The organism is Microcoleus harperi Pol14_C6 (genome assembly GCF_036701295.1).
Lineage (GTDB): Bacteria > Cyanobacteriota > Cyanobacteriia > Cyanobacteriales > Microcoleaceae > Microcoleus.
Map to the genome: position 1 here is coordinate 1 of NZ_JAUBQN010000011.1, position 115343 is coordinate 115343.

At 46.9% G+C, this 115343-nt stretch carries 71 protein-coding genes, 1 tRNA gene and 3 pseudogenes (1 of these 75 running past the window's edge); 40 read left to right on the forward strand and 35 right to left on the reverse strand.

Annotated elements, in window-relative coordinates; genetic code table 11:
• The first annotated feature begins 1019 nt into the window (after positions 1 to 1019).
• Together QUA27_RS10525 and QUA27_RS10530 are read left to right on the forward strand one after the other, a co-directional pair.
• Positions 1020 to 1864 (forward strand): annotated as a pseudogene (locus tag QUA27_RS10525) (IS630 family transposase).
• 28 nt (positions 1865 to 1892) lie between these two features.
• Positions 1893 to 2358: pseudogene (locus tag QUA27_RS10530) on the forward strand (IS630 family transposase); the annotation flags it as partial.
• Between the two features lie 261 nt (positions 2359 to 2619).
• On the opposite strand, the gene QUA27_RS10535 reads toward QUA27_RS10530, so the two are convergent.
• The 6 genes from QUA27_RS10535 to rpmI all read right to left on the reverse strand — a co-directional run bounded on the left by QUA27_RS10535 (position 2620) and on the right by rpmI (position 7401).
• Positions 2620 to 4812 (reverse strand): sensor domain-containing diguanylate cyclase, encoded by a 2193-nt coding sequence (locus QUA27_RS10535; protein WP_333067863.1) that lies wholly within the window; start codon positions 4810 to 4812, stop codon positions 2620 to 2622.
• Entirely contained in the window at positions 4809 to 5414 is a 606-nt protein-coding gene (locus QUA27_RS10540) for a chemotaxis protein CheC (protein WP_333067864.1), read from the reverse strand. Before QUA27_RS10540 ends, QUA27_RS10535 begins: the two co-directional genes overlap by 4 nt.
• Complete coding sequence (locus tag QUA27_RS10545) at positions 5411 to 5788, reverse strand: response regulator (protein WP_333067865.1); 378 nt, start codon at positions 5786 to 5788, stop codon at positions 5411 to 5413. Before QUA27_RS10545 ends, QUA27_RS10540 begins: the two co-directional genes overlap by 4 nt.
• 236 nt (positions 5789 to 6024) lie before the next feature.
• A complete protein-coding gene (locus tag QUA27_RS10550; protein ID WP_333067866.1) occupies positions 6025 to 6555 on the reverse strand; it encodes a tetratricopeptide repeat protein in 531 nt (176 codons plus the stop codon).
• 272 nt (positions 6556 to 6827) lie between these two features.
• Positions 6828 to 7184 (reverse strand): 50S ribosomal protein L20, encoded by a 357-nt coding sequence (gene rplT / locus QUA27_RS10555; protein WP_006634165.1) that lies wholly within the window; start codon positions 7182 to 7184, stop codon positions 6828 to 6830.
• A 19-nt stretch (positions 7185 to 7203) separates the two neighbouring features.
• Positions 7204 to 7401 carry a 50S ribosomal protein L35 gene (gene rpmI / locus QUA27_RS10560; protein ID WP_006634164.1) on the reverse strand — a complete coding sequence of 66 codons (198 nt, stop codon included), beginning with the start codon at positions 7399 to 7401 and terminating at the stop codon, positions 7204 to 7206.
• Between the two features lie 291 nt (positions 7402 to 7692).
• Here rpmI and QUA27_RS27365 point away from each other — a divergent pair, with 291 nt between their 5' ends.
• The 4 genes from QUA27_RS27365 (at position 7693) to QUA27_RS10575 (ending at position 9557) form a co-directional block, all read left to right on the forward strand.
• Positions 7693 to 7974: an MrcB family domain-containing protein gene (locus QUA27_RS27365; RefSeq protein WP_445251492.1), complete on the forward strand. Its 282-nt coding sequence runs from the start codon at positions 7693 to 7695 to the stop codon at positions 7972 to 7974.
• A 423-nt stretch (positions 7975 to 8397) separates the two neighbouring features.
• Complete coding sequence (locus tag QUA27_RS10565; protein WP_333067867.1) at positions 8398 to 9045, forward strand: IS607 family transposase; 648 nt, start codon at positions 8398 to 8400, stop codon at positions 9043 to 9045.
• An 8-nt stretch (positions 9046 to 9053) separates the two neighbouring features.
• Complete coding sequence (locus tag QUA27_RS10570; RefSeq protein ID WP_333067868.1) at positions 9054 to 9263, forward strand: helix-turn-helix domain-containing protein; 210 nt, start codon at positions 9054 to 9056, stop codon at positions 9261 to 9263.
• On the forward strand, positions 9264 to 9557 hold the full coding sequence (locus tag QUA27_RS10575; RefSeq protein ID WP_333067869.1) for a hypothetical protein: 294 nt from the start codon (positions 9264 to 9266) through the stop codon (positions 9555 to 9557).
• Positions 9558 to 10917: 1360 nt separating this feature from the next.
• On the opposite strand, the gene pdhA is transcribed toward QUA27_RS10575, so the two are convergent.
• Complete coding sequence (gene pdhA, locus QUA27_RS10580; RefSeq protein WP_333067870.1) at positions 10918 to 11955, reverse strand: pyruvate dehydrogenase (acetyl-transferring) E1 component subunit alpha; 1038 nt, start codon at positions 11953 to 11955, stop codon at positions 10918 to 10920.
• 447 nt (positions 11956 to 12402) lie between these two features.
• Between pdhA and QUA27_RS10585 the strand changes: the two genes are divergently transcribed.
• Positions 12403 to 14724, forward strand: coding sequence for an IMS domain-containing protein (locus QUA27_RS10585; protein WP_333067871.1), 2322 nt, complete (start codon positions 12403 to 12405; stop codon positions 14722 to 14724).
• 108 nt (positions 14725 to 14832) lie between these two features.
• Positions 14833 to 16035, forward strand: a complete 1203-nt coding sequence (locus tag QUA27_RS10590) for a glycosyltransferase family 4 protein (RefSeq protein ID WP_333067873.1) — start codon at positions 14833 to 14835, stop codon at positions 16033 to 16035.
• A gap of 880 nt (positions 16036 to 16915) precedes the next feature.
• Here the strand turns inward: QUA27_RS10590 and QUA27_RS27370 are convergent.
• A pseudogene (locus QUA27_RS27370) lies at positions 16916 to 17062 on the reverse strand (winged helix-turn-helix domain-containing protein); the annotation flags it as partial.
• A gap of 678 nt (positions 17063 to 17740) precedes the next feature.
• The gene (locus tag QUA27_RS10595; RefSeq protein WP_333067874.1) at positions 17741 to 19459 is read right to left on the reverse strand and encodes an ATP-binding response regulator; all 1719 of its coding nucleotides are present in this window, start codon (positions 19457 to 19459) and stop codon (positions 17741 to 17743) included.
• A 602-nt stretch (positions 19460 to 20061) separates the two neighbouring features.
• Between QUA27_RS10595 and QUA27_RS10605 the strand changes: the two genes are divergently transcribed.
• The 3 genes from QUA27_RS10605 (at position 20062) to QUA27_RS10615 (ending at position 22566) form a co-directional block, all read left to right on the forward strand.
• On the forward strand, positions 20062 to 21108 hold the full coding sequence (locus QUA27_RS10605; RefSeq protein ID WP_333067875.1) for a M42 family metallopeptidase: 1047 nt from the start codon (positions 20062 to 20064) through the stop codon (positions 21106 to 21108).
• Between the two features lie 84 nt (positions 21109 to 21192).
• A tRNA-Glu gene (locus QUA27_RS10610) sits at positions 21193 to 21265 on the forward strand.
• Between the two features lie 269 nt (positions 21266 to 21534).
• On the forward strand, positions 21535 to 22566 hold the full coding sequence (locus QUA27_RS10615) for a hypothetical protein (RefSeq protein WP_333067876.1): 1032 nt from the start codon (positions 21535 to 21537) through the stop codon (positions 22564 to 22566).
• A 156-nt stretch (positions 22567 to 22722) separates the two neighbouring features.
• Here QUA27_RS10615 and QUA27_RS10620 read toward each other — a convergent pair whose 3' ends face one another.
• The 6 genes from QUA27_RS10620 to QUA27_RS10645 all read right to left on the reverse strand — a co-directional run bounded on the left by QUA27_RS10620 (position 22723) and on the right by QUA27_RS10645 (position 31142).
• On the reverse strand, positions 22723 to 23841 hold the full coding sequence (locus QUA27_RS10620; protein ID WP_333067877.1) for a glycoside hydrolase family 1 protein: 1119 nt from the start codon (positions 23839 to 23841) through the stop codon (positions 22723 to 22725).
• A gap of 185 nt (positions 23842 to 24026) precedes the next feature.
• Complete coding sequence (locus QUA27_RS10625) at positions 24027 to 25910, reverse strand: glycoside hydrolase family 2 protein (RefSeq protein WP_333067878.1); 1884 nt, start codon at positions 25908 to 25910, stop codon at positions 24027 to 24029.
• Positions 25911 to 26131: 221 nt separating this feature from the next.
• Complete coding sequence (locus QUA27_RS10630) at positions 26132 to 26488, reverse strand: STAS domain-containing protein (RefSeq protein ID WP_333067880.1); 357 nt, start codon at positions 26486 to 26488, stop codon at positions 26132 to 26134.
• Between the two features lie 104 nt (positions 26489 to 26592).
• The gene (gene glf / locus QUA27_RS10635; protein ID WP_333067882.1) at positions 26593 to 27843 is read right to left on the reverse strand and encodes a UDP-galactopyranose mutase; all 1251 of its coding nucleotides are present in this window, start codon (positions 27841 to 27843) and stop codon (positions 26593 to 26595) included.
• 123 nt (positions 27844 to 27966) lie between these two features.
• Complete coding sequence (locus tag QUA27_RS10640; protein WP_333067884.1) at positions 27967 to 29268, reverse strand: glycosyltransferase family 1 protein; 1302 nt, start codon at positions 29266 to 29268, stop codon at positions 27967 to 27969.
• A gap of 836 nt (positions 29269 to 30104) precedes the next feature.
• Entirely contained in the window at positions 30105 to 31142 is a 1038-nt protein-coding gene (locus QUA27_RS10645; protein WP_333067886.1) for an aldo/keto reductase, read from the reverse strand.
• A gap of 421 nt (positions 31143 to 31563) precedes the next feature.
• On the opposite strand from QUA27_RS10645, the gene QUA27_RS10650 reads away from it, so the two are divergent.
• Complete coding sequence (locus QUA27_RS10650; protein WP_333067889.1) at positions 31564 to 31965, forward strand: CO2 hydration-associated protein CupS; 402 nt, start codon at positions 31564 to 31566, stop codon at positions 31963 to 31965.
• 576 nt (positions 31966 to 32541) lie between these two features.
• Here the strand turns inward: QUA27_RS10650 and QUA27_RS10655 are convergent.
• The gene (locus tag QUA27_RS10655) at positions 32542 to 33165 is read right to left on the reverse strand and encodes a Uma2 family endonuclease (RefSeq protein WP_333067891.1); all 624 of its coding nucleotides are present in this window, start codon (positions 33163 to 33165) and stop codon (positions 32542 to 32544) included.
• Between the two features lie 144 nt (positions 33166 to 33309).
• Between QUA27_RS10655 and QUA27_RS10660 the strand changes: the two genes are divergently transcribed.
• The 3 genes from QUA27_RS10660 (at position 33310) to QUA27_RS10670 (ending at position 35822) form a co-directional block, all read left to right on the forward strand.
• Positions 33310 to 33879 carry an HD domain-containing protein gene (locus tag QUA27_RS10660; protein ID WP_333067894.1) on the forward strand — a complete coding sequence of 190 codons (570 nt, stop codon included), beginning with the start codon at positions 33310 to 33312 and terminating at the stop codon, positions 33877 to 33879.
• Positions 33880 to 33929: 50 nt separating this feature from the next.
• Positions 33930 to 35063: an ABC transporter ATP-binding protein gene (locus QUA27_RS10665; RefSeq protein WP_333067897.1), complete on the forward strand. Its 1134-nt coding sequence runs from the start codon at positions 33930 to 33932 to the stop codon at positions 35061 to 35063.
• A gap of 354 nt (positions 35064 to 35417) precedes the next feature.
• A complete protein-coding gene (locus QUA27_RS10670; RefSeq protein WP_333067901.1) occupies positions 35418 to 35822 on the forward strand; it encodes a hypothetical protein in 405 nt (134 codons plus the stop codon).
• Positions 35823 to 35885: 63 nt separating this feature from the next.
• Here QUA27_RS10670 and QUA27_RS10675 read toward each other — a convergent pair whose 3' ends face one another.
• The 3 genes from QUA27_RS10675 to rbfA all read right to left on the reverse strand — a co-directional run bounded on the left by QUA27_RS10675 (position 35886) and on the right by rbfA (position 38652).
• Positions 35886 to 36119, reverse strand: a complete 234-nt coding sequence (locus QUA27_RS10675) for a DUF4327 family protein (RefSeq protein WP_333035426.1) — start codon at positions 36117 to 36119, stop codon at positions 35886 to 35888.
• Between the two features lie 362 nt (positions 36120 to 36481).
• Positions 36482 to 38125, reverse strand: coding sequence for a glycoside hydrolase family 3 protein (locus QUA27_RS10680; RefSeq protein ID WP_333067902.1), 1644 nt, complete (start codon positions 38123 to 38125; stop codon positions 36482 to 36484).
• Between the two features lie 83 nt (positions 38126 to 38208).
• The gene (gene rbfA / locus QUA27_RS10685; RefSeq protein ID WP_333067905.1) at positions 38209 to 38652 is read right to left on the reverse strand and encodes a 30S ribosome-binding factor RbfA; all 444 of its coding nucleotides are present in this window, start codon (positions 38650 to 38652) and stop codon (positions 38209 to 38211) included.
• Between the two features lie 197 nt (positions 38653 to 38849).
• Here rbfA and QUA27_RS10690 point away from each other — a divergent pair, with 197 nt between their 5' ends.
• Together QUA27_RS10690 and sipA are read left to right on the forward strand one after the other, a co-directional pair.
• On the forward strand, positions 38850 to 39053 hold the full coding sequence (locus QUA27_RS10690) for a hypothetical protein (RefSeq protein WP_333067907.1): 204 nt from the start codon (positions 38850 to 38852) through the stop codon (positions 39051 to 39053).
• Between the two features lie 130 nt (positions 39054 to 39183).
• Positions 39184 to 39423 (forward strand): regulatory protein SipA, encoded by a 240-nt coding sequence (gene sipA, locus QUA27_RS10695; RefSeq protein WP_333067909.1) that lies wholly within the window; start codon positions 39184 to 39186, stop codon positions 39421 to 39423.
• A 242-nt stretch (positions 39424 to 39665) separates the two neighbouring features.
• Here sipA and QUA27_RS10700 read toward each other — a convergent pair whose 3' ends face one another.
• The gene (locus QUA27_RS10700; RefSeq protein WP_333067912.1) at positions 39666 to 43028 is read right to left on the reverse strand and encodes an EAL domain-containing protein; all 3363 of its coding nucleotides are present in this window, start codon (positions 43026 to 43028) and stop codon (positions 39666 to 39668) included.
• A 531-nt stretch (positions 43029 to 43559) separates the two neighbouring features.
• On the opposite strand from QUA27_RS10700, the gene QUA27_RS10705 reads away from it, so the two are divergent.
• Positions 43560 to 44000: a pentapeptide repeat-containing protein gene (locus QUA27_RS10705; protein ID WP_333067914.1), complete on the forward strand. Its 441-nt coding sequence runs from the start codon at positions 43560 to 43562 to the stop codon at positions 43998 to 44000.
• A 254-nt stretch (positions 44001 to 44254) separates the two neighbouring features.
• On the opposite strand, the gene crtH is transcribed toward QUA27_RS10705, so the two are convergent.
• On the reverse strand, positions 44255 to 45799 hold the full coding sequence (crtH, locus tag QUA27_RS10710; RefSeq protein ID WP_333067917.1) for a carotenoid isomerase: 1545 nt from the start codon (positions 45797 to 45799) through the stop codon (positions 44255 to 44257).
• 539 nt (positions 45800 to 46338) lie between these two features.
• Between crtH and upp the strand changes: the two genes are divergently transcribed.
• The 3 genes from upp to QUA27_RS10725 all read left to right on the forward strand — a co-directional run bounded on the left by upp (position 46339) and on the right by QUA27_RS10725 (position 48092).
• A complete protein-coding gene (upp, locus tag QUA27_RS10715; protein ID WP_333067920.1) occupies positions 46339 to 46989 on the forward strand; it encodes a uracil phosphoribosyltransferase in 651 nt (216 codons plus the stop codon).
• A 282-nt stretch (positions 46990 to 47271) separates the two neighbouring features.
• A complete protein-coding gene (locus QUA27_RS10720; protein WP_333067921.1) occupies positions 47272 to 47739 on the forward strand; it encodes a TMEM165/GDT1 family protein in 468 nt (155 codons plus the stop codon).
• A gap of 59 nt (positions 47740 to 47798) precedes the next feature.
• Positions 47799 to 48092, forward strand: a complete 294-nt coding sequence (locus QUA27_RS10725) for a TMEM165/GDT1 family protein (protein ID WP_190658036.1) — start codon at positions 47799 to 47801, stop codon at positions 48090 to 48092.
• A 443-nt stretch (positions 48093 to 48535) separates the two neighbouring features.
• On the opposite strand, the gene QUA27_RS10730 is transcribed toward QUA27_RS10725, so the two are convergent.
• Positions 48536 to 49042 carry a hypothetical protein gene (locus tag QUA27_RS10730; protein ID WP_333067923.1) on the reverse strand — a complete coding sequence of 169 codons (507 nt, stop codon included), beginning with the start codon at positions 49040 to 49042 and terminating at the stop codon, positions 48536 to 48538.
• 320 nt (positions 49043 to 49362) lie between these two features.
• Here QUA27_RS10730 and QUA27_RS10735 point away from each other — a divergent pair, with 320 nt between their 5' ends.
• Positions 49363 to 50616 (forward strand): MFS transporter, encoded by a 1254-nt coding sequence (locus QUA27_RS10735; protein WP_333067925.1) that lies wholly within the window; start codon positions 49363 to 49365, stop codon positions 50614 to 50616.
• Between the two features lie 224 nt (positions 50617 to 50840).
• Positions 50841 to 52964, forward strand: coding sequence for an iron uptake porin (locus tag QUA27_RS10740; protein WP_333067927.1), 2124 nt, complete (start codon positions 50841 to 50843; stop codon positions 52962 to 52964).
• A 181-nt stretch (positions 52965 to 53145) separates the two neighbouring features.
• On the opposite strand, the gene hisIE is transcribed toward QUA27_RS10740, so the two are convergent.
• Positions 53146 to 53796, reverse strand: coding sequence for a bifunctional phosphoribosyl-AMP cyclohydrolase/phosphoribosyl-ATP diphosphatase HisIE (gene hisIE, locus QUA27_RS10745; RefSeq protein ID WP_333067928.1), 651 nt, complete (start codon positions 53794 to 53796; stop codon positions 53146 to 53148).
• Positions 53797 to 54127: 331 nt separating this feature from the next.
• On the opposite strand from hisIE, the gene hemL reads away from it, so the two are divergent.
• A complete protein-coding gene (hemL, locus tag QUA27_RS10750; RefSeq protein ID WP_333067929.1) occupies positions 54128 to 55426 on the forward strand; it encodes a glutamate-1-semialdehyde 2,1-aminomutase in 1299 nt (432 codons plus the stop codon).
• Positions 55427 to 55661: 235 nt separating this feature from the next.
• Here the strand turns inward: hemL and QUA27_RS10755 are convergent, their stop codons facing one another.
• On the reverse strand, positions 55662 to 56063 hold the full coding sequence (locus QUA27_RS10755) for an ExbD/TolR family protein (protein WP_333067931.1): 402 nt from the start codon (positions 56061 to 56063) through the stop codon (positions 55662 to 55664).
• The gene (locus tag QUA27_RS10760) at positions 56047 to 56706 is read right to left on the reverse strand and encodes a MotA/TolQ/ExbB proton channel family protein (protein WP_333067933.1); all 660 of its coding nucleotides are present in this window, start codon (positions 56704 to 56706) and stop codon (positions 56047 to 56049) included. The genes QUA27_RS10755 and QUA27_RS10760 overlap by 17 nt, the downstream gene beginning before the upstream one ends.
• A 762-nt stretch (positions 56707 to 57468) precedes the next feature.
• Between QUA27_RS10760 and QUA27_RS10765 the strand changes: the two genes are divergently transcribed.
• From QUA27_RS10765 to QUA27_RS10775, 3 genes are all read left to right on the forward strand, one after another.
• Entirely contained in the window at positions 57469 to 59004 is a 1536-nt protein-coding gene (locus tag QUA27_RS10765) for an energy transducer TonB (RefSeq protein WP_333067934.1), read from the forward strand.
• 90 nt (positions 59005 to 59094) lie between these two features.
• Entirely contained in the window at positions 59095 to 60180 is a 1086-nt protein-coding gene (locus tag QUA27_RS10770; protein ID WP_333067935.1) for a hypothetical protein, read from the forward strand.
• 360 nt (positions 60181 to 60540) lie between these two features.
• Entirely contained in the window at positions 60541 to 62628 is a 2088-nt protein-coding gene (locus tag QUA27_RS10775; protein WP_333067936.1) for an acylase, read from the forward strand.
• An 81-nt stretch (positions 62629 to 62709) separates the two neighbouring features.
• Here QUA27_RS10775 and QUA27_RS10780 read toward each other — a convergent pair whose 3' ends face one another.
• From QUA27_RS10780 to QUA27_RS10790, 3 genes are all read right to left on the reverse strand, one after another.
• Positions 62710 to 63972, reverse strand: coding sequence for an MFS transporter (locus tag QUA27_RS10780; RefSeq protein WP_333067937.1), 1263 nt, complete (start codon positions 63970 to 63972; stop codon positions 62710 to 62712).
• A gap of 325 nt (positions 63973 to 64297) precedes the next feature.
• On the reverse strand, positions 64298 to 65440 hold the full coding sequence (locus QUA27_RS10785) for a PepSY-associated TM helix domain-containing protein (protein WP_333067939.1): 1143 nt from the start codon (positions 65438 to 65440) through the stop codon (positions 64298 to 64300).
• Positions 65441 to 65643: 203 nt separating this feature from the next.
• The gene (locus tag QUA27_RS10790) at positions 65644 to 68475 is read right to left on the reverse strand and encodes a TonB-dependent receptor domain-containing protein (RefSeq protein WP_333067940.1); all 2832 of its coding nucleotides are present in this window, start codon (positions 68473 to 68475) and stop codon (positions 65644 to 65646) included.
• Between the two features lie 126 nt (positions 68476 to 68601).
• Here QUA27_RS10790 and QUA27_RS10795 point away from each other — a divergent pair, with 126 nt between their 5' ends.
• From QUA27_RS10795 to QUA27_RS10855, 13 genes are all read left to right on the forward strand, one after another.
• Entirely contained in the window at positions 68602 to 68742 is a 141-nt protein-coding gene (locus QUA27_RS10795) for a hypothetical protein (protein ID WP_333067942.1), read from the forward strand.
• Positions 68743 to 69278: 536 nt separating this feature from the next.
• A complete protein-coding gene (locus tag QUA27_RS10800; RefSeq protein ID WP_333067943.1) occupies positions 69279 to 77810 on the forward strand; it encodes a non-ribosomal peptide synthetase in 8532 nt (2843 codons plus the stop codon).
• A gap of 101 nt (positions 77811 to 77911) precedes the next feature.
• On the forward strand, positions 77912 to 82597 hold the full coding sequence (locus tag QUA27_RS10805; protein WP_333067945.1) for a non-ribosomal peptide synthetase: 4686 nt from the start codon (positions 77912 to 77914) through the stop codon (positions 82595 to 82597).
• 1 nt (position 82598) lies between these two features.
• Positions 82599 to 85871 (forward strand): non-ribosomal peptide synthetase, encoded by a 3273-nt coding sequence (locus QUA27_RS10810; RefSeq protein WP_333067946.1) that lies wholly within the window; start codon positions 82599 to 82601, stop codon positions 85869 to 85871.
• A gap of 210 nt (positions 85872 to 86081) precedes the next feature.
• Complete coding sequence (gene panP / locus QUA27_RS10815) at positions 86082 to 87770, forward strand: pyridoxal-dependent aspartate 1-decarboxylase PanP (protein WP_333067947.1); 1689 nt, start codon at positions 86082 to 86084, stop codon at positions 87768 to 87770.
• The gene (locus tag QUA27_RS10820) at positions 87757 to 89307 is read left to right on the forward strand and encodes a condensation domain-containing protein (protein ID WP_333067950.1); all 1551 of its coding nucleotides are present in this window, start codon (positions 87757 to 87759) and stop codon (positions 89305 to 89307) included. The genes panP and QUA27_RS10820 overlap by 14 nt, the downstream gene beginning before the upstream one ends.
• A 61-nt stretch (positions 89308 to 89368) precedes the next feature.
• Positions 89369 to 90418 (forward strand): TauD/TfdA family dioxygenase, encoded by a 1050-nt coding sequence (locus QUA27_RS10825; protein WP_333067951.1) that lies wholly within the window; start codon positions 89369 to 89371, stop codon positions 90416 to 90418.
• A gap of 22 nt (positions 90419 to 90440) precedes the next feature.
• The gene (locus tag QUA27_RS10830; protein ID WP_333067952.1) at positions 90441 to 94967 is read left to right on the forward strand and encodes a non-ribosomal peptide synthetase; all 4527 of its coding nucleotides are present in this window, start codon (positions 90441 to 90443) and stop codon (positions 94965 to 94967) included.
• 6 nt (positions 94968 to 94973) lie between these two features.
• The gene (locus QUA27_RS10835; RefSeq protein ID WP_333067953.1) at positions 94974 to 96392 is read left to right on the forward strand and encodes a condensation domain-containing protein; all 1419 of its coding nucleotides are present in this window, start codon (positions 94974 to 94976) and stop codon (positions 96390 to 96392) included.
• Between the two features lie 31 nt (positions 96393 to 96423).
• Entirely contained in the window at positions 96424 to 97716 is a 1293-nt protein-coding gene (gene ectB, locus QUA27_RS10840) for a diaminobutyrate--2-oxoglutarate transaminase (protein WP_333067954.1), read from the forward strand.
• A 44-nt stretch (positions 97717 to 97760) separates the two neighbouring features.
• Positions 97761 to 102878: a non-ribosomal peptide synthetase gene (locus QUA27_RS10845; RefSeq protein ID WP_333067955.1), complete on the forward strand. Its 5118-nt coding sequence runs from the start codon at positions 97761 to 97763 to the stop codon at positions 102876 to 102878.
• Between the two features lie 298 nt (positions 102879 to 103176).
• Complete coding sequence (locus tag QUA27_RS10850) at positions 103177 to 107517, forward strand: non-ribosomal peptide synthetase family protein (RefSeq protein ID WP_333067956.1); 4341 nt, start codon at positions 103177 to 103179, stop codon at positions 107515 to 107517.
• A gap of 123 nt (positions 107518 to 107640) precedes the next feature.
• On the forward strand, positions 107641 to 108798 hold the full coding sequence (locus QUA27_RS10855; RefSeq protein WP_333067957.1) for an aldo/keto reductase: 1158 nt from the start codon (positions 107641 to 107643) through the stop codon (positions 108796 to 108798).
• 326 nt (positions 108799 to 109124) lie between these two features.
• Here QUA27_RS10855 and QUA27_RS10860 read toward each other — a convergent pair whose 3' ends face one another.
• The 7 genes from QUA27_RS10860 to QUA27_RS10890 all read right to left on the reverse strand — a co-directional run.
• A complete protein-coding gene (locus QUA27_RS10860; protein WP_333067958.1) occupies positions 109125 to 110165 on the reverse strand; it encodes a tetratricopeptide repeat protein in 1041 nt (346 codons plus the stop codon).
• 450 nt (positions 110166 to 110615) lie between these two features.
• Positions 110616 to 111389: a beta-carboxysome assembly protein CcmO gene (ccmO, locus tag QUA27_RS10865; protein WP_333067959.1), complete on the reverse strand. Its 774-nt coding sequence runs from the start codon at positions 111387 to 111389 to the stop codon at positions 110616 to 110618.
• 205 nt (positions 111390 to 111594) lie between these two features.
• Positions 111595 to 112275, reverse strand: coding sequence for a beta-carboxysome scaffolding protein CcmN (gene ccmN, locus QUA27_RS10870; protein ID WP_333067960.1), 681 nt, complete (start codon positions 112273 to 112275; stop codon positions 111595 to 111597).
• Between the two features lie 289 nt (positions 112276 to 112564).
• Positions 112565 to 114202 carry a beta-carboxysome scaffolding protein CcmM gene (ccmM, locus tag QUA27_RS10875; protein ID WP_333067961.1) on the reverse strand — a complete coding sequence of 546 codons (1638 nt, stop codon included), beginning with the start codon at positions 114200 to 114202 and terminating at the stop codon, positions 112565 to 112567.
• 109 nt (positions 114203 to 114311) lie between these two features.
• Positions 114312 to 114617 (reverse strand): beta-carboxysome shell vertex protein CcmL, encoded by a 306-nt coding sequence (ccmL, locus tag QUA27_RS10880; RefSeq protein ID WP_172186882.1) that lies wholly within the window; start codon positions 114615 to 114617, stop codon positions 114312 to 114314.
• Positions 114618 to 114883: 266 nt separating this feature from the next.
• Positions 114884 to 115225: a carbon dioxide-concentrating mechanism protein CcmK gene (locus QUA27_RS10885; protein WP_006635058.1), complete on the reverse strand. Its 342-nt coding sequence runs from the start codon at positions 115223 to 115225 to the stop codon at positions 114884 to 114886.
• Between the two features lie 96 nt (positions 115226 to 115321).
• On the reverse strand, positions 115322 to 115343 hold the 3' portion of the coding sequence (locus tag QUA27_RS10890) for a carbon dioxide-concentrating mechanism protein CcmK (protein ID WP_006635059.1). 290 nt of this gene lie beyond the right edge of the window; the window shows 22 of its 312 coding nt (coding positions 291–312); its start codon lies beyond the right edge, outside the window; it ends in the stop codon at positions 115322 to 115324.

The window sequence follows — 115343 nt, forward strand, 5'->3', positions numbered from 1 at the left end:
TGATTTTAAATCATCCAAATCTTCCTTCAGTCTTGTCTTATGGTACTCTGGCTGCTTAAAAACTGTCCGGAGTATTGATATAACGGAGAATATTTTTAAGTTTTGACTATAAATTTTCAATGGTGGAGAAGTCCGGCGAATATGGCGACAAGTATATTAATTTTGCTTTGTTTTAATTATTTTTTCTACTCCTTGTCCGGTATGAATAGTACAATTATCCATAACTACACAAGCACCTCTCCCTAATTTTTGTACGAGTTATCTATCGGATGATAAAAGCGTCAAATGTACTTGCATCGGTTGTACCGTACCTATTAAATTGAGTAATTCTCTGGCTTAATTGACTGATATAGCTCCAATTAGTGAGACATCTATTCCATGTTTATTCGGTTTTTAGCCCCGGTTATTGAACCTTTTAGATACCGAGCATATAACCTAACTATTGCCAAGTTAACTCCCGATTCATCAATTAATATTAAGTCTTTGAAAAAAACTTCTCTAATTTTTTTTATAAAACTCATATCGCAGGTCCATAACTTTGTCAGTACCTTTATCGGAGGGATTTTTTTTAGTCATGCTTAAGAATTTTGTCATTCTTCCCCTCGTTGCTATTCTGACGATCAAACAAATTTTTGGGTACAGTCAATAATCGAGTTCTTCGACACTGGTATGATTATTTGTTTCAATCAATTCCTATAAAATCAACAGTTGTTCTGCATTCAATTTTTATTTTACTCCGCATCACTCAGTTATAGGATCAATATTTTGGGTCTCACGATAGTGTTTAATAAGCTTTTGGACAAAACTAAGGGCTACACAAAAACTATTAGCTATTGCTCTTTGTGACAACGGTTCATTATGGTAAGTGTCGAGAGTTTTTTCTCTAAAATCAAGAGAATAAATTTTCATTTTTACTAATGTGTGATATTTTCTACAATTATTGATATAGTCATTTCAAATAAATGTGAGACAGAGGTAAGATCATGATAAAATCGATAAAAATAGTTAATTATAAAAAAATGGCTTACAGTCTAGACCTAAGACAAAAAGTAGTCAATCATGTGGAAAATGGAGGGAATATAACGAAAGCTGCCGCCATATTTAAGGTAGGAAGAGCAACAATTTATAGATGCAACCGGTAGGAAAGACCTTCGACCAACTCAGGTCAATCACCGTCAACGAAAGCTAGATTGGGAAGCCCTCAAAAAAGATGTTGAAAAAAATCCGGAAGCAAGATTAGTAGAAAGAGCAAAAACTTTCAGGCGTCAGACCTAGTGCCATCTGCTATGCCTTAAAAAAACTGAAAATTACCAAAAAAAACCTTCGCTATAAAGAAAGGAATAGAGAAGAAAGAATGAAATATTACAGGAATCTGAGAGAATTAATTAAACTTTATGGCAGCCAAAGTCTTGTATTCATTGATGAGTCAGGATTTGAGGAATTTGAAGGTTCTGTCTATGCCCTTTCAAAAAGAGGAAAGAAAGTCTATGGCGAAAGCTTAGGAAAACGGGGGAAAAGAGAAAATTTAGTAGCAGCAAGAAGAAAAGGAAAGAAGGACTTAATTGCACCAATGCTCTTTATGGGTAGTTTAAATGCAGAAGGATTTGAAGGATGGTTATCTTTGTATTTGTTGCCAGATTTAACAAGTCAATCTATATTAATTATGGATAATGCACCCATTCATCGTAAGACGGTCATTAGACTATTGGTTGAGGATGCGGGTCATCAGATAATATTTTTACCAAAATACTCTCCTGACTTAAATGATATTGAGCATGATTTTAGTGCATTAAAGAGAGCTAAAATGTATGCGTCTCCTGGCACATCTCTTGATGAAGTTATTCGTGCTTATTGGGGAGTCTAGTGTCTCATACTTATTTTAAATGACTATAAGTCAAAGTCGGGTTTTTATTGATGAGTCAGGATTTGAAGAGTTTCAAGATTGTGCATTTGGCTGGTCAAAAAGAGGCAAAAAAATCTGGGGCCAAAAGTCAGGAAAACGGGAGAAAAGAGAAAATCTAGTAGCGGTTCGACTGAAAGGAAAAAAGGACTTATTTGCCCCAATGGTTTTTACGGGCAGCCTCAATGCAGAAGGTTTTGAAGGGTGGTTATATTTATATTTATTACCCTCTCTGACGGAGCCATCTATATTAATCATGGATAATGCACCGATTCATCGAAAAACAGCCATCCGAGAACTGGTAGAGGAAACGGAGCATCAAGTTCTTTTTCTCCCAAAATATTCTCGCCTACCTGAACGATATTGAACACGATTTTAGTGCCTTAAAGCGAGCCAGAATGTATGCTCCTCCTGGCACATCTTTAGATGAACTCATCTGTGCCTACTGCGCTCAATAGTGTCTCTTTTTTATTTGAAGTGACTATATTTATCCCTAGCATGGCTTAAAAAAAATGGTATTATTGATAGGGTTCCACGATTTAATTGATCCAATAAATCCATTCCAACCCTTTTATTTTTATGCTTGAGCTAGCTTATTTCTTACTTCTTTAATTCGCAGACTGACAGAAGAGGGATATCAGGGTTTGGAGCACGCGCGGACAGGCGCATTGTTTTGCGGAGTGGTATCACTACTCTCAACCCACAAATATGGCAATTCGTCAAGCGCTAGTGGGAGAGGGTAAATTAGTATTGGGTATAGAAAAATCTAGAGGAAGTATTGAAGTGCCTGTCCCATTCCCCTTGCCAGCAGGATCGGGCTGGTAAAGTTGGATACGAGCACGCCCAAGTCGTTTAGCTTGATAAAGCGCTTGGTCGGCTGCAGCAATCAGAATTTCGGCTCCCGATTCGGATGCAGGAACAATACTCGCTACGCCCAGGCTGAGAGTGACGTACTGGCTCACCTGAGAACCAGCGTGAGGAAGCTGCAAAGCTGCGATTTTGAGTTCTATGTGTTCGGCTACCAGCACAGCGCCTTGAATCGCGGTATTTGGCAAAATAACGGCAAATTCTTCGCCTCCGTAGCGAGCTACTAAATCGGCGGGGCGATTGACGGCATTGCCGATCGCCGCGGCGACTTGCCGCAAACATTCGTCTCCCCCTGGGTGCCCGTAGGTATCGTTGTAACTTTTAAAAGAATCAATATCGCAGAGAATCAGGGACAGAGGCGTTTGTTCCCGGGCTTGTCTGCGCCACTCCATTTCTAAATACTGATCGAATCGGCGGCGGTTTGCTAGCTGCGTGAGTTCGTCTAAACTGGCCAAGCGCTCTAACTTGAGGTTGGCGGCTTGCAACTGCTGGTATAGTTCTGCTTGCTTGATGGCGATCGCCAACTGGGTGGCCAGAGAAGACAGCAACTCTACTTCCAACTGCATCCACTGCCGGGGACTGCACTGGTGGGCCATCAGCAGCCCCCACAAATCATCTCCTTGGACTAAAGGCACTACCAAATAAGCCCTCACCGCGAATTGTGCAAGCAAATCAATTTGATATTGCGGCAAATCGGCGGCCCAAACATCGGCGATCGGTCGGATAGCTCGATGTTGGTACGCTTCGAGATAGAACTGGTCAAAACAGAAATTTTCCAGGGTTTCCCCCAACATCGGCGGGCAGTTGGGAGCTACAGATTCCACTGTCACCGCCCCCGTCGCCGGACCGGCACAGAGACTGCCAGTACAGGGGTTGAACCGGACTATCATCACTCGATCGGCTTGAAGGAACTGACGTACTTCTGTCACTGTCGTGCTGAGCACTTCGTCCAAATCCAGAGACTGGCGGATGTGCTGAGTAATCGTCGCCATCAGGAGTTCTCGTTCGTTCTGCTGCCGTAGCGCCTCTTCTGCCCGCTTGTACTCGGTGATATCTTGAGCGGTGCCGAAAATTTGTTTGGGGCAGCCGTCGGCTGTGCGGGCGAAAACTTGGTCGCGGCAGCGAAACCAGCGCCATTCGCCCGATCGATGTTTGAGGCGATATTCCAACTCCAAAATATGCCCGTCTTGGGTCGAGGGAAATTTTTCCTGGTGGGCTTTGAGCCTCGGCAAATCTTCTTGGTACACCAAACTGGAATACCAAGCAGTTTGCATCTGTAAAATTTCTTGGGGAGTGTAGCCCAGCAATTTAGAAGCTTGACCGTTGACGTAGACGTTTCGCTGTTCGGTCAAATCGTAGATGTAGAGCAAATAAGGCGCCGCGTCAGCAATCTGCTGGATGAAATGCTGACTCGATCGCAATTCTTCCTCCACCCGCTGACGTACTTGCACTTCTTCCAAAGCTTGATCCCGCATTGTGCGGTAAGCTTGGATGCGATGGGTGAGGTCGGTCACGTCTTGAATCACCAGTAGCGCGTAGAACGATGGGGAATTGACCCCCGGCCATATTGAGGACGAAACTGAGGGTGCAGATTCCCTAGACAAAAAATCCCTCCTTGGTGATCCGACTCCGACAGTACCGTCTGATTCCAACTCAAGAGTCTGGAGAACCCAGTCTCTCATCTCCTGTTCTTCTATGCCCGCCTCCACGGCCGACACAGCAGTCACTGTAGTTTGCTGAATTCGCTGCTGACCGTCTTGCCAAGTTGCCGGAATCAGGTGTTTGTGAATTTGAGAAGAAAAAATTGTTGGCGGGCCTCCTGCAAAGATTTGCTTGAAGCGAGTGGCGTACTTTAACTGACTCAAGTGAGGAAAATGGGTTGTGATCTTTGTCCCCAATATTTGGCTGCGGGGAATTTTAGTCCACTCTTCCAGACAAGTGTTCCAAAACAGCACCACAAAATCATCTTGCAGCAAGCAGGCGCCAACTGGTACGCTGTCGAGAACCCCAAACTTTTCCTTAATACTTTTGCTCTCCTCAATCATAGACCCCCGGCAAGTTGATTGATAGCAGTCAACAAGGTGTCAAAGGAATTAACATTGAAAATAAGAATGATATCTCCTTCAATGTGAAGCCTTTCAATCATGAAACTGGTCTGGGCTAATAAAACAACTGTATCCGTAGCTAAACCGCCGGATATCAACAAACTAGCAATCGTCCCTTCGCTATAAGTGGGAATTGAATAGTTCAGCCGCTGCTGAAGCACGTTGCTGATTGCACCCATAACTCCATTAATTACAATATTTCCCACTTCACTCAGCGTACCAATTTTGACTGAATCGAGATCGTGAGTTCCTTCTTCCCCCGTGAGCATCGTCACCAGCAAAGCAGCGCTGTTGGTGGGAAAGACTAGCTGGGCAATGCCTCCAAAGGAGCCTGTGAACTTGAGCTGGACAGCGGCGATTTGCTCGCCGTTGAGGTGCTGCTCTAATTCTTCTTCCACGTCGGTGGGAGTCAGAATTTGAAGGTAGGGGATTTGCAAGCGAATCGGGGAGTCGATCATGTCGTTCAAAACCCCTGCGGCTTGACCGATCCCGATGTTGACGAGTTCCTGCAAAGCATCAAGCTGTCGAGTGCTTAATTTCATTGGGCGCTCTCCTCACTGACACTGAGAGCTTTTTTGATCCACCCAATCAGTTCCTCTGAGTTAGGCATTTTGTGAATGACTGCCAGGGCTCCGAGTTCCATGCACTCGGAGCGGGTACTTGCTTGGATGTCTGCGGTAATTACAATCACTGGAATTTTATATCCTCGATCGCGCATGGCTTGCAGGACTTCCCGACCTTCCATTTCTGGCATCAGCAGATCTAAGAGCATACAGTTTGGGGTTTTAGTGCCGAGCTGTTCTAGAGCTTCTGGGCCGCTGGATGCTTCCCAAGTCTCATATCCTTCTGCTCGGAGAATTTTGCAGATTACCCTACGAGTCAACCACGAATCTTCGACAACCAGAATTGATGTCACTACGTTCTCCTCCTTCTATTGTTAGGACTGACCGGTATTGCAGGTACTGCTTTTATCTTGACATTAATTTAAAGTGCTGGGACGGTGTGCGATCGAGCTTGACTCGGAATTCCTGTTCTTAAAAACTAACCCATTAATGTGTTGGATAGTTTAGTATCTGGGACTATGTGAAGAAAAAACCCGGTTTCTGAATGAAACCAGGTTTGGGGGATCTCTATTGCTCCTAACATGGGCGCTCAATTATAGATTACCAAACGCTTCCGGAGAGACTCTACTCGCTGTTTTGCCGTGGTATTGTCTGGATCGCAGGCGAGAGCTTGTTCGTACATTTCCAAGGCTTGAGCTGTTAATTTCTTGCGCTCGTAGGCGTGACCCAGATTATTGAGAGATGTAACGTATTCTGGCTCTAACTTCAGGGCTTCTTTGTAGTGGCGGATTGCGATGTCGTACTGTTCTTGGCCAAAGTGTGCAAAACCGAGGGCGTTGTAAATAACAGCTTGATTTTCTTCGCCTTCTAAGTCTTTGGCTTTCAGGGCTTTTTGAAACAGTACGATTGCCTGGGAGTAAAGCTTCTTATCTACATAGATACTTCCTAATTCGTAGTATTCCTGTGCTGTTCCTCTTTCTACTGTCAGCTTATTCTCTAAGCGTTCGAGAGACATTTCCAGCTTCCGAGTTTTAAGAATCTGGCGCACCACAAACCAGGAAGTGCTGCCGAGTATAGCGAGCAGAACTGTCAGGTAAACAATGAGCAAATTACTATCCATGTTTTTCTTAAAATTAGGTAGGTTTCTGGAAGGTCTTATTTATTTTAAGGCGTTAGCAATCTCTGACATTTGCCTCTGCAACTGTATAAAAAACAAGGAAATAGCGATCGACCGGCCAGATCGCGATTTCTGAAAAAGCAATAGTCCAGAAGTAAGAACAAAGAAGGAAATTTGGCATCAACCTCCTAGATTTATCAGGAGTTTTCCTTCTCTGGCAGACTGTTAAATCTTTCTTACTTCTGCTTTCTGCATTCTGAAAATCAAGCGAACTTTCAGGCTCCGGCTCGGTTAGCCATTTCCACGACTTTACCGAATGTGGCTGGGTCAATGATCGCCATTTGTGCCAGCATTTTGCGGTTGATTTCGATGTTGGCTTTTTTCATGTTGCCGATCAGTCTGCTGTAGCTCGTGCCGTGCTGGCGCGATGCGGCATTGATCCGAGCAATCCACAGGCGGCGGAAATCGCGTTTGCGTTTTTTGCGATCGCGATAACCGTTACGCAGGGCCTGCATCACCCGTTGGTTAGCTGTGCGAAACTGTTTCGACTGTGCGCCTCGGAAACCCTTGGCTAATTTGAGAATTTTTTTGCGGCGCGCTCTGGCGACATTACCGCGTTTTACCCGTGTCATCTTTAATTTCCGTTAAACTTTACAAGTATGGAAGCATTAACCGCACGTTAGCATCGTTGGTCTCGTCGATGACGACCAGCTTAGATAGACGGCTTTTGCGAGCTGAACTTTTGTGCTGTAGCAAGTGGCTTTTGTAAGCTTTACGGCGCACGATCTTACCGCTGCCGGTCGCTCTAAAGCGCTTTGCGGCTGCTTTGCGAGTTTTGAGTTTTGGCATGAACTGGTGTTATTTGGACACAAGCTTATACCGTATCACGTTTGTGCTACTTTCTGCAAGGGAGATTTGTGGGTTAGCAGTGGCGCTGTACTTGGGGCAATATACAAGATGGGCGATCGGCTAATCTTGTGGTTGTTTGCTACTATTAACACCTAGTATAGAATGTTATACCGCAGTTGCGGTATCATTAACGGTTATCGCCACGGTTAATATTTGAAAGTTGTTGGTGAGGCACGATAATTAAATTGAATATCCAACATTAATTATTGATTCAGGCGCTTACAGAGTCCCTTGAAAAAAAATTGGAAATATACATTTGTCAGTAATGACAATTGTCAGGAACATTTCTTTGCTAGTTATGTCAGAAATCTAGTTGCCAAATCAATAAGTGATTCATTGGAATTATCCGAAATCTCTAGCGTAAAAGCTTCAGCCGAGAATGGTTTGTGGACTAAAGTTCCTGGGATAGCAATATTTAACAAACTTGTAACTCAGAGTGTCCTGTCGGGGTTTTACTGTGTTTATTTCGCGCCGACTTCTGTGGCGTTTATGCTTCTCTCAATCAAGGAATAGCAGATAAAAGAAATAAGTTAGGACTTGGGAAGTCGAGGGACATGGTAAGGGGTCAACCACAATTATTTAAATATAAGCTTGGTTCTGACAAGCTCAGGGAGTTTTCCGAACCTATCGATCTTCAGCTTGATTATATTGCAAAGGCAACTACTTTTAGATGGTTCTGCAAGTTTTTGCCCAATGGACTTCCTTTGTTGAAAGGGTTATTCGAGCAACTGAATCCTATCACCATCGTGGAAACAGGCGTCTTTGATCGGGAACCAGTATCCCAATGAGGGGATAGAGAAAATCACCTTACTAGGGGATGCCGCTCACCCGATGCGATCGTCCTTATGATTAGGGTCTACTATGATATTTAAGCATGACTTAAGTGTCCAATAATTTGCTAAACTTATCCATAGTTATTCGCAAAGAGAAAGTTCTATGTGGAAAGTGGCAGAATTCGCAAAATTAGTGGGAGTCTCAAGCTCTACGTTACGGCGCTGGGAAAGGGAAGGCAAGTTAATCCCTGAGAGGACACTGGGCAACCAGCGTGTTTATTCAGAAAGTCACCTAAATATAGTCCGGAACCTAAAGACCGGTAAAACGCCACCCAATCGGGCGATCGTATATTGTCGCGTCTCGTCCCCTGGACAAAAACAAGACTTACTTCGTCAGACACAAGCTATGGAACAATTCTGCTTGGCGCAAGGAGTTGCTATCACAGACTCCATTCAGGAGATTGGGGGTGGACTCAATTTCAAACGTCCCAAATTCCTGCAAATCCTACAATGGGCGATACTAGGCGAAGTCAAGGTGCTGTACGTGGCTCATCAAGATAGGCTGTGCCGATTTGGTTTTGAACTTGTCGAGCAAATTCTACAGTGGAATGGCGGGACGATTATCGTCGCCAACGCCGAAAGCCTTTCACCGCCTGAAGAATTGACTCAAGACTTGCTTTCAATAATTCACTGTTTTTCTTCCCGCCTCTACGGACTGCGAAAATATAAAGCAAAAGTTAAGAATATTGTAGAGGGTGTAGACCCTTGTTCGGATTCCTCTATAGTTGATCAAGTAAAGATCTCCAAGTAAGTTTAACTATGTTTGGCGTCAAACGATCGCTAAAATTCAATAACAATGAAGCGACCTTGATGGCAAAACACGTAGGATTTCGGCGGATAGTATTTAATTTTGGATTAAGCTTGCGAACCCAAATATATAGCGAGGGAAAGCTTTCAGACTCAAAGGTACTCAACGAAGTCAAAAAAGTTCTCACCAACCACCTCAAGAAACAACCTAAATTCGTTTAGATGAACCAGTTGTCTAGTCGAGTTTATCAAAATGCTTTGATTGACTTGAAAGATGAGTTTAATCGATATCGTTCCGGGAAAGCAGGTTATCCAAAATTTGCTAGTCGCCGGAATGGTCAGTCTTTTACGGTTGACTCATCTAGCGCCAAAGTTCTGCTAAGTCCTGATACCACAATTAAGATTCCCACCTTGGGAAAGTTTCGACTTTACGAGGCACTTAAATGTAGTTTTGTGTCTCAAACTTTTACGATATCAAAAGAAGGAAGTCGCTGGGAAAGTATCCTTCTCTTTTGACGCGGAACGTTTCCCTTTTCAGCCATCTGAAGCAGTTGTAGGAATTGACGTAAATATTAAATATGCGACCACGCTGTCAAATCGGTAAGTTTTTGATGCAACAAAACCGTTGATAGTCAGTGCGAAACCCAAGCTTGCTACTTTACAGAGCCCAGCATCAAAACAGGTAAAAGGTTCCCAAAAATAACGCAAAATTTACAATAAAATTAGCCGAATTTACGCACAAATAGCTAGTTTTATATTCTTTTATGTTCATAACTTAAAAACTTATTTGGCTAAAATTTTCAAGCTAATTAAGATTTAAAACTTAAAAGTCAAAGGCATGATGGCTAATCAAAAGTTGGCTGGGTCAATATCCGACCTATAGTTTTACATACGAATTCAAGCGTTAACTTGACTATCAATGTAAAATGTCTGGAGCAACTTTATTGCTAGTGCATAAATGGTTTCCTAGTTCTAAAACTTCCTCGAATTGTGGCAAGAAAAAACATATGCTACTAAGTATAATGATGCAGCAGTCGCCAATGAATCAAAATGAGTTTCAAGAATAATGGGTCTACGACTGAAATCCTCCGTAAACCGTTGAATTTGTGGTGATTAAAAATACTGGCATCATCCCCCTATAGGCCCTCGAACATTACAAATAAAGGAGGTATTTAAGCGGGATTTAATATTCAACTCTCAATACAGGCTTTTCGGGATTTTCGGGATTGGGAATTAGACACTGATTTTTGCAATCTACTAGCAAATCTAAAGTTTCTAACACAGTTTGGCCGGATTAGCACCATATCGCCTAAAACCATTCCCGCCTCAATCGTTTCGCGCCCTTCTATTTCAATAATAACAGGCCCAGTCAGCCCCACTGTTTCTTGCTTGCCACCAGCATATTTTTCTATTTCGTGACTCCTAATTTTTCAACCCAAGTGTTCACCGATTTCTACAGAAATAGCTGTGCGTACTGCACCAGTATCTATGAGTGCTTCTGCTTCGTACACGCGCAACAGATTTGGATTGAGCAATCCTCTATTGACTAACTCTTCATCAATTGGATTCGTTAGCTTGACTTTGACTCAAACTGCACCCATATTTTTGCTGGCTTGAGTTAGATTGCCATCGAGATTTATCATATCGCCTCTTTTCGTCTATAAAGTCTACCTTTGATTCTAGCCACAATTTATGGTAGTAAGGTTCGCAGTGCATATACTACAACTAGAGTTTGTAGGTAAGTCTTACTGAGTATTGCAGGTTTAGGAAGTGCCGTAGGGACACAGGCTTTAGCCTGTGTCCCTACGGGGAGCTATCACTCTTGTGGGGTGGGCATCCTGCCCGCCCTAAACATACAAGTTAAATGCACAACTGCTTACTCATCTTCTGCATAGATAAACCGATACAATTCGCTAGGATCTGGCTCAGCGCTTTTCTCCGCGAAATCGACTGCATCATCAATTACTGCTTCAATTTTCTTATCGATCTCTTTCAATTCTTCAGCAGTTGCCAAAGTTCGATCGATCAAATCAGCAGCCAACTTCTTAATCGGATCGCGAGGGAACCAATATTCCTTCTCTTCTTTAGAACGCAACTCATCAGGATCTGCCAAAGAATGCCCGCGAAAGCGATAAGTCAAAGCCTCGATCAGAGTCGGCCCTTCGCCGGCGCGCGCCCGCGCTATAGCTTCCTTCGCCACTTCCCGCACCGCCAAAACATCCATCCCGTCAACCTCGACGCCAGCCATGCCAAAAGCATGAGCTTTCTTGTAAATCAGCGGGTCAGAAGTAGCTCGCTCGTGGGCCATCCCGATCGCCCATTTGTTGTTTTCCACAACATAAATAATCGGTAACTTCCACAAAGCCGCCATATTTAAACACTCAAAAAACTGACCGTTATTGGCAGCACCGTCGCCAAAAAAACAAGCAGTTACCCCATCGGAACTCTCATCCCCCAAAGCTTCGCGACGATACTTCGATTGAAAAGCCGCCCCCGTAGCTACAGGAATTCCCTCCGCCACAAAAGCATAACCTCCCAACAGTCGGTGTTCGGCCGAAAACATATGCATCGAACCGCCGCGGCCCTTCGAGCAACCAGTTTCCTTCCCGAACAACTCCGCCATTACCTCCCGCGCCGGCACACCCGCGCTCAAAGCGTGAACGTGATCGCGGTAGGTGCTACTGACATAATCGGTATCATCCCGGCGCATGGATCGAATCACGCCAGTAGAGACAGCTTCCTGACCGTTGTACAAGTGGACAAAACCAAACATTTTGCCCCGGTAGTACATCTCAGCACACTTGTCCTCAAAATAGCGCCCCAACACCATATCCTCGTAGAGCATCAAGCCCTCATCCCGAGAAAGGTTTACGCTTTGCGCGTCAAAAACTGGTAAAGTCCGTTCCTGAACCATAAATAATTAATACCCGACGATCGGCTTCCTAGACATCTAAATTTAAACCGAGATGGGACACAACCGCAGCAGAAAAAGATCGAACGTTTTCCGTGCAACAGTTCACCAATTGTTAAAATGAGTTTGGCACGCGGGGCGGATTGCCAGGAGTCCGAGATCCAAGTCGCATCTAAACCCGATGCAAACGAATGATATAATTCCATTACTCTCAAACCCGAAAATGCTCAAGAGTCAAACAACTCATTTAGCTGACGGGCAGTGGGGCTTTCCATTTTCCTCACTGTAAAACGCTGTAGAAGGAAAAAAATCAGAGTATCTCTACGGCAAGTCCAACATACCGTGAATGGGGCGGTTGGAAGCCAATACCAGAATTTTTGATTGGGTTTGCGGGAGTATGTCACTTAAGATAGGCTAATTCAGTTGCTAGCGCTTTGGGGAAGTGGACGAGTGTTAATTCCACTAGATTACTACCGGATTTTGGGTCTACCGATTCAAGCTACTGCCGAACAGTTGCAGCAGGCTCACCGCGATCGAACTTTACAGCTTCCGCGCAGGGAGTATTCTGAAGTTGCGATCGTCGCCCGCAAACAACTGCTCGATGAAGCCTGCGCCGTTCTGTCAGACTCAGAGGGGCGCAAAGCTTACGATGCCAGTTTTTTAGCCAAAACTTACGATCGAGAGTCGGAAGCCGCACTCGAAGCCAAGCACCAGAGGTCAAAAACCTCAGCAGGCACAGCCACCTTCCTGCAAGAGGCAGGAGAAACCGCTCCGCCAGAGTCCAAGACTTTAGATGCTGCTCCCGACCCCCACACTCCAAGTATTGAAATCGATGACAACCAATTCGTAGGAGCCCTGCTCGTACTGCAAGAACTGGGGGAATACGAACTCGTACAGAAGCTGGGTCGCCCGTATCTTAACAATGGCAGCATCGCGATCGCAGAAGGTCGTTTCGGCGACCCTCAGCTCGTGCGGCCAGATATAGTTTTAACTGTCAGCCTTGCCTGTCTAGAACTCGGCCGCGAACAGTGGCAGCAAGGTCAGTACGAAAATGCCGCAAAATCATTAGAAGCAGGTCAAGAATTGCTGCTGCGCGAAAGCCTATTTGCAAGCGTGAGGGGTGAAATGCAAGCCGACATATACAAACTCCGTCCGTACAACATTTTAGAGCTACTATCCCTCCCAGAAGAAAAAGTCGCCGAGCGTCGTCGGGGACTGCAAATCCTGCGAGAAATGCTTCAAGAACGAGGCGGCATCGACGGATCGGGAGACGATCGATCGGGTTTAGGAATAGAAGACTTCCTCCGGTTCGTGCAGCAAATGCGTAAACACCTAACCAGCAGCGAGCAGCAGGCCCTCTTTGAAGCCGAAGCCGGCCGCCCCTCCGCAGTCGCCACTTACCTCTCGGTCTACACCCTGTTAGCCCAAGGATTTGCCGCCAGACAGCCATCGATGATCCGTCGGGCCAAGCTGATGCTGATGCAGCTCGGTCGCCGCCAAGACGTTCACCTGGAAAAAGCCGTCTGTTCTCTGCTGCTGGGCCAGACAGAAGAAGCCAGCCGATCCCTCGAACTCAGTTCGGAAAAAGAACCTCTGGCCTTTATTCGCGAACATTCCCAAGATTCACCCGATTTGTTGCCCGGACTGTGCTTGTACGCCGAACATTGGCTACAGGAAGAAGTGTTTCCCCACTTCCGCGACTTGGCCAACGAGTCAGTGTCCTTGAAAGAATACTTTGCCGACCCGAAAGTACAAGCTTACCTAGAAGCTTTGCCACAGGACGCAGAAACCGCCAACGAATGGGTCGTCGTGCAGCCCCGCTCCGGCAAGCCCCCAGGGCGACTGCAACCGACAGCAGGCCGATCGCCCGCTGCCATACCCGCACAGCCACCCACAGCCAAGCAGGGAGCCAGCACCGTCACCTTGACCCCCGTACCAGGCGAGGCTTCCACCGCAGAATCGGGTGCGAAATCCCAGGCAACGGTGGCTGCGCCCAGCGCTGTTGCCCCCGTCTCTATCCCGATAGCGACAGTGCCATACCCCGTAGACTCGACTTCCAAACAACGCAGACGCCAACATTCAGGGGGCAGCGGAGCAACCGGCAATGGGCTAAAGGGCGATTTGGTCGATCGAGCGCGCACCAAGGCAGCAGAACTTACCGCCCAAGTCAAGTCCATGCCTCCAAACAGGCTGGCTTTGTTTCTAGTCGCAGGTGTCCTGAGCCTGTTACTCCTGTGGTTAATACTCAGTCTGTTGGCTAGCGCGATGCAAGCCCTATCGGGTCCATCCCTCCGAGGAGAGCAAGCCCTCGTCCGCCTGGAAGAACCGCCCCTAGAAATCCCTGCCTTGGTCGCGACCCCTGAGCCGAGCGCCGCAGGCGCAGTGTCGGGAGAAATCACTGAGGAATCAGCCGAACAAATAGTTCAAAGCTGGCTGTCGGCGAAAGCAGCGGCTTTGGGCCCCAATCACGCTGTCGAAGAATTAAAGCAAGTTCTGACAGAACCGGCTTTGTCTCGCTGGCAATTGATGGCAGAAGCTCAACAGCGAAACAACGCGCACCAGCGTTACGTACACAAGCTGCAAGTTAATGGAGTTAAGACGAATCCGACTAATCCCGATCGCGCTCAAGTAGAAGCCCAAGTCGCGGAAAAAGCCGAAGTGTTCGATCGTTCTCAGCTCGTTTCTTCCCGTAACGAAAACCTGCGCGTGCGCTACGACTTGATCCGTCAAGAGGGGCAGTGGCGGATTATGGATTGGCAAGTGATTAAGTAAGGAATTGGTAATTAGTAATTGGTAATTGGTAATTTCGGCTGGCTAATTACTAATTACCAATTTTTGATTATTAGGTTAATTTTTAATTCCAAAAGCGGGAGCTGTGAATTGCAGATTATTGTTGAAGGCTGGCGTTTTATTTATCATTCTTATTGCGTAGCCAATCAATTTCAACTGCTGGAAATGCTCGACCGCCCGCGAAGCCAAATTGAGCTTTTCCACCGGGATATGCCCTACATTGACGCAGCTTGGGAGACGAAAATTAGCTTGTTCGATCGCCCAAATGAAACATTACTTCGCAGCATTAAGAGCCCTGCGGTAAATCAGTCAGCGGATGTTACCCTGCGAATGTACTGCCCGTGGGACTTCTCGGCCTCCAGCAGCGCTCAAACTTGGGTATTTGCAGCGGCAGAATGGGGGATTGTTACCAGTACAGTATTACAGGCGATGGGTGTTAAGTCGATCGCCGAAACTCCGGTTAACTCAGAAACGAAAATTATTACACCTTCACCGTGGTCAAAAGCTGGCTTAATTCGCAGCGGTGTGGAGGCCGATCGCATTGCCGTTGTACCTTTGGGAGTCGATCCTCAGATTTATTATCCTGCTGCGGGCGATCGGCGTCAATCACTGCGCCAAAGTTTCGGCTGGTCAAACTATTTTATATTTTTAAACATCGGAGGGCAAACGGATCGCAAAGGTATTCGCCCTTTATTAAAAGCCTTCGCTGCGGTAGTTGACAAATATCCAGATGCGAGATTAGTTTTAAAAGGTTCAGAACTGCTTTATCCGTCCAGAGACGAGATTGCGGAAGCCTGCCGAGTTGTGCTCAACGATGCCGAAAGAGCGAGAGTTTTACCGAGATTAATTTATACTGGCAATCAGCTATCTTTTGCTCAAATAGCAGAGTTTTACCAAGCAGCAGATGTTTATGTTTCTCCGTATTTGGCAGAAGGTTTTAATCTGCCGGTGTTGGAAGCTGCAGCTTGCGGTTTGCCGGTTATTTGCACTGCGGGGGGCCCTACGGATGATTTTACGCAATCGAACTTTGCACAGCGGATTGAGAGTAAATTTACGGCTGTGGTGAGTGACGGGGAAACCTTATTTATCTTAGCTCCGGAGTGGGAACATTTGACTGATTTGATGCAAGGGGCGATCGAACAGCCTGGAATCGCTGCGAAAGCGAGGGTTGCGGGCCCGGCTTTTGTGGCTGAAAATTTTACTTGGAGGCGTGTAGTCGATCGATTGCTTGAGGTTATGGGAGGAGATAAAAAGAGAAAGGAGAAGTCTATTTTTGAGCCAATAATTTTGTAGTTTGAACGTTTCAAGCCCTAGGTATTTTCCTTCCATGAAGACTGTTTTTTTTACAATTATGATACCAATTCACTATAAATCTGCACTTAATATCAATTCCGGTTGCACCCGAATGACATAGCTTTGGTTGTAGGCCACCAGTGGAAACAAGTAATATTAATTCCGGTTGCACCGGAATGATATAGCTTTGGTTGTAGGGCACCAATGGAAACAAGTAATCCCTTTAATCAAAGAAGATTGTTTCAGCAGAACTTGGCAACGTTGAAATAATACTTCTTCTAATTCATCAAGATTTTGAAATGACCGATTGACAATTGCTTCATTAACTAAAGGGCACAGACGTTCTGAGACAGTTGTAATTCGGGAGAATGAGAGGGCATAAATTCTAAGTCTAGACCCTCTGGAACTATAACTTGTGGGCTAGTATGCCAACCAGCGTAGGTTTTTAGTTAAGATGATGTATTTATTTTTACCAACTCCAAATTCTCTAGCAAAATCTTCTAAAACTAAGTTGAAAAGCTTGATGTTAACTTTTGGCAGAATCCAAAAGTAGATTTCTCCCGTTGACGGGTATACAAAACCATATAACTATAGCCATTGATAGCGCCAATTTACCTTGGCTATGGGCTGCTCCCCATACCCTACCCAGACTCGCCGAATTATTAGCTTTAACCCTCTTTTGTCACTTTCGCCAAAAAATAAGCAGGAACGCTTAGAGCATAAGACTTTTACCAAAAATTCTGATTTCAGCAATTCTGTTAGAAAATAAACGCTCAAATTCTCGCTATATCTACAGTTAAAAATTTGGCTCTTATTTTTATTTTCCCACAGTGACAGAAGAGGGTTAATCCCAGACGATGCTCATCCATTCCCCACACTTTTACTGCTGCCAATGGATGCTAATGTTGAATTCGCTTAGCTTGCCCTCGCAGTTTTTTTTCCAAGCTTCTTGGGCTTCAAGGTCAGCAAGGTCGTGTTTCGATCTGGGTATCCGTAAGCGAAACTCCAACGAACGTAGATAGTCCCAACCGGTTTGTACACGCTCCTGGACGCTAAGCGTAAATTACTCATCCACTCAGCAACTTTACGACTGTTCCATAATCCTCCATCAGCAGTTGGAGTTCGTAAAGTTGGCTTCATTTGTGCTTGTTCCACAACAGAGAGTAAAGGTTGAGTGCCCGGATGTTGATGACGTTTGTCTTTCAACCCATTAGCACCTAATTGATTGTAGCGGCGAACGTTCGCGATATATAGAGTTACGGCAGTAACCCGTGACATCCGCGACATCTTCGGTAACTCGTCCAGTTGCTAAGAGCCAAATAATTTGGTAGCGTGTCCGTTCAATTGGGTCTGACCGTTGACGATACAGTTTAGACAATCGGCGAGGAGGTTTGATGAGGCTCTAACTTGAGGCGTTTAGGCATGACTTGTCCTCGTTGCACTCTTGATGCTCTTTCAGTAGATCACTCCGGTGCAACCAGAATTGATATTAGAGAATCTAGCACTCATGCAGACTCTACTCAACAACCACTCACAGTGCTTCCTATCCTAGATACACTAGACCTGCTACCTGAATCAACTTAACAGACGTTTGTGCTGCGGACGACACTCACAAGCTTGATTTGCCACAATCCCTAGCCTTCACCCCAAGCTGACAAGAAGCCCATTATTCTCAAAGCAACATTTGTTCTTGAAAACTTGGGTTTTAGCACCTGCTTGTACGTCCGGTGAGGCTGGCCACCACCGCCACTAACTCAGCAGCATCTACGGGTTTGGTTAAATGCATCTGAAAACCTGCTAGTAGTGCCTGCTGACGATCGTCATTCCGGGCATACGCCGTCAGCGCGATCGCGGGTAGCCTACCGCCCCGCTCCACTTCTAGTTGACGCAACTTGCGGATCAGAGAGTAGCCATCCTCATCCGGCATCCCAATATCGCTCACTAAAACATCGGGCTTGCGATCGGTTGCGGTTTCGATAATGGTCAAGGCCTCCTTGACCGAAGCCACAGCCATGACCTCAGCACCATACTTTTCGAGAATCGTACTCAGCAAGTCTAGCGCGTCAGCCTCGTCCTCTACCACTAAGATTTGTAAGCCTTCAAGGGTCGGCGAGGTCTGAAACCTCCCATTCGCGTCGACGAGCGAGTTTAATGGCTCTGGCTCGCTCGGTGGTAGATGGATAATCATCACGGGCAGTTTGACTGTAAAGGTCGTCCCCTGTCCTATCCCTGGACTCACTACCGTTACAGTCCCGCCATGTAATTCAACTAATTGACGCACAATGGCTAACCCTAAACCCAACCCCCCATAACTGCGAGTAGTCGTGCTGTCGTGCTGGCTGAAGCGATCGAAGACAAACGGTAGAAAGTCTGAGCTGATGCCTGCTCCAGTGTCGCTGACAGTAATTTCAACATGGGAATTAACCCGCTGCAAACGAATCTGGACTCGCCCGTCTTTAGGCGTAAATTTGAGGGCGTTAGAAAGTAGATTCCACACAACTTGCTGCAACCTATCGGCATCACCCAAGAGCGGACCAGCTTCAGAATCGAGCACGCTTTGCAGGCGAATTGACTTTGCCTCAGCCGCCAAGTGTACAGACTCAATCGCCGATTCAATCACCGACACGAGGTTGACAGGACGGACTCGGAGGCGCAGTTTACCCGTGATGATGCGAGAGACATCGAGGATGTCTTCGATGAGCTGGGCTTGAGACTTCGCGTTTCGCTCGATCGTCTCCAAAGCCCGCGCCACCTTATCCTCACTCAGATTTTTCTGCCTTAACATCGTTGACCACCCTAAGATCGCGTTGAGAGGGGTTCTGAGTTCATGAGAGAGAATCGAGAGAAACTCATCCTTGGCACAGTTGGCTGCCTCTGCGTCTGCCCGAATTATTTGTTCACGCCTCAATAATTCGTCTTTGGTGCGATTAGACGCTTCCAGTTGGGTAGTGCGTTCCTGTACCCGTTGCTCTAGCTCCACATTAATTGCCTGGATACGGTGGCGACTTTCTTCTAGTTCCTGGTTTGTAAGGGCAAGTTGAGCGGGACTGGGCGTATCGAGTGCCACTGGAATTAAGGGAATAAGTAAAAAGGTGAACGTATAGAAAGACCAAACACCAGTGACAGCTTTAATGAGTCCTGAAACCCAATAAATTGGGTGCCAAAGTGTCACTATTTCCATCAGGTGCGTCGTGCCACATAAGGCAAATATAAAAAAGAAACCCACCAGCAGCATCACCGTGTGGGCAGGCAGATCCTTACGCTCATTTGTAAAGTAAACAATGGCAACCGCCACCGAGTAATAAGCGACGGTTGTCAAGGCATCTGACGTTAAGTGCAGCCAGACTAACCCCGGTTTCCAGAGGTAACAATGCCCGTGAGGAATGAAATTATTAGAAAAGAAGGTGCTCAAGAGATCAGGCATATTAGTTTACGGCACTGTCAAGTTAATTTAGGAGGTGTCATCAATTCAACCAGATGACCGCAGCAGCCAGAAGAATCGCACACCCGAAAGTTCACCGCCCTAGGGTGATAGCGGGTCGCGATTGCCTGATACTGCTTGAGATTGGGGAAAAAATTCTCAATCAAATGACGGGCTTTGTACAATTGAGCATCGTAAGTTTCCAGGGTCTTGCAATTGCTGCTTTTGTCAAATTATGGGGCTCTCCCCTTCGGCATTGAGGGGGTCAAGAATGCCCCGATCTGGATCATAGCCCTTGTTAGGCAGCAGTGTATCGGCCACCACTAACGGCTGCAGTTGGTCGCCTCCTGGTCGCGTCACCAGCTTGTCAGGGGGTGAGGTGAAACCCCAACGGATTGGCCAACGTATCCACGCGCTCCCATGAATCTTGTTACTCAATCCCTGCGTCCAATTGCTTCATTCCTAGGCTCCTCAAAAAGCTCAGCAGGAAGATGTTTCTTTCAAGTGGGAAAATGCCTGAATTAAAACTAAGTGTACCGCCGGGGAAATAGAGAGTAAATCTGCTTTAATATATCAAAATTCGCTCCTAAAAACGAAAATCAAAAATGTTAGAGTTCGATCGCCTGTTCCAAACAATCGAAGAATTAGTAATGCTGCACTCACCCAGCGGTGCGGAGTCGGAAATTAACCAGCGGTTGATGGAAAAATTCGCCGCCCTGGGAGTGAATGCTTGGCTCGATCGCGCGGACAATGCGATCGCCCTAATTAAGGGCCGCAATCCCGAAAAGTCGATCGCCATTACCGCCCACAAAGACGAAATTGGCGCCCTAGTTAAAACAATAGGCGAGAGGGGCCGGGTGGAAGTCCGCAGATTGGGCGGCGCATTTCCTTGGGTTTACGGCGAAGGCGTGGTGGATTTGCTCGGAGACAAGCAAACAATTAGCGGCATTCTCAGCTTCGGTTCCCGCCATGTTTCTCACGAATCTCCTCAGAAAGCTCAGCAGGAAGATGTTTCTTTAAAGTGGGAAAATGCCTGGATCGAAACTAAGTGTACCGCCGAGGAATTAGCCGAGGCCGGAATTCGACCGGGCACGCGGATGGTGGTGGGAAAGCACCGCAAGCGCCCGCTGCGGTTGAAGGATTGGATCGCCAGCTACACTCTGGACAACAAGGCTTCAGTGGCGATTTTGCTGGCTCTGGCGGAATGTTTGAAAGAGCCTGCGGTGAATGTTTACTTGGTAGCGTCGGCGAAGGAGGAGGTTGGGGCGATCGGAGCTTTGTATTTCACGCAGCGCCAGCCGTTGGATGCGCTGATCGCTTTGGAAATTTGCCCTCTGGCACCGGAATACCCGATTCTTGACAGCAAAAACCCGGTTTTGCTGGTTCAGGACGGCTACGGAGTCTACGATGAAGGATTGAACGCCCAATTGCGCGCAGCAGCCGCAGCAGCCGATGTAGAGGTGCAGTTGGCGGTAATTAGCGGTTTTGGGAGCGATGCTTCGATCGCCATGAAGTTCGGCCACGTAGCCCGCGCCGCTTGTTTGGCTTTCCCCACCCATAACACCCACGGCTTTGAAATTGCTCATCTCGGGGCGATCGGCAATTGCGCCGCCATCCTCAAAGCCTACTGTGACGAGCTTTCGGACGAGTAGAAAAAAAACTTTCGCAAAGTAGTTGACAGATTGGGAAAGATTAGTTAAGGTAATAAAGGTGCGGAACACAAGCAAACGCAACGCGCCCCCATCGTCTAGAGGCCTAGGACACATCCCTTTCACGGATGCGACGGGGATTCGAATTCCCCTGGGGGTATTGAAAAATTAAGTCTGATATCACTTTGATATCTAGTATGTGGGGTGGGCATTTTGCCCGCCCTTATTGCTTTAGGACTTACGCACGGATAGCCAGAAACCGGGTTTTTGCTGAGAAGACACGTGAGATCCCGCAGCAACGGCAAAAATCGGCTTGATTTAGTTTGGTTTTTGGTGGATCGTTGAGCGATTTACCCCGGATTATTGAGCGGATACATAGGCTCAATATAGTTGAACACTTAGACAGCGAATAGCAGCAAAGGGAGTGCGATGTACATACCTGTTACTTTCGACCACAGCGGCATCCAAAGGAACGAAGCAATAGAAATAAAAGTTAGAAACTTTAAAGACTTAAACTTACAGGAAAGACATATTGAAGAGTTCTTACGCAAAAACATTAATTTGCTCTTTGGGGATGACCAAACTCTTCTAGTTGTAGGTCAACAAGTTCGTAATGCGAGTAACGGGATTAGTGACCTGACTGCCATTGATGCCGATGGCAATATTGTTTTAATCGAGATTAAACGCGACGTACAAGACATCAAAGCCAGAAAAGAACCTTTTGAATTTCAAGCTATCAGGTATGCCGCGAGTTATGCCAAAATTTCGACACCTGAATCCCTTGTAGAGTTGGTCTATAGCTCGTATATCGAGATACACAAAGATGAGTATGAATTAGGTGATTTGACTCCTAGTGAAAAAGCGAGACGAGAGTTGAATAAATTCTTGTCAAGCAATGACGCACTCAAAACCTTTAACAAAAAACAACGAATAATACTTATAGCCTCATCCTTTGATGAGCAAACCCTTTCTGCTGTTGCTTGGTTGATTGCAAATGGGGTAGACGCGAGCTGTCTTAAGATCACTCCAGTTTTTATAGGAGAGCAAGGTTTTTTGAGGATTGAGAAAATTTTGCCTCCGGCACAACTGGATGATTTTTACGTGGGTTTAGCCGGAGAATGTTCTACAATCAAGGAAGAAATTATATCCACTGATTCGGGCTTTAATAGAACTTGGCTACCTCGAATGGACCAGTTGTTTGAGTGGGAATTAATCAAAGCTGGGGATAGCATTGAAATTAAAGAGTTTGAAAGCTCGGAAGCTATAATAATTGATGATACATTGGTCAGATTTAATGGGGAAGAAATCTCCTATAATAATTGGGGAAAGAAAGTTACTGGTTGGTCTTCTATAAGTATTTATGAATGGGCAATGCTTAGTTCGATTAAGAAGACATTACATGAACTAAGGATGGAAAAAATGGCAGAGTTGGAAGCCAAAGGCTGTCCATGGGAAGAATGAGACCAGCGGTTGTAGAGCTATTTGCTTTCTTAAAGCAGCTCAAGGCTTTTTTCGGATATTGCAGTCGATCGACCGGCCACGATCTGAGACTCTTAATTAGATTAACAGCTTAAGGTGCGCCGCAGCGCACCCTACAGAATTAGAGCATCGCAGCTATCACTTCTGCAACTTCAGCAACGGTTCAATCTGCTCCCTTTGAAACTGCAATTCATCCGCCAAAGGCTGATAAATTTCTCGATCGCCCGATTCATTGCAATAATCCCACAAACCATTGTAACAGTGCCTGTCGTCGTCCCAACCCGGATGGTTGACAATCGGATACAAGCAGATTCCCTCTATCGGAACTCCGGCTTTCATCGCCGCCACTACCTCAGTACACACATAATTAAACCAGACAGGTCTAAAATCGTCTTCAGTGCCTGTTTCTGCTATGAATAAGGGGCGACGGTAGCGCTCAAACACTTCTTGCAGGAGTTCGCGAAACGGGCGGTACAGCGGATCGGTGTATTTCATCGGGTCTTCATTGTGAATCCACTGATTGCGATCGTAATAATTCACCCCAATAATATCGAGATATTTTTCCTTGCCACCGAGTTCCGGGCGAAAACGTCCAGCCAACATATCCCAAGCTTGATATTGAGATAAGCGATAACCTTCCGCCGCGTCCCGATCCTCCGGTTTGTCAGGATCGGCAATAATGTTAATTGTGGGATCGATTTGAACGATGCGGGTGCGGGGATTGACTTCCCAAACAGATTCTATCGCGGCGATCGCAGCTTTGACTAACTGGATTTTGAGCTCGTCTCCCCGCCCTTTCGCAAAGGGATTGATGTAGGCGACATCGCCGCCGGCCCAAGCAATAAATGAAATTTCATTGACAGGTGTCACGAAAGGTGTTTGGTCTGTTTCCTCAGTTAGCACTTCCATAAAAGCGCGCACCATCTGGGCAAACCTGGACACAAATTCGGGACTGAAAATATCAATATCGTCTGGCCAGCCGTAGTGAAACAAATCCCAAATTACCTGCATTTTCATGTCGCGGGCGGCCCGGATAATTGGCAGGGAACTGGAAAAATCGTATTTTCCGGGTGTCTGTTCGATTAAGTGCCAGCGGAGGCCTTCGCGGACTGTGTAAATGCCTTGCTCCTGCAAGCGTTGGTAGTCGGCTGCTGCAAATTTATCGTGACCGGTGGCGGCTGTGACATCGAGGCGTTTTCCAGATTGCACTCTGTGGGTGGAACATTCAAATCCGCCCATGAAAAAACTTTGAAACATCAATCGAATTGGTAATGGGGCATTCAGGTTTGTAGTCAGGACTAAATTCTTTAGATTTCAATCATAAAAAACTAAAGTCCTTACTACAAAGGGTGTTTTTGTAAGAAGTATATCGATCGGCAAAAAGCCAAAATGAAATCAGAAAAAAATCTCAGATTTTTACTTTTTCCTTGACTAATCACCAATTAGCATTGAGTAATAGCTTGCGGCTGTGAACTTTCTTCGGGAATATCCCAGCCAAGAGTTGCCGCAGCCATCACCTCTAGGGGAAATTTGGGAGTGCGATCGGCATACAGCAAACCGTTAGCTTCTTGGAAAGTATCGGTCAACTGCGTGTAACAAAATCCGCTGAACATTTCCACTCGGTTTACTACCTTCAACAGCGCGGTGTACCGCCTTTGCAGTTCCTGCGTGTCGGACGCGCGCACGTAGCCCCAAACCCTGTAAAAATCGGGGTTTTCGCGGCCGGCGCAGGCGATGCCTCCGAATTCTGTCAGCATCATCGGCTGTCCTTGGTGCGGGTGTCCGTCGAGGGTGAGGACTCGCCCGCCGGGACGCCCGCGATCGAACAAATCGGCTAGCTGGACTTCGGGCCCGTAGCGTTTGGCTAGGGTTTGCGGGTTGTTGTCGTAGTCGTGAATCGCCAGGATGTCGGTATCGATGCTTTCCCAGCCGTCGTTACCGATGACGGGGCGAGTCGGATCGAGGGTTTTTGTCAAGAAATACAGCGCTTGCACGTAGTTGCGGTGGGCTGCGGCTTCGACTAAATTCGGAACTCCCCAAGATTCGTTGAACGGCACCCAGACTACGATACAGGGGTGGCTGCCGTCGCGCTCGATGACTTCCGTCCACTCCCGCGTCAGCCGTTGCACGGCTTTGGGAGTGAAGCGGTAGGCGCTGGGCATTTCTTCCCAAACTAAGAGCCCCAGCACGTCAGCCCAGTACAAAAATCGCGGGTCTTCGATTTTTTGGTGCTTGCGGACGCCGTTGAAACCCATTGCTTTGACTAATTCGACATCGTGGCGCAAAGCTTCGTCCGAAGGGGCAGTCATCATGGTGTCGGGCCAGTAACCTTGGTCGAGCACCAGTCTCAGGTAGTAGGGGCGGCCGTTTAGCATGAAGCGATCGCGCTGGATGCTGACCGTCCGCATGGCGGTATAAGATTTAACCTCGTCGAGCAGTTTTCCGTCGGCCCACAACTGCACTTGAGCGTTGATTAATGTCGGTTTTTCGGGACTCCACAGCAATTCGTTGCGGTAGTCGTCGATACCGGGGTCGGAGAGGGCGATGCGGCGGTGGATTTCGCCGTTGATGACTTCGTAGGTGTCGTTGACCAGCAGCATACAGCCGATCGACAGTTTAACTTTAATCTGGATTCCCGACTGGCGATCGCCCGCGACAAACGCTTCAAAACCAATTTCCCAGCGTTCAAACTGCGGAGTCCAGCGGATGCGCTCGATATAAGTGTGAGGCACCAATTCTACCCACACCGTCTGCCAAATACCCGTCGTGCGCGGATACCAAATACTATGTGGCTCTATTTGCCAGTCTTGTTTGCCACGCGGTTGCTCCAAATCTTGCGGGTCGTCCTGGGCCCAGACTGTCACCCGCTGCCGCCCGTTGAGGTTCACAACTGCTGTAATGTCTGCTGTGAAAGGAGTGTGTCCGCCTTCGTGTTCCATGACAAACTGACCGTTCACCCAGACGCGGGCGCGGTAGTCTACGGCCCCAAAGTGGAGGAGAACTCTGCCTTCTGTATGGGGTATGTCAAATTCGCGTTCATACCAGCAGTTGGCGTGAAAATTCGTGTCGCCGATCCCGCTTTTTGCCGATTCTGGAGCAAACGGCACTTCTATAGTGTGAGTCCAATCAGAAATATCGATCGGCTGCACGCAGCGTCCTGCGTCATCATAAGCAAACCTCCACTGACCGTTGAGACAAATCCAGTTGCTCCGGCGCAGTTGTGGGCGCGGATAACCTGTTTTCCGTCCTTGAACTGTCACCTTACTATCAAGAGTTGCAGACTCTTCTATCTCACAATTTTCTAGCTCTCTACCTAACCAACTCATCGGCACATCTACCCAAAGTTATATTTATAGGTTAGCTACAATTACCACCACTTTGACAAGTTTTTTGCTGATTAATTTGCAAAAGTTCTGCCATTAAAACAGCCTCATCTGAAGGCTCTCTTGTGCTGAAGTCATTAGTCAGGAGAAGGAACAATAAACCAGGAAGAAAAAACCAGGAAGATTTTTCCTATAGCCCCCTCTCGCCCTCTCCCCCTCTCTCTCTAGCTAGCAAGACTTTGCAAACCTCCTAACGGTTCAGTTAGCTCACTTGTGAGAGAAAATTCTTCCGCAAACGGCAAACAATGAAATATTTGCTGTAATCCCGTCAGTTCAAATAAAATTCTAACTTGTTCGCTCATGGCAGAGATCAAAAGGATACATTCGCTGTCTCTAACTAATTTCACGATCGCCACTACTGCCATTAACTCGGAATTTTTCAGAAAATTTATTTTTGAGAAATCGAGCATAAGAATTTTCCCACCGCTTTCTATTAGACGCTGTATTTCTTTCTGAAACTGAGCAAATTGAGAATTCTCCAAAACCTCATGAGACAAAACAATTTTAACTAGAACGTTCATTTTTACCTCAATTCTTGTTTGAATTATTAAATAACTTTTGATGAAAACCGAGTAAGGTGCTCCGGGGGCACCTTACCTTTTTACGAGGAACTCGCAACTTCCAGCTACTTGGTAGCAGATTTGCCGTTGCCGTTGCCGTTGCCATTGCCGTTGTTGACAACAGCGACTTCTAGAGAAGCTGCGGCGGCTGGGCGAGGGGCAACTCCATTGGAGGAGCTGACATTAGAGGCAGAAGCGTTAACATTTTCTACCAATTCAATCACCGGTTTGGTAGTAATTTGTGTGTAAGTTGTCAGAGCTTGAGCGACCACTTGATCCATGTTGTAATACCTGTAAGTCGCCAGCCTTCCCACGAAAGAAACTCCCGGAGTTGCATCAGCCAAAGCCTTATATTTTTTGTAAATTTCGGCATTTTCTGGACGTGGAACCGGGTAGTAAGGGTCTCCCTCAGCTTGGGGATATTCGTAGACAATGCTAGTTTTTAGATGCTCTTGTCCGGTGAGATATTTAAACTCGGTGCAGCGAGTATATAAATGCTCGTTCGGGTAATTTACCACCGGTGCTTCTTGGTGTACAGGTACGTTCAGCGTTTCGTGCTTGAATTCCAAGGAACGGTAAGGAAGTTTGCCGTAGCAATAATTGAAATAGGAATCGACAGGTCCGGTGTAAATCATTTCTCCGTAAGGGATAAAACCCTCAATCTCCCGGTAGTCGGTATTCAGCATCACTTTGATGTTTGGGTGAGAAAGCATCTTTTCAAACATCCGAGTGTAGCCGTGCAGGGGCATTGCTTGATAGGTATCGGTAAAATAGCGATCGTCCCGGTTAATGCGAGTGGGAACGCGAGCAATCACTGATTTGTCAAGTTCCGAGGGATCCATTCCCCACTGTTTGCGGGTGTAGTTGCGGAAGAATTTCTCGTAAAGTTCGCGACCGACTTTGCTGACAACGACATCTTCGGAAGTGCGAATGTAATCTTTTGGTTCTGCTACTTTCGCGAAGAAGTCTTCTACTTCAAATGACGTGAGATTCAGTCCATAAAGTTTGTTTACGGTATTGAGATTGATGGGAATTGGCAGTAGTTGACCGTCAACGCTGGCGAGCACGCGGTGTTCGTATGGCCGCCACTCGGTGAACCGCGAAAGATACTCGAAAACTTGGCGCGAATTGGTGTGAAAAATGTGGGGGCCGTATTTGTGTACGAGGATACCATGATTGTCGTAGTGATCGTATGCATTGCCGCCGATGTGGTTGCGGGTATCAATTATCAGGACAGTTTTTCCGGCTTCATTTGCTAGTCTTTCGGCAATGACGCTACCTGCAAATCCGGCTCCGACGATTAAATAGTCAAACATTAAAACACCTCTGATTGTGGGTAAGGGTAAGGAATAATTGGTAATTGGACATACAGCGAGGAGTGTTGAGTGTTAGTTTTTGAATCCGTAAAGTGTAACTCTTTAACTTCAACCTCAACATTCCTAACTTAAAACTTTCATCCTGCCTTCTGCTTTCTGCCGTTTCTCGTCGACTGCACTTTCGATCAACCCCAGCATTTCGCCCCAGGTATTGTCCCAAGAATTGTCTGCTAAAAAGGCGTCTACTTCGCTCAGCCACTTGGTGCGAACATCTGAACTTTCGCTGAGGATTTCTTCGGCACAAGCAACGAATTCTGAAGAATTGCTAGCAATCCGAACCAAGCCGTTTTCTCCGTAGGGCCGCACCACGTCGCGGATAGGAGTAGAAATCACAGGTTTGCCGGCAGCGAGGTATTCTGGAGTTTTCGTGGGACTAATAAACTTAGTCGATTCGTTAATCGCAAAAGGCAGCATGGCGATATCCCATCCGCCAAGATAAGCTGGCAATTCTTGATAAGATTTGCCGCCGAGATAGTGGATATTTGGGTGAGTTGGCAGAGTTGCCGGGTCGATTTTCACAACCGGGCCAATGATGACTAAATGCCAGTCCGGCTTTGCTTGGGCTATGCCCGCTAGCAGTTCGATATCCATGCGTTCGTCTATGACGCCATAAAATCCCAAACGCGGGTGAGGAATGTCTTTTTGATCCGCCGGTTCTTCTGAAAGATTCCTGGCTGTCGCAAAGTGTTCTTTTTCGATGCTGCTGGGGAAGGGGTGAATGTTTGGGTGCTGGTGCTGTTTGGCTTCGTAAAGGTTGTGTCCCCCGGTAAATACTACGCTAGCGCGCTTTAATAATTGGTTTTCATTGGCTTTTAAATCCGGGTGCGCGCCTTGGAATGCTGACAGTTCATCCATGCAGTCGTAGACTACAGCTAGCGGCTTTAAGTGAGTGGTGAAACTGACAGCCATTGGTGTGTAATACCAGAGGATGTACTGGCTAATTTCCGCCGCTCGAAACAAATCATCTAGCATGGCTTGCTGAGCAGTTTGTGCTGTTGCTTCGCTGGTTCCTTCGCTCAGGTGCGGTACTATTACCCAGACTCCGCTTTCGTGGATGCTCACATCAAGCCACCAATCTGTAGCCGCGCTAAACACAGGTTCTTCTACAAAGAATACGCGACGAGTTTTGGCACAGCGACTCAAGAGATGTTGCGGGCGTTGATAGACAAAATTCCACCGCAAATGGGACAGGCAAACTAAATCTGGTGCATCTAAAGCCTCAGTTTTTGATAAGTTGGCGCGCAATGCGGGCGACGCAGCGAATTGAGATGGCGATTTGGCTGGATCTATAGAGGTAAATCGGATCTCCCATGCTCGCTCTTTATTGCTATAATTATTGTTTACTGAGTTTTCTGGGGGCGACATATTAGCCTCTGGAATTTGTCAATGAAAATTTGTCCGTTAAAAGTTGTCAATAGGATATATTTCTCAGCAGTGTCTTACTGAAAGTCGCAAGCATAAATCTGAGAACTTTTATTGACGAGCAAGCGCCGCATTCATTGAGCCAAACAAAGAAACTGTTTAGCTGCGGAAAAAACAGGCTTATCTGCTTTTTTCAGAATTGAAACTTGGAGATAAGTTAATATTGTTAGACTTGCTATTGTTGTTAAATGTAACCCAGTTTTTCTGCCCTAACTTCTATCTGAAGGATGACTTTTATCTCAGGAGACACCTAGCTTGTATGCGGGGTTCCAAAGCCGTTAAAATGCCGATCGACCGTGTAAAATGACTTTTAACTGGCAAGTACGGGGTGAAAAAAGAGCGAGTTTTATTGCTTTATTTGAAGATGAGAGAAAATTTGCCATCAAGTTTATGTTGCTTTTTGATTTGACAAACCTTGCTTTTTTTTAACTCATCCGATCGCTAATTTGGTAAATTTGTATCCTAATATACCAAGGCGCGCCAGAGATTTCTAACTTCCGATAGATTAACAATTGACAGTTTATGGAGTGAGGTTAAACTCACCGAACAGCACCTGTCTCAACAATATCACAGAAACCAGGCAACCGCAACGATAAACCTAAGATTTTGCGCGAGTCTGTGGGAAAAAACCAAGATGATGACATTGGCGCTGTGGGTGTCGGTTTAACCTCGCGCCCACAGCACAAATGTCAATCATCCCTCTAAAGGCGGGTTCGCCGATATCTGCAATCAAACCCAAAATATCAACGTAAACCCGCGACTAGAAAATGGCAGCAACTTTACAGTCGGCGGCTGTCAATCTTGGCGATTCCACCTCCAAAGGCAAAATCTTGCACCGTCGAACTCTTTAAGAAATCGTGAGGAAAACCCAATTCAATTGCACTTACTTTGTCTAACTGTTGCATTTGTTCCGGGGTTAATTCAAACTCCAAACAAGCTAAATTTTCCTGAAGTTGCGAGAGTTTGCGCGAACCCACAATCGGAATAACTTCGACTGGCTGTTGGATCAGCCAATTTAGGGCTACTTGAGAAGCAGGTTTGCCAATTTCGGCTGCTATTTTGCTAACTTCGTCAGCAATTTTGAGGTCTCGTTCGTTAATTTTTCCAGATTCAGGTGAATTCAGCCGTTTAGCTTCGCTGGCTGTTTCTGAAGTGTTGTATTTTCCTGTCAGCAAACCGGCTGCTAGGGGACTCCAAGCTGTGACGCCAATATCAAAGGCTTTTGCCATAGGGATCAAGTCCCGTTCTGGAGTTCGCTCTTTTAAAGAATACTCGATTTGCAAGCCGATAAATGGTGTCCAACCGCGCAGATTGGCCATCGTATTTGCTTGAGAAATAATCCAAGCCGGCGTATCGGAAATGCCTATGTAAAGAACTTTGCCGGCGCGCACCAAATCGTCAAAAGCGCGCATCACTTCTTCGACTGGTGTGGTAAAATCCCAAGCGTGCAGCCACAGCAAATCTATGTATTCAACTTGCAATCGCTTCAAACTTGCTTCTACTGCTTGCACCATATTTTTGCGGTGGTTGCCGAAACCGTTGATTTCGCCATTCTTCATGTTGAGGCTATACTTAGTGGCAACTACCCATTTTTCGCGATCGCCTGCGATCAACTCACCGACATATTTTTCGCTAGTACCGTTGGTGTAGAGATTCGCGGTATCAATGAAATTGCCGCCCGCTTCTGCAAAAGCGTCGAACATTTTCCGGCTTTCGTCGTAGGAGCTCCCCCAACCCCACTCTTCCCCAAAAGTCATGGTTCCTAGGCAGATTTCGGAAACGCGAAGTCCGCTGTGACCTAGTAGTTTGTATCTCATGTCACCCTTCCGCTAGTTAATGGTTGTTAACAGTTTAGATCGGGATTTGACAAACTGTTGCCATCTGTCGGGGTGGTGGGTTTTACGGGGCCTTAGCGCTGTGCTTAATGTTGAATGTTTTGCCAAGTCAATCAAAATGCCCTAGCAGGGTGATGCTTTCTCCCCGCTGCCTTTAGTCTAAAAAGCGCGCTCGTGCGATCGTCTTATTAATGTATTTAGGATTACATCGATAAATTAAAATACAGTAAAATAGCCAAACAAATATCTACCTTTAGATAGGTATTTTATGAAATGAGTTAAATAAAAAAATGTTATCTTAAATAATCAGAAAACCAGACAGAACTAGAGAAAAAATTAATGTAGCTAAATTAACTTTTTAGCGTTATAGTGATTTATAGATTACAAAAACTAGGTGACTCACTTGGCTGATATCGTTGATACCGCCGTTTCGGCTGGATCTTTTACAACCCTAGTTGCTGCTGTCAAAGCTGCTGGTTTAGTAGATACTCTCAAAGGCGCTGGCCCCTTCACAGTTTTTGCGCCTACTGACGAAGCTTTTGCTAAGCTTCCCGCAGGTACTGTAGAAGCACTGCTTAAGGACATTCCTAAGCTCACAAAAATCTTGACTTATCATGTCGTTTCTGGCAAAGTTATGGCCGCTGATGTGGTCAAGCTGAAATCTGCCAAGACAGTTGAAGGTTCAGAAGTGAAAATTGATGCTTCCAATGGCGTCAAAATCAATGATTCTACCGTTACAACAGCCGATGTGGCTGCTGATAATGGCGTCATCCACATTATTGATTCAGTCTTGCTTCCTGCGTAAGCACAGACTTAGATAGCGCAATACTATCTTGAGGGCGGTGGCTGTTGTTAGCCACCGCCCTGTTTTAATTGATAGTTGAGATTTAAATATTTTACACAGCTCAATAATTGAAACTATCGCTTTTTTCTCACTGTAGACGGAGGAAAAGTGAAAATCAGGCTCCTCTTCAATTACAGGAACGGCGGCCGGAAACCGATTCATAAGAGTAATTAAGCGATTGAAGCCCACAGAAAGCTCAGGAAGAAGAAATACTTTGAGCCAAAATTAGATTAGTTTAGAAACCACTCTCATGTTGTACAATTAAACGTAGATTGGTCAGCAAATTTTTCCACCCCCTCTCTCTTTAAAATCCCGAAAAAAGTCTTTGACGTTGATTGGAAAAAGCGGAACTTTATATATCGATGGCGATCGAATGTATCAATACTTATTTCGTTATCTGTAGTTTGAGCTATCTTAAACTCGATTTAAACCCTGCCACCTACTTATTAAACCAATTCTTAATATGAAAAATTTTACCTTGAATTTAATTCTTTAATTTAGCTTTTATGGTTTTAATAAATTATTTTGACCAATTACTCAAGCCAACAATTCACTCACAGCTACGCTAAAACCTGCAAGCACACTTTGAGTGTTAACCACTTCCTCCGGATTACACAACCGCCAGCGTTGCCCTGCATTCACAAATACTAATCTCGCTTCAGGAAATAGCAACCAAACTTCTAAACATCCCGATTCCAAATATTTCTGAGCTTTCGCAAATAACTCTTCGCCGCTATCTTCGGGGGAAGCAACTTCCGCTATCAAAGGAAAACTTTGGGAAAATGCTGTAAAATTGCCTGATTCGGGCAACAATTCAGGAGTAATGTAAGCAACATCGGGACGGCGACCCTGTTTGTTAGTGCGGCAAAGGACTTCTGTAACAACTTCTCCTCCCTGTCCGCTGGAATTTTTGTAATTTCTCCAGTAGCTCGATAATTTAGATTGAGCGAGGCCGTGCTTGAATGTCATTCCTGTTTTCTCCACTAAGTTGCCGTCAACCCATTCCATTCTATCAGCAGGTTTGACTAAAAAATCTTCAAGAGATATGACTTTTTTAGGCTCAGATTCGTGGAAAATTTCTGGTGTATTTTCTAATTGAGGATGTGATTCTAACTCTGAGTTTTTGTCGGCATTTTGGGGTATAATTCTAGTAGCTGTCATGCTCGCAACCTCTGTTTAACTATTATAAGTTTACAAGCGATCGCTCTCGATCACATTTAATGACATGATTGAAATTGGTAGATTTGGTCTTTTCAACTTAGCCAGACAATTTATATATCATAGCAATTCAGAAAGGTGACTTTCATGATTCTCTCAAACCGTTTTTCTGAAGCCCTCACCTATGCCGCCGAATTGCACGCTACCCAACTTCGCAAAGGTTCTGGCGTTCCCTACATTGCTCATTTGTTGGGCACTGCTAGTATAGCTTTAGAATATGGAGCAAATGAAGATGAGGCGATCGCAGCTTTGCTTCACGATGCGATCGAAGATCAAGGTGGCGCCATCACCCGCGAAGCCATCCGCTACCGCTTTGGTGATACCGTCACAGCGATTGTAGACGGCTGTACCGACAGTGACGAGACGCCGAAACCCCCTTGGCGTCAGCGAAAGCAAGCTTATATCGATCGCATTTATACAGCTTCTGGCTCGGTCAGATTAGTCTCGGCTGCTGATAAACTTTATAATGTCCGATCGATCCTGAAAGATTACCGTCAATTAGGAGATACTGTTTGGGAACGCTTCAAAGGTGGCAAAGATGGTTCTCTCTGGTATTATCGTTCTTTAGTAGAAGCATTCCGCCAAGCTGAGTTAACGCCTATAGTTGAAGAATTAGACCGCACAGTTTTAGAATTGGAACAGTTTTCTGAAGGCTGAATACTGAAGGTAAAAATCACTAATTATCAATTACCAATTACAGTCACACAATGGCAAATGTTCGCTTAGAAAATATTACCCGACGCTACCAAAACGTCACCGCGATCGAAAATATCAGCTTCAAAATCCCGGACGGGGAATTTTGGGTATTAGTCGGGCCATCCGGCTGCGGAAAATCGACAATTATGCGGACAATTGCAGGTTTAGAAACCGCAACTTCCGGCAATCTTTACATCGGAGATAATTTAGTTAACAACATTCCGGCGAGACAGCGGGATGTAGCAATGGTGTTTCAAAATTACGCGCTTTATCCGCACATGACTGTCGCAGAAAACTTGGCATTTGGATTGCGGATGCGGAATGTTGACCCGACTAAAATTCAAGAACGAGTCGAAACAGTAGCCCGATCGCTCTCGATCGACCACCTCCTCAAGCGTAAGCCCAAACAGCTATCAGGCGGACAGCAGCAGCGGGTAGCACTGGGAAGGGCGATCGCCCGCGAACCGAAAGTATTTCTTTTAGATGAACCGCTTTCTAACCTCGATGCTCAACTGCGAGATGACACTAGAGCAGAACTCAAACAACTGCATCAACGGCTGGGAATTACCACAATTTACGTCACCCACGACCAAGTGGAAGCGATGACTTTAGCTGATAAGATTGTGGTCTTAAATGGGGGAAAAATTCAACAAATAGGAGACCCGCAAAGCATTTATGCTAAACCAGCGAACCGCATGGTGGCAACATTTTTAGGCAATCCCGCCATGAACATTTTGCCTGTAATATATACTAACGAATGTTTTCAAGTAGGAAATCAACATTTAGCCTGTCCGCCCTCGATTCAGAAAAAATTGCACGCGAGAGAAGGACAAGGATTTGATTTGGGCATCCGTCCAGAAAATATAGAAATCTTTACGCCACAAACCGCAGAAGAAGATGATTTGAAAACCGATGTTTGGGCATTAGAAAAAGTCCCTCTTGATGTAGAAGTAAAAGTAGTGGAACCTCTGGGACGAGAAACTTTAATTCGGGCGAGTTTGCCGTTGTTGAGCGCGGAAACTACTGTACAGTTACAAATACCTGCGAGTGTTCGCTTGCGATCGGGTGATCGACTGACGGTACAACTTGACTTCGATCGACTATTTATATTTGACCCCTCCACTGGTGAGGCGCTTTATCCTTAACGGATTGAACAGGGCTTACGCACGAGTATCAGCCACCAGGTCTTTTTAGTCGCAGTGCCTAAGTCCTGTTCAATCTAAAATCTAAAATCTAAAATAGACTGAGCCTTCCACTGGGAAAGTCTCGATTCGCAGTTACAAAAGTTTACACTTGACATTTATTAATTTCCGAAGTAATGATACGATTAGTATTGGCACAACGGCAAAACGTCCCCCAAAAGCTGATATTTCCTGCTGACTTGGGGCGCTCGCTACCCACAAGACAAGCATCTTCTCCCTAAGAAGTGGCTTTACGCCCCGACTTGGGAGCAACTAGCGAAGCAAAAACTCAGAAAAACGTTCTAGCGGCATTTTTAGATGAATCCCGACAACCTGCCTCAAATGCTGCAAACAGGATTTCACCTAACTTTAGGTGCAACTTCCTTTTTAATTGAGACATTGCAAGATCCTCTGAAGCGAGAAGAAAATCTTGACAAACTCAAGTCAGATTTTGGCCAGCTAGCCGATGAGCTGCTGGAAAAAGGAGAAATGACTGAGCGAGAAGCCCGGAATTTTGTAGATACTATTTTATCTCAACCGGGCGATCGGGAGAATGCAGACAATGAATCTGTCTCGCCCAAGCAATCAGATGCAGCGACTGATGCTCCTCCCGATTCGGTTGTACAGCCTAACGTAAAGCTAGAGATTCAAGAATTAACTGCACACATGGCAGCGCTGAGGGCCGAGTTGGAAAATTTGCGCGCCGAAAATTCCCAGTATTAAAGAATCAAGAGTCTTTAACACAGCCGGAGTTTACTTGCCAACTTAATTTAAGAGAACCAAACTTTAGTCATTGTCCCATTTTTCAGAACCTATCAGGTCGGCAATGCGATCGCGCAGCAAGAAGTCGCATTTTTCTAATTCGCACTCTACACAAGCCCATTCCCGAGGAGGAATGAATTGGCACAGGGTGTAGATCGGCTGTTGGCGGCTGAGAACACCCTCATGCACGAGCTGACGCGCTTCATCTTGGATCACATCTAAAGAGTATTGGATTTGGGGAATAGTGGAGTGAATCATAATGCGCCCTCAATGTTTTACTAAAAAATTTTATGGCCCTGGTAATAATATAGTCCAAACTTACGAATATGGAAGTTAAATTTTGTCCGTATCCAGCTATACAATTCACTGCTGTAAATAAAAATAAATTATACGAATCATCAGTAAGTGATGGGATCTGTCTTAGGATATTGATAAAAAGCACATTTTCCTGACTAGCAAGCGGATCTGCAGGAAAGCTCAATTCAGAACTTAGGAACCCGCATGAGATTCCCGGTTTCTGGATGCTTTGCCACCAAAGGCAACATTTCTTGCGAGAAACCGGGTTGATGAATTTAAGTTTTGACGGAAACAGCAAAGGAAAGATTTACCAATCCGGCAACTCAAGCATTAGCAGTTCCGTCAATGCCGAATAGCACTTCTAGAGCGAGAGATTGCGCTGCAGGCATCTGCCCATAACAAAATACATAAGGAATACTCGGAGGCAAGTGTGGTAAAAATTGCTCTAAAACGTAGGGACTGCCGTAAATTAACACAGCTTGCAGTTCTCCCGTTTTTAATAATTTCTTAAACCAATCTTGAGCTGCTTCGGTCAAACCAGCACTGCCTCGGAAGCAATTGCCGCGAATGAAAATTTGCAGCAGTGTCGGAGAAAAATGCTCTGCACTTGTATTTTCAGCGATCGAAACTGTGCGATCGTCAATTAGTTGCAATTCGTAACCAAACTGTTCGGGAATGGCGATCGCCGGAGTGTGATTGCCCAAAAACTCGCACCCCAAAACATCATCTACAACAATCAAATTCCGCAAAAGCCCGTTTTCTGGGGGTTGTGCAACCTGCAAAGGTAGATTGCCACCAAATTTCAAAGAATCTCGCAAAATATCGGCAGCAGTTGCCCTTGCCTGTGGGTTTGCCAGCAAACTTAAGTCGATCGACTCCAGGGATTGTAAATTCTTGCTTCCCCCCTTAGTAAGGGGGGGTTGGGGGGGTTCAGAAATCAACATACCCACCTTTATTTTCGCTTTCCAAATGCGCTTGACAGATTCCTTGATTTGTGATAATAAGATCCGCCCTTGAGTGACAGCTTCGCAGATCGCGAGAATCGCACCTTCCGGGTCAAGCGGCATCAGCAAAATATCCGCACCAGCCTCAGCAGCCAAAACAGCAGCTTCATTAGCGCCGTACTTATTGGCGATCGCACCCATCACCAAAGCATCCGTCACAATCAAACCTTCAAATCCCAACTCTTCTCGCAGCTTCCCAATCAAAATTTTGCGAGAAAGAGTAGCAGGAAACTCCGCATCCCAAGCCGGAATCAGCAAGTGAGCACTCATCACAGCATCGACCCCAGCAGCCATCGCCTCAACAAAAGGAGGCAACTCAACCTCAGTCAATCTCGCTGGCGAATGTGGCAAAACCGGCAATTCCAAGTGAGAATCAACCGCCGTGTCGCCGTGGCCGGGAAAATGCTTAGCTGTGGTCAAAACCGGGTGATCGCCTGCGCCTCTAATAAAAGCAGCGGCTAATTTCCCGACAATTTCCGGTGTCTCGCCAAAAGCGCGGACGTTAATCACAGGATTGTCGGGATTGTTGTTAACATCAACGACGGGTGCGAGAATCCAATTTAGACCGATCGCCCTAGCTTCGATCGCGGTCACAGCGCCCATTTGTTCAGCATATCGATCGGCTTTACCTGCATCGTGTCGCGCCACTTCAGCAATCGCCATCGGCGGTCCGAACCAAGTCGCCCCCGCGAACCGCTGGCCGACACCTTCCTCAATATCAGCCGCCAGCAGTAGCGGAAACTTGGCCCAAGACTGCAATTGGTGCGATCGAACTGCCAACTCCGCAGCACTTCCCCCGACCAAAATCACCCCCCCGACGCCCAACTTTTCCAGATAATAGCGGAGTTTGCTAGCCGTTGGTTCCCATTCGGGATAGCGAATTTGGTGGTCGAACAAGCAGCCAGAAGCGCGCACCACGAACATCTGGGCCACCAGTTCTGGTAAGGAAAGATTGTCAATCATGGGAAATTAGGAATTGTGGACTGTTGACTGTGGACTGTTGACTGTGGACTGTTGACAGGAAAGCTGTTGACTACCTTCAGGCACTAATCCTCGTCTGCTTCTAAATCATCATCATCATCATCATCATTTTCATTGCCCTCGGCCAATTCTTCGTCATCAAACATACCTGGTTTGCGATCGGCAGAAAGCTGATTCAGCAGTATCAGCATTTTATCGCCCCGTTCCAAAGAACGGTCTTCGAGAAAAATTACTTCCGGCGTCCGGCGCAGTTGCAATCGTTGGCCCAACTGACTGCGGACGTAGCTAGTAGCAGATTTCAAACCCTCCATAGTCTCGGCCTTCGCCTCATCAGTACCGTAGATGCTGACAAAAATTTTTGTATGCTGAAGGTCTCCCGAAACAATTACATCGGTGACGCTAACCATACCGGCACCTACCCGGTCGTCCTTAATTCCATTCAGCAACATCAGGCTGACTTCCCGTTTAATCATTGAAGCTACACGCTCAATGCGACGACTTGTAGCCATAACACCTACTCCTCTAGTTTCCTAATCAGCCATTTTCATCCCGATTGACAATTGTAGCGCGATCGGTCAGGGGTGTTACGGGCGATCGTCCGAGTTAGGGGTGAGAGACAGCTTAGAGGAAAAAAATGTTTGATTGCCATAGGTGAATATATAGCTAATATAGAGGTGTAGAGTGAGAGACAGCTTAGAGGAAAAAAATGTTTGATTGGATTGTCAAAACCGTAGCCGATGCTTCAGGGATAACTAACCAGCTAAAGATAGCTGAATGGGCAAGATTGAACAGGACTAACCCTTTCGATATGGGAGCCAAAAACTACCAACGATGTGTTTATGACTTAGGGTTAGGGGGAAAATATCATGAACTTGAATATAACGAAGATGGAAGCCTAAAATATCAATAATTTTGCCGTAATTCCCTTGATTATGATTCATACTTACCCATTTTATTATCCATCCCTAATCAATCAATTAAACAGAAACATTTGTTGTCAAAATTCCTTTATCGCTGTGTTTTTTTAGGAAATAAAACTCATGGAAAAAGAATTTACAATCGGTCAAAAAGTCAGAGTTGTGGCGATGCCGCCTTACGTCAAAACTGCCGAACCGATGCCGATGCTGCGGCCTGCGAATTTAATTGCGATCGGCGCTGAAGGCGTTGTGATCGATCGGCGTCCCGGCAATTATTGGGGAATTCGTTTTGAAAAAGGTGCTTTTCTGTTAGACAGTCAGTACATTGAAGCAGCGGAAACTAATGTAGAAGGTAATGGGTAATGGGCAAGGGGGAGTGGGGAATGGGAAGGAGGGAATTGATCTGATATCAAATTCGTTGGTCTCAAAATTATTCATCTCTCTCTTCTGGAGACTCAGCGCCCTCTGCGTTCTCTGCGGTTAAATCATTCCGAAACAACAGTAAACCCTATGAGAAATTAACATTTCCCTTTTCCTTCTTCCCTCAACATCCCTTCCTCAAATCCGTTAAATCCCATTGCTGGCTCGTTGCCGAATTTCCTTTTTCAACAAGCCAGCTTAGCTTCAAAAGCCAAAGAATTAACAGGAAACTCCCCCAAAAATTCCTCTAAAATAGGAGATGTGAAGTTACAAGGTTGAGGCTTTCCCAAATGATAACCTTGAGCGTAATCTACGCCAAGTTCATTGAGTTTATCCATAATTGTTTGATTTTCAACATACTCGGCAATAGTTTTAATTCCCATTACGTGAGCGATTTTGGTAATAGCTTCCACCATTGCGACATCAATAGGATTATCGACAATATGCTTAATAAAATTGCCGTCTATTTTGAGATAATCAACCGGCAAGCTTTTCAGGTAAGCAAAGGAAGACATCCCGCTGCCGAAGTCGTCCAAGGCAAACTGGCAGCCTAGTTCCTTGAGCTGCCAAATCAAGCTGGCTGCCTTACTGAGATTACCAATGGCAACGGTTTCGGTAATTTCAAAACAAATTATTTGTGGCGGTATTTGATGGATAGAAAACTGTTCCTGAATAAACTCGATAAACTTTTCTTCGTTGAGGCTGTCGCCAGAAAGGTTGATTGAATAAAGGTTGGGATATTTGCCAAATGACGATTGCAGATCGGAAAGAGAGCAAGCAGGGAAGGTAACTATTTTATCGCTGCCTACCGCGGGGTTTTGGACTAATAAATTTGCCGTGAAAATTTTAGATAAATTGCTAAATAAAGTGCTAATTACCCAGCGGTCGATCGCGTGCATCAAGTTGTAGCGTTCTGCCGCCGGAATAAACGCCATCGGCGATACCAACTCACCAGTTTCCAACTGGAGGCGCAGGAGGATTTCGCAGTGGGTTCCGGTGGTTGGAGAGTTGAGCAAAGGTACGATCGGCTGAGAGTACAAGCAAAAGCGATTCTCTTCTAAAGCTTGATGAATTTGCACCACCCACTCGGTTTCGCCATGCTGTTTGATTAATTCTCGATCGCCGGCTTGATAAACCTGTACCCGGTTGCGACCTTTATTTTTAGCAGCGTAGCAGGCCATATCGACCGCGCTCAAAATCGCAGATGTCGAGGCTGTTTTGGGATTGATTGCTACCAAACCGATACTGACGCCGATCGAAAAAGTTTTGTCCTGCCACGCAAAGCGGAATGCCTGAATGCTTCGCAGGAGCGTTTCAGCAACGTTCAATCCTCGTTCGACGGGACAGTGGTACAGGAGTACGGCAAATTCATCGCCACCCAGACGTGCCACAATATCGGTTTTGCGGATATTGCTTTTAAATAGCTGGCTGACTTGGCGCAGCAGTTCGTCCCCAGCAGCATGACCGCAGGTGTCGTTAACTATTTTGAAGCGATCGAGATCCAGGTAAAGCATCACGTGTTCTTGCCCGTAACCTTGAGCGCCGTGTAGGGCGTGCTCTAGCTGGTACTCAAATTCCCGGCGGTTGACTAATTGCGTCAGGGGGTCATGAGTTGCCTGCCAGGTGAGTTGCCGCGCTTGAGTTCGCACTTGTGTGACATCTCGGAACACAACGACGGCCCCGACAATTTCGCCGCTGCTAGCGTGGATGGGGGCGACGCAGTGGTCGATCGCAAATTCGGTGTTGTTGCGGTCAATCAGCAAGCTGTTGTGTCCTTGGTCAACAATCCGACCTTCGCACAAAGCGATTTCGGCGATATTTTCGGTCGGCCGCCTGGTAGTTTCGTCAACTATTCTCAGCACGCTGGCGAGGGGCAAACCCTTAGCTTCCGAGGTAGACCAACCCGTGAGTTGTTCGGCAACTGGATTAAGTGTGGAAATGCAGCCGTCGGCGTCAGTAGTGATTACGGCATCGCCGATCGATTGTAGAGTAACCTGAGCGAGTTCTTTTTCTTCAAAAAATGCTTGTTCCATGCGCTTGCGATCGGTAATATCTCGCTGCACCGACACCCAGTGGGTAACGTTCCCGGAGGTGTCGGTAACTGGTACGCTGTTTAGTTCCACCCAATAAGTGGAACCGTCTTTGCGGTAGTTAATCAATTCCAGACGTAGGGGTTCTCGGCGAGAGAAAGCACGGCGAATTTTAGCTACCTGGGTGGGGTCGCTTTCTGGGCCGCGCAAGCAACTGGGGGTTTGTCCGATGATTTCTTCGGGTAGGTAGCCCGTCATTTGGGTAAAAGCTTCGTTGGCATAGATGATGGTGGGGTCGGAGATATCGCTGTCTCCCGCATCCATAATCACGATTGCGTCGTTAGCGTTCACTACAGCAGATTCTAAAAGGTGGAGTCTGGTCTCGGCCCGCACGCGGGTAGCAATTTCCCTTTCTAGTCGGGCGTTAGTCAAGCTGAGGGATGCGATCGCTTTTTCCAATTCCTTAGTTCTTTCTGCCACTGAATCGTGCAGAACATCGATCGCCCCGGACATTTCCATCGGGTCAAGTACGCGCAGTATGTTGGTTTGAGTAACTATTCCCAGGAGTTCTCCCTGTTCCCCCGTTACTACCAACCTGCGGACTAAACGCTCGTGCATTTCCTGATGAGCTACCCACAGCGAGTCTTCTTGCTTGAGGCTAAATAAGGGGGTACTCATCACAGTTTGGGCGATCGTTTTCGACAAATCTATATCTAAAGCTTGAAATTCTACAATATCCCGTTCTGTGACTATACCTACTGGAATGGGGAACGGTAAGTTTCTCGATAATTCTGTTGATTCGGTAATTACTACGCAGCTAACGCGGTGCTGCGCCATCAACTCGGCTAAACTCCTAACTGACGCAAAGCGAGGTGCTTGAATGACTTGTGCGGTCATTACTTCTTTCACGCGGCGCATTTTTAAGATATTTGCCGGTTTCAGCATGGCTTGCCGAATGCTTTCCGGGGTAATTACTCCTAAGAGTTGACCTTCACTATCCAATATTGGCAAATGCTTAATTCTTCTTTGCCCCAGCAGAATTAGGGCGCTGAAAATATCTTGAGTCTCGGATTTTGTCAGAGTTGCTGCAGGCTGCTTCATCACTTCTGCGATGGTGACACCTTTTAAGTTTTTGCCCGATGCAATCAAATCGACAAGATCCCTTTCGGTGAAAATTCCTTGCAATTGAGAATGTGAACCAGAGTGCGAGGATAATTTTTCTAGGGATTTTTCCACGACAAAGACGCAGATACCTGTCGCGTCTCTGAATGCACTTGACGTGGGGGAATTTGCAATGTCTGTTAGTGGCTGATAGATATCGGTTGGTGGAATGGCTGCGTTTAGAGAGCAACTTCCGCGCCGTTGGCCCATCAGGGTAATTACTTCTGCTAGTGGGGTATCGGGGGCAACGGTCAAGGGGTAGCGGTCTATTACTTGAGCTAAGGTTGGCAGATACTTGGAGGAATCGTTTTTGAGCATATTTAATTGAGTTTTGGGATCGCGTGGACTCTGCGACATTCCAAAAAAGTGCTGGTTTCCAAGCACTAGGTGGATTTTTACGGGGCTGCTGAGACCTAATTAAAACTTATTGTTAAAAATGCAGCCGAGCTTGGGCTGGGGATCAAGCCAGTCACTGCTTTTCCTCTACCTATAAAGTTATAAGCTTATCTTTATTTTAAATTAATTTTTCAGTCTCGTGACACTTTTATTAAAAACACAGTATTTTATGTGAACTTTTTGCGATAGGATCATCCCTAAAATCCTCCCTCGTATTGAGAATTATCTCCATCTTCAGAAAGACGCATCGGTTGGCTATATTAACTAACCTAGAAGAGGTTACTACAAAAGTGCACTGTATGAAGTTCGGCAGTGTTAAGTTTTGCGAAATTATGTTTTGCTAGCTGGTCGAAACCATCTAGGCGTTGTTGAGGGCAATCGATATCACAGCCCATCTGTGAATTAGATCGCAACTTGCGAAAACAACCATGGTAAGATTGTAGATATCAACACAAGAAGTTAAATAGAGAGTCTGGTGAGGAAAAAAGGATTATGAAACGCAATCTATTAGCCGCTACTTTTTTAATTACTCCCCTACTGTTGGCTGGCCCGGCGCGCGCTGAAAATCCCGTTCACGTCAAGCAGTTACTATCAACTGGGCAATGTTTTAAGTGCGACTTGTCAGGAGCAGATTTAACAGGAGCACATTTAATTGGTGCTGATTTGAGAGAAGCAAATTTACGAGGAGCAAACCTATATAAGGCCAACCTCGAAGGTGCTGACCTAACGGGTGCTAACTTGACGGGTGCTAACTTAACCGCAGTTTTCCTGACTAATGCCAGTTTAAATGACGCAGACCTCGATCGGGCGAATCTGACTGCAGCCATCATTAACACCGCTGACGTATCCGGCGCATCAATGGAAGATATGACCATCACTGATGCCAAAATCTACAATACCCAAATCGGCGTCGGCGGTAGCTACGACCAGTGAACTCAGTAAAAGAATGAAAACTGCCAATTTTCAGTTTAAAACCCGGTTTTTCCCCAAAAACCGGGTTTTTAGTTTTTGTGTAGGGTGGCCAGGAATTTCACATTTTCTCTCGTCTTTCAAACGAACCCTCTGACGCACCCTACTAAGAAGTAGGAGACAATTAATTACACAAAACTATGGGCTACAAGCCTTGTCTAGTAAAAAATTAGACAAAAATCAGTGTGTAATTAATTCTGTCTAATCACTTACTAGCCCTAAAAACCCAAATCAACCGCAATGCGGTGCGCGCAAGCAAACCCAGAAAACGCCACGGCATTTAAACCCTGTCCGGGAAACGTACTGTCACCCACACAATACAAACCAGGCATAGAAGTTCGATTAAACGGCATTCCCAGCAAACCCATTAACTTCTGTCGCGGAATCGGCCCGTAAGTTCCGTCTTCGCGCCCCAAAAAGCGCCGGTGAGAACGCGCTGTCCCCACTTCCATATAATCCAGACCGGCATCTAAACCGGGAAATATCTTTTCTAATCTTTCAATAATTCTCCCTGCCGCCTCTTCTTTTTTATCCTCATATTCCTGCTGCGAAAGTCCTTCCCACTGTTCTATCCAACTCGAAGTAAAAGCGTGAACTATGTGATATCCTGCAGGAGCTAAATCTGGGTCAAGCACGGTTGGAATTGACACCAAAACAGTTCCCTCTGGCGCTTCCATTTTATCCCACTCTTCTAACAAAATGTGGTGGCAGGCGCTACCAGCAGGGATTACGCTTGCTTCTACTCCCAAATGCAAACTCAAGAAACTGGGGGCTTTTTGATAGCGCTGCTGCCATTTTTTCTCGCTAGCGGGCATCTCTTCGGCAGACAGCAATTTCTCAAAAGTATCCCAGCGCGTGGCGTTAGAAACAATTCGCTTGGCCCGGTAAACTTCGCCGGTGGCTAACTCGACTCCGACAGCGCGGCCGTTTTCTGTAATAATTTTTTTCGCTTTAGCTTTGTATTGAATTTTCCCGCCGCATTTTTCTAATCCTTCTACTAATTTTTGGGCAATTTGACCGACTCCGCCTTTGGGATAATTGATGCCACCGTAATGTCTGTCGGAAAATACCATTCCGGCGTTAATCATTGGCGTCAAGTCTGCAGGTACTACAGACCAGTAGTAGCATTCCATGTCGATAAATTTCAGCAAAGTAGGGTCTTTTATGTAGCGCCGCGCAATGTCGCCAGTATTTTGAGGCAGATATTTTACTAATCCCAAACAGGCTAAAGGATTCTGAAAAAAGACTCGGACGAGATATCCGGGTTCTTCTAGAGATAGCAATTCCATCCCGTTGAGGCAGTTGAAGACGTTCCAGCATTCACCGTAAAATTTGTGGATTCCTTCGCGTTCGTGAGGGAACCTGTCTGTTAATTCTTGCAAGTATTTATCATAAGCCTGGGGAACTTCAAGTTCTAAGCCGCTGGGTAAGTGATAGTGAAGCTGTACGGGGTCGGGAATCGTTTCTAGGGTGACGTTGACGGCTTTCAGGGCGCGGGTGAGGAGGTTGGTGGTGCCACGCTGTCCGAAACCAAAAATCATGGATGCGCCGACATCGAATCTGTAGCCTTCTCGATCGAAATATCCCGCGCTACCCCCCGGAATTGTATAGCTTTCGAGCACTAAAACTTTGACTTTCTTAGCGGCTAGCTGGGTGGCCGTTACGAGTCCACCAATGCCGGAACCGATGACAATCACATCAAACTCTTGCTGTGTAGGGTGGGAGTTGGAAGAAAATAACTGGGATTGGGTAGGAGCTGACATTAGGTTAAAAATCTTAATAATTTCCATAATATTACAGTCGATCGCTCTAGAAGGAAGAAGGCACGACACGGATTTTGATACGGATACACGGATTAATTATCGATCGTCAGGCATTCGTCAGATGTTGAAGGCAGATGTTGAACGAATATTAATTACCCGATTCCCGATTCCCGATTCCCGATTCCCGATTCCCGATTCCCAACGCCCCAGCTTCAAAAAAAAATGCGGGAACAGTCTACCATTGCCGACTGCCCCCGTCTGCCGATCCTTTGAGAGGAGAACACTAAAAATCACTATAACCTTATTGCTAATTTATGTCAATACTATTGGAAAAATATTTCAATAAGCTGATGGAGGTCGATCGGCGAAGGGGTTCTAACTCAATCTCTGGCTTGTATGCGCCATCAAGGATGTGATAAGTTGCACAGAGCGATCGCTCGCCCGTTGGGGAAGCCCGCCCCTACGGGGGCTACGCCAACGAAGAGGAGCGATCGCACCGCATAACATCCCTCAAACCTAGCACTCTCCCCAATTTCCTAATGTCCCTGCAACTGCGCGTTTACGTTCCTCCACATCCGTTAATTAAACACTGGCTGGCTGTTGCCCGCGACGCCGCCACCCCATCGGTACTTTTTCGTTCTGCGATGACGGAATTGGGAAGGTGGCTGGCTTACGAGGCGATTCGAGAATGGCTGCCGATAGTCGAAACCACAGTGCAGACGCCTTTGGCAGAATGTCCGGCGACTTTTATCAACCCGGAAGCTCCGTTAGTTGTGGTACCGATTTTGCGGGCGGGTTTGGCACTGCTCGAAGGAATTCAGACGGTTGTGCCGCTGGCTTCGGTTTACCACCTCGGTATGGCAAGAAATGAGGAGACGCTGCAACCGACTTGTTATTTGAACAAATTGCCGGCGCAGTTTAACCCGGAAACGCGGGTGATAATTAGCGAGCCGATGCTGGCAACTGGCGGCACGATTATAGCGACTATGCAGGAATTGACTGCACGGGGAATTGACCCAAGCTTGATTCGGATTATCTCTGTGGTGGCTGCTCCTCCAGCTTTGAAGAGGCTGAGTGCAGAGTACCCGAGTTTGATGATTTACACGGCAACGATCGACGAAATAGTCAACGAACAGGGCTTTATTGTACCTGGTTTGGGAGATGCGGGCGATCGAACTTACGGCACATAAACCAGTCAATCAGTCAATTTTAGATTTTAGCTTTTAGATTTTAGATTGACTCGACAGATAAGTCTGGGGGCTTGTAGGCGTCAGCCAATTTTAGATTTTAGATTGACTCGACAGATCGATCTGGGGGCTCGTATGCCTTTTTGGGTGCGGTAAGTTGTTCCAGGAATCAGTTGCTGAAATCTGCGGCAAAAAAGATGACCCTGGTTTGGTAAAAGCAGGCACAGAGAAAGTTAGAATCAAAAGTACAAGTCAAAAATAAATAGCTTTTAGCACTCATTGCCTGTGAAACTTGATTCTGTTCCGCCAAGCTTGTCTGCTTCTGACTCAGTAAACCTCAATTATGATTTGCCACAACAGGTACAACTACAAATAAAAGAGGTTACTGAGATTTGTGCTGCTTTAACCCCGGAGCCCGCTGAACTCTCAGTGACTCTAAATCCCGATATTTGTCAGGAACAAAAGAAACTGAAGCCGAAGCACTGGGCAATTTTTGCTTCGACTTTTGCAACTATTTTTTTAGCTGAAATTGGAGACAAAACTCAGCTCGCAATTTTGCTGATGACGGCTGAATCTCGAAATCCTTGGATCGTGTTTGCGGGTGCGGGTTCGGCTTTGATAGCAACCAGTTTGCTGGGGGTGTTGCTGGGAAGATGGCTGGCTAGTCGGATTGCTCCGAGAACTTTGGAGAGAGCAGCCGGAGTGATTTTACTGGCGATTTCGGCGGTTCTGCTGTGGGAAGTGCTGGGTTAATTGTCTGCCTGTCGGTAAGTCCTAGATTTCTACAATAGCTAACTAAGAACTAAAAAAACATGGACTGGCAACTTTTGGGAATCAGTTTTATTACAGTGTTTTTGTCAGAATTGGGAGACAAAAGTCAATTAGCTGCGATCGCCCTAGGCAGCAGTTGTAACTCGCCGCGGGCTGTATTTTTCGGTACGGCGTCGGCGCTGCTGCTGGCGAGTTTAATCGGCGTGGCGATCGGCTTCAGCACGGCAGAGGTGTTGCCGGAACGACTGGTAAAGGGACTCGCGGCGATCGGATTTGCGGTAATGGGTTTGCGCTTGCTGTGGCCAAAAGCAGATTTACCGGAAGCATCCGAGTAGGGCGTGGCGTCAGTCGATTTTAGATTTTAGATTTATTCCACAGATGAATCTGGGAGTTTGAACAAGAGTCTAAAATTTTGCTCTCTCCACAACAGGAGTCGTTCGCAAGTATCCGTTTTTGGGCGGTCAAAAAACTCGCAAATATAGTTATCTCAAATTTGTTAGCATCGGAATTATTCCTATCTCTCTTCTAGATCTCTGCGTGAATCTGCGTCAATCCATTGTCATCTGCGGTTAATACATTCTATTTTTTTAACCGCAGATGAGGGCAGATAAACACAGATTAACGCCGATGAGTATTAAATCCGTAGGAGAGCTAATGCCTGCAATTCCAGCCTAGTTTACGAGCACGTCAAAATTTCAAAAATTAGCAGCGGGCGTGAATTCATGCCCGCTGCTAAAGCTTGAGTTTTTCTCAACTCAAGCTCTGAGTATTGTGTCAATTACGCTTGGTTTTGGTAGCACCAGCCGATCAGGGTACCGGCGACAGCCAACTTCAGTGCTTCCAATGCAAAATAGCCTTGGTGCAGTAGATTCATCCCGGCGGGTACTTCTGCTGCGGAATCGAACAGATTTAGCTGCATTCCCAAGGCGCTCATTTGGGGAGTCAGGGCGTAGGTGTCAACCAGGGCGATCGCTAGAAGTACCAATGATAGTAAGATTGCTGTGCGGCTGCGCTTGCCGAAGTCACTGACTAAATTGCTCAAAACCATCAAACCCGTTGCCACCAGGCCTGAACAGATTAACTCAACGCGGTTGAATCCCCAGAACATTAAATTTCCGGCTGTTGCAAACTCGGGAGATGTCATCATGCCAGATACGTAGAGACTGGGCATAATTACTAAATCCAAAATCAGGCTACCGCTGAGCCAGAAAATTAGGGCCACCATGACAATTGCTTGCCAGCGCGGTTTGATTGATTCCACTCTTGATGTTGTAATAGCTGTCATATAATTAGACCCTCTAAAATTTTCTTCTGCCTTTTCTAGAGTTTAACTAACTTTTTTCTCAAATTCTGTTAAGTATTTTTAAATTAATGGTAACTTTTGTGTAACATACCCTGAAGAATTGTTAAGCTCACTTATGTTTGTCATCACATCGGTTAACTAATACTAATTCGGAAAAAGTACGGAATAAATTAATAATTACTCACAGGACTTATGCACTGCTACCAAAGACACCTGTTTTTGACTCTGATTAAACACGGTAACGTATTTTTTATAAAAAACCAGGTTTCTGCGTCCAGAAATAACTCCTAATTTAACTGTATATGCCTAAATTTCAATTATCCTCTTGGTTGCCCCGTCTCCCCCCTCAAGTCTGGATTCTTGCCGCCGGCAGATTCCTCTCCCAAAGCGGCACCGGTTTTACTTTATTTTACGCGCCGATATTTTTTGTCGATGGCGTCGGTTTATCTGCTACTGCTGTTGGGATTGGTTTGGGTAGCGGTTCAGTTTCGGGAATATTCGGCAGAATTTTGGGCGGTTCTTTTTGTGATTCAAAATTTTGGGGAAGGCGGCGAACTTTACTCTTGGCGGCAATTATTTCGGCTGCCGCTTCTTTTGTACTGGCGGCGACTAATGATTTCGTTGGCTTAATTGCGGGCAATTTACTGATGGGTTTGGGTGTGGGTTTGTATTGGCCTCCAACCGAGACGATGGTGGCGGATTTAACGGAAGGTGAACAGCGCCAGGAAGCTTTTGCTTTGACGCGGCTGGCTGATAATTTGGGTTTGCAAGTTGGGATTATTTTGGGCGGTTGGTTGATTGCGGTAACGGGTAATTATCGATCGCTCTTTATTATTGATGGTATCTCGTTTTTAGTGCTGTTTGCGGTGGTGGCGATCGCGATCGCCGAAACCTACAAACCAGCTAATCCAGCGGATAGAGGCAAAAAAAATCGGGAAAATGGCTGGATGGTGGCGCTGAGCGATCGAAGTCTTCTAGTTTATGCTTTAGTAAATACTCTGTTCACGTTATATATTTCCCAAATCCAAACCACAATGCCGCTGTACTTTAGCAAGTTTGTCGCGGTGGGGACATCGGGAAAAGGCTTTTCAACAGGTACAATTACCGTTTTGTTTGCTTTTAGCACGTTTTTAACTGTGGCTTTGCAACTGCCGGTTGTTAAAGCTTTGAGGCCGTTTTCCCACCCGAAAGCTTTGATGATTTCTGCGCTGCTATGGGGAATGGGATTTATTGCGATCGGCTTGACGGGAATGGCTGCAACTGGCAATCTATTTTTAGCTGTTTTAGGCTTGAGCTTTTTGTCGGTTGCGACTGTTGCTTATACGCCTTTTGCTTCGGCTTTGGTGGTGGATTTAGCGCCCGATTCTTTACGCGGCGTGTATTTGGCGGTTAATTCTCAGTGTTGGGCGATCGGCTATTTAATCGGGCCGCCGCTGGGCGGTTTGGCTTTGGATAGAGGTAAATGGGCGGCGGATAATTTTTGGTTGGGTTTGGCTTTGAGTGTGATTGCGGCTGTGGTTATTTTGCAAAAGCTCGATCGAATGTTGAAAAAATAATTGCTAAAATACAACTTTTGTGATAAAGTAACCCACCCGATAGATAAATAACTCGCAAAAAATGCCTAGCGGTCTTAAGCTCTGATAGCAGGCAGTTGTTTTACTTATTTTATTAGACCTATAAAAAATATTAACTCAAAACTTTGTGGTTGGCGATACCAAATAGTTTTACAATTCCTAGAAAGCTAATAGCAATTTTACAATCAAATTTGTGAGGAGTTCTAGTGAAAACACATCTACTATTTAGTGCGGGCGCAGTAGGTTTACTGTATATACTTGCCAGTTCTTTACCATTGGCAGCCATGCCTCCTGCCGATCAAAAAACATTAGGTACTGAAGAGTTAAAAGAGTCAGAGGCTAAAATTAGCCTGAATACAACTGTTGAAAATCAGGTCAAAGCCCCTGAAACATCCGAGTTAAAATTAGTTGAGGGTCTGCAAGTTGACAACACCGTCTCAACAACCAATCCACTCGCCAATCTCCCCCAAGAAACTGCCAGCCTGAATCTGCCCGAAACAGCAGCATTAAGCGCAGAAAATCCCGGGGAAAACTCATTAAACTTAGCCGAAAAACCAGCTAACCCAGCCCCAGCAGAAGTCACAGAACAAGTATCTGTTGCCCCTTCCCAAAACTCGCAGACACCAGCAGAAGTCAAAGAAAAAACATCTGTCATTCCCACCCCTAACCCTGCACCAGTAATTGCCCAAACAGAAACTTCTACTTCCGAAAAGTTAGCTGAAATCGAAAACAGCGCTTCCTTAGAACCCGCAGCAACCAACAGCGAAACTTCAGAATCCAGCGAACTACAACAAGTAACATCTGTATCTCAACTCTCCGACGTGCGCCCGACCGACTGGGCATTTCAAGCCCTGCAATCTTTAGTCGAAAGATACGGCTGCATAGCGGGATATCCTGACGGCACGTTCCGAGGCAATCGGGCAATGACTCGTTACGAATTTGCCGCCGGTTTAAATGCTTGCTTGGATAAAGTTACCGAGCTAATTAGAGGAGGTACAGGTAACTTAGCGACAAAAGAAGACTTAACAAAACTCCAAAGACTGCAAGAAGAATTTGCAGCAGAATTAGCGACTTTGCGCGGCCGAGTCGATGCTTTGGAAGCCCGTACCTCTGAATTAGAAGCCAATCAATTTTCGACAACAACTAAACTCAAAGGCGAAGCTATTTTTAGTGTTGCCGATACTACCAAAAACAATCACAGCGATACTCAGACAGTCTTTAACTACCGACTGCGGCTGAATCTGCTGACCAGTTTCACGGGCAAAGATACCCTAATCACAGGCTTGCAAGCTTACAACATTCGCAGCTTCGGGCCTGATTTGGGTTTGTCAACGGGCGCATTTAGCGGTTTGTCTGACAGTCAGGCAAGGCTGAGTTTTGAGCCGCAATTCCCCGGAATCAATCCTCAGAATTTATCTAGCATTGGCGCCAATACTGTTGAACTTTACAAACTGCTTTACGTTTTTCCAGTTTCTAACAGCATCACTCTATTCGCGGGCCCGAAAGCTGAAACTTCGGATGCTTTTCAAGCCATCACTCCTTTCGCTGGAGAAGGGCAAGAATCTATTTCTAGGTTTGGAGGTTACAACCCTGTAGTGCGCGTATCCGGCGGCACTTCAGGCAGTGGCTTGGCATCGGCAGGTGGGTTTATTTGGAACGTTTCCAAAAAAGTCAATCTTACAGCTTTGTACGGCAGTGTAAATGCTGCTTTGCCCAACGATTTAGGCTTTCCAGCTACTCCGTTGGGGGCGGGTTTATTTAATGGGAGTACCGTTGCTGCGGCACAGTTAACGATTAAACCAACTAGCAGCATTGACATTGGTCTGAATTACGCTTACAGCCGCCACCAATTGAATATTCTTGCCACAGGATTATCTGATGCGGATTTGGGTTCTATTTTGGGAAGAGATAGACAACCTGTTACCGGCGGGGTGAGGATGAATTCGTTTGGCGGTACTGCAACTTGGCGACTTTCTCCGAAATTAGCTGTTTCTACCTATGGAGGTTGGATAATTGCTGATGCTGAAAGAAGCAATGCTTCTACAACTTTTAACAGTTGGATGGTAGGTTTCCATTTCCGAGATTTGTTCGCACAGGGCAATAATGCAGGTATTCTGTTTGGACAGCCTTTGGATCGGGATTCGGTAAGTGGCGGTGCTCGTTTTCAGGCAAATAAGGCAACTCCTTATCATTTGGAAGCTTATTATCGTTTCAAAGTTAACGATAATATCAGCATTACACCGGGTGCTTTTGTGTTGTTCAATCCTGAAGGTACTAAGGATAATGATACTGTAGGGGTGGGAGTTCTTCGCACTACTTTTAGTTTCTAGAGTCGCGAGAATCATCTCTGTTGGGGCAATTGATGAATTGCCCCTAGCCTGCTGAAGGTGGATAATTTTTAGTTGGTTTGGCTTTGGGTGTCGTGTCTGTTATCTTAGTTTTGCAGATTCTAGATCGAGTTTTGAGGAAGAGGACTGAAGTCCTCACTACAAGCCTACAATCAATTATTGACTATTTTCTGCGATCGCCCAATTTGCGGTAAACTTCTCTCAAATCAACTTCATGGTGAGCCAAAGCAACCAAAGCGTGATAAAATAAATCCGCAACTTCCCCAGCAATCCCCTCTTTGTCGTCATCCTTGCAAGCCATTACAACTTCCGCCGATTCTTCGCCAATTTTCTTGAGAATCTTGTTGTCGCCACCCTCAAACAACTTGCAAGTATAAGAACTTTCGTTAGGATTGTCGCGGCGATCGCAAATTACCGCAAATAATTGAGATAACATATCCCCAGGCGGCGGTGAAATTTCCCCATCAACTTGGTGAAAACAACTTCTTTCTCCTGTGTGACAAGCAATATCTCCAACTTGTTCGACAGTGATTAGCAAAGCATCGCTATCGCAGTCGTAACGCAGCCCTTTGACATTTTGAACGTGTCCCGAAGTCGCCCCTTTGTTCCAAAATTCGGCGCGCGATCGACTCCAGAACCAAGTTTGCCCGGTAGAGAGCGTTTTTTGCAGCGACTCCCGATTCATCCAGGCCATCATTAACACCGTACCGTCCAAATAATCTTGGACGATCGCAGGCACTAAACCGCGATCGTCGTAACGAATCTTTTCAATTGGGATCGATCGGCTCAAACTCGATAAATCAGTAGTAGACATAATTTTTTTTCAACTTGGTAATATATATTAACGCTTTCCTGTCGGAGATTTTTTTTAATTAACCGCAGAGAACGCAGAGGACGCAAAGCAAGAGAAGAGAGAAGATTGAGGAAGTGATGGACAAATTGTCAAGAACTATTTTACAAAATATTACACTTTAGGGCGATCGATGCCGGTGCTACAAAGCCTGAAAAACCCAAGCTAGTATTGCTACTCATTGGTTTGTACCCTAAAATCTATTAACATAGTTTCCTTGAATCGACCTAACCATTATCCTGAAGTCGCTATAAAAGTATCCTACCAACAACAGACCTTCACTAAGGAGAAAACATTGGTTTCCACAACCTTGAAAACGACCAAATCCGAAGAAATTTTCGCCGCTGCCCAAAAGTTGATGCCAGGTGGCGTCAGTTCCCCCGTCCGCGCCTTCAAATCTGTAGGCGGACAGCCCATTGTATTCGATCGAGTCAAAGGAGCCTATATTTGGGACGTTGACGAAAACCAATACATCGACTATGTAGGTACTTGGGGCCCCGCCATCTGCGGCCACGCCCACCCGGAAGTCATCAAAGCCCTGCACGAATCTTTAGAAAAAGGTACGAGTTTCGGCGCACCATCGCTGTTGGAAAACGTACTGGCCGAAATGGTCATCGATGCCGTTCCCAGCATTGAAATGGTGCGATTTGTCAACTCCGGCACCGAAGCCTGTATGGCCGTTTTGCGGCTGATGCGAGCTTTCACCGGACGCGATAAACTGATTAAATTTGAAGGCTGCTATCACGGGCACGCCGATATGTTCTTGGTAAAAGCCGGTTCCGGCGTCGCAACTCTGGGCCTTCCCGACTCCCCAGGCGTCCCGAAAGCCACTACTGCCAATACCCTCAACGCTCCCTACAATGACTTAGAAGCAGTCAAAGCTTTATTTGCCGAAAATCCCGGCGAGATAGCAGGTGTAATTCTCGAACCAGTGGTGGGGAATGCCGGTTTTATTACCCCGGATGCAGGTTTTCTCGAAGGTTTGCGGGAAATTACTAAAGATAACGGTGCTTTGTTAGTTTTTGATGAAGTAATGACCGGTTTCCGCATCGCCTACGGCGGAGCTCAGGAAAGATTCGGTGTCACCCCGGATTTGACTACTTTGGGTAAAGTTATCGGTGGCGGTTTGCCGGTGGGAGCTTACGGGGGAAGGCGGGATATTATGGGGATGGTGGCTCCTGCAGGCCCGATGTATCAAGCGGGTACGCTGTCGGGAAATCCTTTGGCGATGACTGCTGGGATTAAGACTTTGGAATTGCTGCAAAAACCCGGCACTTACGAACAGTTGGATAAGATTACCAAAAAACTGTCCGACGGATTGCTAAAAATTGCTAAGGAAGCCGGACACGCGGTTTGGGGCGGGCAAATTAGTGGGATGTTTGGCTTGTTTTTTGCGGCTGGCCCGGTTCACAATTACGAGGATGCGAAGAAGTCGGATTTGACGAAGTTCAGCCGCTTTCACCGGGGAATGTTGGAACACGGAATTTATCTTGCTCCTTCGCAGTTTGAGGCGGGATTTACTTCTTTGGCTCATACTGACGAAGATATCGATCGAACTTTGGCTGCAGCGCGTGAAGTGATGGCAAGTATTTAACGTGTGCAGTAAGGATGTTCGTTCTTAAAACTCAGGAATAAATAATTAAAGTCCTTGCTGTTTATTGGCAGTAAGGACTTTAATTTTTAACTGCTTTATCAAATAAAGTCCTGAATCGTACTGACTATTCAGGACTAGCTCTTAATCAGGTTTACAGTCTTTTTTACTAGATCTGCACAGGGTAATTTCAGTTTAAAGGCGTGAGGAAATTACAAATTAGAATTATAGAATCTCTCTACTTTGCGGTAGCAATCCCTAACTTAGCTCCTTTAATTCGGCGTAATCTATCCATAACTTCCACCACATTTCCGTGATTGACGCTTTTATCCGCATTCAACACAATTAAGGAACTCTGATTTGACCCCATCACCTGTCGCACCGTACTCTCAATCTGGTCTAAGTTGACTAACTTTTTATCAACCATTAATTTTCCTTGAGCATCAATAGTGACGGTAATTTTAGCAGGCGAGTCCTGAACTTGAGAGGTTGATGCTTTCGGTAAATTTACGGGCAGACCCTCGGATTTGGATAAAGACAAAGAGGAAACAATTAGAAATGTCAATATGGCGAAGACCACATCAATCATTGGCACGATGTTGATCTGGGGAATATTATCAGGTTCATCGGGTAGGCGCATAGTTAGATTCTCTTGGTAGTTTTTCGTAGTGGTGACGGTACAATAGCTCTAACTGGCCGGAGGCTTCCTGAATAAAAGCTATCTGCTGTAAATAAAACCCGCGAAACATATTGGCAAATAGGAGCGTAAAAATTGCCACCACTAACCCTATTGCCGTAGAGACGAGGGCTTCGCTAATCCCAGCGGTAACGCCTGCGGCATTGGTACCCGTGGCATCGCCCAGTTTGAGGGAACTAAAGGTAGTAATTAACCCCAAAACTGTTCCTAGCAACCCAAATAGTGGGGAAAGGCTGATAATGGTGTCAAATATTGTATTGAATCGCTTCAGGATAGGGATTTCTGCCTGAGCCGCACTCTCTAGGGCCAAACGAAATTCTTCGATGTTGGGCGAGTCTAATTCTAAAGCTTCTAAAAAAATCCGGGCTAGGGGCAAATCGCCGTTTACTTGTAACTTTTTGATGGCGGAATCGGGGTTTTGACTGTAGAGCTGTAGCACATCCCGCACGACTCGCCGCTGCCGCCGATTTACCCTAAACCAAAAGGCAAGACGCTCTATGATCAGCGCGACTGCTGCGATTGACGAGGCAAATAGCGGCCAAGCAACAATGCCTGCGGCCTTAAAAATGTAAATGAGACTATCCATTGGTTTGTACTCTCGCTAGCTCTGTTGAAAGATCGCAAGCTCCCTAATGCTGCAATTAGCCCGATGCTCGAAGGCTGGTAAAGTTTCTGCGTCAAGTCGGCACAAGTGATTTAGACGGAGAATTGTTTCACTCAAGCGCGATCGCACGATCGCACTACCTGTATGTGACTATCTTCGTCTTTACCCAAAATGCTTCTACTGCGATCGCGACCGAGATCGCGACCGATTTTTCTGCCAGTCCTTTTTTGCTAAAGATTTGCGTTAGAACTTGACAAAAATCTTCAATAACTTAAAAGATTCTCAACTAGGTTTCCACAAAATTCAGCCTTTGTCAAGCCATCATCCATACTTTTTAATAACTATATATTATTTAAATATTTAAACTTAATTAATTTAATTAATAACTGAATATTCTCTGAAAAACTGGAAAAGTTTGAAATTTGTTACTAGAGTCCGGGCTAAAGTATTGTATTTAAGGCATTGTGGAAGCTTGCCCTGCCACAGTGAGAACATTGACAGCACCCACGAGAGCGACGTAGGCGCACCCAAAGGAAATGCTGATTGGTAGCGTCTACTCGCTATATCAAAATAAAATAATGAAAATTAATTGCAAGAGTCTTGAAAAGGGTGACAGTCTTCTTATAGGATGGGTAGGTTCATCATTGATAGCAAGCTCAACTGGAAGTGGGTAGCTTGTTTCGGGTTATGTGGGGGAGCAAGCGAGGACGTTGCCAACCCATCCATCAAGGAGATTGATAAGGCATGAGTTTTTCAAATATTTCGGCGACGCAAAGACAACAACAAGAAGAAGCTCTCAAAAAAGTTCTGGCGATCAGTCTGTTAGGCTCAGCCTTACTGCACGGTGTCGCGCTGCCGTTGAGCCTCAAGTTGGTTAAACCGGCTGAATTTGCAGAGGATCCCATTGAAGTTGTTCTGCTTGATGAGCCCAAAGTAGAGGAAACCCAGCCAGAGCCAGTTATTCCAGAAAAGGTATCTCCCCCACCTGAGACCTTCAAACCAGAACCGCCACCAGAGCCAACTCCCGCAGAGGAGTCACCCGTAGCAGCAACGCCACCGCCGATTCCAGAGGAGCAGCCGGTAGCGGTAACGCCTCCACCGATTCCAGAGGAGCCACCTGTAGCGGTAACGCCACCACCGATTCCAGAGGAGCCACCCGTAGCGGTAACGCCACCACCGATTCCAGAGGAGCCACCCGTAGCGGTAACGCCACCGCCAATTCCAGAAGAGCCACCCGTAGCGGTAACGCCACCACCAGAGATTAAGAAAGAGCCGCCCTTAACGGAAACTCCGCCACCAACTCCTATCGAGCCTTCCCCCCCACCTCAACAGGATGTCAATTCCCCAGAAACTCCTAAAACCCCGATCGCCAAAGAACCCGAAACCCCTTCGCCCGATCCTCCAAAAAGCGAACCACCCGTTACCGCCTCTCGCCCCAAGGGTGCTGAAAGTTCCACAGACTTTACAAAAGATGCTGGAAATCCCAACTCCTCCGACAGCCCTGAAAAAAATAACCCGCTCTCCTTGCCATCTGCTTCGGAGGGTAGCGGGGAACCTTCCTCAGAGCCATTAAATCCTTCTTCCGGACCCATACAGCGATCGCCCGGGGCTGGCTCGCCAGTCACAGCTACTAGGCCAGGAGGCGGTGGCAATTCTGGAAATGCGATCGGAGGTTTAGGAAACCTTGCCTCTGGTGGTCCCGGAGGCGGAAGCCCTGGAGGTGGAAGCCCTGGAGGAAGTGCCTCGAACTCACCATCTGGCGCCAGCGAAAATGGCGACCTACCTTCCTCAGAGCCATTTGGGGATGGTTCGGGGCGATTGGGAAGATCTGCGACGGCTGGCTTACCAGGTTCTGGAGGCGGAGGCTCTGGAAGCGGAGGCCCTAGAGGCGGAGGCCCTGGAGGCGGAGGTTCTGGAGGCGGAGGTCGTGGAGGCGGAGGCTCTGGAAGCGGTTCGGGGTCAGGGCAAAAACCGACAAATCCAGGAAGAGGGGGGAGTCCTTCGCGCGCTCCCGGCACGCCTGGAGGCACTTGCATTAGTGGCTGCGGTAAACCTAACTATCCGATCGCAGCCAGAGAAGAAGGGCGCGAAGGCCGAGTGGATCTCATTTGTGACGTTGACCCCAACGGTAAGACATTCAACATCAAGATCTTGACTCCTAGCAAATACAACGATTTGAATCGCGCAGCGATGAAAACAGTAGAAGAAAGGAAATATGCCCCATCAGAGAGTGGCTTTCAAGGAGAAAAAATATCCATTATCTTCGATCTCACTGACTAGGGATTTTTTTGAGACTCTAGCAATTTGGCTGGGAATTCTATAGCACTGTCCAAAGAATAGCAAAGTTAAAAGTTGAATTTTTTGTGAATTATGAATTTGGGAATGTCGTCAGCAATATTAAGTAAACTTCAGCGATTTGGACTCGCTCTATTACTTGGTTCCAACTTGGGAATCGCTGTGTTGTTTGCCAACCCTCACAGCGCAATGGCAGGAGTAATTACTTTACCCGATGGCGGACGTTGCGAGGGAGAATTGAGTGAGGGAAAACTCAGCGGCCCCGGCATCTGTCAATATGCCAACGGCGATCGCTACGAAGGCCAATTTCTCAACGGCAAACCTCACGGTCAAGGCATCTATACCTTTAAAGAAGAAGGCCGATACCAAGGAGAATTTGCCTTGGGTGAATTCAACGGTCAAGGTGTCCGTGAATTTGCTAACGGCAACCGCTACGAAGGAACTTTCAAAAACGGTGAGTTCGACGGTACAGGAACTTTTACCTCAACTAACGGCATTCGTTACGAAGGCTCTTTTACTAATAGTTCTCCCAGCGGCCGAGGGGCTTTTACGTTCAGTAATGGCACTCGTTGCGAAGGAGATATTAAAGAAGGAAAAGTTAACGGCAAAGGCGTCTGTCAATATGCGAATAAGAACCGCTACGAAGGAGAGTTGCTGAATAATCTACCTCACGGGCAGGGAATTTATACCTTTGCTGAAGGAGGCCGTTATGATGGGCAATTTAGTGAAGGGCAGTTTCACGGTAAAGGGGTTCGCGAATATCCAAACGGCAACCGCTATGAAGGAGAGTTTGTCAAGGGCAACCTTCAAGGTCAGGGGTTGTTTACTTTTAAAGAAGGGGGACGTTATAAAGGGCTGTTTGACAATGGAGAATTTAGTGGTGAAGGTGTCCGTGAGTTCGCCAATGGAAATAGCTATAAAGGCACTTTTGTCAAGGGTAATATGAGCGGGAAAGGAGTTTTCATTTTTGCGAATGGCGATCGCTGTGAAGGCGAATTCAGCGATGGTCAGTTCAACGGCAAAGGTACCTGCATTTACGCCAATGGCGATCGCTATCAAGGTGAATTCCTCAACGGGAAAAAACACGGTCAAGGTTCTTATCTATATGCAGATGGAACGAAAGTAGAGGGAACTTGGCAACAGGGGCAGCTTAAAAAATAATCCTATAACCTATCTCGCCCTACTTGTTTACCCCCCTCCTCACCAATGACGTTATGCGCTTTACAGCCGACAAACCGGCGTTTTATAGCGCTTTTCAATCTGGTGAGCGTAGGTGAGGTTTTTCAATACCCGATCCGATGTACATAGGGTCTTTTTTCTGATTTTCTGGATTTATCAAAGAAGTGTTATTTTTTTAACAGCAGATAGACGCAGATAGGTTACGTTTTTGGGCATCGGATTTGGTATAAATTTCTCCCTTGTTCTCCATAAAAGGGATTTAAATCCTCGGCGTTTTGTTCGTGCAGCTTATTAAAAATGCTGTTATGTCTCATCAGTTTAACCCTAGCAAATTAATTTCCCGTGTTTCTACAACTAAAAAAACAAAGCCGACGGATTGTCTCGTTATTAATGAGTTTTATTTTAGTTTTGGTCCTCAATAATGAGACTCAATCAGCGCCTGAAATGGGCAATCAAATTCTTTGGGATACTTATGGAATTCCACATATTTATGGAGAGAATACTAAAAGCCTTTTCTACGCTTTCGGGTGGGCGCAGATGCAAAGTCACGGTAATCTGATTTTGCGTCTTTACGGGCAAGCTCGCGGGCAAGCTGCCGAGTTTTGGGGCGAAGATTATCTGGAATCCGATCGCTGGGTGCAAACGATGGGAATTCCTAATCGCGCCAATGCGTGGTATGAATCACAAAATCCCATTTTTCGCAACTATCTCGATGCTTTTGTTGGCGGAATGAATGCCTATGCAAAAGAACACCCAGAGGCGCTCACCGAAGAATTAAAGATAGCATTGCCTCTCAAACCGACAGATGTATTGGCACACGAGCAACGTGTCATTAATTTTACTTTTATAGTCGAGCCAGATAGCGTTGAAAATCTTGCTGAAAATGACACCCCCAAAGGCTCTAATGGTTGGGCGATCGCTCCTTCCCGTTCTGAAAGCGGCAATGCCATGCTATTGGCAAATCCTCACCTTCCTTGGTCGGATTTATATTTATGGTACGAAGCGCAACTGATTGCCCCAGAAATTAACGCTTACGGAGCGACTCTCGTCGGATTTCCTGTATTAACGATCGCCTTTAATGACAATTTGGGATGGACTCATACTGTCAACACTCACGATGGCTGGGATGCCTACGAATTGCCCCTCGCTAACGATGGCTATCGCTTCGATGGGAAAATCCGAAGTTTTGACAGGGAAGAGAAGGTTTTAAAAGTCAAAGAAAAGAATGGGAATTTCCGATCGGAATCTCTAGTCGTGCGGCGTTCTGTTCACGGACCGATTGTCACAGAAAAACAGGGCAAAGCGATCGCCCTGCGCGTTGTCGGACTCGATAAACCAGCAGCCCTTCAGCAGTGGTGGGATATGGCACGCTCAAAGAATTTTTCTGAATTTGAAGCCGCTTTAAGGTGCTTGGAAATTCCCATGTTTACCGTCATGTATGCCGATCGTGAGGGGCATATCATGCACTTGTTTAACGGTCAAGTCCCCATACGCAAAAACGGAGATTTTAAATACTGGTCAGGCACGATTCCAGGCAATACTTCAGAGACTTTGTGGAGCAAAAATCATCCCTATGCGGATTTGCCGCGCGTTGTCGATCCGCCCAGCGGTTGGTTGCAAAATACCAACGATCCGCCTTGGACAACGACGTTTCCCAGCGCGATCGCACCGGATAATTATCCCGCCTACATGGCACCCCGCGGCCCGATGGATTTGCGATCGCAGCGCTCGGCAAAAATGCTATTAGAAGATGAAAAAATCTCTTTCGATGAATTGATGCAATACAAACATTCCACTCAGGTAGAACTCGCCGATCGCCTCCTCGATGATTTAATTCCCGTCGCACGGCAAGGCAGTGAAAAAGCGCGCCGCGCTGCGCAAGTTCTCGCGACTTGGGATCGCAAAGTCGATGCTGACAGTCGCGGTGCGGTGCTGTTTGCCTTTTGGAAAAAAGCGATGGATGCCGATCGGTTATTCGCTAAACCTTGGAGCGAAGATGCGCCGCTAACGACGCCAGACGGGTTGGCAAATCCTGCGGAGGCGGTGCGGGTGCTGGAAGCGGCAGCAACCAAAGTTGAGGTAACTTATGGCGCGTTAGATGTGCCATGGGGGGAAGTCTTCCGATTGCCTGGGGAGGCGAATCTGCCTGCAAATGGAGCTGACGGTGCTTTGGGTGTATTTCGCTCAGTATGGTTCGCTCCTGGGAAGGACGATCGCTTTCAAGCGGTGGCGGGGGATTCTTTTGTCGCTGCGATTGAGTTCTCCAATCCGGTGAAAGCGATGGCGCTAAACAGTTACGGCAACGCCACTCAACCTGGTTCGCCCCACGCCGGCGATCAGTTGCAGCTCTTTGCTCGCAAGGAATTGCGCCCTGTATGGCGATCGCGATCAGAAATTGAAGCTCACCTGAGTTCGCGCCAGAAACTATAGCAGAAGGAAGAAGGAAGAAGGAAGAAGGAAGAGGGAAGAGGGAAGAGGTAAGAAGTTAAAAGACCTTTTTCCATTTCCCCTTTACGCATCGCGCAGCAGTCGGCAAGCATACCCACCGACTGCAACGAGCAATAAGCCCAGCGAGGTGATAGCGTATAACAAAGCCATGCCAGCACCGGCACCTGTCCCGATAATTCCGCCAAAAATAGCTGCTAAAAAACCTCCCGGTTGCATGGCGGGTTCAAAGACGCGATCGGCAAGTGGGCCTGCGATCAATAAACCGATCGCGGAGGCCAATTGCACGATAACTGCTCTGGTAGCAAAAACACGCCCCTGTACTTCTGGTGGGACTTTCGCCAGCCAGATTGCCTCGTTGGAACTGCCGAGGATGGGGAAATTGAAAGACGAACAAAATTGAGCGGGAATCCAGATGGAAAGCGCCTGACCAAAAGCAAAGACTATTTTACTCAAGCCCGCGCCTGCCATGCCCAGCAGAAAGCCCCGGATTCGGCGTTTGGGGCCTCCCCAAATACTGACGATTGATGCTCCTAAAACGCCGCCGGCGCCGGCGGCTGAAAGGATAGTACCGAGGATTCTGGCATTGTTGCCGGTGCGTGCCAGTATCATCGGTGAGTAGAGGGCCGCGCCGATGTCGTGAGCAAACCAGAATAGCGAAACCGACACCAGCAAGGCAAGCAGGCTGGGACGCTCGACGATGTAGCGGAATCCGAAGCTGAGTTCTTGCAATAGGTGGGGGCGAGTCGGCTGGGGATTGGAGGCGATCGCGGGCTGTGGTATTTTGACAGATACTAGGGTGGCGATCGCTATTGTAAATGTTGCCAGGTCGATCGTAAAAATCCCGCTCAACCCGATCGCAGAATAGAGAATCCCTGCCAGCGTCGGAGCAATAATACTCGCACCGTAACTTGCCAAAAAACTTAAACTGCTAGCGCGGCTGTAATGCTTTTCTGGCATCATTGTGGCGATCGCTGCCGAGTAAGCTAACTGCTGAAGTTGGTCAAAAATTCCGTTAATCGCTGCCGCTACATATATATGCCATATTTGCAGGTTTTGGCTGATATAAAGTAATAGGATAGTGAACGTTAACAAAGCTGAAACTGCATCACCGATTCCCATCAAAAATTTTCGATTCCAGCGATCGACGAGAATGCCAGCAACCGGAGCAAGCAAGATGCGCGGCAATTGAATAAAAAGCATCAACAAAGCCAAAGCTGTGGCTTGACTGGTGGACTCCCAAATCCAAATAGTCAGGGCAAACCCGGACATAGCGCTGCCAATCATCGAAGCCGTTTGTCCGAGCCAGAGTTGAATAAATTTTTGCATTAAATAGGCGATTGATAGGATTTAAAATTCAGAAAATCTGTTTTTTTAGGCAGGATAATCATATCAATTCCGGTTGCCTCTAAATAGTCAAATCCAGTCAACAGTAAACACTTTCCGAGGGATGGTGCAACCGGACTCGATTGGATTCATCTGCGTTAATCTGTGTTAATCTGCCTGTATCTGCGGTCAAAAAAAGAGAATTTCTCGAACCGCAGATGAGAATGGATTGACGCTGATTAACGCAGATTAAGAGAGGAGAGATAGGAATAATTCCGATGCTAACAGATTTGATATCACACCCGCCTCAAACCGCACGCCGCTCTCATTAAAACCAAGGCCATTGCTGGCTAAGTGGCGATAATTTTTCATATTGCTGTCTCGCCTCGCGGTAAAATTTCGCCAAATGCCGCTGCCGCGACATCATTACACCCGTAACAAACAGTACAATCGCTGCTAATCCGGCGATCGCGTGTGCCAGCCGCAAGTAAATTCCGCCATAGCTGCCAATATGTAGCGGATAAAGCGAGTTGAGAATTCGATTGGCTACAGAAGCTGAATTTACACTGTCAGCCTGCAATATTTTGCCACTATATTGGTCGAGATAAATGGTGCTAATCCCGTTTGGGTGCGGGTCATGGGGAAATTTTTTCCGTACCTTAAAAGTTTCTTCAGGTGTCAAAGGCAGAGAAATAAAAGTGGTTTTAGCTTCTGTCAAAACGGTATTAACTTGCTGTAATATTTCGTCAATATTTTGCCTCGAACTGCTAGATTGTGGATGAGAAGTCAATGCTGGCTGTGGCTTTTCATTTGTTAGCCAATACAAAGTGGCTTCAACCGGCGCGTAAAAAATTATCGCTGTCCCTGTAGCAGAGATGAGTATGATAAAAGCGACCGATACAATGCCAGAAACGTTATGTAAATCAAATACAGTCCGCTGCCAGTGAGCTTGCCAATTAATAGAAAATCCGCGAGCCAAATTGCGCCAACCAGTCCACAATACCAAACCCGTAAAAGTCAGTGCTAGCATTACTAGACCGCAAATACCAACAACAAGATGACCGAATTCTCCTCCCGCTAATTCCGCGTGTAACGTCAAAATCAAACCTGTAAAAGTTTGTTTTCCAAGGCGCGTACCCGTAATTTCTCCGCTGTAAGGATTGACATAAACGCTAACTATTTCCTCACTCTTTGACAGCATCCAAACTTGGCAAACTTCCTTCGCCGATCGCGGCAGCAAGATACTAAGAGCTTGATTTTGCGGATATGCTTTTTCGACAATTTGCAGGACATTTTCCAGCGGTATCTGTTCAGATTGAGGAATGACTTGCAGGAGTTGGGGATTGAAGAACCGCTCGATTTCGGGGCTGAAAACCAGCAAGCAACCGGTTAAAGCAATTACTGCTAGAAATATTCCTACCACCAACCCCAAATACAAGTGCAGTTTGAATGCGAGTTTACGGAACTTCATCTCGAAATTTTCCTCGAAACCGTTAACTTTTCTCATTAAGGTAAAACCGATAGTCCGACCGGGTTTTAACCCCTGGCGGACTGGCGGACTAGGGGGTGGGCGCGAGGACTGGCAGACTAACAGCTTAAAGTGACACCAATGGGTTCTTGGAGCGTCCCTACGGGGATCTCGAATCTACCTCATAAACCTGCAATCTGCTGTAATTACCAGTTAAGGCGGTAATTAACACTGAGAGTCAAACCTCTTCCTGCATAATTAGAGCTGTCCACGCCAAATCCAGCTAAGTATTGCGACAGCACGGGAAAATATTGATTATTCAATAAATTCTCCACTTTGACTTGTAGCAGCCCTTTTCCCAGTTGAATTGTGCTGATGTAATCCACTGTGAGATAGCTGCTAATTGGGCCGCCATCTGAGCCGTCTTTAAAGGCTTGATCGCGATTGCCAGAATATAAAAACTGTAACCGATTGTTCCATCCCTGCAAAGTTTCGTTTTGGAGATAAGCTGTTAGCTTGAGCGGTGGAATTCGGCTGCTATCGAGGGCGATGTAACGACCATTCTCGTCATATTCGCCTTGAATATAAGTAGCCGTCCCGCCGAGTGACCATGCTCGTGCAGGTTGCCAATCTACAGTACCTTCTAAGCCGTAAATGCGTTCTGGGGCGCGGATTAGTTCCAGGCGACCTGTGTTGCCAACTGGTTGAAAATTCACTCCTAGATCGGAGGTATTGTAAAAAGCGGCAAGCGACATTTGTACGGATTGCCACCCTCCTCGAATCCCAATTTCGTAGTTGTTGACTTTTTGCGGTTGAGTTACTTGTAACGAAGATTCAATTCCGACAAAATTGTCGGGAGGTTCGCGGAGAATGCGGCCGAAATCTGGAACTGAGAAACCTTGAGAAAAGTTGCCAAATATGTTGAAGGTGTCATTAATTTTATAGACAGCCCCTGTATTAAATAGGGTGGCGTTAAATTTGCGATCGCCTCCTTGGATCTGGCGATCGTTAAAAGTGATATAATCATTGAGTTCTAACCCGATGCGTTCGTGACGTATCCCGCCACTTAGAATGACGATATCGTCAATATTCCATTCCAATTGACCGAAAAGGCCAAGGCTGTTGTAAGTGTAAGGAGGAACGAAAGGACGCTCGGAGATTTTCCGGTAAACCCGGCCGCCACTTGCGTCAAATCTCTCCGTGTCGTACAAGTCGAAACGCTGTCTGCTATCTTCAGTAACATAGTCAGAACCCCAAGTTAATCGAAGATTTTCGGCGCGGGATAAAGGAGTGGTGATCGCCAGTCTACCTCCTATCTGTTCGTTCTCGGCTCGCGAACGAGTAACGCCGAGAAATGGACCAAAGAACTCGGACGTGCGGTAATCTGAAGGAACACCTGAATTGGAATTTGTTCGATAGTAGATTTGACTTTGAACGCTGCTGCCAAAAAGGTTTTGGTTGGTGTAACTTAGGTTGACCTGTGTACTTTTATTTCCCGGTGTTTCTCCGTCAATATCCAAATTTCCGGTTCGGATGGCGCGGGCTTTTTGCCGTCCTTCCTGGTCGTCAACCCTAAAATCTGGAATCACATTGGGATCTTGGGTTTCGCGATAGTGATTGACAGTTAGTTGCAGCCGCTGTTGGGTGTCCAAATCTACCCCGACTTTGCCCATGACGTTGAAGAGGGTGCTGCTATCTCCGCCGAGTTCAAAAAAGGGAATACGATCGCCTTTGGCATCGTAAAAAGCTCCACTTCTGGCTAGCGAGACAGTGCCGGTCAGATCGAAATTGCCCGTTCGGCCAGAAATCGTCTGCTGAGCGTTAAAGCCTAGAGCATCATCTGTGTTTGTTAAAGCGCTACTGACTCCTACTTCAGTAACAGCAGTTAGCCTTTCCTCAGTTGGCCGACGAGTAATAATATTAATCACCCCACCCGTAGCCTGAGCGCCGTAGATTGCAGTAGACCCCCGCACTACTTCAATGCGTTCGATCGCACTGGGGTCAATGTTTCTAAATTCTCTGCCAAAAGATTGAAGATTAGTCGTTTGTGGCACGCCGTCAATCAGAACGGAAACGTCGCGACCCCGCAAAGTTTGTCCATAAGTGGCCGTACTTTGAGTCGGGGGCGCGAAACCGGGAACCTGATTTGCCAGAGCTTCCCCGGTATTTCTCGATGACCCAATCTGCTGCTGAATTTCTTGTGAGTCTACCACCGTTATAGAGCGCGGTACGTTCGTAACTCTTTCTGCGGTTCGCGTTGCAGTGACGACGATTTCAATCGGGTTTCTCCCCACCTCTGGCGTTTCGGGTGGCTGTGTCGGTGTTCCTGGTGGCTGTGCTGTAGGCGGTAAGGGTTCTCCGGGCGTTCCTGGCGGCTGTGCTGTAGGCGGTAAGGGTTCTCCGGACGTTCCTGGTGGCTGTGCTGTAGGCGGTAAGGGTTCTCCGGGAGTTCCTGGCGGCTGCGCTGTAGGCGGTAAGGGTTCTCCGGGCGTCCCTGGTGGCTGGGCTGTAGGTGGCAAAGGTTCTGCGGGTATCTCTACCTGCTGCCCTGTCGATGGCAAGGGTGCTGCGGGTGTCCCCGGCCGCTGTGTTGTAGGAGCCGGTGCAGGCGGGCGAGCAGTCATCTCCGAAGTGGGTTTTAAGCTGAGAATCAGACCCGCAGCACCCGGAATCACCCGTGCCACTGGTTGGCCCCTCTCGCCAATGACTTTGATTCGGATGCTGTTGTTATCTAAAGGAGTAACGGTGACAGAAGCAATTCCCGCCGCCGGCTTGTCTTGACGAAACTCATTTCCCCCCGGCAATCGCAGTTGAGCGGTGATGACATCAGCTTGTAAAGTTTCGCCAAAGCTGGCGCTGAAGACTTGCAGGGGTCTTCCATCTTCAGTGTCTAGGATGATTTCAATACCTTCTGACGTGGGGTTGAGGCGAACGCCCGTCACCTGCGCGATGTTGGAAGCGCACGCCGACTGAGCGACTACCGCCGACACGACTCCTGCCAGCCCAAGGCTACTTAGTAATTTCTGCGATCTGTTCATTACTCTTAAATCAACAATTAATGGAACTTCGGATATGTGGTTTGCGTTGCTTGCACAACATGATTTGTGGCAGCGTTGCTGCTCTTCTCTTGTTCCTGAAACTGACCTGCAGAAGATCCGGCCCAGTTGTCGGGCGCAGTTCGATCCGATTCTCCCGTCGCTAGTGACATTTGTCTGGGAATACAGCAGGCGCGTGAGGGCGAACTCCTCAGTCCGGTGGCGCTCTGGACGATCGCCCACGGTTGGCATCTTCCTCGGTTAAAGTAAGTAGTCGCTGGACGCTTAATGAGAAAGTGCCTTAATTAGATAACAGAGCACTTGCATCTGTCAAGAGTTAACTAATGAAAACTAATTGCATTTTAAAATAGGGGGTTTAACCCCTCACACTAGTGAGTTACCACTTGATTATTATGGTTTTTTGTCAGGGCTAGACAAACTACCGCCTAAAATGCTATGGCAAAAGTTAGAAAAGATTCTCATATAGGTAATGAGAGGAGTCAATAAATCTCTCAACTGCTCTTGACAATAAATATCATCTAGCATAGGATGCTTAAAGTCGATAGCCGTAAAGCCCCTGAAGCTGATATCGAAGCTGGCTCGGACTGAAATCGCCCCGGAGCCATTGCCGAACAGCGCGATCGACAAAAAACGTGAAAACAAGCGCTAATACCCGGATTGAAGACTCAAACGCGCTGATGGGAGACTCGTAACGCCCGACAACTGTTCACAGAACGTCTATGTGGAAAGAATTTGGCGGAACTGGTTGGCGTACTGCAAACAAGATTTATAGGTAAAAAGAATCGATGAGTGACGCAAACATTAAGGGACACCAACTCACCGAAAGTTGTACCAATTTAGTAGAACTCCTAAAAAACAGAGCGCTACACCAACCAGAGCAGAAATATACATTTCTGTTAGACGGAAAAACTGAAACCGCCAGTTTGACTTATCGAGAGTTAGATGCGATCGCCCGATCGCACGCCGTGCGACTTCAGACATTGGGAGTCACTGGCGAACGAGCCTTACTGCTTTTCCCGCCAGGATTGGACTATCTCGCCGCCTTTTTTGGATGTTTGTACGCCAAAGTTATCGCGGTTCCCCTCTATCCGCCGAAGCTGAAACGGAATTTAGCGAAAATTAGCGCGATCGCCAAAGATGCAGGAGCAACAGTTGCGATCGCTCCCGCGCGACACTTGGAAAATTTAGAGCAGCTATGCGAGCAAGCGCCGGATCTCAAAGCGATGCGCTGGCTGAGTGCAGAGGCGCTTTCCGATGACGGCGAAAAGTGGCAGCAGCCACCCATCCATTCCGACTCCGTGGCTTATCTTCAGTACACTTCCGGCTCAACCTCCACCCCCAAAGGCGTAATGGTGAGCCACGCAAACGTTTTGTACAACATCGAATACATTCACCGAGGCTTTGACCACGATGCCGAAAGCGTTGCGGTAACGTGGCTCCCCCACTTTCACGACATGGGGTTAATTGACGGATTGCTCAAACCTTTGTATCTGGGAATTCCCTCTTACTTCATGCCGCCAGCGGCGTTTATTCAGAACCCGATGTGCTGGTTGGAAGCTATTTCGCGCTACAAAGCTACCCACAGCGGCGGGCCAAATTTTGCTTACGACTTGTGTGCTAGCAAAATAAGCAAAATGTTGGGCGATGGCGAAAAAATGCTCGACTTGAGTAGTTGGCGCGTCGCCTATAACGGCGCAGAACCCATCCACAAAGAAACCCTAGAGCGATTTACCCAAACTTTTGAACCCTGCGGTTTTCAGGCGGATGCCTTTTGTCCTGCTTACGGAATGGCAGAAACCACGCTAAAAATTGCCACGGTTCGCAGCGGAACAACACCGACTTTCTTACCTGTTGACGCTGGGGCGCTGGAAAATAATCACATTGTAGAAGTTGCCGAAGGCGATCGTGGCGCGAGAACTTTAGTCGGCTGCGGTTTCCCTGAATTTGGCACTAAAGTTGCGATCGTCAATCCCGAATCTCTGATGCAATGCCAGCCGCAGGAAGTCGGAGAAATTTGGGTAGCTGGCGAAACAGTTGCGCGAGGCTATTGGAATCGCCCAGAAGAAACAGAAAAAACTTTCCAAGCGTATCTTTCTGATACCAGCGAAGGGCCATTTTTGCGAACAGGAGATTTAGGCTTTTTACGCGATCGCGAACTGTTTGTTACAGGGCGACTCAAAGATTTGATTATCATCCGAGGTCGCAATCTTTACCCCCAAGATATAGAAAGAACGGCAGAGCGCAGCCATCCCAGTTTGCGGCAAGGGGCGATCGCGGCATTCTCGGTGGAAGTCGCAGGCGAAGAACAGCTCGTTATCGTGCAAGAATTGCAATCTCGCAAAGCGCCGGATAATGCCGAGGAAATTATCAGCGCCATCCGCTCTAGCATTGCTCAAGAATATGAAGTGCAAATTTATGGAGTAGTGCTGATTAAGCCGGGAAGCATTCCGAAAACGACCAGCGGTAAAATTCAACGTCGCGCCGCCTGTGCTGACTTTATAGCTGACAATTTGGAAGTGGTCGCCAGTAGCATTTTAGAGTTAGCTGATTCGGTGGAAATCGACAATCAACTCACGCGAGAAATTCTGCTGAGAGCCGAGTTAGAAGAACAGCAAGCACAGTTAGAAATCTATTTGCGACAGCAGGTAGCGAGGGTGCTGAAAGTCAGCGTTTCCCAAATCCACTCGGCACAGGGTTTTAGTAATTTTGGTTTGGATTCATTGGCGGTATTTGAATTTAGAAATCAGATCGAAACCGATCTAAAAATAGCTTTATCAATAGAAGATTTATTCCAGGAATTAAGCCTTGCTCAACTGGCTGCCAAAATTTTAGAAAAATTGGTACTGGTACAAGCGCCGAAAATTGCGTCTATTCAAACCGTTTCTCGCCTACAAAACCTCCCCCTGTCTTTTACTCAAGAGCGCTTATGGTTCTTTGACCAATTGGAACCAGGAAACCCCTTCTATAACCTCTGCGGTGCAGTTCGGATTACAGGACAACTCAATGCAGAAACACTCAGGCAAAGTATTGAGAAAATTATCGAGCGACACGAGATTTTAAGAACTGCGTTTGCTGGTGGTGAGAAACAACAGATACAAGTTATTTTTGAGGCAATAATTTTCCCATTACCGCTGATTGATTTGAGCGATCGCTCCCCGGATGAACGTGAAAAACTAGCACAAAAACTGTGTGCTGAAGAAGCACAATTGCCCTTTGATTTAACTCACCCAAATCTGCTTCGTGCCAAACTTCTGCGTCTATCTGAGACTGAACATACTCTGCTTTTATCCGCCCACCATATCATTTTTGATGGCTGGTCTTTGGGCGTATTTTTACGGGAACTAGCTGCCTTTTATGAAGGTATTACTAAAAATAATTTAGCCTCGCTTCCACCGCTGCCAATTCAGTATGCAGACTTTGCAACTTGGCAGCGCCAACAAATGCAGGGAGAAATATTAGAAACTCAACTTACTTACTGGAAGCAGCAGTTAAGTGGCAGTGCAGCGGTTCTAAATTTACCAACCGACTTTTCTCGTCCCGCTGTTCAAAGTTACAAGGGAGGTCGGCAATTATTTGAATTGCCAGAGAACTTAACCGAGGCAATCAGGCAATTGAGTCGCCGCGAAAAAACCACTCCCTTTATGACATTGCTGGCAGCATTCAAAACCCTGCTTTACCGCTACACGGGGCAAGAAGATATCCTCGTCGGTTCACCAATTGCCAGCCGCAACAGCAGCGAAACCGAATCATTAATTGGATTTTTTGTCAATACTTTAGTCCTGCGGACTGACTTAAATGGAAATCCAACTTTTCGAGAATTGCTGAATCGAGTGCGAGAGGTTGCATTAGGTGCTTACTCGCATCAAGATGTACCGTTTGAGAAGTTGGTAGAAGAATTGCAGCCGAATCGAGATTTAAGTCACTCGCCTTTATTTCAGGTGATGTTTGCCTTTCAAAATGCCTCTGAATTCGCCTTAGAATTGCCGAATTTAAGCTTGAACTGCCAACAGATTCACAGCGACACAGCAAATTTCGATTTAACCCTGGAATTAGAAGCCACAGCAATAGGTATTAGAGGCTGGTTTGAGTACAGCATAGACTTATTTGAAGCGGCTACAATCGCGCAAATGGCAGGACACTTTCAGAACTTATTAGAAGGCATCGTGGCGAATCCCTCCGCGCGTTTATCAGATTTACCGCTGCTGGCAGAAACAGAGCGGCAGCAACTTCTATTTGAGTGGAATAATACTGGGACAAATTACTTCCAAAATGAGTGCGTTCACCGTTTGTTTGAAGCGCAGGCTGCGAAAACCCCTGATGCGGTGGCGGTGCGATTTGAATGCCAAAGTTTGACCTACGGAGAATTAAATAACCGCGCGAATCAACTCGCACATTACCTGCACTCTTTCGGCGTAAAACCCGATGCCATAGTCGGCGTTTATATGGAGCGATCTCTCGATGCGATCGTCGGAATCTTAGGCGTATTAAAAGCAGGCGGCGCTTATTTGCCCCTCGATCCGAACTATGCCAAAGAACGTCTTAATTTCATGTTAGAAGACGCTGGAGTTCAGGTATTGCTAACGCAAGCACAATTAGCCGCTGACTTGCTAGTACCCAATATTTACGCGATTTGCTTGGATGCAGAATGGGAGATAATTTATCAAGAAAATCAGTCAAATCTTGATAGCGCGGTTGGGCCAGAAAACCTCGCTTATATCATCTATACATCCGGGTCTACCGGCAAGCCAAAAGGAGTGATGGTTCAACACGCATCTTTGGCAAATTATACGCAGGCTGCAAGTGTAGAATATGGCATCGAACCAGGCGATCGCATTCTCCAATTTGCTTCCCTCAGCTTCGACGCCAGCGCCGAAGAAATCTATCCCTGTTTAACGCGAGGCGCAACTTTGGTACTGCGCGGAAATTCCATGTTAGACAGCATTTATTCTTTCCTGCAAAAATGCCGGGAATGGGAAATCACTGTATTGGATTTGCCGACAGCTTACTGGCGCGAATTAACTGCCAGACTCAGCATCGAAAACGCAGAATTTCCCTCATCAGTGCGCTTGACAATTATTGGCGGAGAAGCAGCGCTTTCAGCATCCCTGGATCAGTGGCAAAAGTGCGTATCAGAAAAAGTGCGGCTCGTCAATACTTACGGCCCCACAGAAACAACAATTGTCGCGACTTGGTGCGAGTTATCTGGGAATATTCCTACTGCAAAATCGCTGCCGATTGGACGCCCGATTCCAAATGCCCGCACCTATGTACTCGATGCTAATTTGCAACCAGTTCCGATCGGAGTCCCCGGCGAACTTTATATCGGAGGTGCGGGGGTTGCGAGAGGATATATAAACCGTTCGGATCTGAATCGAGAAAAATTTATTCCCGATATTTTTAGCAGCAAACAAGGCGATCGCCTTTACAAAACAGGCGATTTAGTCCGCTATCTCCCCGACGGGAATTTAGAATTTCTCGATCGCACAGATCGCCAAGTGAAAATTCGCGGTTTCCGCATTGAGTTAGGCGAAATCGAATCCGCACTCAGCCAACATCCAGACGTGCAAGAAGCAGTCATTCTCGCGCGTGAGGAAGATTCAGGCGAAAAGCGCTTAATTGCTTACCTCGTTTTAAACTCAGCACTCAGCATTGGGAACTCCGCACTGATTAAAAATCTGCGTTCTTTTCTCCGGGAACAACTGCCAGATTATATGGTTCCTGCCAGTTTTGTGTGTTTAGAATCGATGCCGCTGACGCCAAACGGCAAGGTAGATTTTAAGGCACTTCCTGCACCGGAAACCAACAGATCGGAGGCAGATTTTATCGCACCTCAAACTTTAGAAGAACAAGTATTAGCTGAGGTTTGGGCTGAGGTTCTGGGTTTAAAACAGGTGGGAATCAATGACAATTTCTTCGAGTTGGGAGGTCACTCTTTGCTGGCAACTCAACTGATTGCCAAGGTGCGCGATCGCTTTCAAGTCGAGCTATCATTGCGCTGCTTGTTTCAATCCCCTACTGTCGCCAGTCTGGCAGTTGCGATCGCACAAGCTAAGAGCCAGCAGTCGCGCGAACCCCTGATTTCACTGCCCGCGATCGCCCCCGATCCTCAAAACCGCTACAAACCATTTCCGCTCAATGAAATGCAGCAGGCGTACTGGATCGGCAGAAATAGCTTTTTTGAAATGGGCAATGTTGCCATTCACGGCTATGTAGAAATTGAGAGCGACGAGTTAGATTTAGAGCGGTTTAGCCTTGCGTGGCAGCGAGTTGTAGAGCGCCACGATATGCTGCGCGCGATCGTACTTCCGAACGGACAGCAGCAAATTCTGGAAAACGTGCCCGCTTATAAAATTGAGGTTTTGGATTTGCGATCGCTCGATCCAGAGGTTGCCGGTGAAAAACTCGAAGCAATTCGCGATCGCCTTTCTCACCAAGTGCTGCCGCTCGATAGCTGGCCGCTGTTCGAGATTTGCGCTTCGCAAATAAACAATCGCCGCATCCGGCTCCACATCAGCATTGACGCCTTGTGCATAGACGGCTGGAGTTTTCAAATTCTATTTCAAGATTTGGTAAAATTTTACCGCAATCCCAATAGTGCGATCGCGCCCTTGCAACTGTCTTTCCGCGACTGCGTATTAGCCGCGATCGCCTTAGAAAACTCCCCATTTTACCAGCAATCCTTAGATTACTGGCGCACTCGCCTCAAAACCCTGCCGCCAGCGCCGGAATTGCCCCTCGCCAAACAGCCGAATTCCTTAACGCAGCCGCGATTTAAACGCTGGAGCGATCGCCTAGACTTGCCAACCTGGCAGCGCCTCAAAACGCGCACAGCTCGCGCCAGCCTCACTCCTACGGGTTTATTGCTAGCTGCCTATGCCGAAGTTCTTTCCCTGTGGAGCAAAACGCCTCGGTTTACCCTCAACGTGCCTCGCTTTAATCGGCTTCCCTTCCATCCTCAAGTTGAGGAAATTATCGGAGAATTTGCCTCATTTACTCTGTTAGAAATAGACAACTCAAAGCCAGAAAGTTTTGAAGTACGAGCCAAGCGACTGCAAGAACAACTTTGGCAAGATTTAGAACACCAATATGTCAGCGGCGTGCGCGTTTTGCGAGAACTCGCCCAAGCGCAAGGTACAACTGCAGCGTTGATGCCAGTTGTGTTTACGATCGATCCGCAAAACGCGCCAGGGGAAGATACTTCTATCTTTTCTCTCATTCAAGAATTGGGAGAACTGGTTCATATTATCGGTCAAACGCCGCAAGTTTGGATCGACGCGCAATTTACCGAAACTGCTGACGGGCTTTCTTTTAGCTGGGATGCGGTGGAAGAACTCTTCGGGCCAGGGATGATTGACGATATGTTTGAAGCCTACTGTCGCCTATTGCAACGCCTCGCCAATGAAGAGGAAACTTGGCAGAAAACGGTGCAGTTTCAGCAAGCCTTTACTAACAGCATTGAGGCACCCATTCCCGATGTATTGCTGCACGAATTGTTTGCTGAGAAAGCCGCGTCGCGATCGCACGAACCGGCCATCATTACGCGCGATCGCACCCTCACCTACGAGGAACTATATCTGCGATCGAATCAAGTCGCTCACCGATTGCGGAAGCTGGGAGCTCGCCCCAACCAGTTGGTTGCCGTGGTTATGGAAAAAGGATGGGAGCAAATCGTCGCTGTGCTGGGCATTCTCGCATCCGGGGCAGCTTATTTGCCCGTAGATGCGGCGCTACCAAAAGAGCGGCTGCGGTATTTGCTGGAAAATGGCGAAGTTGAGATTGTTTTGACGCAATCTCACTTAAATCAGCGATTGGAATGGCCGGAAAATGTGCGGCGAATTTGTCTCGATACCGACGAATTGGCGGCCGAAAGCGGCGAACCTTTGGAGTCGGTCCAGGAACCGGAAGATTTAGCTTATGTGATTTATACTTCCGGCTCAACTGGCTTGCCGAAAGGCGTGGCGATCGCGCACCGAGGTGCAGTCAATGCGATCGCTCAGACAAATCAAGTGTTTAATGTGACCGAGTGCGATCGCGCGATCGCAGTCACCGCACTGCACCACGATATGTCGGTTTACGATATTTTCGGCATCCTAGCAGCCGGGGGAGCGATCGTCATTCCCGATGCCGCACAACGGCTAGACCCCGCTCACTGGACTCAATTGATGGTAAAAGAGCGCGTCACCATTTGGAACTCGGTTCCCCCGATGATGGAAATGCTGCTCGATTACGCTGCCGGACGTTCTGAGGTGTTGCCGGAGTGCTGGCGCTGGGCGTTTCTCGGCGGAGATTGGATACCGATAACGCTGCCTCAGAGGTTGAGGGCGATCGTCAAAGAATGTCGGGTTGTGAGTGTCGGCGGGCCAACCGAAACTACCCTTTGGAATATTTGGTATCAGGTAGAAACTGTTGACCCTTCTTGGAAAAGCATTCCCTACGGATCGCCTATCGCCAATACACGCTATTACATTTTGAATGAAAGGCTAGAAGACTGTCCCGTCTGGGTTGCCGGCGAGATGTGCTGTGCCGGGGTTGGACTGACAAAAGGATACTGGCGGAATGAAGAAAAAACTCGCGCCAGCTTCGTCACGCACCCCGTCACGGGCGATCGCTTGTACCGAACGGGAGATTTAGGGCGCTATCTCCCTGACGGCAATATCGAATTTTTAGGACGAGAAGATTTCCGCCTTAAAATTCGAGGATTCCGCATCGAAGCAGGAGAAATTGAAGCTGCTTTGAACGAGCACCCAGCAGTCAAAGCATCCATTGTCACCGCATTCGGAGAAAATCACAGTCAAAAACGCTTAGTAGGGTATATCGTTCCACAACAAAAGGCTGTCCTTGCGGTTGAAGAATTGCGACAATTCCTGAGCGAAAAACTGCCAAATTATATGGTGCCGTCTGCATTTATAGTTTTGGACGCGCTGCCGCTTTCGGCGAACGGCAAAGTTAACCGCAAGGCACTGCCTGAACCGGATGCCGCAATTCCAGAAGCAAAGATTTTTGTTGCACCGCGCACTCCTATTGAGGCAATGTTAGCGATAATTTGCTGTGAGGTTCTCGGCATCGAACAGCTAAGCATGGCCGATAACTTTTTTGAACTAGGAGGAAATTCGCTCCTGGCCATTCAATTAGCAGCTAAGGTACGAGAATATTGTCAGATAGAATTGCCTTTGTGCGAGATTTTTGCAGGACGATCGCTCGCCGTACTTGCAGAAAAGATTGCTGAAGCCAAAAATAAAAATGCGGCCGTTGAAGAACCCGCGATCGCGCCAGTTTCGCGATCGGCGTACCGCATGAAACTGTCATCTTTGCGCTAAACACAAATCAGTGATGAGTCATGGGTGAGCAGCCAATAACTCATAACTAATCCCCAAATATCGGCTGCAATCCCAATTACCAATTACCAGTTACTAATCCCATGACGCTGCATTTTTCCGAAAAACCTCTAACAGATACTCGCGAATCGGCAAATACTGCCGAAGAAGAAGTATTTGCCTTTCCCACCTCTTTTGCCCAGCAAAGACTGTGGTTTATCGATCAATTTGAACCGGGAAACCCTTTTTACAACCTTCCGGCGGCTGTGTTACTCAAAGGCAGGCTAAATGTAGTAGTGCTAGAACGAAGTTTCAAGGAAATTGTGCGCCGTCACGAAGGTTTGCGGACGACATTTGCCACTGTAGACGGTCAACCTGTGCAGGTAGTTCGTCAGCAATTTAATTTCGGGCTGCAAGTTTTAGACTTGCAAAAATTGCCAGAAATTCAACGAGAAGTAGAAGTAAAAAGACTAGCAGCAGCAGAAGCTAGTAAACCTTTTGACATAACCAAAGGGCCGCTGTTGCGATCGAGTTTGCTCCAGTTAGATGCTGAGGAATATGTCTTGCTGCTGACGCTACACCACATTATTTTTGATGGTTGGTCAATCGGAGTCTTTCTGCAAGAATTAGCAGCACTTTACGAAGCGTTTTCGATTGGCAAACCATCCCCACTTCCCGAACTTTCCATACAGTACGCCGATTTTGCTATTTGGCAGCGGGAATGGCTTGCGGGCGAACACTTGCAAACTCAAATTAACTACTGGAAAAAGCAGCTCAGCGGCGCTCCTCCGTTGCTCGAATTGCCAACCGATCGCCCCCGTCCCCCGGTGCAAACCTATCGGGGCGGGAAAGAATCATTTCTCATCCCAAAAACGCTAACTGAAGCCCTCAAAAAGCTCAGGCGCCAGGAAAATGTCACCCTGTTTATGATGCTGCTAGCAGCCTTTAAAACGTTGCTCTATCGCTATACAGGACAGGCAGATATCCCCGTTGGCTCTCCCATCGCCAACCGCAACCGAGCGGAAATACAAGGGCTAATCGGGTTTTTTGTCAATACTTTGGTATTGCGAACTGATTTGTCAGGTGCTCCCACTTTCCGGCAGTTGCTCGATCGCATTCGGGAGATGAGTTTAGAAGCTTACGCTCACCAGGATTTGCCGTTTGAGAAACTGGTTGAAGAGTTGCAACCCGATCGCAATTTGAGCTACAATCCACTGTTCCAAGTTGCTTTTGTTTTGCAAACTGCACCTGTTGCTGCGGAATCAATCGGCGGGCTCAATCTCACTCTTTTAGATGTTGAAAATCATACAGCAAAAGTTGATTTAACGCTGCATTTAGAAGAAAAGCAGGAAGAAATAAGCGGTCAGTTTGAATACAGCACAGATTTATTTGATGCGGCCACAATCAATCGGATGGCGGGGCATTTGATCGCGTTGCTGGAGGGCATAGCTGCCAACCCAGCTCGGCGGATTGAAGAGCTACCGTTGCTGGGGGAAAAAGAGCGGCATCAGTTGTTGGTAGAGTGGAATGACACCCGCGCCGATTATTCGAGCGATCGCTGCATTCATCAATTATTTGCAGCGCAGGTTGAGCGAACTGCCGATGCCATTGCCGTCGTATTTGAAGAGCAAAAACTCACCTACCGCGAGCTGAATGAACGAGCCAACCAACTCGCGCATTACCTGCAAAAACTCGGCGTCAAGCCAGAAGTTTTGGTGGGAATTTGTGTCGAGCGATCGCTTGATACGATCGTCGGTATTCTCGGAACTTTAAAAGCCGGGGGCGCTTACGTTCCGCTCGATCCAGCCAACCCTCGCGATCGCCTTGCTTTTATACTCGAAGACGCGCAGGTAAATGTGCTGCTGACTGAGGAAAAGTTGTTGCAAACCCTTCCTAAATCCAGCGCCAAAATCGTTTGCCTTGATGCGGAGCGAAGTGCTTTCTCCCAACACAGCAAAGAAAATCCCGCCAGCGCCACTACTGCCGAAAATCTCGCCTATATCATCTACACTTCCGGCTCAACTGGCATCCCCAAAGGCGTTTTAGTTCCTCACTCAAACGTCGTCCGCCTGTTTGCTGCTACCCACTCGCGGTACAACTTCAACGAGCAAGATGTGTGGACGCTGTTTCACTCTTATGCCTTTGACTTCTCAGTCTGGGAAATTTGGGGCGCTTTACTCTACGGCGGGCGACTCGCGATCGTACCTTATTCAGTCAGCCGATCGCCCCAAGATTTTTACAGCTTGCTGTGCAAAGAAAAAGTCACAGTTCTCAACCAAACTCCTTCTGCATTTTACCAGTTGATAAAGACAGAAGAATCTGTCGGAATTGGCGAAGATTTAAGCCTGCGCTTAGTAATTTTTGGGGGGGAAGCTTTAGACTTGCAAAGCTTAAAACCTTGGTTCGACCGGCACGGCGATCGGCACCCCCAACTTGTCAATATGTATGGCATTACAGAAACAACTGTCCACGTCACCTATCGGCCGCTGACTGCCGCTGATTTAAGTAAAAATGCCAGCCTTATTGGCCGTTCAATTCCTGACTTGCAAGTTTACCTGCTCGATCGCAACTGCCAACCCGTTCCGATCGGCATCCCTGGGGAAATTTACGTTGGCGGCGCGGGCGTCGCGCGGGGCTATCTCAATCAGCCAGAATTAACGGCCGATCGGTTTATTCCCAACCCCTTTAATGACAGTTTGAAAGCGCAGTTGTACAAATCGGGAGACTTAGCTCGCTATCTGCCAAATGGCGATATTGAATACTTGGGACGAATTGACCACCAAGTAAAAGTGCGCGGTTTCCGCATCGAATTGGGAGAAATTGAAGCAGCCCTAGGACAGCATCCAGATGTCGCCCAAGCTGTGGTGGTAGTGCGAGAAGATGTACTGGGCGATAAGCGTTTGGTAGCTTATATCATTGCTAACTCAACACAAAATAAGCATTCAATACTGATTCACGAACTGCGCTGCTTTCTGAAAGAAAAATTGCCGGAATACATGGTGCCTGCTGCTTTTGTGACGCTGGAGGCGCTGCCTTTAACAAACAACGGCAAAGTCGATCGCAAAGCGCTTCCTGCACCGGATCGCGATCGGCCAGAACTCGAAGAGGCATTCGCCGCGCCTCGCACAGCTATTGAGAAAATCCTAGCGGAAATTTGGGCGCAAGTATTGGGGTTAGAACAAGTGGGAATTGACGACAATTTCTTTGAATTAGGCGGCGATTCTATCCTCAGCATTCAAGTCATTTCTAAAGCCAATCAAGCGGGGTTGCTCCTCACTCCTAAACAACTGTTTCAGCACCAAACTATTGCACAGTTAGCCACCGTCGCCGATACAACTGGGATTCAACAATTGGAACAGGGATTAATCGTTGGCGAAGTTCCTCTGACACCGATTCAGCACTGGTTTTTAGAGCAAAATCTCTCTGATCCACACCACTGGAATCAGGCGGTGCTTTTAGAGTTGCAGCAACCTCTCGAACCTGCATTAATTGAGTCAGTTTTGCAAGAATTGCTGAAGCACCACGACGCGCTGCGCCTGCGTTTTGCGCGAGGAGAATCTGGCTGGCATCAGGCGATAGCCAATCCCGACGAGGTTGCTCCGTTTACCTGCATTGATTTGTCGTCGCTACCTCCAGAGGAGCGAGAAGCCGCTTTCCAAACCGCCGCCACTCAGTTGCAAGTTAGTTTGAATTTGTCAGAGGGGCCATTACTTCGCGCTGCCCTATTTGACTTGGGCAAACATCAGCCAAATCGCTTGTTATTTGCCATTCATCACTTAGCGGTTGATGGGGTTTCATGGCGAATTTTAATTGACGATTTCCAGACAGCTTATGGGCAGATTAGCCGCGACGAAACAGTCGCACTCCCGCCCAAAACAACCTCATTTAAGCAGTGGGCAGAACGCTTGCAGGAGTGGGCGCGATCGCCCGAATTGCAGGGAGAGTTCGATTACTGGTTCGCCCTTTCTCAAAAACCAACTTCTCGCTTGCCGGTGGATTTCCCAAACGCAGCCAATTTAGTTGCATCTGAAAAGACAGTATCCGTTGCTTTGAGTGTGGAAGAAACCAAACTGCTCTTACAAGAAGTACCTGCCGCTTACCGCACTCAAATTAATGATGTATTGCTAACTGCTTTAGGTCAAGCATTTGAACGCTGGACAGGCAATAACTCACTTTTACTTGACTTAGAAGGTCACGGGCGCGAAGATATATTTGAAGGAGTAGATTTGTCGCGCACCATCGGCTGGTTTACAGCACTTTTTCCCGTTCTGTTTAATTTAGAACAACCTTCCGATCTAGGGGCTACCCTCAAATCAGTGAAAGAGCAGTTACGCGCAGTGCCAAATCGCGGTATTGGCTGCGGTGTCCTACGATATTTAAACCCAGAAATTGCTGAAAATTTGCACAAATTGCCGCAATCTGAGGTAAGCTTTAATTATCTCGGACAGTTTGACCAAGTGCTGCCGAAATCTTCTTTATTCATGCTGTCCTCCGAGCCTAGTGGCCCCCTTCGCAGCCCGCGCGGAAATCGGCGTTACTTGCTGGAAATTAACGGATTTATTGCCAGCAACAAGCTGCAATTAGATTGGACGTACAGCGAAAGCATTCACCGACGAGAAAGCATTGAAAATTTGGCAACGGGCTTTATAGAATCCCTGCGATCGCTAATTCAATACTGTCAGTCCCCCGACGCCGGCGGCTGCACTCCTTCTGACTTTGCAGAGTTTAAGTGGAGCCAGTGGAGCCAGGACGATTTAGACAACATTACCGCAATTTTGGCAGAGCTTTAATATGACCAAAGGCAATATCGAAGATTTTTATCCCCTCTCCCCAGCGCAGCAGGGCATTCTCTTTCATTCCCTTTACCAGCCAGAATCGGGCGTATATTTCGGGCAACTGCTGTGCGTATTGCGCGGCGATCTCAATGTTTCTGCGTTGAGAAATAGTTGGCAAAAAGTTGTAGAGCGACATCCCATTTTGCGGACTTGTTTCGTGTGGGAAAAATTGAAAGAACCCGTGCAAGCGGTGCGTAAACAGGCTGCATTATCTTGGCAGCAGATGGACTGGCGATCGCTCTCTGCATCGAAACAACAACAGCAGCTAGAAACGTTCCTCAAAGCCGATCGAGAGCAGGGCTTTGACTTGACATCAGCTCCCTTAATTCGCATTGCACTGGCGCAGTTAGAAACAGATACTTTTCAGTTTATTTTGAGCCACCACCACTTAGTTTTAGATGGGTGGTCGCTGGCGATCGTTCTTGAGGAAGTTTTTGCATTTTATCAAGCCTTCTCCCAGGGCGAGGAATTGCACCTCAAACGCCCTCGCCCTTATCGGGATTACATCGCGTGGCTGCACCAGCAAGATTTATCGGCGGCTGAGTCATTTTGGCGGCAAACTCTCAAAGGTTTTGCAGTTCCAACTGCGATCGCCCGCGGCAATATTGTCGCGGGAAACCGTTTAGAAAATAGTGGCGAACAGCAGGTGATATTTTCTGCAACAGCCACCGCCGCACTGCAATCTGCCGCGCGGCAGCATCAGCTAACATTAAATACCCTCGTACAGGCAGCTTGGGCGCTACTTTTGAGCCGATACAGCGGCGAGGAAGATGTGGTTTTTGGTACGGTTGTCTCCGGGCGACCGCCAGAGTTAATGGGTGCTGAATTGGTAGTGGGGCTGTTCGTAAATCCTCTGCCAGTGCGCGTAAAAATTGACCCAAAGCATTCTATTTTATCCTGCTTGAAAGAACTCCAAGCGCAACAAGTTGAGGCGCGGCAGTATGAGTACAGCCCCCTCGTTGAGGTGCAGGGGTGGAGTGAAGTTCCTCGGAGTTTGCCTCTATTTGAGAGTTTGGTCGTTTTTGAAAATTATCCTTCGGATGCTTCTTTGCAGGAGAAGATTCACAACTTAAAAGTAGAGAATATTCGCTCCTTGGAAACAACGAATTATCCTCTAACGGTGATGGCGATGCCGGGTGCGGAATTGACGCTGAAAATTATTTTCGATCGTAGCTGCTTTGAGGACAGTGCGATCGCACGGATGCTCGGACACCTGCAAACTTTACTCGAAGGAATGACTGCCAATCCTGAGCGGAAACTGTCAGAATTGCCCCTATTGAGCGCCGCCGAACGCCAGCAATTACTTGTCCAGTGGAACTACACCCAAGCGGATTACCCCAAAAATTCCTCAATTCACGAATTATTTGCAGCGCAAACAGAGCGAACCCCGGATGCAGTGGCTGCAATTTGCGAAAATGAACAATTGACTTACCGCGAATTGAATGCCAAAGCCAACCAAATCGCGCATTACCTGCAATCTCTAGGTGTAAAAACCGAAGTTTTGGTGGGAATTTGCTTAGAGCGATCGCTGGAAATGCTGGTAGCTATTTTGAGCATTTTAAAAGTCGGTGCAGCTTACGTTCCTGTCGATCCTGCTTATCCCCAAGAACGCCGATCTTTCATGCTGGCAGACGCAAAAGTTCCGGTGCTTTTGACTCAAAAAAACCTCCTAGAAAACCTCCCCGAACACAGCGCTAAAGTCGTCTGTATCGACGCCGAATGGCAGGAAATTTCCCGCCAGAGCGATCGCAACCCCGCTGTTAAAGTGGAAGCCGATAACCTCGCTTACGTCCTCTACACTTCCGGCTCGACAGGCACTCCCAAAGGCGTACTCGGCACCCACCGAGGCACAGTCAATCGCTGTTTTTGGAACCCCTACCCTTTGATCGAAGAAGATATTTGCTGTCAAAAAACGTCCTTAAACTTTGTCGATTCGGTTTGGGAAATCTTTGCTCCTTTGCTGCATGGGTTGCCAACTGTGATTATTCCCGATCGAGCCGTCAAAGATATTAACCAATTCCTTCAAACCTTATCAAAGCAAAATGTAACGCGACTGGTGCTAGTTCCTTCTTTGTTGCGCGCTATCTTAGATTCCTTCCCTGATTTAGACAGGCGTTTGCCTCAATTAAAATATTGGATTTGCAGCGGAGAAACTCTGCCGATGGAACTTTGCCAGCAATTTCGAGAGCAGATGCCCCAGCGGGTATTAATCAATCTTTATGGCTCTTCGGAAGTAGCTGCGGACGTGACGTGGTACGATGCAACTAACTGTGTCGAGAAAGTTCCAATCGGTCGCCCGATCGCCAACACGCAAATTTATCTGCTCGATCGCAATTTGCAGCCCGTTCCGATAGGAATTCCCGGCGAGATTTACGTCGGCGGCGATGGATTGGCACAGGGCTACTTAAACCGCCCCGACTTAACCTCGGAAAAATTCATTTCTAACCCGTTTGGGCAAGAAAAATTAGATTTTCTCGGTAATTCTCATCAAAAAGTTTTGTTCAAAACAGGCGATATCGGTTGTTACCTGCCGGATGGTAATATAGAATTTCTGGGCCGTGGCGATTGCCAAGTAAAAATTCGCGGTTTCCGCATCGAACTCGGAGAAATAGAGGCAGCACTTTCTCAACATTCTTCTGTGTCCACCGCTGCTGTTTTGCTTCAAGAAAATGAACCAGGCAGTCAACGCCTAGTCGCTTACCTAGTTCCTAACTCAGGGTTCAGAAATCAGCACCCAGAACTTATTTCCGAACTGCGTTCATTTTTGAAGCACAAACTTCCCGATTACATGGTGCCTTCAGCTTTTGTGCTATTAGATGCGCTGCCATTAACGCCCAACGGAAAAATTGACCGCCTCGCCTTATCTCAAAGGTGCGATTACGTTTTTGATGAAACAGCCTTCACTGAGCCACAAACGCCCACAGAGGAAAAAATTGCTGAGATTTGGACTGCTCTTTTAGGGCTAGAAAAAGTAGGAACTAACCAAAACTTTTTTGACCTCGGCGGTCACTCTCTGATGGCAACACAGTTAATATCGCGAGTGCGATCGTGCTTTGGGGTAGAGTTAGCGCTGTGCGATTTTTTTGCCGCTCCCATCATTCAGAATTTAGCTGAACTGGTCGAGGAAGAAATTCTGGCAAACGCCGATTCTAACCAGATAGATGAATTGCTCGATCTCTTAGAAAAGAGTGATGGAGAGTCAGCACAAACTGTGTCGCTGACTGAGTAAATATAGCCTTTCGAGCGTAACATGAGGTGCTCTGGCGGGCATAGGGCATAGGCCTGGTGTGGGCATAGGGCATAGGACTCGCCCCCATACCTCACCACGCGATCGAACCGCTATATAGGGTTGGTAAAAAAACACAAAAAGCCTTTTTCTCCTTAAGGCTTGGGTAGGAAATAGGAGATTTAAAAAGCTAATTTAACAGGATTGATTCGGATGAGTAAACTAACAGTAAAAGCCAAAGACTCTCAAGATGTAATGCAGCAATTAAAAGCCTCTGTTACCCCACTTGAAGAAAAGTTAATGGAGCTATTCAGTGCCTCAGAAAAGTCATTTGTGGCAGAAGAAGCAATGGAGGAGCGAATTTCTGCCCTAGTTCAAGACTTTTTGTACGCAAAAACCGCTAGTACAGATATTGACTTAGAGTTAATTATTCAGGAGTTTAGGGAAAACAAAATTCCCGCCCTTCCTACAGATGTTGGCAATTATATCGATGATTTGACCCAAACCCTCGTTGCCCATTCCATTCACACATCTTCCCCCCGATATATCGGTCACATGACGAGCGCACTTCCCTATTTTGTGCGCCCGATCGCGAAGCTGTTAACCGCGATGAATCAAAATTTAGTCAAGATGGAAACGGCCAAAGTTTTAAGCCCCTGCGAGCGCCAGACTTTGGCAATGATCCACCGATTAATTTACGATTTTTCTGAGGATTTTTATAACCAGCACATTCAAAAAAGTGACAGCACGCTCGGTATCATGACAACGGGTGGCACCCTAGCTAATATCACAGCTTTGTGGTGCGCTCGCAACACTTCTTTAGGGCCAAAAAATAACTTTAGTGGCATTGAAAAAGAAGGGTTGTACGCAGCTTTAGAGTTTTACGGCTACAAGGGAATGGTGATAATCGGCTCCAATTTGATGCACTATTCTTTTGAAAAGGCTGCCGGTTTATTAGGCATTGGCGATCGCAGTCTCCTAAAAGTCCCCACCGATTCCAATCACCGCATGGATTTGGCAGCGCTGCGCCAAACTGTAGCCGAATGTCGCGATCGCAACCTGCACATTCTAGCAATTATCGGTATTGCAGGCAGCACAGATTCGGGAAGTATCGATCCGCTTCCAGAAATAGCCGCGATCGCCCAAGAAGCAAACGCTCACTTTCACGTCGATGCCGCTTGGGGCGGCCCCGTGCTTTTTTCCGAACGTCACCGGCACAAATTCGCAGGCATTGAACTAGCAGATTCCGTCACCATAGATGGACACAAACAAATGTATTTGCCAATGGGAATCGGTCTGGTTTTATTCCGCAATCCCCAAACCGCCAAAGTTATTGAAAAACACGCACCCTACACGGTGCGAAAAGACTCCATCGATCTAGGCAAGCGCTCTCTCGAAGGCTCTCGACCAGGTGCGAGTTTGTTCTTGCAAGCAGCCTTGAATATCATCGGCCATCAAGGCTATGAATTTTTGATAGATGCAGGCATCCATAAAACGCAGCACTTCGCCAATTTAATTCGGGAAAATCCAGAATTTGAATTGCTGCTAGAACCAGAAATTAATATTCTTTTATACCGCTACATTCCAGAAACCTTCAGGGAAAAAGCAGCCAAAAAACAACTAGCCGAAGCAGACAACCACTTCATCAATCAATTTAACGAGCGCCTTCAGGAGGCCCAGCGCCGAGCCGGTCACACCTTCGTATCGCGAACAACCCTGCAAAACACCTGTTATGGCAAAACCATTCCCATTGTTGCTTTTCGAGTCGTCCTTGCCAACCCCCTCACCACTGAAGCAGATATCAACGTTGTTTTAAACGACCAGCTAAAAATAGCAGCAAAGCTTTCCTTAACTATCACAAACAGCGACCACTGCGAGGAGGTGAATTATGATGTCTACTAATCGTTCAGAACGACTGAAAAACCTCTCGCCCCAGAAGCGAGCGCTCCTCATCAAAGCATTGGGCAAACAGGCAGTACAGGCTGAGCAATCTCAGCGCATTCCCAGGCGATCGCAGCAAAATTCGGCTCCCCTTTCTTTTGCCCAGCAACGGCTGTGGTTTCTCGATCGATTGTCTCCCGAAAACCCTGCCTACAACCTTCCTGCTGCTGTGCGTTTGCAAGGACAATTGAATTTGTCGGCACTGCAACAAACACTCAATGAAATTGTCAGGCGTCACGAAGTTTTACGGACTGCTTTTGCAGAAGTGGACGGGGAACCTGTTCAACTGATTTCTCCTTCCTTGGATTTCGCTTTGTCGGTGGTAAACTTGCGACATTTACCAGAAACTGAGCAGAAAGCTGAAATTGAGCAGCGTACTCTTGAAGAAGCCCAACGCCCCTTTGACTTAACGCGATCGCCCTTACTGCGGAGCACTCTGCTGCAACTTAGTTCGGCAGAGTATGTGTTGCTGCTGACGATACACCACATTATTTCTGATGGTTGGTCTATGGGGGTGTTGGTGCGAGAAGTAGCCGCACTTTATGAAGCTTTTTCCACTGACAAACCCTCTGGGCTGCCTGAACTTCCCGTGCAGTATGCCGACTTCGCCAGTTGGCAGCGGCAGCATTTCCAGGGAGAGAAATTAGAAAAACAGCTCGCTTATTGGAAACAGCAACTGGGTGGCACTGTAGCTGTGCTGTCAACAGATAAGCAGCGCTCTCCCGTGCAAACTTTCCGAGGGTCGCAGCAATCTTTTGTGATTTCTGCTTCTTTAACTAAAAGGCTGAAAACGCTCGCCCAGCAACAAGATGTCACCCTATTTATGACGTTGTTGGCAGCATTTCAATCCTTGCTATCCTGCCACATAAAGCAGGATAACCTCGCTATTGGCTCTCCAATAGCCAATCGCAACCGCCTTGAATTAGAGGAACTGATTGGATTTTTTGTCAATACTTTAGTGCTGCGAATTGACACCGCAGGTAATCCAACTTTCCGCGAACTCCTCGGTAGAACACGCGAGGTAGCGTTAGCAGCTTACGCTCACCCCGATGTCCCTTTTGAAAAGCTCGTGGAGGAATTGCAGCCGGAGCGAAATCTCAGCTATAACCCGCTGTTTCAAGTGTGGTTTGTACTCCAGAATGCGCCCATGCCACCCCTGGAGTTAGCAGGTTTGACCTTGAGCATTCTGGAATTCGATGTCGGTATGTCGAGACACGACTTAAGCCTCACTCTCTGGGAGGTTTCAGAAGGAATTCAAGGCTTATTTGACTACAAAACAGACTTATTTGAGGCTGCGACCATTGCCCGAATGGTGAGAGGTTTCCAATCCCTCCTCAACCAGGTAGTCATCCAGCCAGATATCAAAATCGACGACTTGGCAGAAATTCTTGCTGAAGCAGAAAGGCAGCACCAAATCGAGCAGGAAAAACAAATTCAGATTTCGGGAATTCAAAAATTAAAAATGGCTAAACGCAAAGTTATGAAAAGTTTAAAATGATGGCTCAATCTCTCAGTTTTTTTCGGGAAAAAGGAAAAAATTTTTCACAAAATCAAAAACTATGACAAATACAGAAACAAAGAATCTCAATTCCCAAAAGTTAGGCTCTGTTAGGCGCAAAGCCGTCAGCCTGTCCTCAGAGGAATTAGTCAAAACCGCCTACCTCCAGCCCGAAAACCTTCTACCTCTAGTTGTTCAGCCAACAGTAGAAAAATTAAATCTCGCAGGTTGGACACAGAACAATCGCTCATCAATTGAAACGCAGTTATGGAAGCATGGAGGAATACTTTTTCGAGGCTTTGAAGTCGGCGGGGTGAATGGTTTCGAGCAGTTTATTCAAACTATTGCTGGCGACTTGTTGGAATATTCTTTTCGCTCAACTCCGCGCAGTCAGGTGAGCGGAAATATCTACACTTCCACCGAGTATCCTGCCGAGCAATTCATCCCACTGCACAATGAAATGGCTTATTCTCGAAATTGGCCGCTAAAGATCGCTTTTTTCTGCGTCAAGAAAGCTGAACAGGGAGGAGAAACCCCGATTGCCAACAGCCGCAAAGTGTTTGAAAGCCTGGATTCAAAAATTAGAGAAAAGTTTGCCCAAAAAAAGGTTATGTATGTGCGAAATTACGGCGGTGGCGTAGATTTACCCTGGCAAAAGGTCTTCAATACTGATAGCAAAATTGAGGTAGAAGAGTATTGCAAAAAAGCGGAAATAGAGTTAGAATGGAAAAGTGGCGATCGCTTGAGAACTCGGCAAATATGTCAAGCTGTCGCTGAGCATCCAAAAACGCAGGAAATGGTGTGGTTTAATCAAGCTCACCTCTTCCACATTTCCAATCTCGATCCCGTCGTTCGCAAAGAGCTTTTAACTTCTTTTAAACAGGAAGATTTACCCCGCAATGCTTATTACGGCGATGGCTCACCCATTGAAGATTTTATATTAGACGAAATTCGTCGCTGCTATCAGCAAGAAACAAATGTTTTCCTTTGGGAAGAAGGAGATGTCTTGCTGCTAGATAATATGCTAGCCGCGCACGGACGTACCCCATTCTCTGGTTCGCGTCGAGTTGTTGTCGGGATGGCAGAACCGTTTAGCTGTCAAGACATTTAGACCCATGAAAGGAACAGTAGATATGCAAAAGGAAACAATCGAAGGGTTTAGACTTTCTCCGCAGCAACGGCATCTGTGGGAGTTACAGCAAAATAAGCGCGAACAGACCTATCGCGTTCGAGGTGCAATTTTAATTACAGGAAACCTCGATAAAGAGATTCTTAAAAGTGCGCTGCAAAATGTTGTAAGTCGGCACGAAATTCTGCGGACTAGCTTTCACTGCTTGCCTGGGATGACACTACCCCTGCAAGCGATCGCCAGCACTGGTGAAGTTCCTATCTCGGAACACAATCTGAGCGGTTTGTCTCCCGAAGAACAAGAAGCTAAAATCGCCGCGCTTTTTGAGCAACTAAACCTGCTTGCTTTTGATTTTGAGCGCGGCCCACTTTGGCATATCTCTTTAGTCACTCTGGCCCAAGAAAAGCACCTATTGCTGGCGAACTTCTCTGCCTTAATTGCAGATAGTGTCACTATGAAAAATTTCACCAGCGAACTCAGTCTTTCCTACTCAGCCTGCGCGTGCGGGGAAGAGTTATCTGATGAGTCAATGCAATATGCCGATATTGCTGAGTGGCAAAATGAGTTACTCGAATCAGAAGAAACGGCAAGCGGCCAAGAATACTGGCGAAAGCTGAACATTGAATCTTTGGATTTATTAACGCTTCCTTGGGAAAAGAAGAATTCAGAAGCGGAATTTGAGCCGCTAGTAGAAAGGGTGGAAATTCGGGGTGATTTGTTCGACAGCCTGGAAGCGATCGCCCAAAAACACCAAAGCGATATTTGTACATTTCTGCTGACTTGCTGGCAAATTCTGATTGGGCGGTTTACCAGACAGCCAAACCCGATCGTCGGCGTAACTGGAAACGCCAGGAAATATGAAGAATTAGAGCGATCGCTGGGGCTGTTGAGTACCTATTTACCACTACAATGCGACTTGCAAGACGAATTCAGTTTTGCCAAAATTTGGCAGCAAGTTGAGCTAAATCTCAAAGATATTCACACTTGGCAAGAATATTTCACCTGGGAAGAAACTCTAGAATCCGATAAAAGTAACGCTTTGTTGCCCATCTGCTTTGAGTATGAAACAAAGCCAGAGAAATATGGCGAGTCTGGCGTTTCATTTTTCCTCGATCGGCAAGATGCCTGCGTGGAGCCCTTCAAACTTAAACTTTCGGGCCTTTCACGAGACAATTGCTTAATCGCCGAGTTTCGCTACGATTCGGCTTTATTTGAAGCTGAAGATGTCAAGCGCTTGTCACAACACTTCCAGGCTGTGTTAGAAAGTGCCTTAAAAAATCCACAAATACCCATCAGTCAATTAAATATACTCAGTGATCGCGATCGTCACCAGCTTCTCGTCGAGTTCAACCAAACCCAGAAAGATTACCCGACAGACAAATGTGTTCACCAGCTTTTTGAAGAACAAGCCCAGCGCACTCCTGATAATATTGCTGTCGTTTTTGAAAATCAACAAATTAACTATCGAGAACTCAACGATCGCGCCAATCAACTCGCCCATCACCTGCAAAACTTGGGAGTTGAATCAGAGTCAATTGTTGGAATTTGCGTCGATCGCTCTTTAGAAACAATCGTAGGAATGCTGGGCGTACTCAAAGCCGGTGGTGCCTATTTACCCATCGATCCGGCAACCCCAGCAGATCGCAAGGCACTGATGCTAGAAGATGCCCGAGTGCAGGTGCTGCTAACGCAACAGCGACTCGTTGAAAGCTTGTCGAAAACTCAGGTAAATATTGTTTGTATCGATACAGACATTCCCACTACTTCTGCCTCTTACACGCCTCGCGCCTCTTCTGACAATTTAGCTTACGTCATCTATACTTCCGGTTCCACTGGCACGCCCAAGGGAGTCGCGATCGAACACCGGCAACTCCTCAATTACCTACACAGTATTCAGGAAAGATTAAACTTGCCTGCGGGTGCCAATTTTGCCACCGTTTCCACCTTCGCGGCAGACTTGGGCAATACAGCAATTTTCCCGGCACTTTGTTCCGGTGGATGCCTGCATATAGTATCCCAAGAACGCGCCACCGATCCAGAAGCACTGGCCCAATATTTCCGCCGCCATTCTATCGATTGCCTCAAGATTGTTCCCTCGCACCTTGCTGCTCTTTTAACTTCTTCTGTCGCCGAGTCTATTTTGCCGCGAAGACGGCTAATTTTAGGCGGTGAAGCTGCTAGTTGGGAGCTAATTGAAAAGGTTCGTAAAATCAATCCAGATTGCCTGATTTTCAATCACTACGGGCCAACAGAAGCGACGGTGGGCGTACTAACCTATCAAGTGTATGGCGAAGAATTGAAAGGAATTTCCGAGACTGTTCCACTCGGCCGACCTATAGCAAATACCCAGATTTATCTACTGGATTCTCATTTGCAGCCAGTGCCAGTAGGTGTACCTGGGGAACTGCACATCGGCGGCAGCAGTCTAGCGCGGGGCTATCTCAACCGCCCCGAATTAACGGCAGAAAAATTTATTCCGAACCCATTCGGTGCGCCGGAAGCGCGGCTGTACAAAACTGGGGATTTGGCTCGTTATTTGCCAGACGGAAACATCGAATTCATCGGGCGAATTGACAATCAAGTAAAAATCCGGGGCTTCCGCATTGAATTGGGAGAAATTGAGGCAGCATTAGGGCAGCATCCAGATATCGCGCAGGCTGTAGTGGTGGCGCGGGAAGATGCGCCTGGTGAAAAGCGCCTCGTGGCTTATTTGGTTTCTAATCAGAAACAAGCACCAAGCAGCAGCGAAATTCGCCGTTTTTTAGCGGCAAAATTGCCTGAGTACATGGTGCCTTGGGCTTTTGTAACGCTCAAAAGTTTGCCTTTAACTCCTAACGGAAAGGTAGACCGGCGATCGCTCCCAGAACCCGACAGTGCCAGAGCGAAATTAGAAGGAACTTTCGCAGGACCTCGCACGCCTGCCGAGGAAACGATCGCCCAGATTTGGGGGCAAATGCTAGAGGTCGAAAAAGTAGGAATTTATGATAACTTTTTCGAGTTAGGCGGAGATTCGATATCAAGCATTCGCATCGTCGCCAAAATCAATCAAGCCGGCTTGCGCGTGACGCCCAAACAACTGTTTGAGTGTCCCACTGTGGCGGAGCTGGCAGCCGTTGCAGACCGAATTGAGACGACTGAAAAACTGCTGCCTATTCTCCCAATACAGCAGGAATTTTTAGAAGAAAAAATTTCCGGTAAATGCCAGAGCTTTTTATTTAAAACCGACTCGGCAATCGCTCCTGAACTATGGCAGCAAGCGGTGCAAAAATTGCTCGATCGCCACGACATTCTTCGCCTGCGATTTCTCCATACAGAATCGGGCTGGCAGCAAATGTATGGTAGTTTAGATGAAATTAAAACAAAACCTTTCTCATACATCGATTTATCGGCGTTGCCAGCGAGCGAAGGAGAAATTACTTTAGAAAGAACTGCCGCCGAGCTAAAAGAAAGTTTGAATCCAGCCGAGGGAATTCTCTGGCGAGCGGCTTTGTTTAACCAGGGAAAGGAGCGACACAATAGCCTGCTATTAACGATTCATCAACTGGCGGCAGATAGCGTTTCCTGGCAAATTTTGCTAGAGGAACTTTCGGCGGCGATCGCGCAGCTCAGTCAGGGCCAATCCGTAGAATTACCGCCCACAACAGCAACTTTTAAACGGTGGTCAGAATTTCTGCAAGAGTACGCCAAATCGCCACAAATTCAGCAAGAGCGAGATTACTGGCTCGCTGCGCGTCAAGAAGTCTCGAAACTGCCCGTTGATTCTCCAAGCAATGATCGGGCAAACGCTGTATTAGTTTTGCTCGATGTTGAAGAAACTCGCACTTTACTGCAAAAAGTGCCAGCAGCTTATGGAACCCAAACGAGGGAAGTATTGCTGACTGCATTGGTGCAAACTTTTAATCAATGGACGAAAGCGGATTCCTTGCTGGTGGATTTGGAGGCTTCGGGGCGAGAAATTTTTGGCAAAGATATCGATTTGTCGCGCACTATTGGCTGCTTTACGGCGATTTTCCCGGTGCAGCTCGTGCTCAAGGGCATCTCACAGCCTGGGGAAGCTTTAAAGGCGATTAAAGAGCAGGTGCGGGGCGTACCCAATCGAGGCGCTGGCTACGGGGTACTGCGCTATTTGGGCGATGACGCAGAAGTAGCGGCGCACCTGCAAGCTTTGGAGCGATCGCAGGTGAGATTTAACTACCGCGAGCAATTCGATCCGATTTTGTCTGAATCTTTTGCGTTTGAGCTAGTAGAAAGTTCTCGCAGCAGCCTACCAGGAAATCGGCCCTATCCGATCGAAGTTGACGGAGGCGTGCGAGAAAATAGGCTGCAACTAGAGTGGAGGTATAGCGAAGCAGCCTACCGGCGAACCACCATCGAAAAACTAGCTAAAGATTTTGTGGATAATTTGCGATCGCTTGCTGCTCACTGTCAGTCTGCCGAAGCAGGAACCTACACGCCTTCTGACTTCCCAAAAGCAAATTTGAGTCAAAAAGACCTCGATCGCTTCTTAACCAAAATCAACCAACGCAGGTAAAAATTCATGCAAGTAGAAAACATTGAGGATATTTACGAACTTTCGCCGATTCAGAAAGGCATTCTCTTTCATAGCTTATTCGCTCCGGAATTGGGACTGTATTTTTTCCAAATGCCCTTTTTGTTGCGGGGCAATCTCAACGTTGACGCTTTCTCTAGCGCTTGGGAGCAAGTAGCGAACCGGCACGCGAGTTTGCGGACAGGCTTTTTCTGGCAAGATATCAACAAACCGTTACAAGTTGTATATCAGCAAGTAACAGTTCCCTTAGAGCAATGCGACTGGCGGGGGCTAAATCCTGAGGAACAGGAGGAGCAATTAAATACTTTTCTGGAGAGCGATCGCGCCTTAGGGTTCGACCTTTCCCAAGAGTGTTTGATGCGCCTGACTTTGTTTCGCCTCGCTGACAACTGTTACCAATTTATTTGGAGCAGACATTTTATCGTGATGGATGGGTGGTCAATCCCCACGATCCTCGCAGAAGTGCTTCAAATTTACGAGGCCATTTGTGAGGGAAAAAAGGTAGATTTAGGGCCCAGCATTCCTTACCGAGACTACATCGAATGGTTGCAAAAACAAGACGTAGCGAAAGCCCAGACGTACTGGCGGCAGGCGATCGGAGAATTGCGATCGCCTACTTCCCTCACCAATCTAGATGCTAGCAGCGCCTTCAATTCCGAGGAAAAATACGACGAACAGAGAATCTATTTATCGCCAGAAACTACAGCAGCGCTGCAATCTTTTTCACGGCAGCACCAGCTTACATTGAGTACGATATTTCAGGGAGCATGGGCGATGCTGCTCAGTTACTACAGCGGCGATCGCAAAGTCGTCTACGGATGTACGGTGGCGGGACGCCCAGTAGAATTACTACAAGACGAGCCGCTAATTGGGCTATTTGTTAACAGCTTGCCCGTATGGATCGAGGTAGCTTCTGACACATCTCTGCTAGTTTGGCTGAAGCAGCTTCAAGAACAATTACTGGAAATGCGCCAGTACGAATGGAGTCCGCTAGTTGATATTCAAGGGTGGAGTCAAGTGCCGCGAAGCAGTCCTTTGTTCGAGAGTATCTTGGTGTATGAAAACGCGCCAGTGGATTCACTCTTGGAAAAATGGGAAGGCGATCTAGAAGTCTCGAACTCGACGATTTTCTCCAATGCGCCGAATTTTTACAAGACTAACTATCCCCTGACCGTTGCCGTGTATCCGGATCTCAAGTTCTGCATCGGCATCAATTACGATTTCCGCCGCTTCGAGGTAGCCACAATTACTCAGATTCTGGAGGATTTTGAGAGATTGATTAAGGGCATCTTGGCGCAACCAAACGCGCTCCTGAAGGACTTGCTGTTGCCGATAGATCGCGAGTATCCCATGACGTTAAGTCTGGAAAGAGAAGTAACGTTTAGTTTTGAATTGTCCGCCGCGTAACTAACAAATTAACTAGAGTGAGAAAGTTGCCATGCGTCGCATCGCCCTACAAAAGCCAAGTCAGCCAGCGAATATTTTTGAAAGTCGCGAGTCTAATGTCAGAAGCTATTGCCGAAATTTTCCTGATATATTCCATCGGGCAAAAGATTCTATCATATATTCCGAAACAGGAGCGGAATATATCGATTTTTTAGCAGGGGCAGGGGCGCTGAATTACGGGCACAACAATGACTATATCAAGCAGAAGGTAATAGCGTATCTGGCATCGGACGCGATCGCGCACGGATTAGATATGCACACCTCAGCCAAAAAAGAATTTTTAGAAAAATTCTTTTCGTCTGTCTTAGAACCGAAAAAGCTGGATTATAAAGTTCAGTTTTGCGGCCCAACGGGAACGAATGCCGTTGAAGCAGCTTTGAAATTAGCCAGAAAAATCAAGAAAAGACCGGGCATTTTCTCATTCATGGGAGCCTATCACGGCATGACGTTAGGCAGTTTAGCTGCGACTGGCAATATTGCCGCGAGAGCGGGGGCAGGCGTAACCTCAAATAATGTAACTTTTATGCCCTATCCCTATGGGTTCATGGAAAGTTTTAATACTATCGGTTATATCGAAGCAGTCCTAAATGATGTCAATTCTGGCATCGAAAAACCAGCGGCAATTATTTTTGAAACGGTGCAAGCTGAAGGGGGAGTAATTGTCGCGCCCGTCGAGTGGATCCAACAGCTCAGAGACTTGTGCGATCGCCACGACATTTTATTAATTTGCGACGACATTCAAGTGGGTTGCGGGCGCACAGGGCCATTCTTCTCATTTGAAAGAGCTAATATCGTTCCCGATATGGTAATCCTTTCCAAATCGATCAGCGGTTACGGATTTCCGATGTCGCTTTTGTTGATTAAACCTGAGTTAGATATTTGGGAACCGGGCGAACATACGGGTACATTTCGGGGAAATCAACTCGCTTTCGTAGGAGCTACCGCTGCTCTAGAGTATCGAGAAAATATCAATCTCGAACGCGAAGTCCAATTGAAAGAGTTCTTTTTACAAAAATTCCTGGCGGAGGAAATTGCCCAGATCGACGAAAAAATCGATATCCGAGGAATTGGTTTAATTTGGGGCATCGATTTTGAAAAATTTGGCGGTGCTAGTTTTGCTAAAAAAGTCACTTCGCGGTGTTTCGAGTTGGGATTAATCGTGGAAAGAGTTGGGAGAAATGATACGGCTATAAAAATATTGCCTCCCCTGACTATCGAATGGTCAATTTTGCAAAAAGGCTGTGCGATTTTGCAACAAGCCTTGTCCGATTGCTTGAAGTCCTAATTGCTCTAATTTTTTCCAATTTTAAAAATGTCAGGAGACGATCGATGATAGCCGTAGCCAATCAAATCAGACCAATTACCCCCATTTCAGATAACTTGTTGTCTCAAAAAATTTATTGGTTAAACAAGCTATCCGGGGAACTGCCGGAGACAAATTTGATAGCCGATTATGTAAGACCTGTGTTAGATAGTGGGAAAGAGCGAGAGGTCGCATTTGAAATGTCGAGCCAACTCTCTGAAGCGATTTTTAAGTTGGCTAAAAAATCCGATTTGTCAATTTATCTAATTCTCCTCGCTACCGCTAAAATACTGCTCCACAAATATACTAGCAATAGGGATGTTATTGTCGGCTCGCCAGTTTACAACCCAGAAAAAAGCGATCGCTTAATTAATCGAGTGGTTCCGCTGCGCTCCACTGTCACTCCTCAACTGACTTTTAAAGAGTTTCTGCTGCAAGTCAAAGACACTGCGATCGCGGCTTACAGCCACCAAAATTATCCGTTTGCTGAATTAGTGCGGTTGTTAAAAATTTCCGAAACTCAGAGCCGCTGTCCAATTTTTGACGTAGCCGTCTTATGGGAAAACATTCACTCTGCAAGCGAACTCGCGAAACTCGGCAATGATTTAACAATTGCTTTGAAAGTCGATGGCAATCGGATTGTCGGCAAAATTGAGTACAGCGACTTGCTTTTCAAAGATGAAACTATCAGAAGACTGACGGCACACTATGTCAATCTTTTGGAAAACGTCACCAACAACATTCACATAAAAATTGCGGATATTAGTTTTTTAAGCCAATCTGAAATCCGCCAGCTCTTAGAAACTTTTAACGACAATGCTAGAGAGTATCCTGTCGAGCGAACGATTCACGATTTATTTGAAAGCCAGGTCGAAAAAACGCCCGATCGCATAGCTGTTGTTTTTGAAGAAACTCAGTTAACTTATCGCCAACTGAACGAAAAAGCGAATCAACTCGCCAGATTTTTGCAGAGTTTAGGAGTCAAAAATCGACAACTGGTGGGAATTCTGCAACAACGGAGTCCGAATTTTCTCATCGCTATTCTCGCTATTTTAAAGGCGGGGGGAGTCTACGTTCCCATTGACAGCACTTATCCTCCGGAGAGAATTCGCTATATGCTTTCTCACAGCGAAGTGCGGATTCTCTTAACAGACGCTTCATTTTTAGAAAGTTTGGCAAGCCAAATCGAGTATTGCCCTGAGTTAAAATATTTGGCTTGTTTAGATGTCAAGCCGGAGGGCGCGGCGAGCTCCGCCGCCGAGGTTCAGATATGCGATCGCCGCGATTTCGATAAACTGCCCGCAGCCAATCTAGAAACTAGCAATCGCGGCACCGATCCAGCTTACGCGATTTATACCTCCGGTTCCACCGGATTGCCCAAAGCAGCTATTATCCGACACGGCGGCGCGATCAATCACCTTTACGCTCAATTTGAGGCGCTGGGATTGACTGAAAAATTTACTTTTTTGCAAAGCGCTCCCGCTTCATCGGATATTTCGGTTTGGCAATTTTTAGCGCCTATTTTAATTGGCGGAAAAACCGTAATTGCCGGCGCGGAAACAATTTGCAATCCCGAAAAATTGTTTGAGGTAATTCAAAAACACAAATTAACCCTCGTCGAACTCGTTCCCACCGTTGTCCGAGGATTGACAGACTATCTTTCAAAATTATCGCCGCAGCAACGAGCGTTCCCGAATTTAAAATGGATGATGGTAACGGGAGAATCCGTCTCGGTAGAGTTGGCGAATCAGTGGTTGCGTTTGTATCCCTCTATCGGCGTTGTCAATGCTTACGGCCCGACAGAAGCGGCTGACGATATTACGCAGGCAATTATTGAAAAACCTTTGCCGGAAAATCAGCGATCGCTATCCATCGGCCAACCCCTCGCCAATTTAAATCTTTACATCCTCGACTCTCAGATGAAGTTAGTGCCCGTCGGAGTGCCGGGAGAGATTTGCGTGTCGGGATTTGGCGTCGGCGAGGGCTATTGGAAAGATGAAAAGAATACTCAATTAAGCTTTGTTGAAAATCCCTTTCCAAATACCGCAAAACCGCTGCCAGGAATTGACAAAGATTTAATGTACAAAACCGGAGATTTAGGGCGGTGGCTTTCCGATGGAACGATCGAATTTTTAGGGCGCATCGATCGCCAGGTCAAAATTCGCGGTTTCCGCATCGAACTAGGAGAAATAGAGGCTGTATTGGAGCGGCATCCAGCGGTGCGGGAGACGGCGGTTATTGTCAGAGAAGACAGTCCGGGCAACAAGCGTCTAGTCGCCTATATCGCTGCGTACAAGGATAGTTTTTCAGAGTTTCAATCGTCGAGCCTTGTAACTGAGTTATGCAGCGATTTAAAACAAAAATTGCCGGAATATATGGTGCCTTCAGCCTTCGTGCTGCTGGAGGCGCTGCCGCTTTTGCCGAATGGCAAGGTCGATCGCCGATCGCTGCCTGCACCGGAAAAAAGCGCGATCTCTGCGGTGCGATCGCCCCTTGAAGAAATGGTTGCTGGCATCTGGAGTGAAGTGCTAGGCGTCGAGGGAATTGGCAGCGAGGATAACTTCTTTGAATTAGGAGGACATTCCCTATTAGCTACTCAGGCGATCGCGCGTTTGCGAGAAGCGTTTAAAATTGAATTGCCCCTGCGCGTCTTATTTGAATCGCCAACAGTGGCAAGTTTGAGCGATCGCATTTCCCAAATCAGCAGCAGCGAGCAAAAACTGGAAGCACCCCCCATCGATCGCGCACCGAGAGGCACAGAATTGCCCCTTTCTTTCGCCCAACAGCGCCTCTGGTTCGTCGATCGATTGCAACCGGGCGATCCGGCTTACAATATCCCCGCTGCCGTGCGCTTGAAAGGTGCGATCGACGTAACAGCATTAGAGCGCAGTTTCCAAGCAGTTATCGATCGCCACGAAGCCTTGCGGACAACTTTTGGCGCGGTGGAAGGGCGGCCCATTCAATTGATAATTCCCGAACCTACTTTCGCGCTCTCAGTTATAGATTTGCAGCACTTTCCTCAATCTCAGCGAGAAGCAGAAGCTATGCGGCTTGCCGCCGAGGAAGCGCAACAACCTTTTGACTTAGCAAACTGGCCATTAATGCGAGTCACTTTGCTACAGTTAAACGACACAGAATTTATCTTATTGCTAACCATCCATCACATCGTGGCAGATGGCTGGTCCCTAGGGGTACTCGTGCGAGAAATGGCAACCCTCTACGAAGCTTTTTGCACTGGCAAACCCTCCCCACTTCCCGAACTTCCAATCCAATATGCCGATTATGCCGTGTGGCAGCGAAACTGGCTTTCTGGGGAAGTTTTAGAAGAAAAACTTGCCTATTGGAAGCAACACTTAGGCAATCACTTACCAGTGCTGCAACTGCCTGCCAAACAACCGCGCGCCGCTGTTTCTACCTATCGCGCTGCCCTTCAACCTTTCCAGCTTTCCCCAAACCTTTCTGCCGCGCTCAACAAGCTGAGCCGCCAACAAAATGTCACCCTATTTATGACGTTGCTAGCTGCTCTTGAAACGCTGCTATATCGCTCTACAAATCAGGATGACATGGTGGTGGGAACCGACCTCGCCAACCGCACCCAATTAGAAACAGAGGCTCTGATTGGTTTCTTTGTCAATATCTTGCTTTTGCGCGGCGATCTCAGCGGCAATCCTACTTTCATTGAATTGCTCGATCGCGTGCGCGAAGTCACCTTAAAAGCCTACGCTCACCAGGATTTACCCTTCGACAAATTGGTGGAGGAACTGCGGCCCGATCGCAGCCTGAATCAAACACCGCTCTTTCAAGTCTTATTCGTCATGCAAAATATGCCCATGCCTGCTTTAGAGCTAGGCGGGTTAACTTTGACACCCTTAGAACAAGACAGCGGCATCGCCAAATTTGATTTAGTTCTCTTCGTAGGAGAAACCGAGCAAGGAATTGCAGGTACTTGGAAGTACAACACTGACCTTTTCGATGCCGCCGCCATCGAGCAAATGTCCAGCCGTTTTGAAACCTTACTCAACAGCATTGTGGCGGAGCCTGAGACTCGCTTAAATAACTTAGAAATTCTCACACAAGCGGAAAAAGAACAACAAGCAATGCAAGAAGTCAAGCGCGAAAAGCTTAATTTTAGCAAGTTTAAGAGTGTTAAACCGAAAGTAGTCACTCTGCCAGACGGCGAGTTGATAAAAACCGAATTTCTACAGCCTGGAGAACTATTCCCGCTAGTCATTAAACCCGCTGCCAGCGATGTCGATCTCATTGATTGGGCGAAAAACAACCGAACATCGATCGAGACCAAATTGCAGCAACACGGTGCAATTTTGTTTCGAGGCTTCACCGAGCCCTTAGTTTCTACTTTCGAGCAGTTTGCCTTGGGGATTTGTCCGGAATTGTTCAGCGAGTACGGAGATTTGCCGCGCGAAGGAATGGGTGGCAAAGTTTACGGTTCGACCCCTTATCCTGCCGACCAAACCATCTTCTTTCACAACGAAAGTTCGCACCTGCACCGCTGGCCAATGAAAATCTGGTTTTTCTGCGTTCAACCCGCGCAGTCAGGCGGCGAAACCCCGATCGTTGATTGTCGGAAAGTTTACCAGTTGCTCGACCCCAAACTCCGAGAAAAATTTGCCCAAAAGCAACTGATGTACGTCCGCAATTACACCGACGGACTCGATGTAAGCTGGCAAGAATTTTTCAAAACGGCGCATAAAACAGAGGTGGAACAATATTGCCGTCAAGCGGGCATAGAATTTGAGTGGAAAGACGGAAATAAGCTCAGAACTTGCAAGCGGAGGCCGGCGATCGGCAAGCACCCCAAAACTGGAGAGATGGTATTTTTTAACCAACTTCCTTTGCACCACATTTCCTGCTTAGATCCCGCCGTCCGCAACTCCTTATTATCTGTTTTTGGAGAAGGAAACCTGCCTCGCAATGTTTATTACGGCGACGGCAGTCCCATTGAAGACTCGGTAATGGCAGAAATTCAAGCAGTCTATCAGCAGGCAACCGTTAGTTTCCCTTGGCAAGCGGGCGACATATTAATGTTAGATAATATGTTGGCGGCTCACAGCCGCAATCCCTTTGTCGGGCCGCGCAAAATTGTGGTAGCGATGGGCGAAATGATCGGTGAAGCAGAGCTTTAAAAGCTGACTTCTCTCTCGCAAAAGTCGGCTAAATCTGACTCTGGTATGAATTTATAATTGCCAGTAGTCGCCACTTCAACGCCTTTCCCACAGTCTGTTTTAACTGAGATGTTGCACCATTCTCAATTACTTGTTTAGGAACAGGCATCTTGCCTGTTCCACAAGAGAGAAATTTTATTGTGGAACAGGCATCTTGCCTGTTCTTGAGAATGGTGCAAGATGTGAGTTTTAACCGACTCGATCTATAAGCTTTGGACTTAAGTCCCTGGCGATCCTAAAACATAAAGCAATATAACCAATGCAAACAATTAATGGGTTTCGGCTTTCTCCTCAACAAAAATATCTGTGGCTGTTGCAACAAGATAGTCCCGCTTATCGCGCTCAATGTGCGATTTCGATCGAGGGCAATCTCCAAGCAAATGCCTTAAAAGAAGCGCTGCAAAAAGTCAGCGATCGCCACGAAATTCTGCGGACGAGCTTTCAGCGACGTTCTGGGATTAAATTTCCGATTCAAGTCATCGGCGATCGCAGCTTAATTTCCTGGCATATCGTTAATCTCGAATGCTTGAACCCGCCAGAACAAGCGGCTAAAATCCCTGAAATTTTTCAAAGCGAAAAGCGCTCAGCTTTCAACTTTGAGCAAAATCCAATTTGGCGCTTATCCTTAATTTCTCTATCAGCAAACAGGCACATTTTGCTTGTTAGCTTGCCTTCCCTGTGCGCCGATTCCCGCACCCTCAAAAATCTAATTCGAGAAATTAGCCAGTGTTATGCAGCCTGCTTGCAAGGTGAGGAAATGGCCGACGAAGTGGTGCAATATGTCCAATATTCGGAATGGCAGAATGAATTGATTGAGGATGAAGAGGCGGCAGAGGGCAAACAATATTGGACCGATCGGGATTACTCGGCGCTAGCCAGTTTAAAATTGCCTTTTGAAAATAAAAATAGCAGCGCGCCTGCTCCCTTTGAACCGAAACTTTTTGAGGTTAAAATAGAACAGAGTTTACTAGAGGAAATAGAAGCGATCGCCCGCCGCTACGAGACCTCAATATCTGCTTTCTTTCTAGCTTGCTGGAAAACGTTGCTCTGGCGGCGGTTGGGAAAGGCAGAAATCATTATTGGCACCGCCTTCGACAATCGCAAATATGAAGAATTAGAGCCAGCACTCGGTCTATTTGCCAAGTTTTTACCGCTTCGCAGCCAACTGCAAGAAAATTTTACCTTTCAGGAATTCTGGCAGGAAATTCAGCAATCCCAAAGCGATGCTTATAAATGGCAGGAATATTTCAACCGGGAAGATATAAACGGATCGGTTGGATTTCCATTTTGTTTTGAGTTTGAGGAACAACTAGAAAAGTATGCGGCGGCTGGCGTAGATTTTTCAATTTACCAGCAATATGTCTGCGGCGATCGCTTCAGAGTTAAACTCTCCTGCGTGCGCCGAGAGGATGCTCTCATCGCTGAGTTTCACTACGATCCGCCCTTGATAGGGGAACAAGCGCTCCAATGTTTAGCAGAGCAATTCTACACCTTAATAAAAAGTGCAGCTAATCACCCAGAAACCGCTCTCGGCGAGTTGGAAATTCTGAGCGAGATCGCCCGCCACCAAGTCTTATTTCAGTTCAACCAAACACAGAAAGATTACCCAAAAGACAAGTGCATTCACCAGCTATTTGAGCAACAAGTGGAGCGCGTACCAGATCGCCTTGCGGTTATCTGTGAAAATCAGCAACTCACCTACCGAGAACTCAACGCCCGCGCCAACCAAATCGCTGATTATCTACAACACTTAGGAGTAAAATCCGAAGAATTAGTCGGAATTTGTGCTGAGCGATCTGTGGATGCGATCGCCGGAATGCTCGGCACTCTCAAAGCAGGTGGCGCGTACTTGCCACTCGATCCGGCCATGCCAAAAGAGCGCCTCGCCTTGATGTTGCAGGATGCCGAAGTGGCTGTGCTATTAACGCAACAACAGCTAATCGAAAAATTGCCAAAAACTCAGGCAAAAATCGTTTGCTTAGACGCAGAAATTCCCTCTGTCTCCCCCTCTCCCTCTCCCCCTCTCTCTGGTGAAAATTTAGCTTATGTCATTTACACTTCCGGTTCCACTGGCACGCCAAAGGGAGTGGCAATTGAACACCGATCGCTCGTCAATTACCTCTACAGCATTCAGGAACAGCTCAACCTGCCATCAGGTGGCAGTTTCGCAACCGTTTCTACCTTGGCAGCAGACTTAGGAAATACAGTAATTTTTCCAGCTTTATGTACGGGAGGAACCCTTCACATAATTTCCCAGGAACGCACCACCGATCCAGAGGCGATCGCTGCTTACTTTCAGCAGCATTCTATTGACTGTCTCAAAATCGTTCCCTCGCATCTAAAAGCTTTATTAACTGCTTCTAATCCGGCGCAGGTTTTGCCGAAAAAGCGATTAATCCTTGGCGGCGAGGCCTTAAGTTGGAATTTGCTCGAAACTATTGAGAAATACGCCCAAGACTGTTTAGTTTTCAACCATTACGGGCCAACAGAAGCAACCGTAGGCGTGCTTGCTTATCCCATCAAAGACCGAGAAAATTGCATTTCTGAGACAGTTCCTCTCGGTCGCCCTATCAATAACGCGCAGATTTATTTACTTGATTCGCACTTGCAGCCAGTTGCCATTGGCGTGTCCGGCGAGTTATACATCGGCGGTGCTTCTTTAGCTCGCGGCTATCTAAACCAACCCCAATTAACCGCAGAAAAATTCATCATCAACCCCTTCGACGCCACACCAAGAGCGCGTCTGTATAAAACCGGAGATTTGGCTCGGTATTTGCCGGACGGAAATATTGAGTTTTTAGGGCGGATCGACAGCCAAGTTAAACTGCGAGGGTTCCGCATTGAATTGCGGGAAATAGAAGCAGCGCTATCTCAACATTCCGCTGTGCGGGAAGCAGTAGTTTTGCTACTGGAAAATGAACCGGGGAACCAGCGCTTAGTTGCCTATGTTGTACCCGCGAGGGAATCAGCGATCGCTATTAACGAGCTGCGATCATTTGTAAAAGAAAAACTGCCCGACTACATGGTTCCTTCTGCTTTTGTCGCAATCAAAGCATTGCCCCTCACTGCTAATGGAAAAATAGACCGGCGGGGGCTGCCAGCGCCGGAGGCGGCGAGAGCCAATTTAGCAGATACTTTTGTCGCTCCTAGCACTCCCGTTGAGAAAATGCTGGCTGAGTTTTGGGCCGAGCTGCTAGGGCTAGAAAAAGTGGGAATTTATGACAATTTCTTCGATTTGGGGGGACATTCATTACTGATTACTCAGTTGCTAGCAAAGGTAAGAAATTCTTTCCAAAAGGAATTGCCCTTGCGTCGTTTCTTTGAAGGGCTTACCATCGCTGCTTTAGCAAAGAATATTGAGGGGAAGCACGGGGCGAATTCTGCGGGCGATCGCACTGCAAGTTTCGATATTAACGCTGAAGTTGTTTTAGATCCGGCAATTCGCCCTGCAACTCCATTGAGCGAGCCAAAAACTGAACCAGCTTGCATTCTCTTAACAGGGGCGACGGGCTTTTTGGGAGCTTTTTTACTCCGCGACCTCTTGCAACAAACTCAAGCAGAAATTTATTGCCTAGTCCGTTCTGCCGATTCAGAATCAGCCAAAAAACGGATTCAAAGCAGCCTCGAATCCTATTTAATTTGGGATGAAAGCAGCAGCGATCGCATTATCCCAATTGCTGGAGATTTGTCTCAACCACTTTTGGGGCTTTCCGAGGAGCAGTTCCGAGTTTTAGCCAGTAAAATTGATGTCATTTACCACAATGGCGCGTTTGTCAAGTTTACTTATCCCTACTCGGTTCTCAAACCCGCTAACGTTTTGGGGACGCAGGAAGTTCTGAGATTGGCGAGTCAAAGTAAGCTAAAACCAGTCCATTTAATTTCTACGGTTTCCGTTTTCTCGGCAATGGGAGAATCAGGGATTAAAGTCGTGGGAGAGGAGGATGAACTCACTCCGGGAGAGAGTCTCAAAGGCGCTTACACTCAGACTAAATGGGTGGCAGAAAAGTTAGTAGAGGTGGCGCGCGATCGCGGGATTCCTGTTAGCATTTACAGGCCAGGCCGCATTTCTGGGGACAGCCAAACAGGGGCCTGCAATCCCAGCGATTTACTGTACAGGTTAATCGCTGGTTGCGTGCAACTTGGATGTGCGCCCGATGACGATAAGCTGATGAATGTAGCGCCTGTTGACTATGTGAGCCGAGCGATCGTTCATCTTTCGAGCCAAAAAGAATTACTCGGAAAAACTTTTCATTTAGTCAACCCTCAGTCCTTTCAAATGAGTGAATTGCTTGGCTGGATTTGCTCAATGGGTTATCCAATCAAACAAGTTTCTTCTGAGACTTGGCAAGCAGAAATAATCAATCGCGCTGGATATTCTCCAGAAAATGCCTTGTATCCGCTTGTCAGTCTTTTCTCCGAAAAAGTTTCGGATGCAGAAATGGCTAAATCGGCCACGCTGCAATTCGATTGCCAGAATGCGTTGAAGGGACTTTCTGGAACGGACATTATCTGCCCGCAAGCGGATGCGAGTTTGTTTCGGACTTATTTTTCCTATCTCGCCGATCGCCAGTTAATAGAGGCTCCCAAACATCTGGTCTAAAAATATAGAGGCGCGATCGATCGCGCTTCTACCTCGCTCAATTTGAGGAGAATTTTACATCAAGCATCACTTAGACTTGCGGAAGTCCTGATTAGTTTATTCAAGAAGAGGCAAAAGATTTTTATGTTAGGAAGTAGTAATGCGATCGCGATCGCAGGCAGAGCTACCGCAGAAGGAACGCGGCGTTACAGGGAACGGCACAACAAAAACTGTGCAGCCGATCACTTCCAAGAAACTGGTTCGCTCGTTGCCAGCTCGATTGGAATTGGCACTTACCTTGGCGAACCAGATGAGTATACTGACACTCTTGTGGCGTCCGCTGTAGTTGAATCGGTTCGGCGGGGTGCCAACGTAATTGACTCAGCAATCAACTACCGCTACCAGTACGGAGAGCGGAGTGTCGGAAAGGCTATCCGGCGTCTCCTGGAATCGGGAGAGGCTTCAAGAGATGAACTAATTATCTGCACGAAAGGCGGCGTTGTTCCGCATCCAACTCCCAACCATGTAGAGTGGTTTTCTCAGCAGTACGTCGAGCCAAGCAACTCTACTGTCAGCATGGCCGATTTGGCTGAAGAGCGTTACTGCATCCACCCAGAATACATTCAAGATCAGCTTAATTGGAGCCTCGCCAACCTCGGCATTGAGACAATCGATGTCTACTATCTTCACAATCCAGAAAAGCTACTTTCTCAAGTTGAACCCGATACTTTTTACAATCTGTTGCGAGAGGTTTTTGAGGTACTTGAAGGTGCGGTTTTAGCTGGAAAAATTGCTAATTACGGTGTGGCAACTTGGAATGCTTTCCGTGTACCTCCAACTGAAAAGTACCATATCGATCTGGCGCGTGCGAAGTCCATTGCTCGGGAAGTAGCTGGGAACAAAGAGAATGGGTTTCGGTTTATCCAGCTTCCTTTGAATATGGGGATGCCGGAAGCGGTGCTAACCCCAACTCAAACAATCGAAGGAGAACAAGTTTCAGTATTGGAAGCTGCCGATCGCTTAGGCATTTCTGCGATCGCCAGCAGGTCGATCTGTGAAGCGCAGGTTATCGGTCTGATCCCAGAAAAGATTGCTTCTGCTTTTGGTGATCGTTTGCGAACAGACTGCCAGCGGGCGCTCCAATATACCCGCAGCGCCCCTGGCCTCCTGAGTGCCCTTGTAGGGATGAAAGCGCCAAAACATATAGAAGAGAACCTAGCCCTTGCTGCTGTCCCGCGGCTTGGGAGAGCAAGCTTTCAGGAACTTACTGATTCAATTGTTCAAGTGTTAAACAGAAATTGAAGTTCCCCTTGCCGGAGAACGGTTGAATTTAAAAACTTGAAGGGCGTTACCCAACCTTACCTCTTTTCTGTCACTCTCGGAGTATTAAAATAAAAGTGTGAAAATATAAAAATGCTATAAGTGATGTATAGCAACGGATATAGAGTTACAAGTTATCCAACAGTTGGCTAGAGACGCATAATCAACAATCAGAATGATATAGCAATCCTTTAGTTTCAGTTAATGTTTATGGACCTTCCGTACTTCCGTACTTAGTTTGGTACAATTGAATCTTATTGTAACATTTTAGCCGACTAAGTACCGAAGAGCCTTGATTCCTGACTAAATCAATCATTAATAAATTCACCTTCACAGATAATCGAGTCTCTGTTCTCCAAATCTTCTTGATTCCATACCGCGTTTAATGCTGCTGAACTTAAGGAAGTTGACATCGTATTTAATGTTGTGTTGTAGTATTCCGCAGCATTATTAAGTTCTACCTGTGGCGCTTCCTTGAAGTACGAATTAATATCAGGCGTACACCTCTGTGCTTGGTAATATAAATAAGCTTCAGCATTAATGCACATTACATGGTAGAAATCCTTATTTGCTGCCGTAATATCTCCAAGTTTATACAGCGCTAAACCCCGGTTGAGATAAGCTTTAACATAGTTCGGATCGAGTTCCACTGCTTTATCAAAGTCTTCAATTGCAAGCTGCATTTGTCTTAATTTATAGCGAACGCAACCTCTGTTATAATAGGCATAAACATTTTGTGGATCGATGCCGAGTGCAGTGTTGTAATCGGCGATCGCCTGCGTATTGTCTCCTAATTGGTGGTAACAGAGACCTCGATTTATGTAAGCTTTGATATATTTAGGATTCAACCGCAGCGTTTCGTTAAAATTTTCCGTTGCTGCCTCTTTTTCTCCCAAAAGGTAGTAAGCGCGCCCCCGGTTGTAATAGGTTTTATAATTGTGGGAATTGATAGATATAGCTCGATCGTAGTCTTCTATTGCTTCTTCGTAATTTCCTAAATTAGCAAGTACAAGTCCTCGGTTGTTGTAGATAGCGTGGCTGTTAGGCTTATTTGCTAAAGCGCAGTTGAGATCTTCAATGGCTTTTTCGTGTTCTCCGAGATGACGCCAAGCATTGCCTCGATTCAAGTAAGCCTCGAAGAAATTAGGATTGATATCTAGGGCTTTGCTGAGGTCGGCGATCGCTTTTTGGTAGTCTTTCATGTAATAGTAAACCAAGCCGCGATTGTTGTAGGCTTTGGCATCGGCGGGATTGACTTGCAGTATCTCATCGAAGTCCTCAAGTGCCGCTTCATAGTTTCCTTTCTTAGCGCTGTGCAAACCACGCTTGTAAAATTGTTTGAGGTTCATAGGTCAACTTTCAGGATTGCTTGATGCTGGGGGGTGATTCCTGTGCAGTCAGTTTTGAGTTCGACAGCCGTTAATCTGTTGAAAGAGCATCCACACGCAGTCAGATTAACTCTTAAATGATTCCCGGCAATCTACCCTAGACAGGATTTTTGGTTTATTTTAACAGTAGTTAAATCCTGTTGAAAGGCTCTGCACGTCGGCTGGATTGACTTATTAGTCAGTTCGATTGTTTACCCGATCGACTTGATCTCAAAAGTCTAGTTTTACTTGGTGCTCTGTGTCTCTTGATGCGGCGGCGATCGGCTCGATCGCCAAATTAAGTTTGATACCGCTACTCAGTATAAATTGTTGCCAGCAGTCCTACTGAGTAAACTCTATATTTTTTTGACAAACTGGGTCTCAGTATTTGCGGCAGTACGTCTCTACAAACTTTTGTTGCCTAATTACCAATTACCGATTGATTTCCTCTTCCACATAAACAGTCAATTTCTCCAAATCTGGAAGTTCGATCAATTCTTGTTCCTTTTCCTTAACCGACACGGGCATCATCACAGGTTTACGCTGCTCGATCCAGCAACTCGCCAGCGGTAAAGTTTGTTCCAAATCTTCCAAAGGCCTCGGAATTACCATCACCGCGTTCAACTCGCCAATTCGCTCAGCTTCGTACATCCCGGCCTCTACGGCTACTGCTACATCTGCAACTGCACCGCGAATAATTGCCGTGCACAAACCGGCGCCAATTTTCTCGTAAGCTGCCAAGTGTACGTCTGCGGATTTGAGCATAGCATCGCAAGCACCGACCATTGCCGGAAATCCCCGGGTTTCGAGCAAACCGATCGCCTGACTGCTAAGGCGAGAATAATTGCCACTTTCGGAAAGTTCAGTCAGCCGAAAGCCGATGGGCAAAACCACTTCCAAATTAGCCAAAGGTCTAGGAATCACCAACTTAGAAACAAACTGCCCGAACTGTTCGGCTGTTTGAGCTCCAGCTTCCACAGCCAAACGCACATCCGAAATTCTGCCCCGGACGATCGCCGTACAGTGACCGGAACCAATTTTTTCGTATCCTACTAAAATCACTCCTGCCGACTTCAGCATCATGTCAGCAGTCCCCACAATTGCCGGAAAACTCTTGGTGGATACCAAACCCAAAGCAGTGTCTTTGAAGTATTCCTGGCGCTGCGATCGTTCTTCGTGACTGTTACGATCCGTTTGTCCGTCCATCTTCTATTACCCTTAGAAACTTCCCAAAATAAAAATTTGTTGATAGTTTATAGTTTCTCAGATGAGAAGACAGACTGCACGAGCTACAAGACACAGATTGCTGCGGCAAGGCCTTACAAATTGCTGAGCTACCAATAATATGAGATTACCTATTTATATTTGATCTATCTGCCTTCAGCATAGCTGCCTTTTGCGGAAATGACGGCTACCCGGAACCGCCCGATAGAGTTTGGCCGTTTTCCTCCGATCGATTAAAAGCTTGTCGGTGCGGAAACAGCGTCCCCAACAGCCGATTGATGTGAGCTTGACCGTACAGAATAGTTGGCGTTTCCCCTGGTTGGGGAGGCTCTGGGGCGGTGGATTCCGGGGGCTCTGGGGCAGTCTCTGGCGCAGTTTGAGGCGGTGTTTGGGCGGGTTGTGGCGGCTCCATCGGCTCCATCGGTCCATCGACTGGTGGCGTAGTGGCTTCGGGGGTTTCGGGTGATGTTGGCGCTGCTGTTGGCGCTGTTGCGGTTGCTTCTTCTGCGGCGGCTTGGCGGCTGGTATCTCCCATTAGAGAACCTGCTGGCATAATTTGCATTTTTTCGATACAAGGATTGATTAGGGTCGTCCCGGCCCCAATACAGGCATTTTCCCCGATCGTTCCCGCACCTACCACCAGCACCCCTGCACCCAGAATAACGCCCGCCGCGATTTCCAGAGTACCTTCACGGGCGTGAAGGATAACTCCCATACCGATACAGGCACCGGCGGCGATCGAGATCCGGCTGCCCGGATCTGCTTGTAGGATTGCTCCAGGGGCGATCGCCGCACCCTCATTCACAACTACATCGCCACTCATCAAAATCTGAGAGTTGCTACTTAATTGCAGTGGCGATAAATACATTCAACTTCACCATGAAAGGAGCTTTTTTTTTAGATCAAAGGACTTTAAATTATGGGTTTTTTCGACTAATAAATTTAACCATGTCTATCGAAGAAACGATTATTTACTAATACTGAGAAGCTTGATGATTTAACGTTTTCTAGAAAGTTCCAGACGATTCTAGATTTTGACCAACCCTTCTCAATCGAGCTTTTTAACTATCTCAAATCCAACTTCAATCCGCTTGGATTTCTCCCGTGGACACCTGTGCGAGGGCTTAACGGGAGAAACAAGCTAATTACCAGGCAAATTAAGGTCGTTGGATAATTTCCTCGAGCACCCGGCGCTTGGCCTTGGAGTCGATGCCAAGCAAACGGACGTACTCGCCGCTGTGTTCTTGGAGACAGCTTTCGAGGGCAGAAATCACTTCAGATTCGCGGTTAGAGGAGATCGGCGCGCAACTGCTCCAAGAACCGGTGCGGAAACGGCGCGCGTCGGCGTGTTCCGTGCCAATTCTGTAGCCTTGGGAAAGCAGGTTGCGGATTTGGTCGATCGTCTTGCCGGTCAAACTTCCGCTGCTCGCCGAACCAGTCGAAGCTGCTTTGTATCCCGAGGTTGCTGCCGGCTTAGTCGATTGAGCAACTGGGCCGTCGGGACGCTGAATAATTTCTTCAACTATGCGTCGCTTAGCTTTCGGGTCAATCCCGATCAAGCGCACGTACTCGCCCGGGTACTGATTCATCACAGATTCCAAAGCGGCGATCGCCTCAGATTCGTTTCTGACTTGCAGCGAAGCTCCGCTTTGCCAAGAACTGGTGCGGAAGCGGCGTGCGTCGGCGTGTTCGGTACCCACTTTGTAGCCTTGAGCTAGCAAGCTGCGAACCTGAGCCACTGTTTCGGCACTCAATTTGCCATTCGACACGGAACCGCTATTGTGGTATGAAGCTTGTTGTGCAACTTTACCGTTAGATTGGTGAGTTTTCGCACCGTTAGAACCGTTAGAGCCATTGTCTCCCGGTCTTTGGACGATTTCTTCTAGTACGCGGCGCTTGGCTTTGGTGTCAATCCCGATCAAGCGGACGTATTCTCCTTGGTGTTCAGCCATGCAAGCTGACAAAGCCGCGATCACTTCTGAGTCGCGGGTTGAGGAAATCGGGCCGCAAGTACGCCAAGAACCGGTACGGAAGCGGCGTGCGTCGGCGTGTTCGGCTCCCACGCTGTATCCTTGGGCTAGTAAATTGCGGATGCTATCGGCAAGAGTGGAACTCAATTGGGTGCCGGCAGGGGTAGAATATTTGGTTTGAGTCATATTTGGGTTTTCACTTTTCTCGTTGCGAATTGGTGCTAGACAGGCGATGTTCTCAGCGCAGCGATAACCCGTTCTCAGAGCGTCATTGATGCCGATGACATGGGTTGCAAATTGAACGTCAGAATCTTGAACGTCAGGCAAGCGATCGGCTTGCTTCTGATTAGTGATGATGGCTCCCGAAGGTACGTACTTACCGGGGGGAATCTCCACATCTTTAATTAGTACGTGCATCATCACAATGCAGCCGTTGCCCACTCTGGCATTGAACACCGTAGAGCGAAAGCCGATAAAGCACTCGTCGCCGACGTAGGCAGGACCGTGAATTAAACTCATGTGGGTGAGAGAAGTATTTTTCCCCACCCACACAGAATAGGACTTGTTGTCGTCTCCTGTGACTCGGCCTTTTTCTAGGCCGTGAATCACTACTCCGTCTTGAATGTTGCTTCCTTCTCCGATATAAAAAGGAGTGCCTTCATCGGCGCGGATAGATGTCCCGGGGGCAATCATCACATTAGAACCGATGTGCACATCCCCAATAATGTTAGAAAAGGAATGTACGAAGGCGGTGTCGTGAATTTTAGGCTCAGCCAAGTTTTTCGACCAAGGCGTCGGGGGAGCCGCAACATTGCGGACTGCCATAAATTAAGTTCTCCTAAGCTGAAAATTTTTTGTTAGTTGTTAGTTGTTAGTTGTTAGGTGTTAGTTGTTAGTTATTTTTCCACTAACTGCTAACTGCTAACGGTTGCAACTAGCGGTACGGGTCGTCTTTTTTACTGTAAATGAGGCGGTTTTCTACATTGACAGTATCTATAATGCCTACTACTAGAGCATCGATCGGACGGTTTTCACTTCCGGGCGCGATCCGGGCTGCGCTGCCTCGGGTTACTAAAACCCATTCATCTATACCAGCGCCCACACAGTCAGCGGCTACCTCATAGCCGGGAACTGGCGAACCTTCCTCATCGATGAATTGCAGCAGGAGAAATTTCGATCCTCTCAGCGTCGGCTCTTTTTGGGTACTGACAACTGTGCCGAGAACTTTGGCCATTTGCATTTTAGGTAATAGGTAATAGGTAATTGGTAATTGTCATTTTTACAGGGTCACTTGTTTTTTTTTTATTAGCTCTGTCCGATGTCCGGTGTCCGTCTTTTAGAGCTTCGTCTAGTAACTAATGACTCATGACTAATAACCAATATCCCATGCCCACCTCAATTAAAAATTAAAAATGCTAAATCAAAAACATCGCGATTTTTAATTTTTAATTACCAAACGCCCCTAACAGCCGTGAAGCGAAGCTATCCCGTAGGGAATCGCCTATCTTATGATCTGTTGAGAGGGCGAATACCGCTGACGCCTTCACGGAACTGTTCTACAGCTTCGGTATAGCGAATGGGCAACACGTATTCTAAGTTTTCATGAGGGCGGGCGATAATGTGGGTGGACATCACTTGTCCGCCATTAACACGCTTCACTGACTCTACTCCGGCTGCGACAGAAGCTTGCACTTCCGAGACATCTCCTCTTACAATGACCGTAACCCGAGCGCTACCGATTTTTTCGTAGCCTACCAAGGTGACGCGGGCTGCTTTGACCATCGCGTCAGCGGCTTCTACCACTGCGGGAAAGCCTAAGGTTTCGATCATGCCAACTGCAATTGCCATTGGTTTTACTCCTAATTGAATATTTGGCGGACTAAACAGTTAATTTTTGACGGTTGCACAAATTTTCGTTAAAAGAAATTTTTGTGCGCTAAGAACTTAGTAGCCTCGGAACTGTTCT

Bases quoted from the DNA above. Each gene is read 5' to 3' on its own strand.
- QUA27_RS10535 (WP_333067863.1), bottom strand. From the start codon at position 4,812: ATGATTGAGGAGAGCAAAAGTATTAAGGAAAAGTTTGGGGTTCTCGAC.
- QUA27_RS10540 (WP_333067864.1), bottom strand. From the start codon at position 5,414: ATGAAATTAAGCACTCGACAGCTTGATGCTTTGCAGGAACTCGTCAAC.
- QUA27_RS10550 (WP_333067866.1), bottom strand. From the start codon at position 6,555: ATGGATAGTAATTTGCTCATTGTTTACCTGACAGTTCTGCTCGCTATA.
- rplT (WP_006634165.1), bottom strand. From the start codon at position 7,184: ATGACACGGGTAAAACGCGGTAATGTCGCCAGAGCGCGCCGCAAAAAA.
- rpmI (WP_006634164.1), bottom strand. From the start codon at position 7,401: ATGCCAAAACTCAAAACTCGCAAAGCAGCCGCAAAGCGCTTTAGAGCG.
- QUA27_RS10565 (WP_333067867.1), top strand. From the start codon at position 8,398: ATGTGGAAAGTGGCAGAATTCGCAAAATTAGTGGGAGTCTCAAGCTCT.
- QUA27_RS10570 (WP_333067868.1), top strand. From the start codon at position 9,054: ATGTTTGGCGTCAAACGATCGCTAAAATTCAATAACAATGAAGCGACC.
- QUA27_RS10575 (WP_333067869.1), top strand. From the start codon at position 9,264: ATGAACCAGTTGTCTAGTCGAGTTTATCAAAATGCTTTGATTGACTTG.
- pdhA (WP_333067870.1), bottom strand. From the start codon at position 11,955: ATGGTTCAGGAACGGACTTTACCAGTTTTTGACGCGCAAAGCGTAAAC.
- QUA27_RS10595 (WP_333067874.1), bottom strand. From the start codon at position 19,459: ATGCCTGATCTCTTGAGCACCTTCTTTTCTAATAATTTCATTCCTCAC.
- QUA27_RS10605 (WP_333067875.1), top strand. From the start codon at position 20,062: ATGTTAGAGTTCGATCGCCTGTTCCAAACAATCGAAGAATTAGTAATG.
- QUA27_RS10615 (WP_333067876.1), top strand. From the start codon at position 21,535: ATGTACATACCTGTTACTTTCGACCACAGCGGCATCCAAAGGAACGAA.
- QUA27_RS10620 (WP_333067877.1), bottom strand. From the start codon at position 23,841: ATGTTTCAAAGTTTTTTCATGGGCGGATTTGAATGTTCCACCCACAGA.
- QUA27_RS10625 (WP_333067878.1), bottom strand. From the start codon at position 25,910: ATGAGTTGGTTAGGTAGAGAGCTAGAAAATTGTGAGATAGAAGAGTCT.
- QUA27_RS10630 (WP_333067880.1), bottom strand. From the start codon at position 26,488: ATGAACGTTCTAGTTAAAATTGTTTTGTCTCATGAGGTTTTGGAGAAT.
- glf (WP_333067882.1), bottom strand. From the start codon at position 27,843: ATGTTTGACTATTTAATCGTCGGAGCCGGATTTGCAGGTAGCGTCATT.
- QUA27_RS10640 (WP_333067884.1), bottom strand. From the start codon at position 29,268: ATGTCGCCCCCAGAAAACTCAGTAAACAATAATTATAGCAATAAAGAG.
- QUA27_RS10645 (WP_333067886.1), bottom strand. From the start codon at position 31,142: ATGAGATACAAACTACTAGGTCACAGCGGACTTCGCGTTTCCGAAATC.
- QUA27_RS10655 (WP_333067891.1), bottom strand. From the start codon at position 33,165: ATGACAGCTACTAGAATTATACCCCAAAATGCCGACAAAAACTCAGAG.
- QUA27_RS10660 (WP_333067894.1), top strand. From the start codon at position 33,310: ATGATTCTCTCAAACCGTTTTTCTGAAGCCCTCACCTATGCCGCCGAA.
- QUA27_RS10665 (WP_333067897.1), top strand. From the start codon at position 33,930: ATGGCAAATGTTCGCTTAGAAAATATTACCCGACGCTACCAAAACGTC.
- QUA27_RS10670 (WP_333067901.1), top strand. From the start codon at position 35,418: ATGAATCCCGACAACCTGCCTCAAATGCTGCAAACAGGATTTCACCTA.
- QUA27_RS10675 (WP_333035426.1), bottom strand. From the start codon at position 36,119: ATGATTCACTCCACTATTCCCCAAATCCAATACTCTTTAGATGTGATC.
- QUA27_RS10680 (WP_333067902.1), bottom strand. From the start codon at position 38,125: ATGATTGACAATCTTTCCTTACCAGAACTGGTGGCCCAGATGTTCGTG.
- rbfA (WP_333067905.1), bottom strand. From the start codon at position 38,652: ATGGCTACAAGTCGTCGCATTGAGCGTGTAGCTTCAATGATTAAACGG.
- QUA27_RS10690 (WP_333067907.1), top strand. From the start codon at position 38,850: ATGTTTGATTGGATTGTCAAAACCGTAGCCGATGCTTCAGGGATAACT.
- sipA (WP_333067909.1), top strand. From the start codon at position 39,184: ATGGAAAAAGAATTTACAATCGGTCAAAAAGTCAGAGTTGTGGCGATG.
- QUA27_RS10700 (WP_333067912.1), bottom strand. From the start codon at position 43,028: ATGTCGCAGAGTCCACGCGATCCCAAAACTCAATTAAATATGCTCAAA.
- QUA27_RS10705 (WP_333067914.1), top strand. From the start codon at position 43,560: ATGAAACGCAATCTATTAGCCGCTACTTTTTTAATTACTCCCCTACTG.
- crtH (WP_333067917.1), bottom strand. From the start codon at position 45,799: ATGTCAGCTCCTACCCAATCCCAGTTATTTTCTTCCAACTCCCACCCT.
- upp (WP_333067920.1), top strand. From the start codon at position 46,339: ATGTCCCTGCAACTGCGCGTTTACGTTCCTCCACATCCGTTAATTAAA.
- QUA27_RS10725 (WP_190658036.1), top strand. From the start codon at position 47,799: ATGGACTGGCAACTTTTGGGAATCAGTTTTATTACAGTGTTTTTGTCA.
- QUA27_RS10730 (WP_333067923.1), bottom strand. From the start codon at position 49,042: ATGACAGCTATTACAACATCAAGAGTGGAATCAATCAAACCGCGCTGG.
- QUA27_RS10735 (WP_333067925.1), top strand. From the start codon at position 49,363: ATGCCTAAATTTCAATTATCCTCTTGGTTGCCCCGTCTCCCCCCTCAA.
- hisIE (WP_333067928.1), bottom strand. From the start codon at position 53,796: ATGTCTACTACTGATTTATCGAGTTTGAGCCGATCGATCCCAATTGAA.
- QUA27_RS10755 (WP_333067931.1), bottom strand. From the start codon at position 56,063: ATGCGCCTACCCGATGAACCTGATAATATTCCCCAGATCAACATCGTG.
- QUA27_RS10760 (WP_333067933.1), bottom strand. From the start codon at position 56,706: ATGGATAGTCTCATTTACATTTTTAAGGCCGCAGGCATTGTTGCTTGG.
- QUA27_RS10765 (WP_333067934.1), top strand. From the start codon at position 57,469: ATGAGTTTTTCAAATATTTCGGCGACGCAAAGACAACAACAAGAAGAA.
- QUA27_RS10770 (WP_333067935.1), top strand. From the start codon at position 59,095: ATGAATTTGGGAATGTCGTCAGCAATATTAAGTAAACTTCAGCGATTT.
- QUA27_RS10780 (WP_333067937.1), bottom strand. From the start codon at position 63,972: ATGCAAAAATTTATTCAACTCTGGCTCGGACAAACGGCTTCGATGATT.
- QUA27_RS10785 (WP_333067939.1), bottom strand. From the start codon at position 65,440: ATGAAGTTCCGTAAACTCGCATTCAAACTGCACTTGTATTTGGGGTTG.
- QUA27_RS10790 (WP_333067940.1), bottom strand. From the start codon at position 68,475: ATGAACAGATCGCAGAAATTACTAAGTAGCCTTGGGCTGGCAGGAGTC.
- QUA27_RS10800 (WP_333067943.1), top strand. From the start codon at position 69,279: ATGAGTGACGCAAACATTAAGGGACACCAACTCACCGAAAGTTGTACC.
- QUA27_RS10805 (WP_333067945.1), top strand. From the start codon at position 77,912: ATGACGCTGCATTTTTCCGAAAAACCTCTAACAGATACTCGCGAATCG.
- QUA27_RS10810 (WP_333067946.1), top strand. From the start codon at position 82,599: ATGACCAAAGGCAATATCGAAGATTTTTATCCCCTCTCCCCAGCGCAG.
- panP (WP_333067947.1), top strand. From the start codon at position 86,082: ATGAGTAAACTAACAGTAAAAGCCAAAGACTCTCAAGATGTAATGCAG.
- QUA27_RS10820 (WP_333067950.1), top strand. From the start codon at position 87,757: ATGATGTCTACTAATCGTTCAGAACGACTGAAAAACCTCTCGCCCCAG.
- QUA27_RS10825 (WP_333067951.1), top strand. From the start codon at position 89,369: ATGACAAATACAGAAACAAAGAATCTCAATTCCCAAAAGTTAGGCTCT.
- QUA27_RS10830 (WP_333067952.1), top strand. From the start codon at position 90,441: ATGCAAAAGGAAACAATCGAAGGGTTTAGACTTTCTCCGCAGCAACGG.
- QUA27_RS10835 (WP_333067953.1), top strand. From the start codon at position 94,974: ATGCAAGTAGAAAACATTGAGGATATTTACGAACTTTCGCCGATTCAG.
- ectB (WP_333067954.1), top strand. From the start codon at position 96,424: ATGCGTCGCATCGCCCTACAAAAGCCAAGTCAGCCAGCGAATATTTTT.
- QUA27_RS10845 (WP_333067955.1), top strand. From the start codon at position 97,761: ATGATAGCCGTAGCCAATCAAATCAGACCAATTACCCCCATTTCAGAT.
- QUA27_RS10850 (WP_333067956.1), top strand. From the start codon at position 103,177: ATGCAAACAATTAATGGGTTTCGGCTTTCTCCTCAACAAAAATATCTG.
- QUA27_RS10855 (WP_333067957.1), top strand. From the start codon at position 107,641: ATGTTAGGAAGTAGTAATGCGATCGCGATCGCAGGCAGAGCTACCGCA.
- QUA27_RS10860 (WP_333067958.1), bottom strand. From the start codon at position 110,165: ATGAACCTCAAACAATTTTACAAGCGTGGTTTGCACAGCGCTAAGAAA.
- ccmO (WP_333067959.1), bottom strand. From the start codon at position 111,389: ATGGACGGACAAACGGATCGTAACAGTCACGAAGAACGATCGCAGCGC.
- ccmN (WP_333067960.1), bottom strand. From the start codon at position 112,275: ATGTATTTATCGCCACTGCAATTAAGTAGCAACTCTCAGATTTTGATG.
- ccmM (WP_333067961.1), bottom strand. From the start codon at position 114,202: ATGGCAGTCCGCAATGTTGCGGCTCCCCCGACGCCTTGGTCGAAAAAC.
- ccmL (WP_172186882.1), bottom strand. From the start codon at position 114,617: ATGCAAATGGCCAAAGTTCTCGGCACAGTTGTCAGTACCCAAAAAGAG.
- QUA27_RS10885 (WP_006635058.1), bottom strand. From the start codon at position 115,225: ATGGCAATTGCAGTTGGCATGATCGAAACCTTAGGCTTTCCCGCAGTG.